Raw genomic sequence first — 114,446 nt, forward strand, 5'->3', positions numbered from 1 at the left:
GTTAGAATACCGGCCTGTCACGCCGGGGGTCGCGGGTTCGAGTCCCGTCCGCTGCGCCATATTCGGTAACCTGGAACGCTGAACGCCAGGTCACCACGCAAAGCCCGCCTAGTGCGGGCTTTTTGCTGTCTGGGGTTTGGCTTTTTGTTCCGCGGATTATTCCGGGGGCGGCCCGCTTCTGCATCGGCCCCGTCAGGCTTCGTTGCGTAACAGCAGGCTGTCGATCACCGCTGAAGGTATAGTCTCCAATGCCGGTCTTGGTTTTACAGGTAAAGGTATGGGCACTCCGGCGCGGCGCGCCTGGCGGTATTCGCTGGGAGTACTGCCGGCGAATTGCTTGAAGGCCCGGGCGAAGTAAGAGGGGTCCTTGAAGCCGACCTCATAGCCGATGCTGGTGATGGGCATCTGGCTGTTTTCGAGCAGCTCCTTGGCGTAGTCCATACGCTTGTTCAGGATGTAGTCCATGAAGCCCAGGCCATTGACCTCCTTGAACAGCCGGCTGAAGCGGAATGTCGTCATTGCGCAGCGCTTGGCCATATCTTTTTGGTCGATGTTGTCCCGAAAATGCTGGTCGATGTACAGCAATACCTTATTGAGTGCCTGATGCTTCTGATGTTCTGCGGTCAATCGAATACTGTCCGGCAGGGACGGGCCATGCTCGATCGGCGGTTTGTTGCTGTGGAAATGGGTGTTACAGCGCAGCTCGCAGAGCTGCTCCAGGGCGCGCAGAAACCGGCTTATCTCGGCGGCCGGGAGAGGCAGCACCATGTACTCCCAGACACGAGAACGCATGGCCCACACAGCGAGCTCTTCGGAGTGCTGCACGGTGAACATGGCGACAGGCACGGAGGGCACGGCGCTTTTGATCTCCAGCAACAGGCTGAGGCCCGGCATGTCAGGGCGATCATAGTGCATGCAGATCATGTCCGGTAGTGGGTCATGATCGCGCTCGGGAAAAGTGGCGTCTTTTGCCAGCCGACAATCGCAGGCTGAGCGGAATTGCGCGATCAATTCTTCAGCCGATCGATCTCGAGTGAGATCGAACCATAAAAGGAATGGTTTTTTGGCCGAGTCGGGCTTCATTTCCTTGATCCTTATTCCTGTGCCTCGTTTTCTCTTCTTCTTGGTTCTTCTTGGTTCTTCTTTGCTCAGCAGTATTGTCACTGTGCCATGACTACGAAGGATCAAATCCTGATAAGAAACCAAAAATTCAGTTAGTCAGGTTCTATACCTTGCTGAGGGTGCCAGAATCGGGGCGCCCCCATTCCTTTTTCGATGGGCTCGGGCTTGACCGCTCGTCGCTTGCGAATCAGTTGCAGAGGGATTCTTAAGTCATTCCTTTTCTTACGCTTTCAGTTGCCGTTTCAGGCGCTGCCCCTGCTGTTTTTGTTGGCTTGACAATGACAGCAAAAAAATCCTTGCAATCGACAAAAAACTCCTAACGCTTCTATTGCCCTCCCAACTAAGGTTTCAACCAGGCAGTGCAATCAGCACCGTCCTTGAAGAACAACACTCTATTGATCAAATGAGGTGGGCAAAATGAATCTGCAAACAATCAAGACTTCGGTGCTGACGTTCATCAAAGACGAAGATGGTCTGACTGTCGTGGAGTATGCGGTGGCCGGTGGGCTTATTTCTTTGGCAGTGGTTGGGGCCTTTACGGCGCTTGGCACTGAGGTGGGCGTCGTGATTACTGCCTTGAAAACTGCAATTACCCCTGCTGCCTAGGCTGGCATTTTTAGTCCTGCTTTTCGCGATAAAACGGAGGTGGCTTGTATGAATATTTTATTAAGCACCTCCGTACTCATTTTTCTCGGGATTGCGGTGATCACTGATTTAAGCGTTCACCGTATCTCCAACATCCTTATTTTAGCTGGTTTGATCTGCTCGGCAGTTATTCAGAGTTGGCTTTACGGTTTCTCTGGAATGACAGTTTGGCTGATCGGGCTGGCAGTCGGGTTAGTGATTCTCCTGCCGCTTTACGCTTTTGCTGGAATGGCCGCAGGCGATGTCGAGTTAATGGCTATGGTGGGAAAATTTTTCGGCCCTGTAGCCATTTTTTGGTCGGCGGCTTATGTTGCCCTTCCAACTAAGGTTTCAGCCAGGCAGTGCATTAAGCGAAGACCAACACTCACGTCTTGGAAGATCAATACTCACGTCTTGGAAGATCAACACTCATGTCTTGGAAGACCAACACTCAATTGATTAAATGAGGTGGGCAAAATGAATCTGCAAACAATCAAGACTTCAGTGGCGACGTTCATCAAAGACGAAGATGGCCTGACCGTCGTGGAATATGCCGTGGCCGGTGGGCTTATTTCTTTGACAGTGGTTGGGGCCTTTACGGCGCTTGGCGGGGAAGTGAGCGTCGTGATTACTGCCTTGACCACCGCAATTACCCCTGCCGCCTAAGGCTGGCATTCTTGGTCTGGTCTTTCGCGGTAAAACGGAGGTGGCTTTTATGAATATTTTATTAAGTACCTCCGTGCTCATTTTTCTCGGGATTGCGGTGATCACTGATTTAAGCGCTCACCGTATCTCCAACATTCTTGTTTTAGCTGGTTTGATCTGCTCGGCAGTTATTCAGAGTTGGCTTTACGGTTTCTCTGGAATGACAGTTTGGCTGATCGGGCTGGCAGTCGGGTTAGTGATTTTCCTGCCGCTTTACGCTTTTGCTGGAATGGCCGCAGGCGATGTCAAGTTAATGGCTATGGTGGGAAGTTTTCTCGGTCCTGTAACTGCTTTTTGGGCGGCGGCTTTAACGTTGATTGTTGGTGGCGTCCTTGGGATTTCGGTTCTGCTCTACAAAAAGCAGTTGGGCCGCTTTATTCAACGGTACTGGGCGATGACAAGTCTGCGCACCTATATCCAGCCGCAAGCCGATGATGCCGCCCGGCAACGCTTCCCTTACGCAATCGCGATCCTGCTCGGCACTTTAACCAGCGTCCTCTGGCTGCCCTTCGGCCATTAGTTCGGGAGAACACTATGTACGCCATCAGTGACAGCAACGTCTGCCCCAACGAGCGGGAAGCGGTGCAGCGGTTGGCTCCGCAGCCGCGCACTGTCAGTGAGACGGGCCTTGCGGAGAACTTTCTCGGTGATCTGGTCTGCAAGCATCTGCACGATGCCGGCGTGCTGGATATGCCGCGACTGGTGGAGCGCCTGGCGCTGCCCGGCACGGTACTGGAAGAAGTCCTGAACTTCCTGCGCAAGGATGGCCGCGTCGAGATACTCGGCCAGAACGGTGCTCAGGCACTGCGCTACAGCCTGACGCAGCGCGGTCGCAGCGCCGCCCGCGATGCCTTGGCGCGCAGCGGCTATATCGGCGCGGCACCCTATCCGGTGAGTGCCTACCGCTCCCTGATCAAGGCGCAAACCATCCACCACGGTCATATCAACTCGGACGACATGCATGGCGCTTTCGGCGCAGTGGTGCTCGCCGACAGCATGCTCGATCAACTGGGGGTGGCGCTGAACTCCGGGCGCGCGATCATGCTTTACGGGCCCGCAGGTACCGGCAAGACCTATATCAGCAGCCGGTTGATCCGCCTGTTTGACGAAGCCATCTGGGTACCCCATGCCATTGCGATCAACGAAGCGGTGATCGAGATCTTCGATCCCCAGATACACCAGCGCCTGGATGCTACCGAAACGCAGAACCACCTGCTGCTCAACGAAGGGATCGATCGTCGACTACTCTGCTGTAAGCGACCGATCGTCATCACCGGCGGTGAATTGAGCATGGAACAACTGGATGTTCGCTACGATCCCTTCACCCGCCAGTACCAGGCCCCCTTGCAGCTCAAGGCCAGTAATGGCCTGTTCATCATCGACGACATGGGCCGCCAGCGCGTGGCCCCGGCCGAGCTGTTTAATCGCTGGATCGTGCCGATGGAGGAGAAGCGTGACTTCCTCAACTTTGGCGGTGGGCGGCACTGCGAGCTGCCGTTCGACCTGATCCTGGTGTTCTCCACCAACCTCAACCCGTTAGAGCTGGCCGATGAGGCGTTCCTGCGGCGCATTGGTTACAAGCTGCAATTTGGCTACCTGGATCCCGTTGATTACGAACGAATCTGGCGCCAGGAAACCGAGCGGCAAGGCATTCCTTATGACCCGCTGCTGTTGCGCTATGTGCTGCTGGAACTCTATGAAACCGAAAACATGCCCTTGGTGCCTTGCCACCCCCGCGACCTGTTGAGCATGGCGCTCGACCGCCAGCGTTACCTGGGCGGCTCCGGGCCGCTGTCGTCGCTGGAGCTGGAGTGGGCCTGGCGCAACTATTTCGTTCAGCTCGACTTTCTTGGATAAGGAGATACCGACATGAGTTCTCGTACTCTCACCCTGATTGCCTTATCCCTGATCCTGGGCCTGGGCGCCGCATGGATGGCCAACACCTGGTTAAGCGCACGGCTCAACGCCGGTCCGGACGACAATCAGCAGAACGTGGTAGTGGCCACGGTGGAGATTGCTTTCGGGCAGATGGTCGAAGCCCAACAGGTCACGCTGGTGCGGATGCCCAAGGATACAGTGCCGGAAGATGCCTTCGATGCCACCGACAAGGTGGTGGGCAAGATCGCCACTTTCTCCATGCTGCGCGGCGACATCCTGCGCGGCGCACGCCTGGCCGAGCACCTCGGCGGCAGCACACTGGCCTCGCTGATCGAACCCACCAAGCGTGCCATATCGTTGCGCGTGGACGATGTGGTCGGGGTGAGTGGGTTCCTGTTGCCGGGCAATAGGGTCGATGTATTGGCCACCAGACAGACGGGAAACAACGGTAATGCCGAGTCTAAAACCATACTGGAGGATTTGCGGGTGCTGGCAGTGGACCAGACTGCCAGCACCGACAAGACCCAGCCGGTGGTGGTGCGCGCGGTGACCCTGGAGATGACTCCGGGTCAGACGGAAGTCCTGGTCAAAGGGATGACCGAAGGGAAGCTGCAACTGGCTCTGCGCAATCCGCTGGATAACCAGAAACAACCAGCGATCGCTCAGCCGGTTGCACTGGCCCAGGTCCCGGCTCCAGCGCCAGCTCCAAAACCGGTAGTACGCCATCATAGAGGTGGCGGTGGCGGTAGCAGCAGCATCACTGTGATTCGCGGTATCGAGGTCAATGTAGTGAAAGCCCTATAAGTCATCAGGCTCAATCGTTGTAGGCATTGCGTCGGATGGACCCCATTGGGTATCGGAAAGTTTGGCATTGCTCTGGCAGGCGAACGCACTTAACAGGTCCACTTCACAGGTCAAGGCCAGCCAGCCGTTTCAGATAAATAAATAGTGGCAGAAATGAGGGCTTGATCATGGGACCCCGTATCCAACGGCCATTCACCACTTATGCGAAACGTCAGCAGGGTGCGACGATTGTGCTGGTCGTGGCTGCCTTGGCCTCCATCCTGCTGATGGGGGCCTTGGCGCTGGACGGCGGCCATATGCTGGTGAACAAGACGCGCCTGCAAAATGCGGTGGATGCGGCGGCGCTGAGCGGGGCCAAGACGCTCATGATGGTGTCCGGCGCAACTGGTGCGGCCACCCAGACGCAAAGCGCTGCACGCGCTACCCTGACACTGAATGCCAATGCCACGGGCAACAATGAACTGGCCACCGCCATCGGCAATAATGTCGCCGGCTTTGCCACGGTGGAGCTGGCCAACAACGTCTACGGGCCTTTCTCCTTCCCTGGCCCGGCGGATGCGAAATATGTGCGGGTAACGGTAGCGAACTACCCTCTGAGCGGTTTTTTCTGGGGCATGTTGCAGGCGACAGGTAATGGCGCCGCCCCGAACAAGGCCGTGGCAGCCGTCGCCACCGCCGGGCCCAGCCCGACCAGCCCCTGTGATGTCGCGCCGCTGATGGTCTGCGGCGACCCCGCTCAGTACAACCCGAGCGCCGGGAATTTCTGGGGTTACCAATTCGGTGATGTGCAGGTGTTGAAAACCGCCTCAGGCAATAACTCGGCGATCGGCTCCGGCAATTTCCAACTGCTCGATTTTGGTTCCGGTGGCAACGCCGTCAGAAACGCATTGGCGGGCGGGATCAATGAGTGCAACAACGTCGGCTCGACTGTCAACACCAAGCCAGGCAACTCCGTGGGGCCTGCCGTTCAGGGCCTGAATACTCGCTTCGGCCAGTATTCAGGCGGCGGCCTCAGTGCCGCGGACTTTCCGCCGGACCTGGTGATCACCACCAACCCCCAGCCGCTGACTTTCACCGGATCGCCCGCCCAGATTTTGTATAACGGTCAACCGGTCACCTCCAGCAACGGCAATCTCTCCGCCGGTGGCACCGCATTGCTCGATTACAACGACTGGGTGCAGAGCGTCGCCGCGTGTGTCGCTGGCACGGGCAGCGGCTGCCAGGCCAATGGCGCGTTCGAACGACGGATGCTGAAGATCGTGATTGGTAATTGCGCTGGCAAGAACGACGGGTCGTCCACGATACCGGTGCTTGGCTTTGGCTGCTTCTTCGTGCTGCAGCCAGCGTCTCAACAGGGTAGTTCTTCGCAGATATTCGGTCAGTTCGTCAAACAGTGCGAAGGCGACAACGTGTCGGGCCCCAACCCTTCAAATGCCACGGGCCCGCAGATTATTCAGCTGTACAAGACCTATATCGACAACAACCAGACACCGAGCAGCGACTCGTAGGAGGTCATATGGGACGTCGTGCATTCAAACGGCCGCAGGCCCAGCGCGGGGTAGCCATGGTGGAGCTGGTGATTGCTCTACCACTGTTGTTGCTGCTGCTGTGTGCGATCGGCGAGTTCGGCCGCTTGCTGTTTCAGTACAACAGCCTGATGCAGGCCAGTCGTGATGCCGGGCGTTTTGTTGCCGGCCAGGCCTGGAACGCTACCCTTGGCCAGCTCGATCTGAACGCCACTCTGCAGTCCCAGACCCAGAACGTCGCCCTTTACGGCGCGCCTACCAACCCGAATAACTACCCACCGGTGGTGCCGGGGCTGACCACCGGCAATGTCTCGGTTTCTGCATCAGGTACTGACCATGTACAGGTGAGCATTACCTATACCTTCCAGCCGGTGATCGGCAGCGCATTGCCAGCTTTCTTTGGCAATGCAGTGCCGCTCGGCATTGCCTTGACCTCGACGGTCGTGATGAGGGCCTTGTGATGAACATCAAGCGTATGCGCGGGGTGTATGTGGTCGAGTTCGCCATCGTCGGCCTGCTGATGTTCACGCTGTTGTTCGGCGTAATGGAAATGGGCCGGCTGTATTTCACCGTCAATGCACTGAATGAAACCGTGCGCCGCGGTGCTCGGCTGGCTGCGGTGTGTGACATCAGCGACCCGATCATTCTGCGCCGGGCGATCTTCAATGCAGCCAATAACGGTGGCGCCAGTAGCTTGATCAACAACCTGGGAACGGCCGATCTGAGCCTGACTTATCTGGACGTAAACGGTGCGGTGGTGACCAGCCCCAACGATCTGGTCAGCGCCACCGGGTTTCGCGCCGTCCGCTATGTTCAGCTGCGAATAGCGAACTTCAGTTTCAACCTGCTTATACCTGGATTCAGTGGGGTGTTCACCCTGCCAGCATTCAGGTCAACCATGCCTCGAGAAAGCCTTGGCCGTCATCCCGAGGCGGGAGATATTACGCCATGTTAAGCGCCCGGGACGTCCCCATTACTACCTCTGCCCATAAGCAGGGCTTGCGCCTGCTGATCAGTAGCCGCGATGCCGAGGCCTTGCAACATCTGACTACGTTGAGCCAATGTCTGCCCAGTCTGCAAGTGAGCACGCGGCTGGTGAGCAATGGCCATACCGACCCGTTGTACGGGCTGGAGCAGATGCCTGATTTCCTGTTGCTGCGTGTCAGCCACTTGTGGCGCGAAGAACTGGCGGCGCTGTTGCGGCGTCCTGCACAGGAGCGTCCACCCCTGTTGGTGTGTGGACCTCTGGATGAGCGCGAGGGCATGCGCCTGGCGATGCAGGCCGGAGCCCGTGACTTTCTGGCCGAGCCGGTGGCCGCAGAAGAGTTGCAGGCGGCACTGGGCCGTATGCTGACGGAGGCCAAAGCGGGGCAGGCGACTGAAGGCAAACTGATTGCGGTGATGAATGCCAAGGGTGGCTCGGGCGCAACCATGCTGGCCTGTAATCTGGCTCATCAGCTCAGTGTCCGTGGCGGCGCAACCCTGTTACTGGATCTGGACCTGCAGTTCGGCAGCGTGGCTCACTGCCTGGATGTGCGGCCGACGCACTGCCACGTAGAGGTTCTGCGGCAGATCGAGGCGTTGGACAGTGTCGCCTTGCGCGGCTTTTGCAATCATTTCAGTCCGACCCTGCATGTGCTCGGCGGGCGTGCCAGTGAGCTGTTTCTGTCCCAGGATGTGGGTCTGGAACAGTTGGAAACCCTGCTGCGCCTGGCACGCAGCACCTATGACTGGGTGGTGGTGGATTTGCCGCGGCAGATCGACCACCTCACCGGTGTCACTCTGGAGCAGGCGGACCAGGTCTACATCGTAGTGCAGCAGAGTCTCAGTCATCTGAAGGACGGCACCCGCCTGACGCGTATCCTGCGTGACGACCTGGGGTTGCAGGGTAGTCGCCTGCAAGTGGTGGTCAATCGCTTCAACAAAGCCTCACCTGTCAGCCTCAAGGATATCAGCGAGGGGCTGCGTTGCGTGAATCTGCAGAAACTGCCCAATGATTATGCGGTGGTCAGTGAAAGCCAGAACACTGGGGTGCCACTGGAGCTCCATGCGCCACGTGCCTCTGTCACCGTCGCCTTGCGTGAGTTGAGCCAGGATCTTATCGGGATCCAGGCCAGCGAGCAGGGCTTGCTGAAACGTACCTTTAGCCGCCTGTTCGGGGGGTAAGCCATGCTTAGCGAATTTCGTAATCGCCTGCGTCAGCAGTCCGGCAAAAATGTTCCGGCAGACGGGCAGGAAGCACCCATCGACGGCGAGGACTGCGTCAGCGAGCTAATGGCCTGGGAGGCCAGCGTGCCGGACGTCCTCTACGAGACCAGAACCAAACTCAATCCGATGGAGATCGAGTGGCGGGAGAAGATCTACCAGCAGTTGCTCAAGGTCATGGACCTGTCATTGCTCGATTCTCTGGAACCGGCCGAGGCCGGGCGGCAGATCCGCGAGATCAGCCAGCGCTTGCTGGATGAGTATTCGGCACCGGTGAGTGCCACCAGCCGCCAGCTGATCATCAAGCAGATCACCGACGAGGTGCTTGGCCTCGGGCCACTGGAGCCGCTGCTGGCCGACCACAGTGTGTCCGACATCCTGGTCAACGGGCATGCCTCGGTGTATGTCGAACGCTTCGGCAAGCTGCAGAGAACCGATGTGCGCTTTCGCGACGATCAGCATCTGCTGAACATCATCGACCGCATCGTTTCCAATCTGGGGCGACGCATTGATGAATCCTCGCCGCTGGTGGACGCACGTCTGAAGGACGGCTCGCGGGTCAACGCCATTATCCCGCCCCTGGCCATCGACGGGCCGAGCATGTCGATCCGCCGTTTCGCGGTGGATTTGCTCAATACCGAGAGTCTGGTGCAGATGGGCACCCTGACTCCGGCCATCGCGCTGATGCTCAAGGCCATCGTCCGTGGGCGGCTGAACGTGCTGGTATCCGGCGGCACCGGCAGTGGCAAGACCACCATGCTCAATGTGCTGTCCAGCTTCATTCCGCATAACGAGCGGATCGTTACCATCGAAGACTCGGCCGAGTTGCAACTGCAGCAACCCCATGTGGTGCGCCTGGAAACCCGCCCGTCGAATATCGAAGGCCGTGGCGAGGTGAGCCAGCGCGAACTAGTGCGCAACAGTCTGCGTATGCGCCCGGACCGCATCGTGATCGGTGAGGTTCGCGGCGCTGAGGCGCTGGATATGCTGACGGCGATGAACACCGGCCACGACGGCTCGCTGACCACGATCCACGCCAATACCGCGCGCGATGCCCTGGGGCGGATCGAGAACATGGTGTCGATGACCGGTGCGACCTTTCCGATCAAGGCCATGCGCCAGCAAATCGCCTCGGCCATCGGCGTGGTGATACAGCTGGAACGTCAGGAAGATGGCAAGCGACGGCTGGTCAGCGTGCAGGAGATCAACGGCATGGAGGGTGAAATGATCACCATGACCGAGATCTTCTCTTTCGTCCGCTCAGGCATGGGTGAACACGGTGAGGTACTGGGCGAATTCCGCCCCACCGGCATGGTGCCGGCCTTTCGCGATGTACTGGCCAAGCGTGGTATCGAGCTGCCGCTCAACCTGTTCCGGCCGGAATGGATGGAGGCGCAGTCATGAGTCAGATCCCTGGTGAATACATCCTGGCGTTCCTCGGCATGGTGTTCACCGCTATGTTCCTCCTCAGCCAGGGGCTGGTGGTGCCGGTGTTCGGAGAGGCCGGCCAGGTGCGTAAACGTATCCGCGGTCGCCTTGAGCTGCTGGAACGGGCCAGCAACCTGCCGAATATGCAGACGGTGCTGCGGCAGAAATACCTGCGGCGCCTGTCGCCGCTGGAGGCCCGCCTGGAGCAGTTACCGGCTATGGAGGCGCTGGCGCAGATGATCGAGCAAGCCGGGCATGACTACCGCGCCTATCGGGTGCTTTTACTCGGGCTGGTCCTGGCGACGGCGACGGGGCTTGGGCTTTGGTTGCTCACGCACCTCTGGTGGGCGGCTGTTCCGGCGGCCATGGCAGTGTTCTGGCTGCCGGTGCTGAAGATTTCCTTCGACCGCAACAAGCGCTTCGCTCTGTTCGAGGAGGGGCTGCCGGATGCACTGGATGCCATGTGCCGGGCTTTGCGTGCCGGGCACCCGTTCAACGAGACCCTGCAACTGGTAGCCGAGGAGCATCAGGGGCCGGTGGCTGTTGAGTTCGGCCTGACCTTCGCCGATATCAACTATGGCAATGATGTGCGCCGGGCCATGCTCGGTCTCCTGGAACGCATGCCGAGCATGACGGTGATGATGCTGGTGACCTCGGTGCTGATCCACCGCGAGACGGGTGGCAACCTGACTGAGGTGCTGGATCGTTTGAGCAGCCTGATTCGTGGACGCTTCCGTTTTCAGCGCAAGGTCAAGACCCTCTCGGCCGAGGGACGCATGTCGGGCTGGATATTGGTGTCTGTGCCCTTTGTATTGGCGGCGGCGATTGTGATCTCGAGCCCAAATTATTTGCCCTTGCTCATCAAGGAGCCTGTGGGCCAGAAGCTGGTCATGGGGGCTTTTGTTGCCATGCTGATCGGAATTTTCTGGATACGTAAAATCATCCGGATTCAGGTTTAAGCGCCAGCAATCGTAGAGAGGTGTTGGTCATGGACTATCTGCTAAGTCTGCTCAATCGGGTGGTGGGCAACGAACAGCTGGCACGTCTCTTGTTCGTTGGGGCTGTCGGCCTGTGCGTGGTGTTCGCTGCGGCGACCCTGGTATTGCTGGCGTTGGGGTTGCAGGATCCGGTGCAGCGCCGTCTTGCGCTGATCAAACGGGGTCATGGCGGGGAGAGCCTCGAGCAGAATGCGCCGAGTAACCTGCAATTGCTGCTGGAGCAAGTGGGGCAGCGCTTTGCCTCCGGTGAACAGGGGCAGGTCTCGCCCACTCGAACGTTGCTGATTCACGCGGGTTATCGCTCGCCTGCGGCAGTACACATGTACTGGGCGATTCGCCTGCTGTCGCCATTGATACTGGTGGGCCTTACGCTTCTGGCTTTGCCGTTTATCCCGAAGCTATCCCTGACCATTGGCATGGTGCTGCTAGCTTCGGCACTCTGTGTGGGCTGGTTGGCGCCGGCAATCTATGTCAACAAGCGCAAGCAGGCACGGATGACTCGGCTGCTCCGGGCCTTCCCCGATGCCCTGGACCTGATGGTGGTCTGCGTGGAGTCAGGCCTGGCGTTGCCCCAGGCCATTGAGCGGGTGGCCGACGAGATGTCGGTCAGTCAGCCCGAACTGGCCCTGGAACTGGCGCTGGTCAATGCGGAAATCCGCGCCGGCATTCCCAGTACCGAAGCGCTCAAACACCTGGCCGAACGCACCGGCCTTGAGGACATTCGTGGGCTGGTCAGCTTGCTGGCGCAGAGCATCCGCTTCGGCACCAGTGTCGGCTCCACCCTGCGTATTTATGCCGAAGAGTTTCGCGACCGGCGCACCCAGCTTGCCGAAGAGACGGCAGCGAAAATAGCCACCAAGCTGATGTTCCCACTGATTTTCTGTCTATGGCCGAGCTTTTTCCTGGTGGCCATCGGTCCTGCAATCATTGGGGTGCTTAAAATTTTCGGAAAGGTATGACATGCACAGAAGCAGGCTTCGTTTCTGTCTCACTGCCCGGCATTGCGAGTGTGCCGGTAATCGCTGACGGCTTCGTACACCGCCTTGCGTAAACGATTGATACCGCCAATCGGCCGATGGGCTTCCAGGCCGAACCAGGGATTGAACGACTGGTTGTCGCATTGCAGGTTCAGCGCCGGGGTGTCGAAGTCCTGAGCCGGGATCTTGATGCGCGCTACGGTCTCGAAAGGGGCGTCGATTTCACGCCATTCAATGCTGGTATCTTCGATGGGCATGTATTTGGCCGGATCCTGGCGCTGAATCTGCAAAACGAAGCACGCCGGGACACGATCGGTCGACAACTGCTGGTTCAGTGCGTTGCGCAGGAAGTTAGGCAGCGCCTGATTTTGAGTCGGCAGGTTGTAGATCGGGCAACTTTCGGGATCTGGCGCGACACGGAACTTGGCATTGGCCGTGCCGAACTTGTACGGCGACACCGAGAAATAGGTGGTCTGGGCCGGGCTTGCAGGTGCCGGAGCCAGCGTGGCCAGAGCGATAAACAGATGACGAACCTGCCAGCTACGCGGGTCCCGGTTCGGGAAGAACGCCCTGACCGTCTTTCCATCGGCCTGCGCAGCTACGTTCTGACGGTACTCGGCGACGTCACTGACAAAAAAGTTCGGATGACTGAACATCACAAAATCCTGTTCGCCACGGCTCTGTTGTTCTTTCAATAGCTGCGTACCCGGAACATCCAGCAGTTTGATCGCCATGCCGCGGGCGTCCCGAATGCTGTCGAACTGCGGGTAAGCATTGCCATTGGACAGGCGCATTGTCGCTTGCCAGGTCTTGCCGGCCTCGGCGAATACACCCTGACGCAGTTCTGGCGACAAGTCAGCCAACACCTGAACCTGGGCTTTGACACAACCGTGAGCCTTGGCATGGGCGTCACGCAGATAGCGCGTGTTTTCACGGTGCTGGTCAACGATGCGCACGGCGGTCTGAATGATGTCCTGAGTCATGGCGGCTTCGCCCGGCGGGATCTGTTCTTCGGCCGAAACCGGGCCGCTGTAGTGCCAGGCGAACCAGGCTGTGGCCAGCGCCCAGATGAACAGGCCCAGACCCAGCAGCAACAGAAGGGTTTTGCCCAGCAGGGCACCGATGCGCAGCCAGAGAGTGATCAACATGCGAAAGTCCTTTTTACGGCGGCGATAATCATGGCAGTTGCGACTCCAACGGGCCGCCCAGCACTTTTAAATACTCCAGCAAGGCCCAGCGTTCTTCGGGTTGCAACAGGCGGCCGATCACCCCGTTACCACGCTTGCCGGCACGGAATTCGTGACCGCTGTTGTGATTACCGGTGATCCGCGTGTCGAACACGAAGCCGTTGGTAAAGGCTTCGGTGCGATAACCCAAGTGGCGTGGGTCGTACTCGAAGGTGCCTTTGTAGAAAGTGGCCGCGCGTTCGTCCTGTGGTGAGAGCAGTTGGTAAATGCTCGGGACCGAACCGTTGTGCAGGAACGGCGCAGTGGCCCAGACACCGGCCAGCGGTCGGGCCTTGTAAGCACGTAACTCACGAACCCCGATCGGCAGGCCGAGCCCATCCAGGGTCGGGCGCTCTGCCGGCGTCACATTCGCGTCGCGATAAGCCCGTTTCTCAACGAAAGCGGTGACGTAGGCCAGCCCTTTGGCCACCGAGATTTTGCTCAAGTCCAGAGGCTCTGCGGGGGTTGGATGCAGTTTGACGTCCAGGTCCGCCAGCTCCGCCGGATCCCATTGCAGGGCCGTCAGATCAAAGCGGTGGTCGGCAATGTTATTGGCGGCGCCGGGATCGGTGCCAATCACTCCAACCGGCAGCATTTTCAATGTTTGCAAGGGGCGACCATTGCTTTGAATCACGGACGGTACGTGGCAGCCGGCGCAATTTTCAGTGAACAGGGCCCGGCCTTTGGCGGCCAAAGGTTTGTCGATGCTGCCCAGCAATTCTTCGGGCCAGGCTGGCGGCTTGAGCCGTTGCAGGGTTTCTTCGATCAGGTGCAGGTCGCGCACACGCACACTTGAAGGGTAACGAGCGTCACCTTTGAGAGGCTGGCCTGCGGTATCGAAGAAATTCAGTGTGGCGCCGACCCCAAGGGCTTCGCCGATGTTGCGTGCCATTGGCTGCTGAGCCGAACCGTTCCACTGCACCCAGTCGAAGGTCCACATCTCCCACAGCTGTGGATAGTCCACCGGTGCGTTGGCCACTCGGTAGTTGTCTGCAGAAATGGCGTCGCCAAAGCTGGCGTTGGCGATGCGTCCGAATGCATCGGTGCGGCCGGGGCCTTCTTCGGTGGGGTAGAGGCCGCGATGAGTGTCGTTCCAGGCAACATGCAAGAAGGTATCCAGGGACGTTTTGAATTCTTTGCGCAGTGGCTGGTATTGCGCCTCGTAGTCCTGGCCGAGGACATTGCGTGCGAAGCGTTCGAATTTCCATGGGTTGTAGTAGGTAGCGGCGAGGCTGGCCACCAGAGCCTGGCCGAAGCTTCCGCCACGCAAAGTGGGAACGCTGGACGGCAGAACATGCTGGGCCGAACCACCGTCGATCCGCACGGCCTGGCTGTTGTAACGCAGCTCGCCGGTGTGGCAGGCGGCGCAGGTAATATCCAGAAACTCATCTTTGCTGCCAGGATTTTGATGGCGAGCGAAACCGACCGGCAGATTGCCGGGATTACCCGGGGTGGCTTTCTGATCCGGGTCGACGAGAAAACCGAAGCGGGCAAGGTACTCAGGGGCCGCGAAGCGCTGTTCGGAGAACGGTAATTCGAGCGCGCCGAACCAGTCATAACGCAGGCCTTTAACCTGGGTGCCTTGGGGCGTGAAGTAATAGGTCTGGCGGTCGGCGGTGCTCCACTGTTCCAGGTAATGCACCTGTTTGGCAGGCACGTAGCCGGGCAGTTTAGGGTTGACGACGTAATACAGGACGATGATCAGGCCGAGACCGAGCAGAGCGATAATGAGTAGAAATACGCGGAAAATGAGGCGCAAAATAAACATCCTTGTCAATTTATAACCCTTATGCCCTAGCTCAGCTTATGCGGCAAGTGGCCATTACGCCTGATGCAGTGAGAAACGTCTTTTCCGATTGTGAGTTTGCGCCGACAGTCAAATTCGACTGCCGCTGCGAAATGCGTTTCAAGGACGTGAACTTATCGGAAGTTTCCTGCTCTCATGCCGGTAGCCATTGGTCGTGGCGGCCTGATAAGCTCGCGGCTTTACTCGATTGCCCTTTAGGCGCATGAACAAGGAAATAGCATGAAACAGCATCGGTTGGCGGCGGCGGTGGCCCTGGTTAGCCTGGTACTCGCGGGTTGTGACTCGCAGACCAGCGTTGAGCTGAAAACCCCGGCGCAAAAAGCTTCCTACGGTATCGGCCTGAACATGGGCAAAAGCCTTGCCCAAGAAGGCATGGATGATCTGGATTCCAAAGCAGTAGCCCAGGGCATCGAAGATGCCGTCGGCAAGAAAGAGCAGAAGTTGAAGGATGACGAACTGGTCGAAGCCTTCGCTGCGCTGCAAAAGCGCGCTGAAGAGCGTATGGCCAAAATGAGTGAAGAGTCGGCAGCCGCTGGCAAGAAATTCCTCGAAGACAACGCCAAGAAAGCAGGTGTAACCACCACCGCTTCGGGTCTGCAATACGAAGTGGTCAAGAAAGCCGATGGCCCTCAGCCCAAGTCGACTGACGTAGTGACGGTTCACTACACCGGCAAGCTGACCAACGGCACCGTTTTCGACAGCTCCGTCGAGCGCGGCAGCCCGATCGACCTGCCAGTGAGCGGTGTGATCCCGGGTTGGGTCGAAGGCCTGCAACTGATGCACGTTGGCGAGAAGTACAAGCTGTACATCCCTAGCGAACTGGCTTACGGCGCGCAAAGCCCAAGCCCGGCGATTCCAGCCAACTCGGTGCTGGTGTTCGACCTGGAACTGCTGGCGATCAAGGATCAGGCAAAACAAGACGCTACCAAGTAATTAGCGTCTGATAAAAAACAACGCCCCGTCTATACGGGGCGTTGTTGCATCTGGCGATTGCTGGAGGGCAAAGTAAGCGAACGGACGCCGCCGGGTAGAGTCATACCATTGAAGTTGCTGGTGTTAGACCCAGACGGGTTGCCAAGTCAATGAAATAATGGGTTTTTTTATGTGAGTAAAAAACGCCCGATCTGAGCTCAGGCCTTATAAAACGGGGCTTTCAAGCGTTTAAAGCGGCTCTGTTCACAAGGTTATCCACAATTTGTGTGGATAACATTTCAGTGGGAGGGATGATGAAAGCACCCTGGAATTTCGCGCGCTTCTTGCCCATGGCAGGACGGTTGCTTAGCCGAGGACGTTTGCCGACATTGCTCTTCGCCGTGGCGAGCAAAGGAGCGAGCCAAGGCAACCGCCTGGGCAAACTCAAAGATGATCTGCGATTGTTACAGGCGTTGTGTCTGGCTTATTGGCGTGGGGAGTACCGGGCCATCAGTCACAAATCGATTCTGATAATTGTGGCGGGCCTGATGTATTTCCTCAGTCCACTCGATGCCATCCCGGATTTCATTCCAGTGTTTGGCATGCTCGATGACATCGCGGTATTGGCTTGGGTGATGAAAACCCTCGATGACGAGTTGAGTGCCTTCCGTGCCTGGCGCTTACGGCAGCTGCCGGAAAAGCTGGCGGTGGTCGAGCAATTGCCGGATACGCTGGAGCAACTCCAGCTGCAGGGCCCGAAAAAAACCTGAGCCGATTCAGGGTCCTCCACATATTGATACCCCCCTCGCGACCTTGGCGGCTGTTAGGATTACACTTCTAGGGAAAAGTGCTGACTCGCTAAGTGTTGTTGTCCTACGGGGTAGTAATGGATATTCAGATAATTACACGTGATGGCGAGCCCGAGTATGCGGTTCTGCCGTGGGCTCAGTATCAGGCTTTGTTAAAAGCTGCGGGTATTACCGAGCAGCCGCCGCGAGAAGCCACAGTCCGTCACGCGGCACCACCAGACCAGATTCTTCCTGGCCTGGATCAACTCCGCAGTTTGCGCGAAGGGAAGGGCATCGCCATTGAGGCGTTAGCCCGCACAGTAGGAATCAGCCCGTCTTATCTGGCCTTGATTGAAAGCGGTGAGCGTCTGCCGGACGCCGCGATTCGCCGCAGCCTGGCCTGGGAGTTGACGGTGCCAGGCTGGAGGGACGAGACGTGAGCGTACGCATTAGTCGACAACATTGGGATGGGTTGCTGAGCGAGCTCGATCACGCCCGCCGCCAGCGTCATCTACTGACTTACCGGGCTTTGCTTGAGCGTTTGCAGTTACCCAGCCCGGCCATGCAAACCCTGACCGCGGCCCTGGAGCATCTGGCAGCGCTGGATGCCCGAGCGGAGCAGCCATTGCGCAGTTCGCTGGTGATCAGCCAAGGTGCAAGCCGTTTGCCTCGTACCGGCTTCTTCGAGTGTGTCGAGCGTCTTGGACGTTTCTCCGGTCCGTCCGATGGTGTTGCTGCGGCTTCCTGGCATGCGTCCGAAGTAGTGCGGGTTTTCGAATACGAGTATCCCGAATCGGCGGAGGCCTGAGTGTTCTGGCGACTTAAGGCGCGAGCCAGCTACTGGTTGGCGCGTCGGCTGTTTCATTGGCCGTGGTTCGTGCGTCAGCCCCGTGGCTGGCACTGGCTCGAAGGTCAGTTCGCGCGCATGGCAAACCTGGGTGATGTCGGTGCTCAGAGCTTCTACGGCCATATCCTGACCTTCCGTGGCCAAGGCCTCGGCGCCCGCGAAGAAGGTGTACGCTTGCTGCGCCTGGCGGCGCTGGCGGGGGACGCCAAGGCGGCCTACCAAGTGGGGGTGATCAGCCTTGCCGGAACACCCGGTAAAGCTCCTGATGCGGCTGAGGCGGCCCGTTGGTGGACAATGGCGGCGAAGGCCGGGCATCCGCTGGCGGAGATCAAGCTCAAGCAGTTGGAATCAAGCGGTGGTTCCCTGTAGGAGCCGAGCTTGCTCGCGATGGACTCAGGGACGACGCGTTTATTCAGAAAACACGCGTTATCGTTAACGCCCATCGCGAGCAAGCTCGGCTCCTACATAGAGACCTCATTTCCTTAACTGACTGCGCTCGCGAGATAATTTAAAACCCCTCCACCACCGGCAACCCAATCTCCAGGCTGTCGATCACGTGAATGCTGTGACCCGGCACATTCTTGGCGTGATGCTTGGCTTGCGAAGCCAGTTCTGCCAGTTGGCTGGAGTCGAGTTGTCCACAGGCCTGTGGATATAAATGCACGACGCCGATGGACAGCGACAGCAGCGGGAATTCCTGGCGTACGCCCTGGCGATTGGGCGCGATAAAGCAGCCGGCTTCCAGGTGCTCATTGCTATAGAAGCGCCGGCACTGACTGTGGAAGTCGTCCAGTAGCTGGTTGAGACGTTTCCGCCAGTCTTCCGGGCCTAACACCAGCAGAAAATCGTCACCGCCGATATGCCCGACGAAGTCGCGGCCCGGGTCCACTCGATCATTCAGACACTGCGCCAGACACAGCAGGACTTCATCCCCCCGGCCGTAACCGTAGATATCGTTGAAGGGTTTGAAACTGTCGATGTCCACATAGCAGATCACCGATTCGCGGGCCTGTTGCAGCAACCGTGTGAGGCACTGCTGGATCGGCACGTTGCCCGGCAAGAGGGTCAATGGATTGGCGTAGCGGGCTTGCTGGATCTTCAGCTCGGTAATCAGTTTGAGGACGTCGATTACCCGCCCCAGGCCCAGGTAGATGCCGTTCAGGGTGATGATGAAGTCTTCTTCGATCCGTTGTCGGGCGCGGCTGGTAATCAGGCGGCTGACCTGTTGCAGTGACTGGCTCAGTTCGACCGCGAGGAAGTCTTCACTCATCAACCGGCTGATGGGCTTGCGCGCGAACAGGTCGGTGGCAAAGGGTTTGAGCAGCGAATCCGACAGCGAATGGCGGTGGACGATCCCGCAGGGGTGTCCTTGATCATCCAGCACTGCCAGGGAGTTGAGGTTGGCCTGGCGACGGAAGGCTTCCAGAACTGTCGCGGTAGGGGTTTGCCGAGCCACTGCCGGTTGTTCGTTGAGCAGGGCGCTGAGGTCGCGGCCTTCGTCGTTCAGGGCCACAGCAGTGCTGTCGCGTTTGGGCATCATTACTCGCGCATCCTTCGGCGGATGCTCCTGCGGACGGCAGAGCAGGTAGCCCTGGACCAGGTCGACGCCCATCTCGGTCAGCACCGCGAGTTCTTCCGGCAGTTCGATACCTTCAGCGATGACTTGTGCCCGGGAGGCTTTAGCGATTTGCAGGATTGAGCCCACGAACTCGCGCTTGAGGGCGTCCAGATGAATACCGTCGATGAAGTGTCGGTCGATCTTCACGTAGTCCGGGCGCAGCTCGGACCACAACCGCAAGCTTGAATACCCCGCGCCGAGATCGTCCAGGGCAATCGAAAAGCCCATGGCCCGATAGTGATGCAGCGCATTTTGCAGCAGTTGGAAGTCGTCGGTCGGGGTTTGTTCGGTGAGTTCGATGACTACCTGGCTCGGCTCAATCCCGAAGTCTTGCAGCAATTGCAGTGTACGGCCTGGCTGGTGAGCCGCCTCCAGAAGGGATTCCGGGGAGACGTTGAGGAACAGTTTGCCCGGCAACTTCTGTTCGTTGAAACGTCGACAGGCGCTGTGACGGCAAGCCATTTCCAGTTCGCTGAGGCGACCGGCCTGACGGGCTACGGCAAACAATGCGATGGGAGAGTGCAATGGGCTGTTGGAGGGGCCGCGACTGAGGGCTTCGTAGCCCAGGATACGTCTTTCAGAGAGGGAAATGATCGGCTGGAACAGACTGTGTAAACCGCTTTGAGCCAGGATTGAACTCAAGGCGCTCAGCTGTTCGGTCGTGGTCATGGCGTTCTCTGTCGATAAAAAAAGGACTGGGCGCCGCGGGCGCCCAGTCCTGTATTTCACGACAGAATGATGACTATTTGATGACGATCCGCGGAACGTCCAGATTAAATTGCCATCATTGTCAGTGTTTCGCTACCGCAGTGTTGAGCTTCAAGTAATCCAGCAGAATCCGCCCGGTTTCGCTCAGGTAGGCATCGTCTTCCGGTTTGGTCTTGTCCGGCTCGGCCGCGATTGCTTCTTCGTCTTCTTTCTTCAGCTCTTTGAGCTGCTCTTCACCCTTGGCCTTGCGACGGATATTTTCCATTGCAAGCTGCTTGGCTTCGATATCAGCGTGCTGCGCGCGGCGCTCGGCTTCGTTGAGGCTGACGGTTTTCTCGGTCATCAGCTTCTGGGCCAGGGCCAGTTTGTCGCGGATGAACACGAATTCCGCGTCCTTGGCCGAGCGTGCGTTATGCTCGGATTTCAACTGCGTCAGATACGGTTTGAACGGATCGAGCGCCGGTTTGATCGCCGGACGAATGGTGTCCCACGGCATGGCTTCAGGCAGGGCGCTTTCGCCGATTTCCTTGGTGTCGATGATCGACGGGAAGTCGACATCCGGCAGCACGCCCTGATGCTGGGTGCTCTGCCCGGAAACCCGGTAGAACTTGGCCAGCGTCAGTTTCAGCTCGCCATGATTGAGCGGCTGGATAGTCTGCACGGTGCCTTTACCGAAGGTCTGACCGCCGATGATCAGCGCGCGGTGGTAGTCCTGCATGGCGCCGGCAAAAATCTCCGAGGCGGAAGCCGAGAGACGGTTGACCAGCAAGGCCATCGGGCCTTTGTAGAACGCACCAGGGTTTTCATCTTCAAGTACGTCGACCCGGCCATCGGCATTACGCACCAGCACGGTCGGACCTTTGTCGATGAACAGACTGGTCAGCTCGGTGGCCTCCTGCAACGAGCCGCCGCCGTTGTTACGCAGGTCGATGACCACGCCATCGACTTTGTCTTTTTGCAGTTCGGTCAACAGTTTCTTCACGTCGCGGGTGGTGCTCTTGTAATCCGGGTCACCGGCGCGGAAGGCTTTGAAGTCAAGGTAGAAGGCCGGAATTTCAATAATCCCGAGCTTGTAGTCCTTGCCATCCTGTTTCAGGTTGAGAATCGACTTTTTCGCCGCCTGCTCTTCCAGTTTCACCGCTTCGCGAGTGATAGCGACAATCTTGCTGGTCTGGTCATTCGGTGCATTGCTGGCCGGAATCACTTCCAGACGCACCACCGAGCCTTTCGGTCCGCGGATCAGTTTGACCACTTCATCCAGACGCCAGCCGACCACATCGACCATTTCCTTGTCGCCCTGGGCAACGCCGACGATCTTGTCCGCCGGTGCGACTTGCTTGGTTTTGTCCGCCGGGCCTGCCGGCACCAGGCGCACGACTTTTACCTGGTCATTGTCGCTCTGCAACACAGCGCCGATGCCTTCCAGCGACAGGCTCATGTTGATGTCGAAGTTCTCCGCGTTATCTGGCGACAGATAGTTGGTGTGCGGGTCGTAGGACATGGCGAAGGTGTTGATGTATGCCTGGAAGATATCTTCAGGACGGGTTTGATCCAGTCGCACCAGCTGATTCTTGTAGCGCTTGGTCAGCAGCTCTTGAATAGCCTTGGTATCTTTGCCGGCGATTTTCAGGCGCAGCACTTCATCCTTGACGCGTTTGCGCCACAGGTCGTCGAGTTCTGCGGTGGTCTTGAGCCAAGGAGCGTCCTTGCGATCGATCAGCAACGACTCGTTGGTGGTGAAGTCGAATTTGTCGACGCCTTTGTTCAGTTCAAGCAGGGCGAAGTCCAGACGCGCTTTGACGCGGTCCAGATAACGCTTGTAGATGGTGAACCCGGCATTCAGGTCGCCGCTCTTGAGGAAGTCGTCAAATTGGGTTTTCCATTTGTCGAATTCGGCAATATCGCTGGCGAGAAAGTAACTGCGCGACGGATCCAGCAGCTTCAGGTAGCTTTCATAGATGATCACAGAGCGCGCGTCATCGAGAGGCGGCTTGCTGTAATGGTGACGCTTGAGCAACTCGACGACGTTAAGGCTGGCAATCACCTCGTCACGATCGGGCTGAAGATTGTCCCAGCTATTGGCTGCGAACGTATTGGTCGACAGCTGCATAAGGCCGAGACCAATGAAGAGAGCTAGGGCGGTGCTGGGGAACAAATGCTTCATGCTGATTCGACGCGGGGACAATTGATCACGCATATTAGGCCGTCTTTGAAGTCGCCGGTTCCGCAGGAACCGGTCGCATAATGCAAAAAGCCCGACGCTACAGCAACGGGCTCAGTCCAGACTCACTATGGAGGCACTGTGAAAGCATTGCAAGGCGTTGAAGGTCGAGTGGTATGGGTTGAAGAGCCGAGTCCGACGTGTGACGTAGGGCAAGTTCGTATTCGAGTAGCGGCTGCGGGCTTGAACAGGGCCGATCTGTTACAGCGCGCAGGACTCTATCCCGCGCCGCCTGGTGCCAGTCAAGTGCTGGGGCTGGAGTGTTCCGGGGTGATCAGCGAGGTGGGGGCGGGTTCGCCCTGGCAAGTGGGTGATCGCGTCTGCGCGCTGCTGGCCGGTGGTGGGATGGCGCAAGAAGTGGTGGTCGATGGCCGTCATGTGTTGCCTGTGCCGCAAGGTCTGTCGCTGACTGAAGCGGCCGCACTGCCCGAGGTCTACAGCACCGCGTGGCTGAACCTGTTTCAGCTGGCAGCGCTCAAGCCCGGTGAAAAAGTGCTGTTGCACGCGGGTGCCAGCGGCGTTGGGTCGGCGGCTATTCAACTGTGCAAGGCATTTGGCAACCCGTGCTGGGTCAGTGTCGGTTCGGCGGATCGTCTGGCCTACTGCGAGGCTTTGGGCGCACAGGGCGGAGTGGTCCGTACCGATGGTCTGGAAAGTTTGAATGAGTTCGGCCCGTTTGACGTCATCCTCGATCCTGTGGGGGCCAACTATGCCGCGCTGAACGTGAAACTGCTGGCGCGCGATGGCCGCTGGGTGTTGATCGGTCTGATGGGCGGGCGTGAAGCGCAGTTGGACCTGGCGCAGGTGTTGGCCAAGCGGGTGCAGCTACTGGGTTCGACCCTGCGCAGTCGGGACGAGCAATTCAAGGCCGATCTGTTCAGCGATCTGAGTCAGCACGTCTGGCCGCTGTTCGCCGAAGGGCGGTTGAGCCCGCAACTGGCCAAGACCTTTGCGATCACGGATGCTGAAGCCGCGTTTGCCGAACTGGCGACCAACAAGGTGTCGGGCAAGTTGGTGTTGGTGATCGACGAAAGCCTGGTCTGACAGATCGTTCCCACGCGGAGCATGGGAGCGATCATGGGTTACTTCCAGAGATGGATTGGCCATCCGGCTTTCTCGGCGTGCTCCTGCAACACCGGATCCGGGTTGACCACATGTGGGAAGTCGACTTTCAGCAACAACGGCAGGTCATTGCGTGAGTCTGAGTAGAAACTCGCGCCTTCGAGGTTTTCGCCTTCGGTGTCCAGCCACTCCAGCAAGCGGGTGATCTTGCCTTCGCGGTAGGTCAGGGTGCCGACGGTGTTGCCGCTATAGACCCCATGGGTCACTTCCAGCTCGATCCCCAATATTTCGTCAACGCCCAGACGCTCGGCAATGGGTTTGACCAGGTGCGTGCCAGAGGCCGAGATCACCAGGATCCGGTCGCCAGCCTTGCGGTGTGCGGCGATGGCTTTGCAGGCGTCGCTGAAAATGATGGGCTCGATTACGTCCTCGACCCACGGTGCCACCAAATGCTCAACTTCTTGCGGAGTACGTCCGGCAATCGGCTCCAGGCTGAAGGCCATGTAGTCTTCCATGTTCAGTTTGCCGTGGCTGTAGGCGTCCATCAGCTCGTTGTTGCGACGCATGAAGGACTCGCTGTCGACCCAGCCAAGGCGGCCCATCTGTTCGCTCCACAAGGTGGCGCAGTCGCCATGGATCAGGGTTTCGTCCAGATCAAAAATTGCCAAAGCCATTAGCGCAGCTCTCCCTTCAAAATAATCAGGCCCATCAAGAGCATCAGGCTACCTCACACAGGGCCGTCGGATCGATGGAAAGCGCCAGGCGTTGACCGTCGGCATGCAAATCAGCCGCCGAGCGGTTCAATACGTCGACCACCAATTCCACGCCACGAGCTACGACGCGGTAACGAATCACGTTGCCCAACAGGCTGTGGCTGCGAATCTGGGCGTCGAGCTCACCGTTCAGGCTCAGTTCGATGGCTTCCGGACGAATGGCGATGCGACCGGTGATCGGGCGTTGCAGCAACTTGCTGGCGCTGTCGGCATCGAGCAGGTTGTAGTTGCCGATAAACCCCGCGGCAAATACGTCCACCGGTGCGGTGTAGAGGGTTTCCGCGTCACCGCTCTGGACGATCTTGCCCTGGTTCATCAGGAAGATCCGGTCAGACATGATCAGCGCTTCTTCCTGATCATGGGTGACGAATATGGTGGTCAGCCCCAGCTCGCGCTGGATCTGACGGATCTGTTCGCGAAGGTGTTTGCGAATCCGTGCATCCAGCGCCGACAGTGGCTCATCCAGCAGCAACAGGCGTGGCCGGGTCACCAGCGAGCGGGCCAGGGCCACCCGTTGGCATTGACCGCCGGAAAGCTGATGCGGATAGCGTGCGGCGAAGTCGTTCAGCTCCACCAGTCGCAGCACCTCAAGTACACGCTTGCGACTGTCCTCGGTATTGACCTTTTGCATCCGCAAGCCGAACGCGACGTTCTGCTCCACGGTCATGTTGGGGAACAGCGCATAGCTCTGGAACACCATGCCAATGCCGCGTTTTTGCGGGCTCAGCGGGACGAGGTCCTGGCCGTCAAGGAGAATCTTGCCGCTGTCCACCGAGGTCAGTCCGGCGATACAGCGCAGCAGGGTGGATTTGCCGCAGCCCGAGGGGCCGAGCAGGGTGACGAATTCACCCTTTTGGATTTCGCAGTTGATGTCGCTGAACACTGTGGTGCCGGCGTAGTTTTTTTTCAGGTGTTGGACGCTGACGAAGCTCATTGGCTTTTGTCCTTGTTCAAGATATTGGCAACCCAGGTCAGAACCAGCACAAAGAAAAAGTAGGAAATCACCAGCGCGCTGGTGAAGTGGCCGCTGCTGTTGCGCATGTTGTTCAGGTAGACCTGCAGGGTTTCATAGCGGGTGCCGACGAGGATGTTGGCGAACACGAACTCACCGAACAGAAACGAGAAGGACAGCAACAACGCCACCATCAAGCCCTTGCGCAGGTTTGGCAGCACCACCAGGAATGCCGCCTGCCAGGTGCTGGCGCCAAGCAGTTGGGCAGCGTCCATCAGGTCGCGCAGGTTGATCGCTTGCAGGTTGTTGGTGATCGCCCGGTACATGAACGGCAGTGCCACGGTGAAGTAGCAACCGACCAGAATCCAGGGCGTGCCGACCATCGCGAACGGCCCGGAACCATAGAGCTGCAACAGCCCCACCGAGGACACCACTGGCGGTACTGCGAACGGCAGCAGGATCAGGATGTTCATCAGCGCATCGAGCTTGGGGAAGTGGTAATGCACCACGAATAGCAGCGGCAGAATCAGCACCACCGACAGCACCAGAGCGCCGACACAGACCAGCAACGACTGGCCGAAGGCATTGAGAAAGCGCGGGTCGCTCCATAGCTGGACATACCATTTGATCGTAAATCCACTGGGAAGAATGGTTGCCGACCAATTGCTGGCGATCGAGTAGATCAGTGTTCCGGCGAGCGGCAGCAGCAGAATCGCAAACAGCAGATAAACCACGAGTCGGTGGTAGAGGACGACAGAGCCGGTTTCAGCGCGTGACATGGTAGCTCCTCTTCAATAGTAACTGGTGTACGACGGTGACCAGCGTCATCAGCGCTACCAGCACCACAGCCAGGGCGCTGGCCATGTTCGGGTCCAGCGAAATGTCGCCGGAGACCATCGCGGCGATCCGGATCGGCAGCACGTTGAAGTTGCCGGTGGTCAGGGCGTACACCGTGGCGTAGGCACCGAGGGCATTGGCCAGCAGGATGACGAAGGTCCCGAGCAGTGCCGGGGTCAGCACCGGCAAGCCGATGTGCCGCCAGAACTGCCAGCCGCTGGCACCGAGAAGCGCGGCGGACTCGCGCCAGTCTTCGCGCAGGGCGTCGAAGGCCGGGTAGAGCAGCAGCACGCCGAGGGGGATCTGGAAGTAGGTGTAAAGAATGATCAGCCCGGTCTTGGAGTACAGGTTGAAGTCCTGAATGATTCCGGCCTGCTTGAGCATGATGGTGAACGTGCCGTTGAAACCCAGCAGGATGATGAAGGCGAAAGCCAGCGGGACGCCGGCAAAGTTGCTGGTCATATTGGCGAATGCATTGACGAAGTTGCGCAGTCGCGAGTCGACCCGGCGCAGCGAATAGCTGCCCAGCACGGCGATGATGATCCCGAACACGCTGGACCAGAAGCTGATCTCCAGGCTGTATTGAATCGCCTGCAAATAGAACTTCGAATTGAAGATCCTGCTGAAATTGGCCAGGCCCCAACCGAACTCCTCCGATTGCACGCTGTGGATCATTACCCAGCACAGCGGGGCAATCTGGAACACCATAAAGAACAGGGCGAAAGGAGCCAGGCAGAGCGCCGCCAGCCATTTGCCTCGAGTGATTGAATTCACTTCAACAGCTCCCGGCAGACAGGTTTGTCGTGGGCAACGCCCAGCAACTCGCAGATGGTGCCGCAGAGCTCGGTCTGTTTCGGCGCAGCATTGCGATCAAGACTGAAAGCATCGCCGAGGACGAACAGCGGCACTTCCCGCTCCTCGGTGAGCAGGCCGTTGTGCGAGCGGTCGTTGTTCATGCCATGGTCGGCAGTTACCAGCACTTGATATCCGGCGTCGAGCCAGCCTTGCAGGTAGTCGGCAAGGATGATGTCGGCCGAGCGCGCGCTGTTGCGGTATTGCGGGGTATCGAGGCCGTGTTTGTGCCCGGCGTCGTCAATGTTCATGGGGTGAACCAGCAGAAAGTTCGGCGCATGGCGCAGACGCAGGTTCTCGGCGTCGGCGAACAGGTGCGAATCCGGGTAGTGATCGGACCAGTAGAAATGCGCGTGCTGGATCGGCAGGTCAGCGTTGTCGGTGTGGCGGTCGCGGGCAGCCATGAACGGCGAACGGTTATACAGCTCGCTCACCCAGTGGTAGGCCGCAGCGGCGGTGCTGAGCCCGGCGGCGGTGGCGTAGTGGAACACGCTGCGTTGGTTGGACAGGCGCGACACGTTGTTGTGGACGATGCCGCTGTCGATCGGCGTAACGCCAGTAAGAATGCATTCGTAGAGCGGTCGGGACAGTGCCGGCAGTTCGCACTCGAGTTTGTAGAGTGCGGCACGTCTGGCGTTTACGTAGGCCTGCAAATGCCCCATGGCATGCCGCGCGACCTCGTAGTTCAGGCCGTCGAGCACCACAAGGATGACGTTGTGCTTCATTGGGCGAGGACTCCGCAAAAATAGGAGAAATATCTGTAGGAGCGAGGCTCGCCCGCGATGCAATCACCGCGGTCGCCAGACAGACCGAGTTGTCTGCATCGCGGGCGAGCCTCGCTCCTACAGATGCAGCATTACTGCATATTGATGATGACTTCTTCCTGCCACTTCTGCGGCAGAGCCTTGGAGGTCTTTTCCCAGGCATCGGCATCTTTGATTGGTGTCACGTTTTTGTACTGTTCATTGGGCAGTAGTTTGGCCTTTACGTCAGCCGGCAGGGTCAAGTGCTCGGCACGGATCGGACGTGCATTACCGCGAGCCAGATTGATTTGGCCGGCATCGCTGAAAATGTACTCGCGAGCCAGTTTGGCGGCGTTCGGGTGCTGAGCGTATTTGTTGATGATGGTGGTGTAGCCGGAAATCACCGAGCCATCGGAAGGGATCAGCACTTCGTAATCGTCCTTGTTGACCATCTTGTCGCGGTAGCTCAGGCCGTTGAAGTCCCAGACCACACCGACTTCGACTTCACCTTTTTCCATGGTGGAAATCGTCGGGTTGGCCAGCGACAGGCGACCTTGCTTGGCGATTTCGGCGAACATCAACAGTGCCGGTTGGATGTTCTTTTCATTGCCACCTTTGGAGATGGCCGCAGCCAGCACGCCGTTGGCCGCTTGGGCAGCGGTGCTTACGTCACCGATGGAAACCTTGTATTTACCCTTCTCCAGGTCAGCCCAGCTTTTTGGCGCTTCGGAACCGTGCAGCAGTTTTTTGTTGATGATGAACGCGATGGTGCCGGTATAGGCCAGTGCCCAGTTGCCGTCCTTGTCTTTGGCCCAGTCCGGAACCTGCGCCCAGGTGCTTGGTTTGTACGGTTGAACCACGCCTTGCTTGACCGCGATCGGGCCGAAGGCGGCACCGACGTCGCCGATGTCAGCACTGGCATTGTCTTTTTCGGCGGCGAACTTGGCCACTTCCTGGGCCGAGCTCATGTCGGTGTCGATGTGCTTGATGCCGTAGTTTTTGGCCAGGTCTTCCCAGGTACCTTTCCAGTTGGCCCAGTCATCGGGCATGCCAACGCTATTGACCGCGCCTTCCGCTTTCGCCGCGGCTTCCAGGGCTTTTAAATCGGTATTAGCTGCCATGGCACAGGTGCACATGGCAATGGTCGAGCCTAACAGTGATGCCAGGAAAAGCTGTTTCATCCGAAGCTCCTTTGGGCGTTTTCAACGCTGCGTTTTAGCTACAGTCTTGGGGTTGGTTGGTCTAGGTCAGCAATACCTGAGCCAATTTAAGCGGGCGGGATGACACTTTGATGTCGGTATCTCGCCTGCAAGCATTTATGAAGCTCTTGTGCGGACGCTGCGAGATAAGCGTAGACCATGGCTAAAAGGCTGATCTGAAAGGACTTGGCTATTAAATTGCAGGTGTCTGGATCAACCGTTGGGCGGCTTTGTCATCTGGCAGTCATGTGCATTGCCTAGGCTTGCATAGAGTTGAAGGAGCCGATTTGAAGTGCGGTTCTGCCCATAAACAGTGCTGGCCTAGTCCAGATAGGTAACGTTGATGCGTGAAGAGGCAACCAAAGCGGTGACAGCCATTGGGCAGGTTTTGCAGGAACAGATCGAACACGGTCTGTTGCCGCCCGGCGTCAAACTGCCGGCCGAGCGCAAACTCAGCGAGTTGTTTGGTACCACGCGAATCACCGTGCGTGAGGCGTTGTTACAATTGGAGGCGCAAGGGCAGATTTACCGTGAGGAGCGCCGCGGCTGGTTTGTCTCACCGCCACGCCTGGCCTACAACCTGATGCAGCGCAGTCACTTCCACGCCATGGTCAGCGCCCAGGGCCGGGTGCCGTCCACCGAAGTGATTTCGGCGCGTTTGCAACCGGCGTCGGCGGCGGTCTGTGCCTGGCTGCAGTTACCGGCGTTATCGAGTGTGATCCAGATCTGCCGCGCGCGACGTATCGATGAGCGCCTGGTGCTATATGTCGAGCACTACCTCAATCCGCAGTATTTTCCGAAGATTCTTGATTTTGACCTGAATCAGTCGATCACTGAGCTCTATGCGCGGCATTACGATTTGCATTACGGGCGGGTGCGTTTTGAGATCGTTCCGACTTCGTTGCAGGTGGATGCGGCGGCGGCGTTGAAGGTTTCGGTGGGCAGTCCCGGGCTGCGGATTGCCCGGGTCAATTATGATCAGCACGGAAGGCTGATCGATTGCGATCTGGAGTTTTGGCGACATGATGCGATTCATGTCGGGGTGGATGTGGTGTAAAGCGCCCCGCCGGCTACAGATCCCTTCCCTTGTAGGAGCCGAGCTTGCTCGCGATGACGGCCTGACAGTCAGCCTATTTCTTGATGGTGTACATATCCATTGCCGCTGAAACGCACATGTACACCGTCAACGCAGGTCCAGACTGGCGCCCGACAGCCTCACTCCTTCTCCATCCCACCATTCCCCGGCGTCACAACCTGCACACTCATGCGCGGTGTCGCCAGATCCAGCCCCGCTTCATCCAGATGTCGCTTGAGCGACAGGTTGAACGCTCGGGATACTTCCCATTGCTTGATCGGTGCGGTCTTGAAACGCGCCCGCAAAATCGCGCTGCCTGACTCGAAGCTTTCTACGCCCTGAATTTCCAGCGGTGACCAGATGTCCCTGCGTTGCAACGGGTCAGTGCGCATTTTCTGACCCACTTCGCGCATCAGTTTGATCGCGTCGTCGATTTCCATGTTGTAGGGAACGGCTACCCTGAAGATCGCGTAGCCGAACTCCCGCGAGTAGTTCTTGATGCTTTTGATTTCGCTGAACGGAATCGTGTGGACGATACCGTCGATGTCCCGCAGGCACACGGTGCGGATGGTCAGGCCCTCGACCGTACCCAGGTGGCCGCCAACATCCACATAGTCGTCGATGGCCAGCGAGTCTTCGATGATGATGAACAGCCCGGTGATCAGGTCGGCGACCAGCGACTGGGCCCCGAAACCGATGGCCAGACCGATCACACCGGCACCGGCCAGCAGTGGCGTGACGTTCATGCCCATGTTCGCCAGGGCGACGATCAGCGCAATGATGAAAATAGCCACGAACAGCACGTTACGGATCAGCGGCATCATGGTTTGCGCGCGGGCATTGGCCTGGCCTTTGCGCGAGCGGGTCAGCGCGTGATGCACGGCGGTGTCGCTGAGAATCCAGATCAGCCAGGCGAAGATCAGCGTGCCGCCGAGGCTGAACAGTTTGACGCTGATTTCGTGGCCTTCGCCTTCGGTAAAGCGGATCAGTGACATCCCCCAGACCCGCAGCCCGAGTTCAATGAACGCCAGCCACACCACCAGGTGCGCGAGGGTATAGAAGAAGTTTTTCAGACGGTCCGAATACAGGGCATGGCGTTTGAGCCCGCGCTGGGGTTTGAGCGCATGGCGGCGTACCAGTCCGTTGATCACCATGCACAGCACCAGCAACACTGTGCAGATCAGCGATTGGCGCAATGCGGTGCTGGTATCGCCGGCCGACACGAACGTGGCGAACAGCGAGATTGCCACCAACACCAGCGCGGGCAAGTACCAGAAGGTCCCGAGAATTTCGATGGTGTCGCTCAGGGCGCGACGGGTCAGGCGCCGTGACAACGGCTGGTTGCGGATCAAATGTGCGATCGGCCGACGGAAACGCAGGATGAACATGCCGGTGGACAGCGCTGCCAGCACATTGGCAAAGGTCGCGGCGGTGTGCGCCAGATGGCTGCCGAGGCTGGCCACCAGGCGCGGGTCGTTCAGGGCTTCACCGAAGGCAGCAAAGCTGCCGATCAGCCACAACGGGCGAAAGGCCTGATGCCGAAGGATGTACAGGGCGCGATGACGGTGCGGGCCGTCGAGCACGGAAAATGCCACCACGCAGACCGCCGAGAAACAGGTGCCGACCACCAGTGCGTAGGCCAACACCATCGCCAGGTCTTTGCCTAATGATGAGGGCAGGGAATAGCTCATATAGACGGTGATCAACAGCGCGATCATCCACGGGCCGAGTTTGCGCAGGGCAAAGCGCAGCATGTCCCAGGTCTTGGGGTGTTGCGGCAACTCTTCAGTGAGACCGAAGCGCAGGCGCACCCGATGACTGAGCCAGATCAGCGCGGCCGCCAGGAGGCTCCAGAGCATCAGAATCAAGGCGAAGGCGAAGATGATTGGCAGCCACTCACTGGCCGGCAGCATTAGTTCGGACAGTTCATCCTTGGCCAGATCGAACTCTTCTGACCATCGGGACAGGGGGCTGTCAGCGCCTGAGAACTGCTTTTCGAAACTGGCCAGCGTGCCGCCGATCAACCCGAGTACGCCTTCTTCGGTGACGGGCTGGGCCTTTTTGGTGGTGTCGCGGAGTTTCTTCAGGTCGGTCAGCAGTTTTGCGCGTTGCTGATCGTTTTCCAGCGACTTGATCACTTCGTCCAGCGATTGCCCAAGGGGTTCCTGCGCTTGCTGCTGGGGATTCGCCGTGCTGTGGAGCAGGCTCGGCAGACCGACAGCCTGAACCGGAACGATGGGAAGCAGCATCAATAGACAGATGAGGAAGCAGGAGGGCAGGGCAAAAAGACGAGCGAACACTAGGCAGTCAACCTCGAGAAGTGCGGGTCGACCGAGTGTACGAGTCACTTAAAATCAATGCGAGCGCAGCGAGCGCATTTATTCGGCGAGTTTGGCGAGGATCTTGTAAAGCACAGTGGCGAGAATCAGCAACATGCCGATCCACATACTGAAGACGCCGGCGTTTTTATCGCGGAAGTTGAAACCGACGGCCAACAGGATCATGCCTGCCAGGATCGGAATAAGCATGGCGTGGAACGCAGACATCGAAAACATGGCGACAGCCTTGTCAGAGGGGATTGGCATAAGTCTAGGTGGCTTTTGCACAATCCGGATTGATGTCTATCAGAAACGAAATCAGGGGGATCGTGGTGTCCGGAAGGGATCCCGATTGCCCCCCAAAATGCAGGCTTATGGCAAATCGCGGCTGGCGTAGAACGCGCTGAGTACTTTCACCAGGTGTGCGAGGTCGTGGCTGCCGCACAGTTCGCGGATCGAGTGCATGGCGAAGGTCGGCAGGCCGATGTCCACGGTGCGTACGCCGAGGTGGCTGGCGGTGATCGGGCCGATGGTCGAGCCGCAGCCCATGTCGCTGCGCACCACGAAGCTTTGTACCGGCACTTCTTCGGCCATGCATAGGTGGCGGAAGAAGCCTGCGGTTTCGCTGTTGGTGGCGTAGCGCTGGTTGCTGTTGACCTTGATCACCGGACCGGCATTGAGTTTCGGGCCGTGGTTGGCGTCGTGTTTGTCGGCGTAGTTGGGATGCACGCCGTGGGCGTTGTCGGCCGAGACCAGCAGTGACTTCTGAATGGTCCGTACGAACTCGTCACCCTCGGGCAACAGACGGCGCAAGGTTTGCTCAAGCATCGGGCCATCGGCGCCACAGGCGGAGCAGGAACCGACTTCTTCGTGATCGTTGCACACCAGCACGCAGGTTTCGTCTGTCTCGGCAGTGAGTAACGCTTGTAGACCGGCGTAGCACGACAGCAGGTTGTCCAGGCGCGCGCCGGCGATGAAATCGCCATGCAGGCCAATGATCGCGGCGCTTTGAGTGTCGTAGAAGCTCAGCTCGTAATCGAGCACCACGTCGGCGTTCAGGCCATGTTCTCGAGCAAGCTGGTCGGTCAATACCGCGCGGAAGTCCACCCGCTCATCGCCGGCAAACTGCGCGAGGATCGGCGGCAGTTCGGTTTGGGCATTGATTGCCCAGCCCATGTTGGCTTCGCGATTGAGGTGGATGGCCAGGTTGGGAATGGTGGCAATCGGTAGTTTGAAGTCGATCAGCTGACTCTCGACCTTGCCGTCACGACGGAAGGTCACGCGCCCGGCCAGGGACAGGTCGCGGTCGAACCACGGTGCGAGTAGTGCGCCACCATAAACTTCTACGCCCAGTTGCCAGAAGCCCTGGCGTTGCAGCTCGGGTTGCGGTTTGACCCGCAGGCACGGGCTGTCGGTGTGTGCGCCCACCAGGCGGATACCGCCGTGCAGCGGTGAGTGTCGGCCGAGCTTGAAGGCGACGATAGAGGAGTCGTTGCGGGTGACGTAGTAGCGACCATTGGTTTCGGTGGTCCAGGGCTCGCGCTCATCAAGGCGCTGATAACCTGCCGCTTCCAGACGCTGAACGAGACTGGCGGTGGCATGAAACGGGGTAGGGGAGGCCTTGAGAAAGTCGATCAGGCCTTGGTTCAACTCTTCGCGCATAAGTAACTCCAGACAGCAGTGGCGCAAGTTTACCGTATTGACTGCAGATTTGGCGCGGCACGCTCCTGTAGCAGTTGCCGAAGGCTACGTCCGGCTGCGAAGCAGTCGTAATCCAGCGCTCGCGGTTATCCAGACACATCGCAATCGCGCCTGTTACGACTGCTTCGAAGCCGGACGCAGCCTTCGGCAGCTGCTACAGGGGGGCGTCAGGCTCAGAACGGTGCCGGGCACTCGAAGCGCAAGCGCTCGCCGCTTTGCGGATGAGTGAAGCTGAGCATGCTTGCGTGCAGGCACAACCGCGGCCAGGCGGCCAATGCTTGTGGATGGGCATAGAGCCCGTCGCCCAGTAGCGGGTGGCCGATGGAGAGCATGTGCACACGCAATTGGTGCGAACGGCCGGTGATGGGGGTCAGTTCAACCCGGCACCAGTCGCCACAGCGTTCCAGCACACGCCAGAAGGTCAGGGCGTTTTTGCCGAACTCGTGGTCCACCACATGTCGCGGTTTGGTCGGTGGGTCGTAGCGCAGCGGCAAGTCGATGCTACCGCTGTCCAGTTCCGGTTGGCCCCAGCAGAGCGCGGTGTAGGCTTTTTCGGTTTCGCGGTCGTGAAACTGTCGAGACAGCTCGCGGTGAGTGTCAGCGTCGCGGGCCAACAGGATGATGCCGGAGGTTTCCCAGTCCAGTCGATGGACGATTCGCGCTTCCGGGTAGCCGTTTTCTTGCAGGCGGGTGATCAGGCAGTCCTTGTTGTCTTCGGCGCGACCGGGCACGGAAAGCAACAGGGTAGGCTTGTCCACCACCAGAACGGCGGCGTCCTGATGGATGATGCGGATATTCGACAACGGCATTAAAACAGCCTCGTAACAAACGCCAACGGCGACTCGGGCCCCTCACGGCCCTCTGTAGGAGCCGAGCTTGCTCGCGATAGCATCAACCCGGTGTGCCAGACTCACCGAGTTGCCTGCATCGCGAGCAAGCTACGCTCCTACAGAGGGCCGAAGGAACCTGAGTCGCCGTGGCTCCAGCCGGATCGATCAACGATCAGGCAGGGTGATATTGAGTTCCAGAATCGAGCAGCTGCCCTGGTTTTCCAGCGCGACATGCACGTCATCGGACCCGATATTGACGTACTTGCGAATCACCTCGACCAGTTCCTTCTGCAAGGCTGGCAGGTAGTCCGGGGTGGTGCGTTGGCCGCGTTCGTGCGCCACGATGATCTGTAGACGCTCTTTCGCAACCGACGCGGTACTTACCTTTTTGCTGGCACGAAAGAAGTCAAAAAGATTCATTATCTACCTCCAAACAGGCGCTCGAAGAATCCCTTCTTCGTGACATCGAGAAAACGATGCTCCACGGTCTTGCCCAGCAGACGGTCGACGGCATCGCTGTACGCCTTGCCGGCGTCGCTTTGGTCGTCGAGAATCACAGGCACGCCCTGGTTCGAAGCCTTGAGTACCGCTTGGGATTCCGGGATGACACCCAGCAGGGTCACCGCGAGAATATCTTTGACGTCTTCGACGCCGAGCATTTCGCCATTGCTGACGCGCTCGGGGTTGTAGCGGGTCAGCAGCAGGTGTTCCTTGATCGGCTCTTCGCCTTTTTCGGCGCGACGCGATTTGCTGGCCAGCAAACCCAGCATGCGGTCGGAGTCACGCACCGAGGACACTTCCGGGTTGGTCACGATAATCGCTTCGTCGGCGAAGTACATGGCCAGGTGGGCGCCTTTCTCGATGCCCGCCGGAGAATCGCAAACTACGAATTCGAAGTCTTCCTTGAGTGCCATGAGCACTTTTTCCACGCCTTCCTGGGTCAGCGCGTCTTTGTCACGCGTCTGGCTTGCGGCCAGCACGTAGAGGTTTTCCAGGCGTTTGTCCTTGATCAGCGCTTGCTGCAGGTTCGCTTCACCGTTGACCACGTTGACGAAGTCGTACACCACACGGCGCTCGCAACCCATGATCAGGTCAAGGTTACGCAAACCGACGTCGAAGTCGACGATGACTGTTTTGTGACCGCGCAAAGCGAGGCCGGTACCGATAGCGGCGCTGGTGGTGGTCTTACCCACACCACCCTTGCCGGATGTAACCACGAGAATCTTGGCCAAGGTGTTTCACCCCTAAGGAAAAAGGACTTTTAGCCCCTGAAAAACATCTCTTGAAAACTACTGCAGTCGGACAGCCTTGGCTGGGATTCGATTAATAAGCGGGGTTTACTTGCGGTAAACACTGCTTTGCGCCGATTCCTACTTCGTTTGAGCTGTTTTCGCTACGTTTTAGAGATGCTTGGAAAATGCGGCAGTATCCGTTAAAGACGAGTGATGTTCAACACGTCACCCGACAGGCTGATCTGAACCCCAGAGCCCCACAGTGGATCGCGGCGCAAGTCTTCGGAAACCTTGTATTGGCCGGCAATCGACACCAGTTCGGCACTCAATTGCTGACAAAAAATTCTGGCTCTGGTGTCGCCCCTGACTCCAGCCAGGGCGCGACCACGCATCGGGCCGTATACATGGATATTGCCATCGGCGAGAAGTTCCGCGCCGGGGCTGACCGAGGAGACCACTACCAGATCGCCACCCTGGGCGTAAATCTGCTGCCCGCCGCGTACCGGCGAGGTGATGATTTTGGTCGGTTTGATAGTCGGTTCCGGCGGCTTTTCCGGTTTTTTCTTCTCGCCTTCGTGCGGATCGAGCGGACGCTCCCGTGCGCCGGAGGGCGGCAATACCGGAAGATCCACGGCAATGGCAGCGGCGATGTCTTCGATCCGGCTGGCGCGGATGGCCAGCGTGCGCAGGCCATGTTGGCGACAGATGCGCATCAGGCCTGGCAGGTCGACGGCGCCTTCGGTGGCCGGCAGTTTGTCCAGGGCCAGCACCAGCGGGGCATTGCTGAAGAAGTTCGGCGCCTGGGCGACTTTCGCCGCTAACTGGCGGTCAAGGCCTTCGAGGTCATTGCGGGCCAGTTCCAGCACCGTAATTGCGAGCATGCTGCCCTTCAACTGGAACACAGGTTCTTGGTCTAGCGGTTCGGTTTGGGTCATGGTCGGCATTAAACGGCTTGTCACTAAAAGTGCCGAGACTTATAACGAGAACGCCCGCTAGCCGCAACCCGGGTCGAACCGTTGTAGAATGCGCGGCCTTGTTGTCTGTCCGGAATCTGTAATGGATCGCCCGCGTTTTCGAACTACATTTTTTCTTCCGCGTTTTTGGCCGCTGTGGTTTGGCCTCGGCCTGCTATGGTTGATCGTTCAGTTGCCATATTCCGTGCTGCTGCTGATCGGCCGCGCCTTGGGGGCGTTGATGTATCGGGTGGCAACTGACCGGCGGCGCATTGCCAAGCGCAACCTGGAACTGTGTTTTCCGGAAAAGTCCGCCGCCGAGCGCAAGCGCCTGCTCAAGGAAAACTTCGCCTCCACCGGCATCGCTTTTTTCGAAATGGCCATGAGCTGGTGGTGGTCCAGGTCGCGGCTGGCGGGTCTGGCTCATGTAGAAGGGCTGGAGCACCTCAAGCAGGCCCAGCGCGAGGGCAAGGGCGTGATCCTGATGGCGCTGCATTTCACCACGCTGGAAATCGGCGCAGCCTTGCTCGGTCAACAGCACACCATTGACGGCATGTACCGCGAGCACAAGAACTCGTTGTTCGACTTTATTCAGCGCCGTGGCCGTGAACGGCACAACCTCGACTCCCTGGCGGTGGAGCGCGACGACGTGCGCGGTATGCTCAAACTGCTGCGTGCCGGCCGCGCGATCTGGTATGCGCCGGATCAGGACTACGGCGCCAAGCAGAGCCTGTTCGTACCGCTGTTTGGCATTCAGGCGGCGACGGTCACCGCCACCAGCAAGTTCGCTCGATTGGGCAAAGCGCTGGTGGTGCCCTTTACCCAGGAACGCCTGGCCGACGGTAGCGGTTACCGCTTGGTCATCCATCCACCGATGACGCAATTCCCGGGAGAGAGTGAAGAAGCTGATTGTCTGCGGATCAATCAATGGGTCGAGGGTGCGCTGCGCGAATGTCCGCAGCAATATCTCTGGGCCCATCGCCGCTTCAAGAGCCGGCCACCGGGTGAGCCGAAGTTGTATGCCAAGCGTGGCTGACGCAATGCCGTTAGATTGCAGGCACCATGGAGTGTTGCGATGAGTTCAGCTGAACCGGTCACGGGTTTGATTCTTTCTGGCGGTGGGGCTCGGGCGGCGTATCAGGTTGGGGTGTTGGCGGCGATTGCCGAGTTATTGCCGGCGGGGACGCCGAATCCGTTTCCAGTGATCGTTGGTACGTCCGCAGGAGCGATCAACGCGGTCAGCCTGGCCAGCGGGGCAATGGATTTTGGCGGCGCGATCCAGCGTCTGACGGCGTTCTGGCAGGGTATTCGCAGCCATCAGGTGATGCGCAGCGATTGGCCAGGGGTGATCAGCCAAGCCACACGGTTTGTCGGGCATAGCCTGCTGGGGGTGGGCGCTCAAGTGCCGGTGGCGCTGATCAACAGTTCACCGTTACGGCGTTTGTTGAACCGCAAACTTCATTTGTCCGGTATCGAGCAAGCCATCCGGCAAAAGCAATTGCACGCGGTGGCCATCACGGCTTTCGGCTATGAGTCTGGTCAGGCGGTGACCTTCTATCAGGGCGGCGGCACCATTGATGCCTGGTTACGTCATCGACGTATTGGGGTGCCGACTCAGCTGACGGTCGAACACTTGCTGGCCAGCTCAGCGATCCCGTTGTTGTTTGCTCCGGTCAAACTCGGTCAGGAATATTTCGGTGACGGTGCCGTTCGTCAGCCGGCGCCGATCAGCCCGGCCTTGCACCTGGGGGCGAGCCGGGTGCTGGTGGTCGGCGTCAGTGGCAACCCGCGCGGTTTTGACCCACAGCAACCACTGCAACGCACCTACACCGGCCAGCAGCCAAGCCTGGCGCAGATCGGCGGGCACATGCTCAACAGTACCTTCATTGACAGCCTGGAGAGTGACATTGAGTTGCTGCAACGTCTGAACCAGCTCAGCCATCTGCTGCCTGCGGGTACGCCGACCCGCAGCCTCGGGCTGACGCCGGTGGAGGTGCTGGTGATTGCCCCGAGCCAGCCGATTGATGAAATTGCTGCACGCCATCGCCAAGAGCTGCCAGCGGCCTTGCGGCTGTTTCTACGCGGGCCGGGTGCGACCAAAACCAGTGGCGCCGGGGTCCTCAGTTATTTGCTGTTCGAGGCGGGGTATTGCAGCGAACTGATCGAGCTTGGCCGCAGCGATGCCTTGGCCAAGCGCGAGCAGTTATGCCGGTTTCTGGGGTTGCCGATGTTTGCGACGTTGCCTTGAGATTTAGGTTGCTGCTATCGCGAGCTTGTTCGCGATAGCAGCCCTGACTGGCTATGCAAAGCTTGAGTCAGACGGTCAACCGGTCATCCCGAAAATCGCGCAGTGCCTGCTCGATCTCTTCCCGGGTGTTCATCACAAACGGCCCGTACTGCACGATCGGCTCGTCCAGCGGCTTGCCGGCGATTAGCAGAACCCTTGCGCCCGACTGGCTGCTCAGTTGTAAATCGCCCTCATTGGACAAGCGAATCAGCTTACTGGCGCCGATGCTCTGGACCTGCCCCGGCAGCTCCACCTGGCCTTCGTAGACATACAGCAGCGCACGATGCCCCTCGGGCAGGCGAGGGCTGATGCTGCTGCCCGCCGGTAGATGAATGTCGAAGTAATGCGGCTCGGTATCCGGGCGCTCAACCGCACCGACTTGCTGTATCTGGCCGTCATCGAACCGACCGGCGATCACCACCACCTCGACGCCGTTTTTGGTCTTTGTCCGTGGAATATCTGCCGGCTGAATATCCCGGTAACTGGCGGTGTCGAGTTTGTGCTTGCCCGGCAGGTTCAGCCACAGCTGGAAACCGCGCATCACGCCTTCTTCCTGTTCCGGCATTTCACTGTGAATGATGCCCTTGGCCGCGGTCATCCATTGCACGCCACCGCCCTCGAGCAAGCCGACATTGCCCAGATGGTCTTCGTGGCGCATGCGGCCTTCCAGCATGTAGGTCACGGTTTCAAAACCGCGATGGGGATGCGGTGGGAAGCCGGCAATGTAGTCGTCAGGATTTTGCGATCCAAATTCATCGAGCATCAGGAATGGATCGAAACGTTCAACGCCCTGGCCACCGAAGACCCGGGTCAGTTTCACCCCGGCACCGTCGGACGCCGGTTGTCCGGTATGAATGCTGAGTATTTTGCGAGATTGAGTCATTGGTGCAACTCCTGATCAGTGTGGAATGGACCCATGCTACGTCAGGCCAATTGATCATTGGTTGCGAATTTTGCGGGATAGTTATCTGGTTTTTCGATTGTTCTATAGGGGAACGGGTGATGGCCTCGAAAAGATCACAGCCTGCGGCAGCTCCTACGTACAAAACCTGCGTACATTCCGTGGGAGCTGGCGAAGCCTGCGATCTTTTGATCTTCCGTCACGGTACATCGGGAAGATCGGCACTATCGATCAGAAGTGAAATTTCACCAACAAGCTTGCGGTGTCCTGATTGGTTGTGAAGGAGGGGGTGTCCTCGATCCCGTATTTGTTCTTCCAGTAGTCGTATTCGATACCGACGTACAGCTGCTTCTCGCCCCAGTTCAGCGCCTTGCCCAAGTCATATTTGATTTGCGGATTGAAGTGCAGGTTGGCGTGGTAGGTGCCTTTGGCGGTCTGGTCGTTGTCGACCACCCAGTCCATGTAGCCGTCGATCAAGACGTTCGACTTGCCCATCGGGATGGTATAGGACCACACCGGAGTGATCTGCCAGACGTTATTACCCGGGCGGTTGCCTTCAGGATGGCGCTGGTAGAAGTTCAGCTGGAAGTAGTCGAAGCCGGGAATCGCCAGGTCGAAGCCCGGACCAATCAGGTAGGACTCGGTATCGTTTTCGCCAAACTCGTAAGTCATGGCCAGCAAGACATCCTTGATCGGGCCGAACTCCAGCTTCTGGTCGAAGATCTTGCCGAATGACAGGCGTGGGCTGAACTCGCCGTAATAGGTATCCGAGCCAACATCGTGGTCTTTTTTACCGTTGTAGAAGATCCGGTCCAGAAAGAAGAAGTTATCTCCATATTTCCAGGCATCGGCGTGTTCGAAAGTGACGGTTTGCTGGATCGCAGGGTTGACCTTGAAGCCTTTGCCCCATAAGTAAGTCAGGCTGTTGTTCTGCCATTGCAGCAGATCGCCGGCCATCGCCTGCCCCCCCGCCAACAAGGATCCGGCAAGCATCAGGCTGGTGCACGTACGTTTCATTCGGTTGCTCCCAAAGTAGGTTGTTCCACGTATTTTTTAAGTTGGCGCTCTGGTGTGGCGCCTTTTTTCGTTGCTGTAAAAATCATCCGATCGGTCAGCTTTATTGCTGGTAGCAAGAGCTGAACCAAGGCAAAAAAAAACAAAAAAACTCCCGCTCGACTGCCTTGAAACAGTCGATTGAGAGTTGATTCAATTTTGATTCGGTATGCCTCGGGACTAACCGGTGCCGGGATAAGCTGGCTATCTGGTCAGGTTTTATATCTGGAGTTTTTTTTTGAGCGGATTCGGGCGGCCGCGGAGAATACTGGCTCGCGCAGCATGGCTTAAGTGCCCCGTAACAGAGCGCTTGTAACAAGATTAGGGCACGGTTGCGGGCCATCTTAGAGGTGCCCCTTGACCAGCAGGCTGGAGTGTTTGCGTTTCATGGTGTTGCTCCCTGATTGTTTTTATTGTTAAGGCGCAGGCAGCCGCTGACTGCGACCAGGCTTCAAGTCCGGTCGCAGTCATGTGTGTGTAGTGGGTGTTGACTAAAACGGCTGACACCGCGGGGGCGGCAGGCGTACCGCCCCTCAGGTCAGTGCTGGTGGGCTTGCCGAGCGTTACTGGCGGCTCGTTCAGCACCACCCAATATGTTGAACAACAGGTTCAACGAGAGGGCACTGATGGTCGCCATGGCGATGCCGCTGTGGGTGATAGGGCCCATCCACAATGGCAAGTGGCCGAAGAACTCCGGACGGATCACCGGAATCAGGCCCATGCCGATGCTCACCGCTACCAGCAACTGGTTACGACGGTCAGCTATGTCGGCTTCCTGGAGGATTTTGATTCCGGTGGCGGCGACCATGCCGAACATCGCAATCGCCGCGCCGCCGAGTACCGCAGGCGGAATCGAGGCAACCAGAAATGCGGCTTTGGGCAGCAGGCTGAGAATGACCAGCAATCCACCGGCGACGATGGTCACCGAGCGGCAACGCACGCCGGTCATCTGTACCAGCCCAATGTTTTGAGCAAAGGAGGAGTGGGTGAAGGTGTTGAAGAAACCGGCGAAGAACGAGGCGCCGGCGTCACACAGCAAACCACGACGGAGCATCCGTGGAGTGACTTCCTGAGCGGTGATCTTGCCCAGTGCGAGGAACATGCCGGTGGATTCGACGAAGATGATCACCACCACCAGGCACATCGAAAGAATCGGCGCCAGATGAAATTCAGGCATGCCAAAGTGCAGCGGGGTGACGACCTTCAGCCACGGCGCCTGAGCGATGCCGCTGAGGTCGACCATGCCGATGATACCGGAAAGGATGTAGCCCAGACCCATGCCGATCAGTACTGAGATGTTCACCCAGAAACCGCGCATGAACCGGTTGATTAACAGGATGGTCGTCAGTACCAGGGCTGCAATGGTCAGGTAAATAGGGGAACCGAACTGTGCAGCACCGTTGCCACCGCCGGCCCAGTTCACGGCCACGGGGAACAACGACAAACCGATCGAGGTGATGACGGTGCCGGTCACCAAGGGCGGGAAGAAGCGCACCACCCTGGACATAAACGGCGCGATGAGCATGCCGAAGAAACCGGCAGCGATGGTCGCCCCGAAGATCCCGGTCATGCCGATGCCTGGCATGCCAGCCATGGCCACCATGCTGCCCACCGCAGCGAAACTGGCGCCCATCATCACCGGCATACGAATTCCCATGGGACCGATGCCCAGCGATTGCACCACGGTGGCAATCCCGGCAACCAGCAGGTCGGCATTGATCAGGAAGGCGATTTCTTCACGACTCAGGCCCGCGGCCTGTCCGATGATCAGCGGCACAGCAATGGCGCCGCCGTACATCAGCAGAACGTGTTGCAGGCCGACCAGAATCAGTTGCAAAAGGGGCAAGCGCTGAATGGCGGGTGCGTCGGGGATGCGCGCTTCGGATAGCTCGGACATGCAACACCTCGGATCTTTTTTATTCTTGTGATTTTTTGATTCTGGCGACCGCTGCTCGGTCATCGCGGGCAAGCCTCGCTCCTACAGGATCTCACCGTCCGTAGGAGCGAGGCTTGCCCGCGAAGGCGGTTTCAAATGTTGCTTAGTTGGTCCGGGCTCCCTGAGCAATCCAGGCGCCGATCAGGTCACGTTCCTGCTGGGTCATCTGTGTGATGTTGCCCAGGGGCATGATCTGAGTGGTGACAGCCTGGGCCTGAATCCGCGGTGCCAGTTGCTGGATCTGTTGCGGGGTATCGAACATCACCCCGGCCGGAGCTGCGCTGAACAACGGGCTGGTTGGGTTGGCCGAATGGCACACCGCGCAGCGTTCCTGAATCACGCTGTGAACCTTGTTGAAGTCCGGGGCGCTAGCGTTGGCAGTGGAAGCCTGGGTCGGTGCCGCAGCGGGTGGGGCGGCTTCAGGCTTGGCGCCACTGATGGCGGTTTCCGGAATCGGCTGGTACTCGATCTTCGCCGGTGCCTTGGCCACTTCAGGGGCGCTCGACATCTGTGTCGGGCCGGTCACGTAAGCCAGGCAGATCATGCCCAATGCCGCGACAGGCAAGGTCCAGGCGAACTTGTGGCTCTCGTGACGGGTGTTGAAGTAGTGACGCACCAACACCGCCAGCACCGCGATCCCGGCCAGGATCAGCCAGTTGTATTGGCTGCCGTAGGTGCTCGGGAAGTGGTTGCTGATCATGATGAACAGCACCGGCAAGGTGAAGTAGTTGTTGTGCCGCGAACGCAACAGGCCTTTGGCCGGCAACGCCGGATCGGGCGTTCGGTTTTCGGCGATGGCTGCGACGAGCGCGCGCTGTGCCGGCATGATGATACGGAATACGTTACCGACCATGATGGTGCCGATAATGGCGCCGACATGCAGGTACGCACCGCGACCGCTGAACACTTTGCTGAAGCCGTACGCCGCAGCGATCAACAGCACGAACAGGATCAGGCCGAGCAGGGCAGGGCGTTTGCCCAGCGCCGAATCGCACAGGAAGGAATAGACGAACCAGCCGATGAACAACGAGCCGATGCCGATGGCTACGCCTTCAGGGCCGCTCAGGCCGCTGCCGGGTGCCACGAGATACAGAACCGGGTTGGAGTAGAACACCACGCACAACAGCGCGATCCCCGACATCCAGGTGAAGTAGGCTTCCCATTTGAACCAGTGCAGGTTGTCCGGCATGGTCGGCGGGGCCAGTTTGTATTTTTCCAGGTGGTAGATACCGCCACCGTGGATCGCCCACAAGTCGCCTGCCAGACCTTCTTTCGGGTTGACCCGATTGAGGTTGTTTTCCAGCCAGACAAAGTAGAACGAAGCGCCGATCCAGGCGACGCCAGTGATCATGTGAACCCAGCGTATGCTCAGGTTCAGCCATTCCATCAGATGTGCTTGCACAGTCTTTACCTCTCGCCTGTCACTCTGTTGTCGAGTGATCAGACCTTCTCTTATTGGTGGGGGGCGAGGATCAAACGCTCATCCTCTTTGAAAAAATGCTCATCGCAGTTATTGCCTGTGCCACTGCGATCAACCACCAGGAAGTCATCCCGCTTTTCGATCGTCAGCACCGGATGGTGCCAAACGCCGCGATGGTAATTAATGCCCTGCCTGCCGTTGGTGACGAAGGCGCGGACCAAGCCTGATACAGGTTCATCGCCAAGTGGCGCGACCACGATCAGAAAGGGGTTGCGGAGCAGCGGTATGAAAGCCTGGCTGCCCAACGGATGGCGCTCCAGCATGCAAACGGTCAGCGGCATGTCCTGCGCATCGGCGCGGAAGATGCTGATGATCGCCTTGTCGTCTGGCGTGGCCGTTTCAACCTCGGCCAGACGATGGAAGCGCATGGTCGAACCGTTGTTGATCATGAAGTGATCGCTGCCATCGGTTTCGATCACGTCACCGAAAGGGGCGAAGGCTTCTTTGGTCAATGGTTCAATCATCAATGTGCGCATGCTGTTCTTCTTTTCTTTGAGTTCAGTATCGATCGTTCCCACGCTCCGCGTGGGAATGCCGCCATGGACGCTCCGCGTCCGCTGTGACGCGGAGCGTCACGGTATGCATTCCCACGCAGAGCGTGGGAACGATCATCTGTTATTTTGCAACCTTGCCCAGTACACGCAGGCGACTCACACCACCGTCCGGGAACACGTTCAGGCGGATGTGAGTGATAGGGCCCAAGGCTTTGATCTGCTCGGCGAAGGTGTGCTCGGCGTGCATTTCCAGCTTCTGGGCTGGCAGCAGTTCACGCCAGAACAGGCTTTGGGTCTCGATCTGGCTGTCGGTACCACCCTTGACGAACGCGCCCTGGATCGAGCAGGTGTCGGGGTAGTTGCCCTTGAAGTGCAGGGTGTCGACGATGATTTTTTCGATCTCGCCCGGGTGGCCGAGGGCGACGATTACCCAGTCGTTGCCGGGTGTGCGACGGCGGGCAGTTTCCCAGCCGTCGCCCATGTTGATGCCGCGACCCGGGTTCAGGATGTTGCTCATGCGACCGAAGTGTTCGTCGGAGCAAGCGAGGGCGCGACCACCGTTCAGGGCAGCTGCCAGATCGATCTGTTCGTTGTCGCCGACCGCAGACCAGTCGCGGAACGGAATGCCATATACGCGCAGACGCGCTACGCCGCCATCCGGGTAGATGTTGAAACGCAGGTGGCTGAAGGCCTGATCGTTATTGATCTCGTGGAAGTGATGGCTGTTGCCTTGCAACTCGACAGCCGACAGCACTTCGACCCACTGGGTGTTCTCAGTCGGTTCGCCGCAAGCCACGAAGCAGGCTTCCAGGGAGGCAGACGGCGGGAAGTTGCCGGTGAAGAATGAGGTGTCGATGTCCACGCCTTTGATCGAGCCAGGCACGCCCAGGCGGATTACCGCGCTGTCGTAGCCTTCGAAGCGCTTGCGGCGCGACTCCCAGCCGTCCATCCACTTGCCGTTGTCATCGAAAACGCCCTCCTTCCACACGGCCGGGGTCGGCTGGAACAGGCGGTTGGCGTCAGCGAACCAGTCATCGGTGACCGAGATGATTTTGGTGCCCAGGCGGGCGTCGGCCAGGTTGACGAACTTCTCGAAAGGTACGGCGTAAGCTTTCATTCTTCTTGTCTGCCTTGAAATAAGTGGCTGGGGATGCTCGCAGGGCCCGGGGCGGTTTCGGCGTTCATGAAATCGTCAGGGCCAAGGTTGCTATAGAGTCAGTAATCGGAACAGGGCGATCTTGTTGATCTCTGCCAGCGCGCATTTGAATTCGGTGTCGACCGAGTTGTGGATGCGCGTTTCGAACGCCGCGAGGATCTGATGCCGATCGCTGCCTTTTACCGCCATGATGAAGGGGAACGCGAACTTGCCTTTGTAGGCCTCGTTCAGCTCGGTGAAGCGCTGGAACTCATCGCTCGAGCATTGGTGAATACCGGCGCCAGCCTGTTCATTAGTGCTGGCTTCGGTCAGTTGGCCCTGGACGGCGGCTTTGCCGGCCAGGTCCGGGTGAGCGTTGATCAGTGCCAGCTGACTGGCGTGATCGGCGCTCAACAGGATATCGCTCATGCGCTGGTGCAGGGTTTCAATCTGGTCGATCCCGGCATCCTGGCCCAGGTCGTAGGCCTTTTCGGCAACCCATGGCGAGTGTTCGTAGATATCGGCGAAGGCGTCGACGAAGGCTTCACGGCTCAAGGTTGATGGTTTGAGGGTCCGAAAGGCGCTCATTTCGACTCCCCTCCCTGGTAAGGATGGGTTTGGTGCCAGTGGCGGGCGATGTCGACCCGGCGGCTGAACCAGACCTGCTCGTGGCTCTTGGCGTACTCGATAAAACGCTTCAGTGCGGCCAAACGGGCAGGGCGGCCGATCAGGCGGCAGTGCAAACCGATGGACAGCATCTTCGGCGATTCGGCGCCTTCAGCGTAGAGCACGTCGAACGCGTCTTTGAGGTACTGGTAGAAATCGTCGCCCTTGTTGAACCCCTGAACCTGGGTGAAGCGCATGTCGTTGGTGTCGAGGGTGTACGGGATCACCAGGTGTGGCTTGCCGGTCGGGTTGTTCGGTTCCCAGTAGGGCAGGTCGTCGTCGTAGGTGTCGCAGTCATAGAGAAAACCGCCTTCTTCCATCACCAGGCGACGGGTGTTCGGCCCGGTGCGGCCGGTGTACCAGCCCAGCGGGCGCTCGCCGCTGATTTCGGTGAGGATGCGGATCGCTTCGAGCATGTGCTCGCGTTCCTGCGCCTCGTCCATGTACTGGTAGTCGATCCAGCGGTAACCATGGCTGCAGATCTCGTGACCGGCTTGAACCATGGCGCGGATAACGTCTGGATGGCGCTGGGCGGCCATGGCCACGGCGAAGATGGTCAGCGGAATGTCGAATTCCTTGAACAACTTGAGGATCCGCCAGACGCCGGCACGGCTGCCGTACTCGTAAAGGGATTCCATGCTCATGTTGCGCTCGCCTTGCAGTGGCTGCGCCGAGACCATTTCCGAGAGGAAGGCTTCCGACTCTTTGTCGCCGTGCAGGATGTTGCGTTCGCCGCCTTCCTCATAATTGAGTACGAATGACAAGGCGATGCGGGCATTGCCCGGCCAGTGTGGGTGAGGAGGGTTACTGCCGTAACCGATCAGGTCGCGTGGGTAGTCAGCGCTCACTGCAGTCTTCCTTCTTGTTCGTGGTGTCTTGTTCGTGACAAGGGGTGTGTGACGACCTGGCGATGAGATGACAGGCTGGTGTCACAGCGATGGAATGATTGTATACAACTTTATTGGCACTTTGTAAGCCTGAATTTTTGCAAATTTCACTGATTGTCATCAAAAAAGGGTATTGCAAGAAACCTGCCTGATTGGTCAGCTAATTAATGGGATATCGCCTAATCTCAAGGCGTGGCTGTAAATTCACTTACAACCCAAGGCTGACAGGGCTGAAGGCAGATAGGTGATTTTTATTGTGTACAATTTTTTTGAAAAGTGTCTTAATCAGTCGCTCGCCGCCCTTTTTCGTGCTCCGAAACGGTGCGGTCTCCTTTTTAACTGACTTCGGGAGGCGCGAGGCCTGGCTGCTTGAACCGCAGGCAGGCGCGCAGAATCAATGGGACGTTTGACTACACACGTTTTGGATGCCGCACACGGTTGCCCTGGCAGCTCGATCAAGGTTGAGTTGTACCGGGTTGAAGGCACGCAGCTGGAGCTGGTCGCCAGCGCGCTGACCAACAGCGATGGCCGTTGCGATGCGCCGTTGTTGCAGGGCGATGATTACCGTTCCGGGGTCTATCAACTGCAGTTCCATGCAGGCGACTACTACCGTGCCCGCGGGGTACAGCTGCCGGAGCCGGCATTTCTCGATGTGGTGGTGCTGCGCTTTGGTATCTCGGCCGAGCAGGATCACTATCACGTGCCCCTGCTGATTTCGCCCTACAGCTATTCGACTTACCGAGGAAGCTAGACTCCCCCACGAATCTGCGCAAAAGCTTCTTTGGTCTTTCGCCCGCTCACACTGCGGGCTTTTTTTTTGTCTGTGTGTAGGAGCAGCCGGTCGACGCTCCTACACCGCGATGCTTTTAGCGGCTCAACAACGAAGCCGCGCCCGCGCCACTGAACAGCCCGGCACTGATTCGGTTGAACCAGCTCTGACCCTTGCCGCTGCGCAGATACCGCGCTGCACCATGGGCACCGAGGCCGTAGGCCAGCTTGCAGAGCAGATCAAGCGCGGTCCAGGTGGCGATCATGATCAACAACTGCGGTAGAAACGGCTGCTCGGCGCTGAGAAACTGCGGCAGAAAGGCGGCGAAGAACAGGATGTCTTTGGGATTGCTCGCACCCAATACAAACGCGCGCCCAAACAGTGCGCGAAAGCGCGGAACAGGTGCCGCGTGTGGCACCTCTGTGGTTCGGGCCGGTTGCCGCGATTGCTGCCAGCTCTGCCAGGCAAGGTAGAACAGGTACAGTGCGCCGACGATTTTCAGTGCGCTGAACAGCTGCTCAGAGGCCAGCAGCAAGGCGCCAAGACCCAATGCCGAGGCGCTGAGCAGGCAGATGGAGGCAATCACTCCGCCCAGAAACGCCGGGTAAGAGCGGCGCAAACCGTAGTTCAAACTGTTGCTGATCATCAATAAAGACAGTGGTCCCGGGATCAGAATTACCACCAGCGCGGCGCCGCTGAACAACAGCCAGGTTTCCAGATTCATCACGTTTCTCCTAATGTGCAAAAGCCCCACCCGGCGGGGTGAGGCTGGTTGAAGCGTCTGTTGCTTACAAGAAAATGAACTTGGCGATAAAGATCGCGCACAGCACCCACAAACTGATGGATATTTCCTTGTGTTTGCCGGTACCGGCCTTCAACACAACATAACTGATGAAGCCCAGTGCGATACCGTCGGCGACCGAGAAGGTCAGCGGCATCATGATCATGGTGACAATCGCCGGAATGCTGTCAGTGGCTTCGCTCCACTTGATGTGCTCCATGCCGCCCATCATGAGCATCGCCACGTATATCAGTGCGCCAGCGGTTGCATAAGCGGGGATCATGCCAGCCAGCGGCGCGAAAAACATCGCGGCAATGAACAGTACGCCAACCGTGACTGCCGTCAGACCGGTACGGCCACCCGCGGCTACACCGGCGGCACTCTCCACATAGCTGGTGACCGGCGGCACACCGACCATTGCGCCAAACACGCTGGAAGCACTGTCGGCTTTCAATGCGCGGGAGAGGTTTTCGATCTTGCCATCAGCGTTCACCAGACCGGCCCGTTGCGCGACGCCCATCAGGGTGCCGGCGGTGTCGAACATGTGCACGAAGAGAAACGCCAGCACCACACTGATCATGCTGACGTTGAACACGCCGGCGATGTCCATGGCCATCCAGGTCGGGGCAAGGCTGGGTGGGGTGGAGAAGATTCCGTTGTACTGCACCAAACCCAGTCCCCAGCCGGCAGCGGTTACGCTGATGATGCTGATCAGGATCGCGCCGAATACCCGGTGATAGCTGAGCACCGCAATCATCAGGAAACAGACCGCTGCCAGCAGCGGACCAGGCTCACGCAGGGAGCCGAGTTTGATCAGGGTGGCCGGGCTGTCAACGATAATCCCGGAGGTTTTCAGGCCGATGATGCCAAGAAACAATCCGACCCCTGCGCCCATCGCATAACGCAAGCTCACCGGAATGCTGTTGAGCAGCCACTCACGCACCCGTGACAGGGTCAGAATCATGAACAGCACACCGGAAATGAACACCGCACCCAGCGCGGTTTCCCAGTTGTAGCCCATGGTGCCGACCACGGTGTAGGTGAAGAAGGCATTCAAGCCCATGCCCGGCGCCAGGCCGACCGGCCAGTTGGCGTACAAGCCCATCAACAGGCAACCCAGCGCGGCGGCGATGCAGGTAGCGACGAAGGCAGCGCCGTGGTCGATCCCGGCGTCAGCCATGATGTTCGGGTTGACGAAGATGATGTAGGCCATGGTGATGAAGGTTGTCAGACCGGCAATCAGCTCGGTCTTCACCGTGGTGCCGTGCAAACTGAGCTTGAAGAGGCGTTCCAGCCAGCTGTTGTTCAACGACGGTGAAAGGTCCAGCGTAGGGGCTTCGGATTTGCGGCTTTCCACAGCGAGTACTCCTCAAGAGTTTTATTGTTTTTTCCAGAACCGGACACGCGATGGTGGGCAGCGGCTCTTTGAGGCATGTAAGGCTTGCGGGCTTTTGTTGACTGTAAGGTCAGGAACTCGCACGAAGCGAATTATGCTTTTGTATACAAATAAAGCAAATAATGTTTTTGTTTTTGTGTGCGAAAAGGATGAAAGGAAGGATATATGGAGAGGGAGGGGCAGATCCCGTTGATTGATCGTTCCCACGCTCTGCGTGGGAATGCATCTTGTGACGCTCCGCGTCACGCTTCAAAGCGGACGCAGAGCGTCCAGGGCGGCATTCCCGCGCGGAGCGCGGGAACGATCAGGAAAGGCGGGGGGCTTCAACTCGAGCGGTTTTCCCCCAGCGCCTTATTCACCGCCAGCCAGCCATTCACCGCAGTCTCGCCGGCCTCGGCAAACACTCGCTGCAAAAGTTTCACCTGCTCACGTCGCAGCGACTGCTCAAAGCGCGCGCCCTCGATGGTCAGCTCCAGCAGACGCTTACGCTTGTCCGAATCTGGCGCAACGCTGTTTACCAGGTGCATTTCCATCAACTGACGCAGTGGAGTGTTCAAGGCTTGCTTGCTCACCCCGAGCACCGTCAGCAGTTCTTTCACGCTGAGGCCTGGATAGCGGGCGATAAAAAACACGATGCGCTGATGCACCCGGCTCAAGCCCCGGCGTGCGAGCATTTCGTCGGCTTTGGCGGTGAACGCCTGGTAACCGAAGAAAAAGGCTTCCATGGCGGCTTGTTGAGTAATTTGATTTTTAAGGTCAAGCATATTGACGTATCTGCGTGTGTCATCGTAATTTCGGTCAACTAGTTTGACTTATTTTCCTCAAGCCTCGCTACGGTGACCACCATGGCTTTTTCCGAACGTGTCTCGCGCCTTAAAAGTTCTTTGATTCGTGAAATCCTCGCCGCAGCCCAGCGTCCGGAAGTGATGTCGTTCGCTGGCGGTCTGCCCGCCGAAGCGATGCTGCCCAAAATCGAATGGACCGGCATGCCGCTGTCGATGGGCCAATATGGCATGAGCGAAGGCGAGCCGGCATTGCGCGAAGCACTTGCGGCCGAAGCTCGAGCCTTGGGTGTGCCGTGCCAGGCCAGCCAGGTATTGGTGGTCAGCGGATCCCAGCAGACCCTCGATCTGGCCGCCAAGCTGTACATCGACAAAGGCACCGAGATCATTCTCGAAGCGCCGACTTACCTGGCGGCACTGCAAATTTTCCAGCTGTTCGGTGCGCACTGCCTGACTGTGCCGCTGCAAGCTGACGGCCCGGATCTGCCGGAATTGCGCGCCCGCCTGGAAAAACACCAGCCAGCATTCATTTACCTGATCCCAACCTTCCAGAACCCATCAGCGGTGCGCTACAGCGAGACCAAACGCGATGCGGTGGCGGCGTTGCTGGACGAGTTTGGCGTGACCCTGATCGAAGATGAACCTTATCGCGAGCTGACTTTCGATGACGGCAGCGCCACACCGATCGTCAGTCGCTTGAAAAAGGCCAGCTGGATTTACACCGGTACGGTGTCCAAGACCTTGCTACCCGGTCTGCGGGTCGGTTATTTGATTGCCAGTCCGGATCTGTTCCCGCACCTGTTGCGGCTCAAGCAGTCAGCCGACCTGCACACCAATCGTGTCGGTCAGTGGCAGGCGATGCAGTGGATCGGCACCGAAAAATTTCGCAACCATCTGGTCGAACTGCGTGGCTTTTACCGCGTGCGCCGCGATGCCTTTCAGGCGGCGCTTGAAAAACACTTCGCCGATCTGGCTGATTGGCAGGTGCCTCAAGGCGGGCTGTTTTTCTGGTTGACCTTGAAAAAACCGCTGGACACCCGCACTTTGCTCAAGCCGGCGCTGGCGCAGGACGTGGCGTTCATGCCGGGCGAACCGTTTTTTTCCGACCCGGATCGCAATCCAGGTCACTTGCGGCTGAATTTCAGCCACATCGATTCAGCGCGTCTGGACGAAGGTCTCAAGCGGCTGGCCGCCGTCGTACGTCAAGCACAAGCTGCGCAGGAAGCTTAAGGGGAGGGGCTATGTACAAGGTTTATGGCGATTACCGTTCGGGCAACTGCTACAAGATCAAGCTGATGCTCAATCTGCTGGGCCTCGAGTTCCAGTGGCAGAGCGTGGATATTTTGAAGGGCGACACCCAGACTGCCGAGTTCCTGGCCAAGAATCCCAATGGCAAGATCCCGGTGCTGGAACTTGAGGACGGCACTTACTTGTGGGAGTCGAACGCGATCCTCAACTTCCTCGCCGACGGCAGTGAGTTCCTGCCGGGCGAACCACGCTTGCGTACCCAGGTTCTGCAATGGCAGTTCTTCGAGCAGTACAGTCACGAGCCGTATATTGCAGTAGCGCGGTTTATCCAGCTCTATCTGGGCCTGCCGGAAGATCGTCGCCACGAATATGAAAAGCTGCAAAAACGCGGTTACAAGGCGTTGGACGTGATGGAGCATCAGCTCACCCGCACGCCGTATCTGGTGGGCGAGCAGTATTCGATCGCGGATATCGCGCTGTACGCCTATACCCATGTCGCCCATGAAGGCGGCTTTGACCTGAGTCGCTATCCGGGGATTCAGGCCTGGATGCAGCGTGTGGCCAGCCATCCAAAGCACATCGGAATGCTCGATTGAGCTGACCGCAAAAACAATTAAACCGGCTCATTGGCTAATGCCAGTCAGTTAAGACATTACGCGAACCGTAGTAGCTGGCGAAGCCTGCGTCCGGCTGCGCAGCAGTCGTAAAACAGTCACTGCGGTATTCCAGACAAATCGTGGAAGCAGGATTTGCGACGGCTTCGCCGCCGGACGCAGCCTTCGGCAGCTGCTACGGGGGACAGTGCTGAACCTGAAATTCCTTAACTGACTGGTATTGGGCTCATTGGCCGGTTTAATTTTGTCTGAAGCCTGTGTTGCCTGTACCCGCCGCATCGCGGGCAAGCCCGGCTCCTGCAGGTTCCGCGTTGTCCTTGCTCGCGATGGCGTCAGTAAGCGCTACACAAGTTGCTCAGGCTGCCGCAAACCGCTTATCCAGATAATCAATGATCACCTTGGACTCATACATCCAGGTGGTCTGGCCGTTCTCTTCGATACGCAGGCACGGCACTTTGATCTTGCCGCCTTGCTCCAGCAGGGTCTGGCGATCCTGTTGGTTGTTTTTCGCATCGCGCAGGGCCACCGGTACATTCAGACGGCGCAGGGTGCGGCGAGTCTTCACGCAGAACGGGCAGGCGTGGAATTGATACAGGGTCAAGTCCCTGGCGGCTTGCTCGACCTTAGCCTGAGCGGCGCCGGTGCGCTGTTGCTTGCGCGGACGGGTGATGAAGTCGATGAAGATGATGAGTTGGCCCAGGCCGACTCGAAGCGCTTTGACGAACACGGTTAAAGCCTCTTGCCCATAAGTGAAGGGGCGGCAGCTTACCTGATTTTTTACCGACGAAAAAAAACCGGCGATGAACGCCGGTCCTTTTGTTCGCCGGGTTTACTTGATCAGGCTGAGAAACTCGCTGCGGGTCGCCGCATTTTCGCGGAACTCACCGAGCATCACCGAGGTGATCATCGACGAATTCTGTTTCTCCACACCGCGCATCATCATGCACATGTGTTTGGCTTCGATAACTACCGCAACGCCCAGAGCGCCGGTCACTTCCTGGACCGCTTCGGCGATTTGCCGGCTGAGGTTTTCCTGGATCTGCAGGCGGCGGGCGTACATGTCGACGATCCGCGCGACTTTCGACAGGCCAAGCACCTTGCCGCTAGGGATATACGCGACATGCGCTTTTCCGATGAAAGGCAGCAGGTGGTGTTCGCACAGCGAGTAGAGCTCGATGTCCTTGACCAGCACCATTTCGCTGTTATCGGAACTGAACAAGGCACCGTTGGTGACCTGTTCCAGCGTTTGCTCATAACCGCGGCAAAGGTACTGCATGGCTTTGGCGGCACGTTTTGGCGTGTCGAGCAAACCTTCGCGGGAGACGTCCTCGCCAAGCTGGCCGAGAATCGCCGTGTAATTCTGTTCCAGGGACATGAAACTACCTGTGGGATTTTACGCAAAGGGCAAGGGTACGGTGACGGACACGGCGCTGCAAGCGTGACAACACCGCTTTACTCGTCACGACCTTCCATCATGGTGCGTTTGAGCATCACATAAACTGCACCGGCACCGCCATGTTTAGCCTGGCACGAAGTGAAGCCGAGCACCTGAGGGTGCTGGCGCAACCAGGTGTTGACGTGACTCTTGATCATCGGCCGCTTGCCGTCCAGTCGCACAGCCTTGCCGTGGGTGACACGTACGCAACGGATTTCGAATCTGGTCGCTTCAGCGAGAAACGCCCAAAGAGTCTCGCGGGCTTTTTCCACGCTCATGCCGTGCAGGTCGAGGCTACCTTCAAAAGGAATCTGGCCCACCTTCAGCTTGCGCATCTGGCTTTCCTGAACGCCGTCACGGGCCCACATCAGCTCGTCTTCCGGGCCGACATCGATGACAAACTGATCGGACAGGCCATCGACGGTGGTCACATCGGCGCGCACGGTAGCCGCCTGGCGCAGTTTGGCGATTTGCGCACGGTCGGCCTTGGGTTTGCCCGTCTCGGCACGATCATGTTTGATCGGCTTGACGCCGCGGATCTCGCTTTTGAACAGGGAAAAATCGTCGTCTTGCATGTCAGCCTCCGCGAAGGGCGGCTAGTTTACCCAAGTCCAGGCGGATCGGGCATGACAAAAAGCTGCCGCGCTGCACTCAGTCATTTTTTTTCATCAGGTGTGGCGCGATGTTCAGCCCGTTGGACTGGCGCCGGCGGCGACGGAAGCGACGCCATAACTTGATACCGATGTACAGCAGCAATAGACCCATCACCAAAATGACTGCCGAACCGGTTCGGCTGGCATTCAGTTCGCCGAGCGCGGGTGCGTGGCCCAAAAGGCTGGCGGCACCGGCCATCGCCAATAACAGGCCAAACATCGCCAGCACTGCCGAAAAGGCTACGCCCAGGCGAAAACGCCAGTTACTTGGGCCTTTGGGGCGCAAGCGACGTGCGTCAAATCCATCGGATATCTTCATTCCGACCTTCCTCAATGGGTATCGGCCCTTCGACCGGGAGATGACCGGGTGGTTCCTGAGGCTAAGACAATTGCAGAGACCGGGAGGTTTTTGCGGATGAGCGGCTGGATGGGCCGCTCATTGAGCGGTCGATCAGATCAGATCTTTGGTCAGCGCAAGGGTGGCAAAGTTGTCCGCCATGATGGCCATCTCGGTCTGCTGCACATGTTCTGCGCTGAGGATTCCGCCCTTGTACGGTAGATCGCGGGTCGCACACGCATCCTCCACCAGCGTGCAGCGAAAGCCGAGGTTCTTGGCCGCGCGCACCGTGGTGCTGACACTGGAATGGCTCATGAAACCGCAGACGATCAGGTCCAGCGAGCCGAAGTCCTGCAGACGCTTTTCCAGTTCAGTGCCATGGAAGGCGCTCGGCAGCAACTTGCCGATGATGGTCTCGTCACCTTGTGGTTCCAGCCCCGGGATGAACTCGCCGCGCTCGCCTTGAGGGTCGAACAGACCACCCACGGTGCCGAGGTGGCGTACATGTATGATCGGCCGACCGGCAGTGCGAGCTGCGGCAACCAGTTTCTTGATGTTTGCGACGGCAGCATCCATGCCGGTCAGGGCCAGGGGACCGTTGAGGTACTCTTTCTGGGCGTCGATGATGACCAGACTGGCATGGCCCAAATTGGCCGGTGCATAACCACGGCCGCTGAGTTGAAACATCGTCTTTGGAACGGACATTCTGGGGCTCCTTTGAGTGGGGCTTTTGCGACATTGTCCTCTGGCAGAGCGCTTCTGTGAATGGCTACCAACGTAAGCTGCGTGGTTGCTGGCCTACAGCCTTGTCAAGAGGGTTGCTGCGTTCGACCAAAAGACTCAAAAACGGATAACTCCTACATCAGACCAGCGTTTTTCATGCGTCGTCGGGGACGGTTTTGGCTGTTAGAATCATCCGTCGTTTTTTCAGGAGTTTGCCCCCGTGATCACTTCTCGCCTGCGCACTTTGCGCGACCACATCCGTTGGGCCGTCAGCCGTTTTCATGGGGAGGATTTGTTTTTCGGCCATGGGACAGACAACGCCTGGGACGAAGCCCGTCAATTGGTGCTTGGCGCGTTGCACCTGCCTTGGGAAATTGCCGACAGCTATCTGGACTGCCGCCTGGAAGATGACGAGCTGGTCAACCTGCAACGGCTGCTCAAGCGTCGTATCGAGGAACGAATCCCGACGGCTTATTTGCTGGGCGAGGCGTGGTTTTGCGGTATGTGTTTCATCGTTGACGAGCGAGTGCTGATCCCGCGTTCACCGATCGGCGAGCTGATCGAAAAACGTTTCGAACCGTGGTTGGGCGCCGAGCCTGCACGCATTCTTGACCTGTGCACAGGTTCCGGCTGCATCGGCATTGCCTGCGCTTATGAATTCCAGAACGCTGAAGTGGTGCTGGCCGACCTGTCGTTCGAAGCCCTGGAAGTTGCCAATCAGAACATCGAGCGTCACGGTGTCGACGAGCGCGTATTCACAGTTCAAGGTGATGGTTTCGATGGGCTGCCGGGCCAGCGCTTCGACTTGATCGTTTCCAATCCGCCGTACGTCGATGCTGAAGATTTCGCCGACATGCCGGATGAATACCAGCATGAGCCAGAACTGGGGCTGGCTTGTGGTGAGGACGGCTTGAATCTGGTGCGACGCATGCTCAGCGAAGCGGCGGATCACCTGACCGAAAAAGGTTTACTGATCGTCGAAGTCGGCAACAGCCAGGTGCACGTCGAAGCGCTGTACCCGGAAGTGGATTTCGCCTGGCTGGAATTTGAACGCGGCGGCCACGGCGTGTTCATGCTCACTGCCGAGCAGTGCCGTCAGCATCAGGCATTGTTTGCTTCAAGGGTTTGATGGCGGGAAAACGCAATCGCGCAGGCTGCGATCTTTGATCGTTCCCATGCTCCCGCGTGGGAATGCAGCCCGTGACGCTCTGCGTCACAAAGCGGACGCGGAGCGTCCGGTAAGGCGTTCCCACGCAGAGCGTGGGAACGATCATCGCAGGCTGCGCCAGCTTCTACCCCTGTTTGCCAGCCTCCAGCATATTCTCCGGTCTGACCCAGGCATCGAACTCTGCATCTGTCAGATAACCCAATTGCAGCGCAGCCTCGCGCAGGGTCAGGCCTTCGCCATAGGCTTTCTTGGCGATTTCTGCTGACTTGTCATAGCCGATATGCGGGTTCAGCGCCGTCACCAGCATCAAGCCGCGCTCCAGGTGCGCCGCCATTTGCACAGGGTCAGGTTCCAGTCCGGCAATGCAATGCTGCTGGAAGTTGCTGCACCCATCGCCCAGCAGACGGATCGATTGCAGCAGGTTATGGATGATCACCGGTTTGAACACGTTCAGTTGCAGGTGGCCCTGGCTGGCGGCGAAGCCGATGGCCACATCGTTGCCCAGTACCTGGCAGGCGAGCATCGACAGCGCTTCGCATTGGGTCGGATTGACCTTGCCGGGCATGATCGAACTGCCGGGTTCATTGGCTGGCAGTTTTACTTCTGCAAAACCGGCTCTAGGGCCAGAGCCCAGCAAGCGCAGATCATTGGCGATTTTCATCAGGGTCACGGCGAGGGTTTTCAGCGCGCCGGATAACGTGGTCAGCGGCTCATGGCCGGCCAGTGCGGCAAACTTGTTCGGTGCAGTGACGAACGGCAGACCGGAGAGGGCGGCCAGTTCGGCAGCGATCGCTTCGCCAAAACCGTGAGGCGAGTTGAGCCCCGTGCCAACGGCGGTGCCGCCCTGAGCCAGTTCGCACACCGCAGGCAACGCGCTTCGAATCGCCTGTTCGGCATAGTCGAGCTGCGCTATAAACGCTGAGAGTTCCTGGCCAAAGGTGATCGGCGTCGCGTCCATCATGTGCGTACGGCCGGTCTTGACCAGCTTCATGTGCCCTGCCGACAGCTGTGCCAAACCACCGGACAGTTCGTTGATTGCCGGCAGCAGATGTTGCTGCACCGCTTGGGCGGCAGCGATGTGCATGGCGGTGGGGAAGCAGTCGTTGGAGCTCTGCGAGCGGTTGACGTGATCGTTGGGATGCACCGGGCTTTTGCCGCCGCGCGGATTGCCGGCCAGTTCATTGGCGCGCCCGGCGATTACCTCGTTGACGTTCATATTGCTTTGGGTGCCGCTGCCGGTCTGCCAGACCACCAGCGGGAACTGGGCATCATGCTCGCTATTGAGCACCTCGTCGGCGGCCTGTTCGATCAGGCGGGCGATGTCGGCGGGCAGGTCGCCATTGCGGTTGTTGACCCGTGCAGCGGCCTTCTTGATCAGTGCCAGTGCGTGCAGCACCGTAATCGGCATGCGTTCGTTGCCGATGGCGAAGTTGATCAGCGAGCGTTGCGTTTGAGCGCCCCAGTAGGCGTCATCAGGGACTTCAATCTGGCCAAGGCTGTCGGTTTCGATACGGCTCATCGGTCGCACTCCTGTTGGTCTGATTCGCCAGTTTAGGCCGTGATCTGCCATTAGGGTTCCATTAGTCGATTTTTCTACCGTTCAACCCTTGCAAATCAGGTGTGGCAAGGCTTGGGGTTGAGCGACAGAGTTTTTTAGGCGCAGAATGGTCGCCCTTGGGGTTTTACCTCGCCAGCTAGAAAAGGAAACTTGATGACTCGTTTTCGTGCCATCTGTACCGCGGTTGTTCTGGTTTGCGCCAGCGGCCAGGTTCTTGCCGATACCGCCAGCCACAACGCCAGTGCCGAAGCCTTCCTGACTCTGGCACACGCCGACAAGCTCGGTACCCCGGTGTACATGCAAGTGCAGCAAATGTTCGCCCAGCGCTTTGAACAAACCAAGGCCCCGGAGTCCAAAAGAGCCCTGCTGGAAACCTACCAGGCCAAGGCCAACGCCGCTCTGGACCAGGCCATTGGCTGGAATAAACTCAAGCCGGACATGGTCAAGCTCTACACCACCAACTTCAGCGAGTCCGAACTCAAGGACCTGGTAGCGTTCTACCAGTCGCCGCTGGGCAAGAAAGTCCTGGAAAAAATGCCGCAGCTGACTCAGCAATCGGCCCAGATGACTCAGGCCAAACTGGAAAGTGCGGTACCTGTGGTCAACAAGCTGCTCGCTGACATGACCGCCGAACTTGAGCCAAAAGCCGCAGAAGCGCCGGCCAAGAAAAAGCCTTGAGCGGAGTCGGGAATGACCATGCAACAACGTATTGAATCGGCGCTGAGCGCATTGCAGCCCGAGCATCTGCAGGTACTGGATGAAAGCCATATGCACAGTCGTGGGTTGCAAACCCACTTCAAGGCAGTGCTGGTCAGTGAACAGTTTGCCGGGCTTAACAGCGTCAAGCGCCACCAGAAGGTTTACGCCACTCTCGGCGAGCTGATGGGGGAGTTCCATGCGTTGGCGCTGCATACCTACACGCCTGAAGAATGGGCGAAGATCGGCGCGGCTCCGGCATCGCCGACTTGCGCCGGCGGCAGCAAGCATTAAAAGCTCGTAGCCTGCAGCAGCTCCTGCGGGGGCGCGCAGGGCGGGCTTTTGCAGGAACTGCTGAAGGTTCGGGCCGCGTTCGGACGATCTTGACGATCTAGAGCCAATCGCAGCTGTTTTTGCTAGAATCCGCAACGCGCCGCTAATCAGTCGGCGCGTTTTTTTTGCGTCCGGTTCACCCTTTACGAGGGTAGCCACCTGGAGATTACCCATGACACAAAACATTGTCGTGGCGGCACTGTATAAGTTCGTCACCCTTGAGGATTACGTTGCCCTGCGCGAGCCATTGCTGCGGGCGATGGTCGATAACGGCATCAAAGGCACGTTGTTGATCGCTGAAGAAGGCATCAACGGCACCGTTTCCGGTAGCCGTGAAGGCATCGACGGGCTCATGGCCTGGTTGAAGAGCGATCCACGCATGGACGACATCGATCACAAAGAGTCGTACTGCGAAGATCAGCCGTTCTATCGGACCAAGGTCAAGCTCAAGAAAGAGATCGTCACCCTCGGCGTTGACGGTGTCGACCCGAACAAACAGGTCGGCACTTATGTCGATCCGCAGAACTGGAACGCACTGATCAGTGACCCGGAAGTGCTGCTGATTGATACCCGCAACGACTATGAAGTCTCGATCGGCACCTTCGAAGGCGCGATCGACCCGAAAACCACCAGTTTTCGCGAGTTCCCTGACTACATCAAAGCCAACTTCGATCCGGCCAAACACAAGAAAGTCGCCATGTTCTGCACTGGCGGCATTCGTTGCGAGAAGGCTTCGAGCTACATGCTCAGCCAGGGCTTCGACGAGGTGTATCACCTCAAAGGCGGCATTCTGAAGTACCTCGAAGAGGTACCGCAGGAAGAAAGTCAGTGGCGCGGCGACTGCTTTGTCTTCGATAACCGGGTTACCGTGCGTCACGATTTGAGTGAAGGCGACTACGATCAGTGTCATGCCTGCCGTACACCCATCAGTGTCGAAGACCGCGCCAGCGAGCACTATGTGGCCGGCATCAGTTGCCCGCATTGCTGGGATAAGCTGAGCGAGAAAACCCGACGCAGTGCCATCGACCGGCAGAAGCAGATCGAACTGGCGAAAGCCCGCAACCAGCCGCACCCGATTGGTTTCAACTACCGTCAGCCATCCGAGGCCTGAGCCATGTCCGCACGCCTGCTCTATGTAATGGACCCGATGTGTTCCTGGTGCTGGGGCTTTGCTCCGGTGGCCGAGGCCCTGGTAGAGCAGGCTCAAGCCGCGGGCGTTGAATTGCACCTGGTGGTCGGCGGCTTAAGGACCGGCAGTGGTGCAGCACTGGAACCGACCACGCGGCGTTACATCCTTGAGCATTGGCAGGCGGTCACCGAGGCCACTGGCCAACCGTTCAAGTTCGAGGGCGCTTTGCCCGACGGTTTTGTCTATGACACCGAGCCGGCCTGCCGGGCGGTGGTCACCGCGCGCAGTCTGGCACCGGATTGCGCCTGGAAACTGCTCAAGCTGATTCAGCACGCCTTTTATGCTGAAGGTCGCGACGTCACCCTCGCCAGTGTGCTGGTGGATCTGGCTGAAAAAGCTGGTGTGCCGCGTATCGAGTTTGCAGCAGCTTTCGATCGCGCCGAGCAGCACGCGGCGACGGCGGCGGATTTCACCTGGGTGCAGGACCTGGGTATCGCTGGTTTCCCGACCTTACTCGCTGAGCGCGATGGTCAACTGGCGCTGTTGACCAATGGCTATCAGCCGCTGAACGAACTCTCCCCATTGCTCGGTCGTTGGCTGGAGCGTGCCGCCTGTGCATGATCAACCCGATAGTGTGGAGCAACCCAAGCGAATCGATCGACTGAGTTGGGCGGAAATCCGCCGTTTGGCGCTACATCACAAGAAATCCCTGTGGATTGCCAACGGCGTAGCGGTGTTGGCGACGCTGTGCAGCGTGCCGATCCCCTTGCTGTTGCCATTGTTGGTGGATGAAGTGCTGCTGGGGCGTGGCGATGCCGCGCTCAAGGTCATGAATCACGCTCTACCGACAGACTGGCAAAGAGCCGCAGGTTACATCGGCCTGATGTTGCTGATCACCCTGACACTGCGTTGCGGCGCGTTGCTGTTCAACGTGCTGCAGGCGCGATTGTTCGCAAGCCTGGCCAAAGATATCGTCTACCGCATTCGTGTCAGGCTGATCGAGCGACTCAAGCGCATCTCCCTCGGCGAGTACGAAAGTCTGGGCAGCGGTACGGTGACCACCCATTTGGTCACCGATCTGGATACCGTTGATAAATTTGTGGGTGAAACCCTCAGTCGCTTTCTGGTGGCCATGCTGACACTGGTCGGGACCGCAGGCATTCTGGTCTGGATGCACTGGCAGCTGGCGTTGTTGATTCTGCTGTTCAATCCGCTGGTGATTTACGCCACGGTGCAACTGGGCAAACGGGTCAAACACCTGAAAAAACTGGAGAACGACAGCACTTCGCGATTTACCCAGGCGCTCACCGAAACCCTTGATGCGATCCAGGAAGTCCGCGCTGGCAATCGCCAGGGCTTTTTCCTCGGGCGTCTGGGCCTGCGGGCGCAGGAAGTTCGCGACTATGCCGTGAACTCACAATGGAAGACCGACGCCTCCAGCCGGGCCAGCGGTTTACTGTTCCAGTTTGGCATCGACATCTTTCGTGCGGCGGCCATGCTCACCGTGCTGTTCTCTGACCTGTCCATTGGCCAGATGCTGGCGGTGTTCAGTTATCTCTGGTTCATGATCGGTCCGGTCGAGCAATTGCTCAATTTGCAGTACGCCTACTACTCGGCGGGTGGGGCGTTGACGCGGATCAATGAGTTGCTGTCGCGTGCCGATGAGCCGCAGTATCCCGGTGGTAATAACCCTTTTCAGGGGCGCGAGACGGTGGGGATCGAGGTCCGCGGTTTGAGCTTCGGTTACGGCGACGAATTGGTGCTGGATCAGATGAACCTGTCCATTGCTCCCGGCGAAAAAGTCGCGATCGTTGGTGCCAGCGGTGGTGGCAAAAGTACCCTGGTGCAATTGCTTCTAGGGCTCTATACGCCGCTGTCGGGCAGCATCCGCTTCGGCGGTTCGACCCAACAGGAAATCGGTCTGGAAACCGTGCGCGAGCATGTCGCAGTCGTGCTGCAGCACCCGGCGCTGTTCAACGATACGGTACGGGCCAACCTGACCATGGGGCGTTTACGCAGTGATGAGGCCTGCTGGCAGGCGCTGGAAATTGCCCAACTGGATACCACCGTCAAAGCCTTGCCGCAGGGGCTGGATAGTATCGTCGGGCGCTCCGGGGTGCGCTTGTCTGGCGGTCAGCGACAGCGTCTGGCTATTGCGCGGATGGTCCTGGCTGAACCCAAGGTGGTGATACTCGATGAGGCCACCTCTGCGCTGGACGCTGCTACCGAGTACAACCTGCACCAGGCGCTGGCGCGCTATTTAAACGGCAGGACAACATTAATCATTGCTCACCGTCTGTCTGCGGTAAAACAGGCTGATCGAGTACTTGTGTTTGATGGCGGGCATATTGCCGAAGATGGCGACCATCAGCAGCTGATTGCCGACGGCGGCCTGTACGCCAAGCTTTATGGCCATCTGCAGCAAGTTCAACAACCTTGAGTTTTGACCGCTTTTCTGTGCTTAGTGCTTGAATTCCTTAGGAAAAATGTTGCTCTTGCGGCGTTCAACTTTTGCCTTGCAACTAAATAGATTTCGAACGACGCATCGATCAGTTCGAATTATTGGAAATTAGCCTAGTCTGTGCTGTTAGGAGCAGAGCTCACTCGGGTGTTCATCTGGCAGTGCTTATGCAAGGGACCTCATGAAGCAAACGCGGACTCTCGGAACACCACGATTATTGGGTATCGTCTGGCCATTTATTGCCGTTGTGTTATTTCAGGCATTGCTGGGCGGCGTCAGCCTGTACGTTCTGTCAGCGGTGCGCGGCTATGTTGCGGGTGAAAGTCTGTGGTCCAAGGGCCAGAAAGACGCTATCTATTACCTCAATCTGTATGCCGACAGCCGCGACGAAGCGATTTTTCTCAAGTACCAGCACGCCATCGCCGTGCCGCAGGGTGGGCATGAGCTGCGTATCGCCCTGGATCGTCAGCCCCCGGACCTTGACGCTGCACGTCTGGGGATCCTCAATGGTGGTAACCATCCGGATGACATATCAAGCCTGATCTGGTTGTACCTGAACTTTCGCCACTTCAGCTACCTGGAAGAAGCCATCAGTCGATGGACTGTTGGCGATAGCTACCTGCTACAACTGGATACTGTCGCCAGGGAGATGCACCGGGGCATCATCAGTGATCAAGCCAAACCTGCCGATTTTCAGCGCTGGAAGGCCTTGATACTTGCCATTAACGACAGTGTGACGCCCGCTGCCAAGGCCTTTAGCGATGCATTGGGCGAAGGGTCTCGGGTCATTCTGAGATTGTTGCTGTACACCAATCTGGCCACAGCGCTGGGGTTGATCGCCCTGGCACTATTGCGTACCCACAAGCTTCTGAAGCAGCGCCACGCATTTGCCGATGCCTTGCAGCTGGAAAAAGAACGGGCGCAAATCACGCTGCAATCCATTGGTGATGGCGTTATCACTACGGATGTCGGGGGAGCGATCGCTTACATGAACCCGGCGGCTGAAGAGCTGACTCACTGGAAAGCCGAGCAGGCCAACGGTCTGCCGTTGGCTGCGTTATTCAATCTTTTGGATGAAAACGCCCAGACTGATGGTTTTACCCTGATCGAGCACATTTTGAGTGGTCAACTCAGTGGTGGCAGTGAGCACTCCAAACTCATTCAGCGCCTGGACGGCAGTACCGTGTCGGTCACCCTGGTCGGCGCGCCGATCCAGAACGCCGGTAAAGTCAGCGGCACGGTACTGGTGCTGCACGACATGACACAAGAGCGTCAATACATCGCCAATCTGTCATGGCAGGCGACTCACGATGCTCTGACGGGCCTGGCCAATCGTCGCGAATTCGAATATCGGCTCGAACAAGCCCTGCACAATCTGGCACGCCAGCCGGGCCGCCATGCCTTGATGTTTCTCGACCTGGATCAGTTCAAGTTGGTCAATGACACGTGCGGGCATGCAGCGGGCGATGAACTGCTTCGGCATATCTGTGCCTTGTTGCAATCGGGCTTGCGCGAAGGCGATACCCTGGCGCGCCTGGGTGGAGATGAATTCGGCATTTTGCTTGAAAACTGCCCGCCGGACGCCGGAGAGAAGATCGCCGAGGGGTTGCGCCAGACCGTGCAGAACCTCCATTTCGTATGGAAGGGCCGGCCTTTTCTGACCACGGTCAGCATCGGCCTGGTTCACGTCGCGCAAACGCCCACAACCCTTGAGGCGTCATTGCGTGCTGCCGATATGGCCTGCTACATGGCCAAAGAGAAAGGGCGTAATCGGGTGCAGGTCTACCATGCCGACGATTCGGAGTTGTCCTTGCGCTTTGGCGAGATGGCGTGGGTGCAACGACTGCACATGGCGCTGGAGGAAAACCGCTTTTGTTTATATGCCCAGGAAATCGCTGCGTTGGGTCAGACGGAGCGCGGGGGCGGGCATATCGAAATATTGCTGCGGTTGCATGACGAAGCAGGGCGAATGATTCTGCCCAACAGCTTTATTCCCGCCGCCGAACGTTACGGGTTGATGACATCGCTGGATCGTTGGGTGGTACAGAATGTATTCAAGATCATCGCCCAATGTATTGCTGAAGAGCGCGAAGGGCCGATGGCCATGTGTGCGATAAACCTCTCGGGCATTACTATCGGAGATGACGACTTCCTGGACTTCCTGCGTGAGCAGTTCATTGCCTACGCTGTCCCTCCTGAAATGATTTGTTTTGAAATCACAGAAACCAGTGCAATTTCCAATCTGGGAAGTGCAATTAGATTTATTAATGAGCTCAAAGGCTTGGGATGCCATTTCTCACTAGATGACTTTTGTGCTGGTATGTCCTCGTTCGCCTATCTTAAACATTTACCTGTAGACTTCTTGAAGATCGATGGAAGTTTCGTAAAGGATATGCTGGACGACCCGATTAACCGCGCTATGGTCGAAGTGATCAATCACATCGGTCATGTCATGGGTAAGCGCACGATTGCAGAGTTTGTTGAAACACCTCAGATTGAGCAGGCCTTGCTGGAAATCGGAGTGGATTACGCTCAAGGGTACATTATCCAACGCCCGCAATTGTTTACCTGTGACAGCCTGCAGTGTCGGCCCGCGCGACCACAGCCTTTGTTATTCAAGGCGCCTGGCACGTTCCGTTGAAATCTCTTGCTGATCCGTACAATCACAATCAAAAGGAGCTCGACAGTGATCGACACGTTCAACAGAACCGGCCCGCTTATGGAAGCCGCAAGTTATCCCGCCTGGGCTCAGAAGCTGATCCAGGATTGCAGCGAGAGCAAACGCCGGGTGGTCGAGCACGAACTGTATCAGCGCATGCGCGACAACAAGCTCAGCGCCAAAACCATGCGTCAGTACCTGATCGGTGGCTGGCCTGTCGTTGAGCAGTTCGCTTTGTATATGGCACAAAATCTGACCAAGACCCGCTTTGCACGTCATCCCGGCGAGGACATGGCGCGACGCTGGCTGATGCGTAACATTCGAGTAGAACTCAATCATGCTGATTATTGGGTGCACTGGAGTCGTGCGCACGGCGTCAGTCTGGAAGATTTACAGGCGCAACAGGTAGCGCCAGAGCTTCATGCCCTGAGTCATTGGTGCTGGCACACCAGTTCGGCCGATTCGCTGATCGTGGCGATTGCCGCGACCAACTATGCCATTGAGGGGGCTACAGGCGAGTGGTCGGCGCTGGTTTGCTCCAATGGCATCTATGCGGCGGCGTTCCCGGAGGAAGACCGCAAGCGAGCGATGAAGTGGTTGAAAATGCATGCCCAGTACGATGATGCTCATCCATGGGAGGCGTTGGAAATCATCTGCACGCTGGCGGGTCTGAACCCAGACAAATCACTGCAAGTCGAGTTACGCCAGGCCATTTGCAAGAGCTACGACTACATGTACCTGTTCCTGGAACGTTGCATGCAGCTGGAAAAGGCTCCGGTGGTTCGTAAGCACATGGCGCTGGCCGAGGATTGACTCCAGCCGACAGGTTTACCCCGCCATCGCCAGCCGGTTGCGGCCTTCACGTTTTGCCACATACAAAGCGCTGTCTGCCCGGCGCAACAGGCTTTCGGCTGACTCACCGGGTAACAAGGTGGCGCAGCCAAGGCTTACTGTGAGTTCGATAAGCGTGTCATCCGCTAAATAATCCTGAGCCTGTACTGCATGACGTAGCCGCTCGCCAACCATGGCGGCGGCCTCTCGGCCAGTGTTGGAGAGCAGGATCAGAAACTCCTCCCCACCATATCGAAACACCATATCGACATTGCGCAACTGGTCCTTGATCGAGGCGGCTACGGCCTTGAGTACCTTGTCGCCTGCGCCGTGACCGTGGCTGTCGTTGATTCTCTTGAAGTGGTCGATATCCAGCATCAACAGCGATAGCGGTTGCAGATGCCGACGGGACATTTCGATTTCCCGTTGAAACGTCTGATCCATGGCGATCCGGTTGCCGGTGTCCGTCAGCGGGTCGCGCAGCGCGCTACGAGTGGCTGCCCGGTATAGCAAGGCATTACGGATCGGGTAGAGCAGGGAAGACAGTAGAGACTCCAGGTTACCCAGATCCTGTTCGCTAAAGCGCTGATTGCGTCGAAACACCAGCTCACCCAAGTGTTCGCCCTCATGGCTGAGGCTGTAGCTCACGCAATGGTGTCCGCGCTGGCCGAACGCCAGGCGCAAATCGCTGGCCTGGTGCTGGTAGCTCAAGGCATCCAGTGGAACGAGTCGCTGAATTTCGCGGAAGAACAATCCCAGAATGTGCTGTGGCTCAAGACTGGTTTGCAGCTGTAGGCCTAGTTGCTGGCGCAATTGCGCAAGGCTGACGGGGCGTTGTAGAAGGGGTGACTGCTGACCAAAGCCCAGGCGTTGCAATTTGGCGCTATCAAAGTCAATTGCGTTGGTCTGGGTAGGTGATTTCATATGGTGTGAGCCCCTAAGCACGTAATGCTGTCTTACAGGCTGGGTGAGAGCGGCTTCGGGCTGCGCGTCATACTGGTCCATCAGTCCCGTAGGACAAGTAACTGCAGTCTAGTCTGCTTTGCCGAACGTTATAAGCCCCGGCTCAGGCGATGCCCGCTTCGCTAACACGCTGCGTGTCTGAACAGTGTTAGAGCGAAAGTCGTGCCATTCGGTTCGGTAAATTAAAAATCGTTATAATTCAATCGGTTGGTCGGTAATGGCGTCAATGCGTATGGACGCCGCGGCATTTGTTTGGCTTCAATAACAGGCCTGATGACCTTGTTGCGTGCGCCGCGACGGTATTCCGTCGCGGTGGTTGAAGGGGATTACTGAGCGTCGAAGGCCTGGCCGTTGATGCCGGTGCTGTCCGGCCCCATCAGGTACAGATAGACCGGCATGATTTCTTCAGGTGTCGGATTGTTGCTCGGGTTTTCGCCTGGATATGCCTGAGCCCGCATGCTGGTGCGGGTAGCGCCGGGGTTGATGCTGTTGGCGCGCACTGGTGCGACGGTGTCCAGTTCGTCGGCCAGGGTTTGCATCAAGCCTTCGGTCGCAAACTTCGAGACCCCGTAGGCGCCCCAGTAGGCGCGGCCTTTGCGTCCGACACTGCTTGAGGTGAACACCACCGATGCGTCCTGGGATAGCTTGAGCAGCGGCAGCATGGTGCTGGTCAGCATGAACATCGCGTTGACGTTGACTTGCATCACGCGCATGAAGTTTTCGCCGGACAGCTGTTCCAGCGGGGTGCGCGGGCCAATGATCGACGCGTTGTGCAGCAGGCCATCGAGGTGTCCGAACTCGGTTTCGACCATGGCCGCCAGCTCATCGTATTGATGCGGCAGTGCGGTTTCCAGGTTGAACGGAATGACTGCGGGTTGTGGATGACCGGCCGCTTCGATTTCGTCATAGACCCGGGTCAGATTGGCTTCGGTCTTGCCCAGCAGCAGCACGGTGGCGCCATGAGCTGCAAAGGTCTTCGCGGCAGCAGCTCCGATGCCACGGCCAGCGCCGGTGACCAGGATGACCCGGTCTTTGAGCAATTCAGGGCGGGCGGAGTAATCAAACATAAGAAACCTCAACAAAATTCACAGAAGCCCCCCCCTGTGGGAGCGAGCTTGCTCGCGATGGACTTGAAGCTGACGCGTTTGGTCAGGAAACACGCGTTATCGTTAACGACCATCGCGAGCAAGCTCGCTCCCACCACAGGAAAGGCGATCAGCCACGCAAACCATCAGGAAAGTCGCTCAGCAACCACACAGGGCGCTATCCAGAACCTTACGCAACTCCAGTGGATGATCGACCACCACATCCGCCCCCCAATGACTGGGGTTGTCGTCTGGATGAATATAGCCCCAGGTCACTGCGGCAGTTTTGGTGCCTGCGTCGCGGCCTGACTCGATATCGCGTAGGTCATCGCCAACAAACAGCACGTTGGCCGGATCCAGGTCGAGCATCTTGCAAGCGAGGATCAGTGGTTCGGGATCAGGTTTGCTGTTTTTCACATGATCCGGGCAGATCAGCACCGCCGAACGCTCCGCCAACCCTAGTTGCTGCATGATCGGTTCGGCAAAACGTACCGGCTTATTGGTGACGACGCCCCAGATCAGATTGGCTTTTTCGATGTCCGCCAACAGCTCGGCCATACCATCGAAAAGTTTGCTATGGACTGCGCAGTCTTTCAGGTAGCGCTCCAGAAACTCCAGGCGCAGTTCCTCGAAACCCGGTGATTCCGGGTCCATCGAAAAGGTCACGGCAACCATGGCCCGCGCACCGCCGGAGATTTCGTCGCGGATGTGCTTGTCGCAAACCGGTGCCAGGCCGCGATCGGCGCGCATGCTCTGGCAAATGGCGATAAAGTCCGGTGCGGTGTCGAGCAGAGTGCCGTCCATGTCGAAAAGAACCGCTCTGATACGCATGGGCTTATTCCTCCCGCAGGGTCTGGATCATGTAGTTGACGTCAACGTCCGTCGCCAGCTTGTAGTGCTTGGTGAGCGGGTTGTAGGTCAGACCGATGATGTCCTTGACCGTCAGACCGGCCGAGCGGCTCCAGGCGCCGAGTTCGGAAGGGCGGATGAATTTCTTGAAGTCGTGGGTGCCGCGCGGCAGCAGTTTCATGATGTATTCGGCGCCGACAACGGCGAACAGGAATGCCTTCGGATTGCGATTGATAGTGGAGAAGAACACTTGGCCGCCTGGCTTGACCATGCGGAAGCAGGCGCGGATCACCGAAGAGGGGTCTGGCACGTGTTCGAGCATTTCCAGGCAGGTGACCACGTCGAATTGCTCCGGCATTTCTTCGGCCAGGCCCTCGGCGGTGATCTGCCGGTACTCGACGCTGACGCCGGATTCCAGTTGATGCAGCTGGGCCACGGCCAGCGGCGCTTCGCCCATGTCGATACCCATCACCGTTGCGCCGCGCAGGGCCATGGCTTCGCTAAGGATGCCGCCGCCGCAGCCGACGTCGAGGACTTTTTTGCCGGCCAGTTTTACCCGCTCGTCAATCCAGTTGACCCGCAACGGGTTGATGTCGTGTAGCGGTTTGAACTCGCTTTCACGGTCCCACCAGCGATGGGCCAGGGCTTCGAATTTGGCAATTTCAGCGTGGTCGACGTTGCTCATGGGGCATCCTCTAAATCTAATAAATTCTGTGGTAAGCCTTGAATGTCAGTTCAAAGTTTCTATCTATTGGCGATGACCGCTGATGCGTTTGCCCCAGGCTATGGCTGTGGCGCAAAGCTGTTGTTCATCCAGGCGGGTCAGGCGCCGGTCGTCGAGCAATTGCTTGCCGGCGACCCAAAGATGTTTCACACAGTCTCGGCCGGTGGCATATACAAGCTGCGAGACCGGGTCGTAAATGGGTTGCTGCGCCAGGCCGGAGAGGTCAAAGGCCACCAGGTCGGCAGCTTTGCCGACTTCCAGTGAGCCGACTTCGGCGTCCAGTCCCAGAGCTCGTGCGCCGTTGAGCGTGGCCATGCGCAATGCGCGATGGGCATCCAGGGCGGTCGCCGAGCCAGCGACGGCCTTGGCCAAAAGTGCTGCGGTGCGGATTTCGCCGAGCAGATCCAGGTCATTGTTGCTGGCTGCGCCATCAGTGCCGACAGCAACGTTGACCCCGGCCTGCCACAAACGCTCGACCGGGCAGAAACCACTGGCCAGTTTCAGGTTCGATTCCGGGCAATGAATCACGCTGCTGTTACTTTCTACCAGCAAAGCCAGGTCGTCATCGCTGACTTGTGTCATGTGAACGGCCTGGAAGCGCGGACCGAGCAAGCCCAGGCGCCCCAGGCGGGCCATTGGTCGCTCGCCGCGCTGCTCGACGGATTGCTGTACTTCAAACGCGGTCTCATGGACGTGCATATGAATCGAGGCATCCAGCTCCTCGGCAATGACCCGGATTTTCTCGAGGTTCTCGTCGCCGACGGTGTAGGGTGCATGAGGGCCGAAGGCGATCTTGATGCGCGGATGGTGCTTGAGATCGCCGAACAGCTCGATGCCCTGACGGATGGCCTCATCGGCATCGCTTGCACCGGGAATCGGAAAGTCGAGGATCGGGATGGCAATTTGTGCGCGAATACCGCTGTTATGCACGCGTTCACTGGCGACTTTCGGGAAGAAATACATGTCCGAGAAACAGGTGATGCCGCCTTTAAGCTGTTCGGCGATGGCCAGATCGGTGCCATCGCGAACAAAGTCCTCATTGACCCACTTGGCTTCGGCGGGCCAGATGTGCTGCTCCAGCCAGGTCATCAGCGGCAAGTCATCGGCCAGGCCGCGAAACAGGCTCATCGCCGCGTGCCCGTGAGCATTGATCAGGCCAGGGCTGAGCAGCATGCCCGGCAATTCGCGGACTTCAGTGGCGTTGAGTTTCAAGGCGTCGGCGCGCGGGCCGATGAATGCAATGCGGCCGTCACGGATGCCCAGGCCATGCTCTTTGAGGACCACACCGGCGGGTTCGACAGGTACCAACCAGGTCGGCAGCAATAATAAGTCGAGCGCAGCGGCAGGGTTCGGCATCGAGGGTGGGTTCCAGTGCTTTATAAAGGATGGCGAAGTATACCCGAGCGTCTTCGCGGGCGGATCGCTATAATCGGCGGCTTTTGTACATGAGTACGGGGTGAGGCATGCGCGATCGACTGTTGGCTGCGGAGAAGGTAAAGGCCATCGATTGGCGGGATGATGCCCTTTATCTGCTCGATCAGCGCATTTTGCCGTTCGAAGAACGCTGGATTGCCTACACCGGTGCAGCCGGTGTGGCCGAAGCCATTCGCTCGATGGTTGTGCGTGGTGCCCCGGCCATTGGCATCAGTGCGGCCTATGGTGTAGTGCTGGCGGCGCGCACGCGGTTTGCCGCCGGCGGTGACTGGCAGGCAGCTCTTGAGGAGGATTTTGCCTTGCTCGCGGATTCGCGGCCGACGGCGGTCAATCTGTTCTGGGCGCTGAACCGCATGCGCGAGCGTCTTGAACGGCTAAAAGGGCATGCCGATCCGTTGTCGGTCCTTGAGGCGGAGGCCTTGGCCATTCATGAAAGCGATCGCGAAGCCAATCTGACCATGGCGCAATTGGGTGTCGATCTGATCCGCAAGCATCAGGGCAATGCTCAAGCCATTTTGACGCATTGCAATACTGGCGCCTTGGCCACGGGCGGCTTTGGCACGGCGCTGGGAGTGATTCGTGGTGCCTGGCTGGAAGGTATGGTGGAGCGGGTCTACGCCGATGAAACCCGGCCTTGGTTGCAGGGCTCGCGGCTCACTGCCTGGGAGTTGGCCAACGAAGGTATTCCCGTCACGCTGAATGCCGACTCGGCCGCGGCACACATCATGAAAACCAAGGGCGTGACCTGGGTGATCGTCGGTGCTGACCGGATTACCGCCAATGGCGATGTGGCGAACAAGATTGGCACCTATCAGTTGGCGGTGTGCGCCATGCACCACGGGGTGCGCTTCATGGTGGTGGCGCCGAGTTCGACCATCGACATGACCTTGGCCAGCGGTGACGATATTCCTATCGAAGAGCGTGATGGCAGTGAGCTGCTGGAAGTCGGCGGCAAGCGCGTCGGGGCTGATGTGGGCGCTTTCAATCCGGTTTTCGACGTCACCCCGGCGGACCTGATCGACGCCATCGTCACCGAAAAAGGCATTGTCGAGCGGCCCGATACCGCGAAACTGGCTCAGTTGATGTGTCGCAAGCGGCTGCATTGATGGTGGTTGGCGTCTGTTAAATCGCTTTCGCGGGCAAGCCTCGCTCCTACAAGTCCCCGATGTTCTGTAGGAGCGAGGCTTGCCCGCGATGAGCGATGACGCGGTCTGCAGCACCTGAAGCAGCATTTCGCTTGCGAATCGGGCGCAATAACACCTCTAAGCTTCTCTGGTCCCCTATCAGGCTGTCACCGGTCCACTAACTATGCTCCATGCGCGTCTGGGGGATAGGTGCGTGGCGGCGATTGTGATAACATCCGGCGGTTTCCAAGGTAGCCCGATGTGGCTGCCTTTACTGCGCAGATCCATGGCATAACTCGTTGATTTGTCGTAAGTCGAGGCATGGCACCAAGCCTGCATCGACGAGCTTCGTTCGTCCCATATGGATGCGACGAAGTTTCACCAGAAAAAGGAATCAGGCTTCTCATGGGCGAACTGGCCAAAGAAATCATCCCGGTCAATATCGAAGACGAGATGAGGCAGTCCTACCTCGATTACGCAATGAGCGTAATTGTCGGGCGGGCACTGCCTGATGCGCGCGATGGCTTGAAGCCCGTGCACCGGCGCGTACTGTTCGCGATGAGCGAGCTGGGTAACGACTGGAACAAGCCGTACAAGAAATCTGCCCGTGTTGTCGGTGACGTGATCGGTAAGTATCACCCCCATGGTGATACTGCGGTGTATGACACCATCGTTCGTATGGCCCAGCCTTTTTCCCTGCGCTACCTGCTGGTAGACGGCCAGGGTAACTTCGGTTCGGTCGACGGCGACAACGCCGCGGCCATGCGATACACCGAAGTGCGCATGACCAAGCTGGCGCACGAGCTGCTGGCCGACCTGCATAAAGAAACCGTGGACTGGGTGCCGAACTACGACGGCACCGAAATGATCCCCGCGGTCATGCCGACCAAGATCCCCAACCTGTTGGTCAACGGCTCCAGCGGTATCGCCGTGGGCATGGCGACCAACATCCCGCCGCACAACCTTGGTGAAGTCATCGACGGTTGCCTGGCGCTCATCGACAACCCTGAGTTGACCGTCGATGAGTTGATGCAATTCATCCCCGGCCCGGACTTTCCGACTGCTGCGATCATCAACGGTCGCGCCGGCATCATCGAAGCCTACCGTACCGGTCGCGGACGCATCTACATGCGTGCCCGTTCGATCATCGAAGACATCGACAAGGTCGGTGGTCGTCAGCAGATCGTCATTACCGAACTGCCTTACCAGTTGAACAAGGCGCGTCTGATCGAGAAGATCGCCGAGCTGGTCAAAGAGAAGAAGCTCGAAGGCATCACCGAGCTGCGCGACGAGTCCGACAAGGACGGTATGCGCGTCGTGATCGAGCTGCGTCGTGGTGAAGTGCCTGAGGTGGTCCTCAACAACCTCTATGCCCAGACTCAGCTTCAAAGTGTTTTCGGCATCAACATCGTTGCGCTGATTGACGGTCGCCCACGGATCCTCAACCTGAAGGATCTGCTGGAAGCCTTCGTACGTCACCGTCGCGAAGTCGTAACCCGTCGTACCGTGTTCGAACTGCGTAAAGCCCGTGAACGTGGCCATATCCTGGAAGGTCAGGCTGTTGCACTGTCGAACATCGACCCGGTCATCGCCCTGATCAAGGCTTCGCCAACTCCGTCGGAAGCCAAGGAAGCGCTTATAAGCACGCCTTGGGAGTCCAGCGCAGTGGTCGCGATGGTCGAGCGTGCCGGTGCTGATTCCTGTCGTCCGGAAAATCTCGACCCGCAATACGGTCTGCGCGAAGGCAAATACTTCCTCTCACCAGAGCAGGCGCAAGCCATTCTTGAGCTGCGTCTGCACCGTCTGACCGGCCTGGAGCACGAAAAGCTGCTGGCCGAATACCAGGAAATCCTCAACCAGATCGGTGAGCTGATCCGCATCCTCAACAGCGCTGTGCGCCTGATGGAAGTGATCCGCGAGGAACTGGAAGTCATTCGTGCCGAGTACGGCGATGTACGTCGCACCGAAATTCTCGATGCTCGTCTCGATTTGACCCTGGGTGACATGATCCCGGAAGAAGAGCGCGTCGTGACCATCTCGCACGGTGGCTATGCCAAGACCCAGCCATTGGCTGCGTATCAGGCTCAGCGTCGTGGCGGTAAAGGCAAGTCGGCTACCGGCGTCAAGGATGAGGACTACATCGCCCACCTGCTGGTCGCCAACAGTCACACCACGCTGTTGCTGTTCTCCAGCAAGGGCAAGGTTTACTGGCTGAAAACCTACGAAATTCCGGAAGCATCACGCGCTGCCCGTGGTCGTCCATTGGTCAATCTGCTACCGCTGGGTGAGGGTGAGTACATCACCACCATGCTGCCGGTCGAGGAATACACCGAAGGTCACTACATCTTCATGGCTACCGCTGACGGTACGGTGAAGAAGACGCCGCTGGAGCAATTCAGCCGTCAACGCAGCGTTGGTTTGATTGCGCTGGAGCTGGACGAAGGCGACGTATTGATTTCCGCTGCCATCACTGATGGCGAGCGCGAAGTCATGCTGTTCTCCGACGGCGGCAAGGTTACCCGCTTCAAAGAATCCGATGTCCGTGCCATGGGGCGTACCGCTCGCGGTGTGCGTGGCATGCGTCTGCCGGAAGGTCAGAAGCTGATTTCCATGCTGATCCCGGAAGAAGGCAGCCAGATCCTCACCGCTTCGGCGCGTGGTTACGGCAAGCGTACGGCTATCAGCGAGTTCCCTGAGTACAAGCGTGGTGGTCAGGGCGTTATCGCCATGGTCAGCAACGATCGTAACGGCCGTCTGGTCGGTGCAGTCCAGGTGCTCGACGGCGAGGAAATCATGCTGATTTCCGATCAGGGCACACTGGTTCGTACCCGCGTCGACGAAGTTTCCAGTCTCGGCCGTAACACTCAGGGCGTGACCCTGATCAAGCTGGCCAGCGACGAAACACTGGTTGGTCTGGAGCGTGTTCAAGAGCCATCCGAAGTCGAAGGCGAAGAGCTGGAGGGCGAGGAAGCTGTTGAGTTCCAGGGCGGTGCAGTCATCGAGGATGTTGTTGAAGATCAGCAACTCGATGCCGCTGTGGCTGACGACGCCGAACCGCAGGAGTAAACGGATACGCGAGGGGGGCGGATGAAAATTCTCCCCCTTGTTATTTTTCCAGCCTGTAGGAGCGAGCTTGCTCGCGATGGTCGCTAACGATAACGCGGGCTAGCTGAAGCACCGCGGCGCTCTCAGGCTCATCGCGAGCAAGCTCGCTCCTACAGTGATTGGCCCCCGTGTCGATCGATGATTTATTGCGTGATCCCACCAAATCAGAGCGAGATTGGATGTGAGCAAGAGAGCCTATAACTTCTGTGCCGGCCCCGCGGCGCTTCCCGAATCTGTCCTGCAGCGCGCGCAGGGTGAACTCCTCGACTGGCACGGCAAGGGCCTGTCGGTCATGGAAATGAGCCATCGCAGTGATGAGTTCGTCTCCATCGCGACCAAGGCCGAGCAGGATCTGCGTGATCTGCTGGATATCCCCTCGAACTATAAAGTGCTGTTTCTGCAAGGCGGCGCCAGCCAGCAATTTGCTCAGATTCCTCTGAACCTGTTGCCGGAAACCGGCAAGGCTGACTATATCGACACCGGTATCTGGTCGCAGAAAGCCATTGAAGAAGCCTCGCGCTTCGGCACCGTCAATGTGGCGGCGACGGCCAAGCCTTATGACTATTTCGCAATTCCCGGCCAGAACGAATGGAAGCTGTCGCAAGACGCGGCCTACGTGCACTACGCGCCAAACGAAACCATCGGCGGTCTGGAATTCAGCTGGATCCCGGAAACCGGTGATGTGCCACTGGTTGCGGACATGTCTTCGGATATCCTGTCCCGTCCTGTGGATATCTCCCGTTTCGGCATGATCTACGCCGGCGCACAGAAGAACATCGGCCCGAGCGGTATCGTCGTCAACATCGTTCGCGAAGACCTGCTGGGTCGCGCCCGTTCAATCTGCCCGACCATGCTCGACTACAAGGTCGCGGCCGACAACGGCTCCATGTACAACACCCCGCCAACCCTGGCCTGGTACCTTTCCGGTCTGGTCTTCGAATGGCTGAAGGAGCAGGGCGGCGTAGAGGCCATCGGCAAGCTCAATGACGTCAAGCAGCGCACGCTGTATGGCTTCATCGACGCCAGTGGCCTGTACAGCAACCCGATCAACAAGTCTGACCGCTCATGGATGAACGTGCCATTCCGTCTGGCGGATGATCGCCTCGACAAGCCGTTCCTGGCGGGTGCCGAGGAGCGCGGTCTGTTGAACCTCAAGGGTCATCGTTCCGTGGGTGGCATGCGCGCCTCTATCTACAACGCCGTCGACATCAATGCGGTCAACGCGCTGGTGGCGTACATGGCAGAGTTCGAGAAGGAACACGGCTAATGTCTGAGCAAGAACTCAAGGCACTGCGCCTGCGTATTGACAGCCTGGACGATAAAATCCTGGAGCTGATCAGTGAGCGTGCGCGCTGCGCCCAGGAAGTCGCGCGAGTCAAGATGGCTTCATTGGCCGAAGGCGAAGTGCCGGTGTTCTATCGTCCTGAGCGCGAAGCTCAGGTGCTCAAGAAGGTCATGGAGCGCAATAAAGGTCCGTTGGGCAACGAAGAAATGGCGCGTCTGTTTCGTGAAATCATGTCCTCGTGCCTGGCGCTGGAGCAGCCACTGAAAGTGGCTTATCTAGGCCCCGAAGGTACCTTCACTCAAGCGGCGGCCCTGAAACACTTCGGTCATGCGGTGATCAGCAAGCCTATGGCTGCAATTGATGAAGTGTTCCGTGAAGTGGCAGCCGGAGCGGTGAATTTTGGCGTGGTGCCTGTGGAAAACTCCACCGAGGGCGCGGTCAACCACACCCTCGACAGCTTCCTCGAGCACGATATGGTGATCTGTGGCGAAGTCGAGCTGCGTATCCACCATCACCTGTTGGTCGGTGAAAACACCAAAACCGACAGCATTAGCCGTATCTACTCCCATGCCCAGTCTCTGGCTCAGTGCCGCAAGTGGCTGGACGCCCATTACCCGAATGTCGAGCGCGTGGCGGTTTCCAGCAACGCCGAAGCGGCCAAGCGGGTCAAGGGTGAATGGAACTCGGCAGCCATTGCCGGCGACATGGCGGCAGGCTTGTACGGCCTGACTCGTCTGGCCGAAAAAATCGAGGACCGTCCGGACAACTCCACGCGCTTCTTGATGATTGGCAGTCAGGAAGTGCCGCCGACCGGCGACGACAAGACCTCGATCATCGTCTCCATGAGCAACAAGCCTGGCGCGCTACACGAGTTGCTGGTGCCATTCCACGACAATGGTATCGACCTGACGCGGATCGAAACCCGGCCTTCGCGTAGTGGCAAATGGACCTATGTGTTCTTCATCGACTTCGTTGGCCATCACCGTGATCCGCTGATCAAGGCTGTGCTGGAGAAGATCAGTCAGGAAGCAGTAGCACTCAAAGTGCTGGGTTCCTACCCGAAAGCGGTTCTCTGAGGCTTTAACAATGAGTGGTGACTTCCTCGCTCTGGCGCAGCCGGGTGTGCAACAACTTTCGCCTTACGTCCCGGGCAAACCCGTGGATGAACTGGCTCGCGAGCTGGATATCGATCCGGCAAAAATCGTCAAACTGGCGAGTAATGAAAACCCGCTGGGCGCCAGCCCTAAAGCCTTGGCGGCGATTCGCGAAGAGCTGGCCGAGCTGACTCGTTATCCGGATGGCAACGGCTTCGCTCTCAAGAGTTTGCTGGCCGGGCAGTGCCGTGTGCAGCTCGATCAGGTGACCCTGGGTAACGGTTCCAATGACATTCTGGAGCTGGTGGCTCGTGCCTATCTGGCGCCCGGTCTGAATGCGGTGTTCAGCGAGCATGCGTTCGCGGTCTATCCGATCGTCACTCAGGCCGTAGGTGCGCAGGCGCGCGTGATTCCAGCCAAAGACTGGGGGCACGATTTGCCGGCGATGCTCAAAGCCATCGACAGCAATACTCGCGTGGTCTTCATTGCCAATCCAAACAATCCGACCGGCACCTGGTTCGGTGCAGAGGCGCTGGATGAGTTCCTTCAGGACGTGCCTGAGCACGTGCTGGTGGTGCTCGACGAGGCCTATATCGAATATGCCGAAGGTAGCGATCTTCCGGATGGTCTGGACTTCCTCGCGGCTTACCCGAATCTGCTGGTCTCGCGGACCTTCTCCAAGGCTTATGGTCTGGCCGCGTTGCGTGTCGGTTATGGCCTGTCTACGGCGATCGTCGCTGATGTCCTGAACCGCGTGCGCCAGCCATTCAACGTCAACAGCCTGGCCCTGGCCGCGGCTTGTGCGGCGCTGCAGGACGAAGAATATCTGGCTGAAAGCCGTCGCTTGAACGAGTCCGGTATGCAGCAGCTGGAAGCGGGCTTTCGCGAGCTGGGCCTGAGCTGGATTGCGTCCAAAGGCAACTTCATTGCGGTCGATCTGGGGCGCGTCGCGGCTCCGGTGTTCCAGGGTTTGCTGCGTGAAGGTGTGATCGTGCGTCCGGTGGCCAACTATGGCATGCCGAACCATCTGCGCATCACCATTGGTTTGCCGGCTGAAAACAGCCGCTTCCTCGAGGCGCTGGCCAAGGTTATGGCTCGTGGTTGATGTCATTGCAGTGCAACCTGCTGTGCCTATGATCGGTCGCCTGGTGGTGGTCGGTCTCGGGCTGATCGGTGGTTCCTTCGCCAAGGGCCTGCGCGAAAGCGGCCTGTGTCGCGAGGTCGTGGGTGTCGATCTTGATCCGCAGTCGCGCAAGCTGGCGGTTGAGCTTGGTGTGGTGGATCGCTGCGAAGAAGACCTTGCTCTGGCTTGTAGCGGTGCCGATGTCATTCAGTTGGCGGTGCCGATTCTGGCTATGGAGAAATTGCTGGCCGTTTTGGCGCGCATGGACCTGGGGCAAGCAATTCTGACGGACGTCGGCAGCGCCAAGGGCAATGTGGTGCGTGCTGCGAGCGAAGCGTTCGGCGGCATGCCCGCGCGTTTTGTGCCGGGGCATCCGATTGCCGGCTCCGAGCAGAGCGGGGTAGAAGCCTCCAATGCGCAGTTGTTCCGTCGACACAAAGTGATTCTGACACCGCTGGAACAGACCGATCCCGCAGCGCTGGCAATGGTTGACAGGCTTTGGCGCGAGTTGGGTGCGGATGTTGAGCACATGCAGGTCGAGCGTCATGATGAAGTGCTGGCGGCTACGAGCCACTTGCCGCACTTGCTGGCATTCGGTTTGGTCGATTCATTGGCCAAGCGCAGTGAAAACCTTGAGATCTTTCGTTACGCTGCGGGCGGTTTCCGCGATTTCACGAGAATCGCCGGTAGCGACCCGGTCATGTGGCACGACATCTTTCTCGCCAATCGCGAAGCTGTCCTGCGCACACTCGATACATTTCGCAGTGATCTCGACGCCTTGCGCGACGCGGTCGATGCAGGGGACGGGCACCAGCTGTTGGGCGTTTTCACGCGCGCCCGGGTTGCCCGCGAGCATTTCAGTAAAATCCTGGCCCGCCGGGCCTATGTGGACGCTATGAACTCCAACGACCTGATTTTCCTGGCTAATCCTGGTGGCCGCCTGACTGGGCGGATTCGTGTACCAGGCGATAAATCGATTTCCCACCGTTCGATCATGCTCGGCTCTCTTGCCGAAGGCACTACCGAAGTCGAAGGTTTCCTCGAGGGCGAAGACGCCCTGGCGACGCTGCAGGCTTTCCGTGACATGGGGGTAGTGATCGAAGGTCCGCACCATGGCCGTGTGACCATTCACGGCGTCGGCCTGCACGGCTTGAAGCCGGCCCCCGGGCCGATCTATCTGGGTAATTCCGGTACGTCGATGCGTCTGTTGTCGGGGTTGCTGGCGGCGCAGAGCTTCGACAGTACCTTGACCGGTGATGCGTCGTTGTCCAAGCGGCCGATGAACCGTGTGGCCAATCCGCTGCGTGAAATGGGGGCGGTCATCGAGACCGCTGAAGATGGTCGTCCGCCGATGACCATTCGTGGTGGTAACAAGCTCAAAGGCCTGACCTACACCATGCCGATGGCCAGTGCCCAGGTTAAATCCTGCCTGCTGTTGGCTGGTCTGTACGCCGATGGCAAAACTACCGTAACCGAGCCCGCCCCGACTCGCGACCATACCGAGCGTATGCTGCGTGGTTTCGGCTATCCGGTAACGGTGAATGGCGCTACGGCTTCGGTCGAGTCCGGGCACAAACTGACAGCGACGCACATCGAGGTTCCGGGGGATATTTCTTCCTCGGCGTTCTTCCTGGTCGCAGCATCGATAGCCGAAGGCTCTGAGCTGGTGCTTGAGCATGTCGGTATCAACCCGACCCGTACCGGTGTTATCGATATCCTGCGTCTGATGGGCGCTGATATCACTCTGGAAAACCAGCGTGAAGTCGGCGGCGAGCCAGTGGCTGATCTGCGTGTACGTGCGGCTAAACTGAAGGGTATCGAGATCCCGGAAGAGCTGGTTCCGTTGGCCATTGATGAGTTCCCGGTACTGTTCGTGGCTGCCGCCTGTGCCCACGGGCGCACGGTGCTGCGTGGCGCAGAAGAGCTGCGAGTCAAGGAGTCGGATCGCATTCAGGTGATGGCGGATGGTTTGCTGGCGCTGGGCGTCAAATGCGAGCCAACCCCGGACGGCATCATCATCGATGGCGGCCAGATCGGGGGCGGTGAGGTGCATGGTCATGGCGATCACCGCATTGCCATGGCGTTCAGTGTGGCGTCGCTGCGGGCAAACGCTCCAATCCGTATCCATGACTGCGCCAACGTTGCTACGTCGTTCCCCAACTTCCTCGCGTTGTGCGCGCAGGTCGGTATCCGCGTTGCGCAAGAGGCTCAATCGTGATGATCAAAGCGCCTGTAATTACCATTGATGGGCCGAGCGGTTCGGGTAAAGGCACCATCGCCGGTATTCTGGCCAAACGTCTGGAGTGGTGCCTGCTGGATTCGGGGGCGTTGTACCGCTTGCTGGCATTTGCTGCGCGCAATCACGGGGTCGACCTGACCAACGAAGAATCGCTGAAGTTGCTGGCGGCGCATCTTGACGTGCAGTTCGTCGGGGCGACCGAAGGTCAGCCGCAGCGGATCATTCTCGAGGGTGATGATGTCACTGATGACTTGCGCAACGAACAAGTCGGCGCCTGGGCTTCCCAGGTAGCCGCGCTGCCGGCGGTGCGGGACGCTTTGCTGCAACGCCAGCGGGCGTTCCAGGAACCTCCGGGACTGGTGGCCGATGGTCGGGACATGGGAACGGTGGTTTTCCCCGATGCGCCGCTGAAGATTTTTCTGACCGCCAGCGCCGAGGAGCGTGCACGTCGCCGTTACTTGCAGTTGAAGGCCAAAGGTGATGATGTTAGTCTGTCGAGTCTGCTAGATGAGATACGTGTACGTGATGAGCGTGACACCCAGCGAGCGGTAGCCCCGCTCAAACCGGCGGCTGACGCCATACAGCTGGATTCCACGGAATTGTCCATCGAGCAGGTGCTGGAACGCATCATGAGCGAGATCGCCATTCGCGATATCGCCGGGTGACCAGGAAACTCCGCAGGGGACACCAGGCATAGTCCTGCGGTTTTTCTTTTATATGAACGTAACCCACATCGTCTGGGATGTGGCAGATGGGCGTATTCTTCGCCCTTATCAACAGGAATTAAAATGAGCGAAAGCTTTGCAGAACTCTTTGAAGAAAGCCTAAAAACCCTGAACCTTCAGGCTGGCTCGATCATCACCGCTATCATCGTCGATATCGATTACCAAGCTGGTTGGGTAACCGTTCACGCTGGTCTGAAGTCCGAAGGCCTCATTCCGCTGGAACAGTTCCACAACGATGCTGGTGAACTGAACATCAACATTGGTGATGAAGTTCACGTTGCGCTGGACGCGGTCGAAGACGGCTTTGGCGAAACCAAACTGTCCCGTGAAAAAGCCAAGCGCGCTGAATGCTGGATTGTTCTGGAAGCAGCCTTCGCAGCTGAAGAAGTGGTCAAGGGCGTTATCAACGGTAAGGTTAAAGGCGGCTTCACTGTCGACGTTAACGGCATCCGTGCGTTCCTGCCAGGTTCTCTGGTTGACGTCCGTCCAGTGCGCGACACCACGCACCTGGAAGGCAAAGAGCTCGAATTCAAGGTCATCAAGCTCGACCAGAAACGCAACAACGTTGTCGTTTCCCGTCGTAGCGTCCTCGAAGCCGAGAACTCCGCTGAGCGCGAAGCTCTGCTGGAATCCTTGCAAGAAGGTCAGCAAGTCAAAGGTATCGTCAAAAACCTCACCGATTACGGCGCATTCGTCGATCTGGGTGGCGTCGATGGCCTGCTGCACATTACCGACATGGCCTGGAAGCGTATCAAGCATCCTTCCGAAATCGTCAACGTTGGCGACGAGATCGATGTCAAGGTTCTGAAGTACGATCGCGAGCGCAATCGTGTTTCCCTGGGCCTCAAGCAACTGGGCGAAGACCCATGGGTTGCTATCAAGGCACGTTACCCAGAAAGCACTCGCGTTACCGCGCGTGTAACCAACCTGACCGACTACGGCTGCTTCGCTGAGCTGGAAGAAGGCGTGGAAGGCCTGGTACACGTTTCCGAAATGGACTGGACCAACAAGAACATCCACCCTTCGAAAGTCGTACAAGTCGGCGACGAAGTGGAAGTTATGGTTCTGGACATCGACGAAGAGCGTCGTCGTATCTCCCTCGGCATCAAGCAGTGCAAATCTAACCCATGGGAAGATTTCTCTGGCCAGTTCAACAAGGGCGATAAAATCTCCGGCACCATCAAGTCGATCACCGATTTCGGTATCTTCATTGGTCTGGACGGCGGCATCGACGGCCTGGTTCACCTGTCCGACATCTCCTGGAACGAAGTGGGCGAAGAAGCCGTACGTCGCTTCAAGAAGGGCGACGAGCTCGACACCGTCATCCTGTCTGTTGATCCAGAGCGTGAGCGCATCTCCCTGGGTATCAAGCAGCTGGAAAGCGATCCGTTCTCCGAGTACGTTCAAGAGAACGACAAAGGCGCAATCGTTAAGGGTATCGTGAAAGAAGTTGACGCCAAAGGCGCCATCATCACTCTCGCTACCGATATCGAAGCTACTCTGAAAGCCTCCGAAATCAGTCGTGACCGCATCGAAGATGCGCGTAACGTTCTGAAAGAAGGCGAAGAAGTTGAAGCCAAGATCATCAGCGTTGACCGCAAGAGCCGTGTAATCCAGCTGTCCATCAAGTCGAAAGACGTTGAAGACGAGAAAGAAGCTATCCAGAGCCTGCGCGAGAAGCCAGCTACTTCGGATATCGCTGCTGGTCCTACCACTCTGGGCGACCTGTTGCGTGCACAAATGGAAAAGCAGAACTAAGTTCTGTCAGACCATAAAAAAAGGGCGACTTCGGTCGCCCTTTTTTGTGTCTGCGATTTGACCCGCAACTTGCGTTGTATGCTGCCGGCTATCTGTCGATGAGCAGCGCAAGTTAGGTACTACCCGGGTATAAGGTCCGGGCTTTTGGCTTCGGTAAATGCCGTGGTTCTTGGTCCGTGCACGGCATCTCTGGCGTCGTGCAGATAAGTCAATACACGGGCTGTTCAAAATCCTCCGGGCGTGCTAAAACCTTTGAAGCGCTGATCTAGCTGCTTGAAAAAGAAGGGAAAAATATGACGAAGTCGGAGTTGATCGAACGAATTGTCACCCATCAAGGGCTGCTCTCATCCAAGGATGTCGAGCTGGCCATCAAGACCATGCTTGAGCAAATGTCCCAGTGCCTCGCTACCGGTGATCGCATCGAGATCCGTGGCTTTGGCAGCTTCTCCTTGCACTACCGCGCACCGCGTGTAGGTCGCAACCCGAAAACCGGTCAATCCGTCAGCCTTGACGGTAAATTCGTTCCCCACTTCAAGCCGGGCAAAGAGCTCCGGGATCGGGTGAATGAGGACGAGGAGGAGGGGATTTGATAGTGTTGGCTCAAGGAGCAACTCATGCGTAATTTGAAACGCGTACTCCTCGTGGTAGCTGTTCTCTTGCTTGTGCTGGCGATTCTGGCTTTTGTGCTAGAGAACCAGCAATCAGTTTCCTTGCTGTTCCTTGGCTGGGCCGGGCCGCAACTGCCAATCTCAGTCATAACGGTGTTGGCGTTGTTGATAGGGATGCTGATTGGGCCTCTTATCGGCTGGTTTGTCGGTCGCACCGCAAGAGCGCGGCGCAAGCGCTTGGTCTGATTAAGGCGCGGGTCGGGGGGAGGGGCATCGAACTTTTCACGCGTTGTTTGTCTATATCCGTTAGTAAATCCTCCTTTAAACTGTAAAATGCTACGTCTGTCTGAATAGTTGGAGATTCCATAGGGATCTCGGCATTGGCACGGATGGATCACTCGTCAGAGGCTACGGCTAATACGATAGCTTTTGCATTCATGGATTAGACAGCGCTCAGTGTGCAGCTTTGTCAGCAACTCAAGGGTATGGTTTCCGCGTGAAAATTCTAGTAACCGGCGGCGCCGGGTTTATCGGCTCTGCAGTCATTCGTCATATCATTTCCAATACTACTGACTCCGTAGTAAACCTCGATAAGCTGACTTACGCTGGCAACCTTGAGTCTGTGGCGCAAGCGGCTCAGAGTGAGCGCTATGTGTTCGAGCGCGTGGATATCTGCGACCGGGATCAGGTGGATCGCGTCCTGCGCGAGCACCAGCCCGATACGATCATGCACCTGGCGGCCGAATCCCACGTTGATCGCTCGATTTCCGGCCCGTCTGAATTCATCCAGACCAACATTATCGGCACTTACACCTTGCTGGAGGCTGCTCGCCACTACTGGAGCACCCTGGATGATGAGCGCAAAGCCAATTTCCGCTTTCACCATATTTCTACCGACGAAGTCTACGGAGACCTTGAAGGTCCGGAAGACCTCTTCACCGAAACCACGCCTTACCAGCCAAGCTCGCCGTATTCGGCCAGTAAAGCCAGTTCCGATCACCTGGTTCGTGCCTGGAGCCGCACTTACGGCTTGCCGACCCTGGTCACCAATTGCTCGAACAACTACGGCCCATGCCATTTCCCTGAGAAGTTGATCCCGCTGATCATCCTCAATGCGCTGGAAGGCAAGCCGCTTCCGGTGTATGGCAAAGGCAATCAGGTTCGTGACTGGCTCTACGTCGAAGACCACGCACGTGCCCTGTATAAAGTCGTGACCGAAGGCGTCGTCGGCGAGACTTACAACATTGGCGGCCATAACGAAAAGCAAAATATTGAAGTGGTGCACACGCTCTGCGCTCTGCTTGATGAGTTGCGTCCCGATTCACCGCATCGCCCTCACGCCAGCTTGATCACCTATGTCCAGGATCGCCCTGGCCATGACCAGCGCTACGCAATCGATGCCAGCAAAATCCAGCGTGAGCTGGGCTGGGTGCCTGAAGAGACCTTCGAGACCGGGATTCGTAAAACCGTCGAGTGGTACCTCGATAACACCGAATGGGTTGCTCACGTGAAAAGTGGCAGCTATCAACAGTGGATTGATAAAAACTACACTGACCGTTCAAGCAAAGCATGAAAATCCTTCTTCTTGGCAAAAACGGCCAGGTCGGCTGGGAGCTGCAACGCTCCCTTTCGCCACTCGGTGAAGTGATAGCGCTCGACCGTCAAACGGTCGATGGGCTGTGTGGCGACTTGTCCGATCTTGACTCGCTGCGAGCAGCGATTCGTCAGGTCAAACCCGACATCATCGTCAACGCTGCGGCTTACACTGCGGTGGATAAAGCCGAATCAGAGCCTGAGCTCGCAACTCGCATAAATGCCCTGGCAAGTCGGGTCATGGCCGAAGAAGCATTGTCCCTTGATGCCTGGCTGATTCACTATTCTACGGACTACGTGTTCAGTGGCAGCGGACAAGCGCCATGGAAAGAAGATGACGCAGTCGCGCCAGTGAATCATTACGGCGCGAGCAAGCTCGCTGGTGAGCAGGCCATTAGAGGTACCGGCTGCAAACACCTGATCTTCCGCACCAGCTGGGTCTATGGTGCTCGTGGTAACAATTTTGCCAAGACCATGCTGCGTCTTGCCAAAGGCAGGGAAACACTGAGCGTCATTGCCGATCAGGTTGGAGCGCCCACTGGTGCAGACTTGATCGCAGACGTTACAGCCTTGGCTATTCAGCAAGTCGTTAAGCGCCCTGAGCTGGGAGGCGTGTATCACTTGGCGGCTGGCGGCGAAATCTCGTGGCACGGCTATGCTAGTCATGTGATCGATTTCGCTCGTGGCCATGGCGAACAACTGATGGTGACGGCAATCAATCCGATCGATACCACGGCCTACCCAACACCTGCGCGTCGGCCGCTGAATTCGCGTCTGAATACTCAGAAGCTGCGTGATAACTTTTCTTTGCACTTGCCGGATTGGCAAAGTGGCGTAACCCGAATGCTTATGGAAGTTCTAGATAAATGATCAACACGACAAATCGCAAAGGCATCATCCTCGCTGGCGGCTCGGGCACACGTTTGCACCCGTTGACCTTGGGTGTTTCGAAGCAGATGCTGCCGATCTACGACAAGCCGATGATCTTTTATCCGCTGTCGGTGCTTATGCTCGCGGGCATGCGTGAAATTCTGATTATCTCCACCCCGGAAGACTTGCCGTGCTTCCGCAAGCTGCTGGGTGACGGCAGCGTGTACGGCATCAAGCTGACCTACGCCGAACAGCCAAGCCCGGATGGCCTGGCTCAAGCCTTCATCATTGGCGAGGAGTTCATCGGTAAGGATCCATGCTGCCTGATCCTGGGCGACAACATCTTCTACGGTCAGCACTTCTCCGACAATCTTCGCTCCGCCAGCACTCAACAGCATGGCGCCACGGTATTTGGTTATCACGTTTCCGATCCCGAACGCTTCGGTGTGGTTGAGTTCGATGCATCGGGCCGCGCACTGAGCATCGAAGAGAAACCGCTCAAGCCAAAATCCAGCTACGCGGTGACCGGTCTGTACTTCTACGACAACCAGGTTGTCGAAATCGCCAAGAACATCAAACCGTCCGAGCGCGGCGAGCTGGAAATTACCGACGTCAACCGTGCTTATCTCGAGCAGAAGACCCTCAACGTCGAAATGCTTGGGCGCGGCTTTGCCTGGCTGGACACCGGTACCCACGACTCGCTGCTTGAAGCCAGCCACTTCGTGCACACGATCGAGCAGCGCCAGGGGCTGAAAGTAGCTTGCCTGGAAGAGATTGCTTACCACAATGGCTGGATCACTGCCGAACAACTGGGCGCTCAAGCTGACGCTCTGAAGAAGACCGGTTATGGTCAGTACCTGCAGAAGCTGCTGGACTCGAGCTCCCACTGACCGGCGAGCGTTATCCTTTCGAACGCTTACGTTCAGCCGGTGCAAGCAGGATAGGTATGCCAGTAGAACATCCCAAAGTTGCGGTTTTACTGGCGGCTTACAACGGAATGCAATGGATCGAGGAGCAGATTGCCTCGATCCTCATTCAGTCAGCGGTAGACGTAACGATCTATATCAGCGTCGACCCTTCAACGGACGGTACCGAGGCTTGGTGTGCAGCGTATGCGGCTGAGCATACTCGCGTGGTCCTTCTGCCGGCTGCCGGCTCTTTTGGTGGTGCCTCGCGTAATTTTTTCCGGCTGATCCGTGATGTTGATTTCGATGGCTATGACTTTATTGCCTTTGCCGATCAGGATGACGTTTGGCACGTTGATAAACTCTCGAGGGCGACTCGGACTCTGAATACCGGCGAATATGCTGCTTATTCGAGTAACGTCACCGCCTTCTGGCCGAATGGCAGAACCCTGTTACTGGATAAGGCTCAGCCGCAGGTCACTTGGGACTTCTTGTTCGAGGCGGCCGGGCCAGGCTGCACTTACGTGTTTGGCAAGAGTCTGGCGACGTCGTTGAAGGCTTCCATGCTCGCCAATTGGCAGCAACTGCAAGACGTCAGCCTGCACGACTGGTACTGCTATGCCTATGCGCGAAGCCATGGCTATGTATGGTTCATCGACCCGCTACCGACCATGCACTACCGTCAACATGAGCGAAATCAGGTGGGAGCCAATACCGGGATAAACCCGTTGATTGCACGCTATAAAACCATTCATGACGGCTGGTGGTTCTCTCAAGTCCGGCTCATCACATGCCTGGTTGGGCAAAGTGGCAATCCCTTTGTCCAAGGGTGGCTGCGCCTTGGGCGCAGGCAACTATTAAAGCTTTCACTGAGTGCCTGGAAATGCCGACGACGTGCGCGCGATAAGGTGTTCTTCTTTTGTATTTGTTGCGCCACGGCGGTGATCGGGAAAAAAGCTAAATGAAAGGCCCGCAGGTTTTAGTCACAGGCGCGACGGGGTTTGTAGGCGAGGCTGTGGTCTTCAGGTTATTGCTCGATAAGAAGTTCACCCCTGTGGCGGCCGTTCGCGGTGTTACACGCTTGAGTGGCTTGTGTCGCGTTGTGCCATTCGATCTGAATGAGACAACGGTGTTGCCCCCCCTGAATGATGTTCAGGTTGTCATTCACTGCGCTGCCCGGGTGCATGTGATGAACGAAACCGCGGTGGATGCCCTGGTGGAGTTTCGAAAGGTCAATGTTGACGGGACTGTGCGACTCGCTCAGAAAGCCGCAAAGTCTGGCGTAAAACGTTTCATCTTTATCAGCTCGATCAAGGTTAACGGCGAAAGTACCGTCTCAGGTGCACCTTTCAAAGCTGACGATCGTCCCGCACCTGTCGACCCATATGGGATATCGAAGCGAGAAGCTGAAGATGCGTTAAGGCAAATCGGCCTGGATACAGGTATGGAAGTCGTGATCATCCGTCCGCCGCTTGTTTATGGTCCGGGAGTAAAAGCCAACTTTCTGAGCATGATGCGTTGGTTGGACATGGGCATACCGCTGCCGTTGGGCGCTATTCGCAATCAGCGCAGTCTGGTGGCATTAGGTAACTTGGTAGATCTCGTAGTGACCTGCATCGATCATCCGGCCGCCGCGGATAACACATTTCTAGTCAGCGACGGTGAGGACTTATCCACAACCCAGTTGCTTCAACGCATGGCTCACTCATTAGGTAAGAGCGCTCGATTGTTGCCGATACCTACAGGTATGTTGAATCTAGCGGCCTCAACTTTTGGAAAAAAATCGATTGCTCAGCGTTTATGCGATTCGCTGCAAGTTGATATCAGCCAGACAAGGGTGCTTCTGCACTGGGCTCCTTCTATAAGTACTGCAAGAGCCCTGCGTCAGACCGCGGACCATTATCGGGACAAAGAAATTAAATGATTTTTTGGTGGGTGTTACTGGCAGTATTCGCCGTTTCCTGGATTTTTACCCTGGTCTTGCGCCGTTATGCTTTGGCCAAAAGCCTGATGGACATCCCCAATGAGCGCAGTTCCCACTCCGTTCCTACGCCACGTGGCGGAGGGGTGGCTATCGTGGTCGCGTTTGCATTGGCTCTCCCTGTACTGACCGCGTTGGGGCTGTTGAGTGCGCCAGCGCTTATAGGGCTCCTGGGCTCGGGGTTGCTGGTAGCGATCATTGGGTTTGCCGATGATCATGGGCATATCGCCGCCAGATGGCGGCTGTTGGGGCATTTTATAGCAGCCGGCTGGGCACTCTTCTGGCTCAATGGCCTTGCCCCCATCTCACTGTTTGGAGTTCTGGTTGACTTAAGTGTGATTGGTAACATCCTTGCGCTGATCTATCTGGTGTGGATGCTTAATCTTTACAATTTCATGGACGGCATCGATGGCCTGGCTAGTGCTGAGGCGATAAGTGTGTGCCTGGGGATTTGTCTGGTTTATTGGCTTGGTGGAAACACGAATCTAATGTGGGCTCCGCTTATTTTGGCTGGGGCAGTCGCAGGGTTTCTTTGCTGGAATTTCCCACCTGCTAAGATTTTCATGGGGGACGCCGGAAGCGGGTTTCTTGGCATCGTTCTAGGCGGATTAGTGCTCCACGCGGCTTGGGAAAAGCCTGAGCTGTTATGGAGCTGGCTGATATTGCTAGGTGTTTTTATTGTCGATGCAACATGGACTTTAGTGCGGCGGCTGGTAAGAGGGGATAAGGTGTATCAGGCTCATCGTAGTCACGCTTATCAGCATGCAGCTCAAGGCTCAAAAAATCATCTGGTGGTCACAGTAGCCGTTATCTTGATAAATATAGGCTGGTTATTACCCATATCACTATTCGTTGGTGCTGGAGGCTTGGGGGGAGGTTGGGGATGCCTTCTTGCTTATTCCCCGCTCTTTTATCTTGCGTGGAAATTCCACGCGGGAGTGGTGCGCTGATCGCTCGCTGCGAGGCCGGCACACGGATAAAAAGTGCTGATTAAATGGTTTTTCCTTTGGGGCGGCTACTGCAAACGCCCCTTTCTTTTCAGTTTTAAGTTGTAGCTGGAAGCTTTGCAAAGGGGCGTGAAGGGTGGCACGGGTCAAATTTTATTAAGAATTGCGGCTGCTATTAAGCTGACGTTTCCCTTCAGTGTCTGGCGATGGACACCGCTGTTTTTTATAAGGCGAAGTCGTGAAATTAATCCGCTTTGTCGCGCGAGCTCGAACTGTTGAAGTGTCTGTTTGTTTTCAGGTGTTAAACTTTCTTTGACTGAATTAATGACGATAAGGTTTTGAGTACTCCACTCTCTGAACCTACCGGTCAACATTTTTCTAATTCGCAGAAGTCGGTTCTTCAAGTCGGCGTTGGCACCAATAAGGTTGCCCTCATGCTGGCGATAGTCTAGCGTGGGTAGAGGGTCATATACGATTTTTCCGCCGCAACCACTCACTAAAAGATACGCCAGCCAGTCGTGTGCCACAACAGGGGCATCGGCGGCGATGCGCAGCATGAGTTCTCGGGCTGCATTGTTGATTAGCATCGTATTGGCACCTGCAATACTTTGCACCAATGAGTTTTTAAAGCATGGACGACTTTTGAATAGAGGGGAGTAGCCCATGGGCTCCAGTTTTGAATTTACCAGTCTTGTTCTTGAGCAATAAAGGGCTGGCTGTCCTGGGGTACCATTTATCTGAGCGATGCTTCTCTCTAGCTTGTTCTCAAGCCAAATATCATCTTGATCGCTGAACGCAAAGTAGTCGGCAATTATTGTCGTGTTTTTTATTAGTGATAAGAAGTTTCTGGCGAAGCCTTGGCGTGGGCCAGACAGAATGGAAAGTCGATCGGCGCCGAGTCGCTGTTGGTAACTCTGCAGTATTTTCAGTGTTTCGTCTTCCGAACCGTCGTCCGAGGCGTAAATTGACCAGTTTTTGTGCGACTGGTTTAAAATCGAATCAAGCTGCTCAGAAAGAAATTTTGCACCGTTGTAAGTGCAAATAAGTACTGCAACTTTGTCAGTGCCGTCCGGCCGGGTCTCTCGCGACGATGAGGGGGCGGGGGCTCGAAAATGACGGCCGTTGTTTTGATTTTCCATGATTTCGATCTCTCGCGCGCCAGCTATATAGTAAATCTAGTACCGATAAAGAAGGGATGAGTATGATTTCGAACGGTTTTGTCTTTGGGATACGTCAGTTGCGGCGGTGGTTTCAGCAGTCATCACGAGGTAGGCATTGTCTGGCAAGCTTAACAGGATTGGGGAGGCGCTGACGAGCGGGCTAGCCCCGCAACCTTTGATCGTCCAGACAGTCATATCAGGTGTGGACCGACGAGGGGTGCCCCGGTGGTCGTATTCTGTTCATGAAGGAGGCTACAATGCCGGGAGTTACTAAGTTTTGGGGGGTGGGAGTGGGAGTGGGAGTGGGAGCGGTGATCGGGCGAGTCAATGGATAAATTACGATCGTTTTTATTGGGCTTGCCGCGACGGCAGAAAAGGCTGTTGCAGGTTGGCACTGACGTTTTCCTTGTCTGGGTTGCGCTGTGGTTGGCTTTCATCGTCCGTCTGGGTGTCGATGATATGTACAATCCGCTAAAAGTGCATTCCTGGCTTTTCATTTGTGCGCCATTGGTCGCGATCCCCCTATTCATCCGGTTCGGAATGTACCGCGCGGTCATGCGCTATTTTGGCAATGATGCCCTCATTGCCATCATCAAGGCAGTCAGCCTTTCATCGTTGATTCTGGCGGTTGTAGTCTATTGGTACAGCAACCATGAGAACGTGGTTCCGCGCTCCATCATTTTCAATTACTGGTGGTTGAGCCTGGTGATCATTGGTGGCCTGCGCCTTTGCATGCGCCAGTATTTCATGGGGGACTGGTTTACCGCCGCTCAGCATGTGCCGTTCACCAACCGGGATGACGGTTTGACCAAGGTTGCCATTTACGGCGCCGGTGTGGCGGGTAACCAACTGGTCGCAGCGTTGCGCATGGGGCGTGTGATGCGCCCCGTGGCGTTTATTGATGATGATGCGAGTATCGCGGATCGATCAATATCCGGTTTGCAGGTGTATAAGCCCAAGCATATTCAACAGATGATCGATGTTACCGGTGCTCAGGAGATTCTTCTGGCGCTGCCGTCATCGACTCGTGCCCGGCGTCGAGAGATACTCAATTTTCTCGAAGGTTTTCCGCTTCACATACGAAGTGTGCCGAATTTCACCGATCTGGCCAGCGGCCGGGTGAAGGTCGATGATATCCAGGAGGTAGATATAGCCGACTTGTTGGGTCGAGACTCTGTGCCGGCGCAACCCGATTTGTTGGCTCGTTGCATCAAGGGAAAAGTGGTTCTGGTGACTGGCGCTGGCGGCTCAATTGGCTCGGAGCTCTGCCGGCAGATTTTCTCGCTTGGCCCGATCACGCTTTTGTTGTTTGATCATAGTGAGTTCAATCTTTATAGCATTTTATCCGAGCTGGAGCGCCGAATCGACCGTGAGTCATCGTCTGTCCGGTTGCTACCAATCCTGGGGTCTATTCGTCATCCCCATAAACTCCTTGATGTAATGAACGCCTGGAATGTAGATACGGTCTATCATGCTGCCGCTTATAAACACGTTCCGATGGTGGAGCACAACATTGCCGAAGGCGTGCTGAATAATGTTATTGGTACGCTTAATACGGCGCAGGCGGCTTTGCAGGCGGGTGTTGAGAACTTTGTACTCATATCGACGGACAAAGCGGTACGTCCTACCAATGTGATGGGCAGCACCAAGCGACTTGCTGAACTAACCTTGCAAGCGCTCAGTTGCGAATTGGCGCCGGTGTTATTTGGTGACAAAGCCAATGTATCCCGCGTCAACAAGACCCGATTCACTATGGTGCGTTTTGGGAATGTGCTGGGGTCTTCTGGTTCAGTAATTCCACTATTCCACAACCAGATAAAATCCGGCGGACCATTAACCGTTACCCATCCGAAAATCACTCGATATTTCATGACCATACCCGAGGCGGCGCAGTTGGTGATTCAGGCTGGATCCATGGGGCAGGGCGGTGACGTGTTTGTGTTGGACATGGGCGAGCCGGTCAGGATTGTTGAATTGGCAGAGAAGATGATTCATCTGTCTGGTTTGAGCGTTCGTTCGGAGAAGAATCAGCATGGCGACATCGCCATCGAGTTCACCGGTTTGCGTCCCGGTGAGAAGTTGTATGAAGAGTTGCTGATTGGCGACAATGTCTCGGCGACCCAGCATCCGATGATCATGAGCGCGAATGAAGACTATCTGCCTTGGGATGTGCTCAAGGCAAGGTTGACTGAGTTGCTTGCTGCGGTAGAGGTGGATGATTACTCTCGAGTCAGACAGCTGCTGCGTGACACCGTGAGTGGCTATACCCCTGATGGAGAGATTGTCGACTGGATTTACCAGCAGCGCCGCCTCGAGCCCTGACGAGCGCTTGCTGATACGATGGCCGATTCTATGCGCGCAGTTGATTCATGAGTCGGCCATGTCGTTTCTGCGGTGGTAATCACGAGGTTTCCTTTGAGAAGGGTGTTGCGTGCTTGCGCCACCAGTCTTCGGTCGTGTCAATCTCGACTTTCGACAAGATCGCCTTTTCGTGTTTGCGTGCATTCGGTGGTTGATTGACAGCTCCGGGCGCAAAAAAACTTACCCCCTTCTCACGAGTGCCTGTATGGCGGGGCTCATGCCATTGGGTCAAGGCGCCTGCAGGTGGCATGCACCTGGCCGCGCACATCGGCGGAAAATGGTATATGCCCTAACCCCGCGGGGGAGGCTCTACTTGGCCTGAACCGCCCGCTTGGTACGGGCTCGCAGGTATTATTCGTTGACGTTTTGAGGTATCCTCGACGCGCCTTTAGGGCGTTCAGCCAGGGCTCCATTTTATCAGGTGTATTGGTTTTTGCGGGTGTCTATGATCAACAACCTTTTTGTGTTTGTTCAGCTAATAGATCCAAGGCTTCGTGAATTTTGAAACTCCTGGGCTCTGACATTGTCTCACGTAATTTTTTCTCTACTCTAAAGAGCTATAAGGGAAGTGTTACAGCATGGTCGAAAGCTATTTTTCATCAACAAATGAATAGTATTGAAGAACTGTGCCAGTTAGCTCTTTCTCGGCAGTTTGAGTGTTTATTCTCAATCAGTGACGTGTGCCAGAGACTGGTTCGCCGAGTAGAAGAAATACAAGATGGTTTTTTTCGGATAGGGCCAAGCCAGTCTTCTTGCCTGGTCGCAAGCCTTCGAAAAAGTTTAACGATTTTTCGCCAATGGATTGAATTTCATTTGATCGCTAACATCATGCAGCAGTCCAGGATGCCAACGCCAGTGGTGTTACTTATAACCCAAGAGGCCAGAACGAAAGCCCTTATTAACTCAGGGGAGTTTGCCTGATGCAGAATTTTTCAATATCGCCGCGCGAAATGATCGCAAGTTTTGTTCGAAATCGTTCGTTGATCAAGGCTTCTGTCAAGCGTGAGGTGTTAGGGCGTTATCGCGGCTCAGTGTTGGGAGTATTTTGGTCGTTCTTCAACCCTGTTTTCATGCTCGCGGTATACACCTTTGTTTTCAGTGTCGTATTTAAGGCGCGCTGGAGCGGCGGCAGCGACTCTAAAACCGAGTTTGCACTGATTCTCTTTGCCGGCTTGATGGTATTCAGCCTTTTTTCGGAATGTATAAATCGTGCTCCGGGGTTAGTTATTGCTAATGCGAATTATGTCAAGAAAGTGGTTTATCCGTTAGAAATACTTCCTTGGGTAAGTCTCGGGGCGGCACTGTTTCATGCTCTGATAAGTCTTGGGGTATGGATGATTGCTTATCTGATTTTTTTTGGGGCGCCACACGTCACCGCTTTGTACCTTCCGCTGGTGGTACTTCCACTGGTGTTGATGATGATGGGGTTGTCCTGGGGCTTGGCTGCGCTGGGGGTTTACCTGCGTGATATAGCGCAGTTCATAGGGATCTTGACATCGGTGCTGATGTTCTTGTCGCCGATATTCTACCCGGCGAGTGCATTACCTGAAGCTTATAGACCTATCTTGATGCTGAATCCGCTGACGCCTGTGATTGAGCAAGCCAGAGATGTGCTGTTTTGGGGGCAGGTGCCCAATTTCTTCAGTATTTTAGTTCATATACTGGTGGGGACATTAGTGATGTGGCTGGGTTTCGCCTGGTTCCAGAAAACACGCAAGGGGTTTGCTGATGTCCTCTGAGTCCGGTATCGCTATCAAGGTTGAAAACCTCAGCAAGTGCTATCAAATCTATGATCAGCCTCATGATCGATTGAAGCAGTTTTTGATGTCGGGTCGCCAATATTACCGAGAGTTTTGGGCCCTGAATGATGTTTCATTCGAGATCAAGAAAGGTGAAACCGTTGGCATCATAGGGCGCAATGGAAGTGGTAAGTCCACTCTTCTGCAAATGATTTGCGGGACGTTGAATCCTACCAGCGGTAGCGTTCAGACCCATGGTCGAATCGCCGCGCTTCTCGAATTGGGTTCGGGATTCAATCCAGAGTTCACCGGGCGCGAGAATGTTTATATGAACGCGGCCGTACTGGGTTTGAGTACGGAAGAAACGGACGCTCGTTACGATAAGATTGTTGAGTTTGCGGACATAGGCAGTTTTATCGGCCAGCCAGTAAAAGCATACTCGAGCGGAATGATGGTCCGCTTGGCGTTTTCGGTTGCCATTCATGTAGATCCGGATATTTTGATTGTTGACGAGGCGCTATCGGTTGGTGACGCATACTTCCAGGCGAAATGTGCGAAGATGATCCAGACGATAATTGCTGGTGGTTCCACTGTGCTGTTCGTCAGTCATGATACAGCTTCAGTGAAGTCACTGTGTAGTCGTGCACTGTTGTTGGACTCCGGACGAAGCCAGTTTTTGGGCGATGTAAATACGGCAGTTGAAAAGTATTACTCTGCTTTGATCGAGAGCCAGCGAGCCGAACGAGTATTAGATGAGTCTGTCGAGCCGTCCGCGATGGTCTCAGCTGAGTTTACTGATGGCGCTGAAAGTTTTCAGTCAATGGCCAGCTTTCAGCGGATAAAGAACGGCGTCGCAGAGTTCATAAATGTTGCGTTGTTGAATGAAAGTGGCCAAGCGATAGATTCAGTGAACTTTGGTCAGAAAGTGATCCTCCGACAAGTCGTGCAGGTGAACAAGGCCACACACAGGTTAGGGTTGGCATACCATATTCGCGACAAGAACGGTCAGGATATTATTTACTCAGATACCGGAATCGAGCATGACAACCACCTACTGGATGTCAAGGCTGGGAGTGTCCACGTAATAGAGTGGCGCTTCACTGCGTATCTTCGTGAGGGAAGCTATGTGGTAGCGTCTATGCTTTCTGAACCGGTGGATCTGAGAATAGGGGACGTGGTGGTCGCAGACTTCGTTCCTATCTCTACAAAATTTACACTGTCGAGTGCTGGCCATCCACAAATATACGCCGCAGCGTATTGGCATAATGAAGTAAAAGTTCGAGAGATTACGCATGTCCCAGATTAATAATAAGCTTCACCTTGGATGTGGGTCAGTGAATTTCCCAGGGTGGATAAATATTGATCTTGACTCGCCAACTGCGGACATGTTGCTGGATCTTACACACCCATTGCCTTTCCCTGATGGTTCTGCGACTCATATGTTCAATGAACACTTCATTGAACACATAACACGTTCGCAAGCTGTGCAGTTTTTGCAAGAGTGCCATAGAGTGCTCTCTGCGGACGGAGCCATAAGGATCACGACGCCCAATCTGCGTTTTTTAACATACTCATATATGACAGGGGCCATTGGTGAGTGGGGGGATCTCTGGCAACCGAATACGCGCTGTATGATGTTGAATGAAGGAATGCGTTCTTGGGGACACCAATTTGTTTACGATGCGGAAGAGTTGGTTGAGGTTCTAGTTGAAGCCGGATTCAGGACGGTGTCCTTTCAATCCTACCGCGACAGCGCTGACCAGATGTTTAGAGGCCTCGAGTCTCGACCTTTTCACAATGAGCTGATCATTGAAGCACGAAAATCTGATGTAGCTGAAGTGCAGGTTGATTTTGATGTGGTTACTAAAAATGAAGCGGATTGGATTAATTCGCTTTCCACATACAATCCTCCTGTTCAAGAGCAAAAGCTCGCTCGTGTAGAGCAGGAGTCTTTGGCTCGCGCACAGTTTATCGATACGCAGGCGGCGCATATTCTCAAGATGGAAGAAAATGCTCTTGTCCAGGCACAGGCCATTGAGGCTCAAGTAGCGCATGCACTCAAAGTGGCGGAAGAGTCTTCAAAACAGGCTCAGGTAATTGAAATGCTGGAGCTTCGTATTGGCGAGGCGGAGGCTGAGTTGGAGGTGTTTCGTTCCTCGTGGTGCGGAAAACTCAAATCACTATTTAATAGAACTAAATAATAGTTTTGCTTTTCGGGACGCTCATGAATATTACAGTTACGAAGCCGTTTGTACCTCCCTTTGGTGAATTTCAGGCTTACCTGCAAGGGGTTTGGGATCGTGAATGGTTTACCAATAATGGACCGTTGGTAAACGAACTCGAGCTGAAGCTCAAGGAAAAACTTGATGTTGAACATTTATTGTTTCTTAGTAATGGCACTATTGCGCTTCAAATTGCAATACGAGCTCTCGATCTGCGCGGTGAGATAATAACCACCCCATTCAGCTATGTTGCTACTACTTCTAGTATCGTCTGGGAACATTGCAAGCCAGTTATGGTGGATATTTGTTCCGATACTTTGAATATCGATCCGCAAAAAATCGAGCAAGCCATCACTTCGGAAACAACCGGGATTCTGGCAACTCATGTGTTTGGTAATCCTTGTGATGTCGAAGCTATCGAGCTGATTGCAAAGAAGCACAATCTGCGCGTTATCTATGATGCGGCCCACGCTTTTGGTACGCAATATAAAAACCGTTCGCTTTTGTCATACGGGGATATTGCAACCTGCAGTTTTCATGCGACAAAGCTTTTTCATACAATTGAAGGTGGTGCAGTAGTTACAGCTAATCCTGAAATTCTGAAAAATATGGCGATGATGAGAAATTTTGGTCATTCGTCGTTGACCGATTTTGGCGGTGTGGGGATTAACGGCAAAAACTCCGAAGTTCACGCAGCAATGGGGTTGACCAACTTAAAATACGTTGAAGAAATCCTGAAGGTTCGTGCAGAGCTTTGTAATCATTATAAGCGTGAGCTTTCGGGTTTGCCTGTACGCTTTCAGAAAATTGCAGACGATACAACCTACAATAATTCTTATTTTCCGGTGGTCTTTGAAAGCGAAGCCATGCTTCTGAGGGTTATGGAGGCACTTAATTTAAATAATGTGTACCCGCGGCGATATTTTTATCCTTCGCTATCTGAACTTCCTTATGTGCATGATCAACGCTCTCCCGTTTCGGAAGATATATCGCGTCGTATTCTGTGCTTGCCACTTTATCATACCCTCTCGCGTGAAGAGATTGATATGATCTGTCGGTATATTAAGCGTTCGATCAGATACTAAATAATAGTCCATATTACTTAGAGCGGTAACGGTCATGAAAAAGTATTACGGTATCATTGGAGCTGGCGGTCACGGCCGAGAGGTGATGCCTTTAGCGAATGCTGCGTTAGCCGCTGAACTGTCTAGTGGTCGGGCGGAGCTTTTTTTTGTAGTAGAAGGCGACGTTGCAACTGACAAGGTTAATAATTATTCGGTACTTTCTCTTGATGTTTTTTTAAACCTGGAAGGCGATATTTTTTTCAATATAGCCATTGGCGCATCACAAGTCAGAGCCCGTATCGCGGAAATGTGCGAGCGTACAGGTGCCAAGCCATTCGCAATTATCGCCGATAACGTTGTCATTCTTGATTCAAATGAAATCGGCTGCGGTGTAATGCTTTCGCCGTTTGTCACCGTTACTTCGAATGTGAAAATCGGGAAATACTTTCACGCTAATAACTACTCTAACATTGCGCATGATTGTGTTATCGGCGACTTCGTAACTTTTGCTCCAGGGGTCAGGTGCAACGGTAACGTTGTCATTGAGGATCACGCCTATATTGGTGCTGGTGCGTGCATCATTCAGGGTGCATCAGGGAAGCCTCTCACTATTGGTCGCGGCGCTATTGTTGGAATGGGCGCTGTGGTGATCAAAGACGTGCCCGCAGGCGTGACGGTGGTCGGTAATCCTGCGCGCCCTCTCACTAGAGAACCATTGAGAAAATGACGGCGTTCAGTAAAAGTTTGATGATAGTTGATGGGAATGCGGAGATTTTTGCTCCCCACAATCTCTCCCCCCGCAGAGGAATAAGTCAGTGATCAAAGAAACGGTTGATGTATCTATTCTGCTGGTTACCTATAACCATCAAAAGCACATTCGGCAGGCGATGAATGGTCTGTTTGGTCAGATAATTGATGGGCCTATCGAGCTGGTAGTGGCTGATGACGGTTCCAGCGATGATACTCTCTCGATCATCAAAGAGTTTGATGGGGTGGACGACAGGTTTATCTTCAAATATCTGGACAATAGCGTCAATTTAGGCATAACAAAGAACTACCAAAGAGGTTATGAGGCCTGCTCTGGAGAGTATGTAGCCGTTCTAGAGGGCGACGACTATTGGACCAGTCCGTGGAAACTCAAGCGTCAGGCCGATTTTTTGAGGGAGCATTGGGAAAGTGACCTATGCTCCGTTAATTATTTTGTCTATGAGGAGGATCGTGCTCAGCTGACGCCTAGGGTTGCTGCCGGGCAGGGATACAGGCTGGTTTCAGCTCGCGAGTTGATTGCCGACAATCTGGTGGGTAATTTCTCGACGTGCATGTATCGACGATCGGCATTGGCCAGGTTGCCAAAGGCAATGTTTGAGATTAAGTCTTATGACTGGATTACAAATATCTGCCTCGCCCGAAGCAGTTTGATTGGGTTCCTTCAGGAGCCTATGTCAGTCTATCGGCTTCATACTGCGGGCGTCTGGACTCAGACACCGCATATCGAAAAGCTGAAGTTCCAGTTAGACATAATTCCTGCGTATGATGCGCTCACCGATCATGTGTTCCATGATGATTTTGAGCACCTTTCTGCCCGTCTGCGGCATGTGATCACGGCTTCGCAAATCGGAAACGTCGCCGAAACGGTAAGCCAGCCAGTTTTGAGGGTCATCCCTTCGCTGTTGAATTATATGCCCCCTATCGTTCTGGTTTTCATTCGCGCAATTGTTCCGGTAGCACTAAAAAATATTTTGGTTAAAATTGTGAAGCGGAGCCGCTCGGTATGACGTCGCCAACAGTTTCTGTGATTATGGCTACCTATAATCACGCAAATTTTGTCGCTCAGGCAATTGAGAGTGTACTTAGTCAGGTCGACGTGGATTTTGAGTTTTTGATTTCCGATGACGGGTCGTCTGATAACACGCGGGACGTTGTTGCCTCTATTCATGACGAAAGAATCAAGTTCTTTCCTAATGAAGTCAATCGGGGAGCCTGTGTCGTTACCAATGAACTGATCGAACGAGCATCAGGCGAATTTATCGCGCTGATTAACTCTGATGACTCTTGGATTGACGGTGACAAACTCGCTTACCAAGTGCAGTTCATGCGGGATAATCCTGAAATCGGGGCCTGTTTCGGGCGGGCTCGATTTGTAGACAAAAACGGTCAAGCGATGGATAAGGCCTCCATCTCTTTTGGCGGTGCGTTCGATCGGGATAATCGCTCGCAAGGTGCTTGGCTGAGGCACTTTTTTGAATTGGGCAATTGCATTTGCCACCCAACGATGTTGATTCGCAAGTCCTGCTATGATCATCTTGGTATGTATAGTAACCGTCTACGGCAACTTCCAGATCTGGATATGTGGGTGCGGTTGGTCAAGCACTATCCGATACATATATTTGAACGCGAGCTCATTAATTTCAGGCTCTTGCCGGGTGAGAACGCCAGTAGCCAGACGGTGACGAATTCAATTCGTACAATCAATGAGCACTACCTGATTGCCGATAGTTTTTTCGACGATGTGACAGCTGAGCAGATATCTGAGGGCTTTGGAGATTTGCTCAAGCGCAAGGATATTCCGAGTGAACTCCATTTGGATATCGAAAAGGCTATGTTGTTTCTGAGCTATAATCAGTGGCTTGGGAAGCCTTATCAAATGATAGGGCTGCTGAAGTTAAATAAACTACTTAATAGCCCGGCTCATTATGCTGTCATGGTCAACGAGTACGGGTTGGACGACCGATGGTTTCAGAAGGAACTTGGAGAAATAGATGTTCTACGACCAAAAGTTGTTGCGGTCATGAGCCAACAGAAGTCTCGTATTCTTCGGGTCTGGCAGCAATACTTGTCGAGGTTTTTTCGTCATAGCCCAGGAAATCGCAACCTGTAGCGCATTGAATCATGTGTTAGTGCGGAGTATCTGGAAGTCTCGCCTATACCGCTGTTAGTGCTAAGTCCCATAGTTATCGATTAGCTGGATTTTAAGGGATTGGCCCTACCTATGTAATAGGCGGGATTTTCAGCCGCTTTTTCCGGAAGTCTTCCTCTGTAGTCAGATTTTTAGCTCCAGGAACCTTGGTCAAATACATTGTATTACCATGAATATAAACGAGTTGCTACTTCGGCGACGAAGTGGATATTTGGTTTGCTCACAGCTACATTTTTCGGTCTGGTTGTGATTCTTGGCTTAGCCTGGTTAAAGTGTGAATCGTTACATATGCTGTAACGCAGCCATTTTTGACATGTACATGATATGACCTAATTTAGAGATGCAGCTTCGGAAAAGCTGCTTCTCCCTTATCGATGTCATGGAGTGTCACTTATGCGTACAGCCTACTTCTCGTCCCTGGTCTTTGCTCTGCTGACCAGCGCCTCTCTTGCTGTCAACGCTGCGCCTGCCAAACAGGAGGCCACTGCGCCTGTCGCTGCGCAAGTAGCACCAGCTGGGCAAACCACCTCAAAGGTCAATCTCAACGGGGCCGATGCGTCTACCTTGCAGCGCGAGCTCTCGGGGATTGGTGAGGCCAAGGCCAAGGCGATTGTTGCTTACCGTGAGAGTAACGGGCCTTTCGCGTCGGTGGATGAGTTGCTGGAGGTCAAGGGGATCGGCAAGGCGATTCTGGACAAGAATCGCGACAAGCTTGAGGTCAATTGAAGCCCATGCGTTAGTGCTCGAGGCCGGTCATTGACTGGCCTTTTTTGTCTTCTGATGTATGAGCAATCCAATGAGGCGAGTCATTTCGCCTTTTGTCAGATTCAAAAAAAATTACTACTATCATATTTTGTTTGTATTATGACTATAATAAACGCACATCCCCCTGAGGTGCCTTGACTGCCAAGGCACTCAGATCCCCCACAGCTTCTCCCAGGAGTGCAGCTATGAACCCGGTCCAATCCCAAGGTACAGCCCTCATCACCGGCGCATCGTCCGGAATCGGTGCGATTTACGCTGAGCGGCTGGCGGCGCGTGGTTATGACTTGTTGTTGGTCGCTCGCGATGAACGGCGACTGGAGGCGGCCGCGATCAGGTTGCGTGACGAGTACAGTGTGCAGGTTGAAGTGTTGAAAGCGGATTTGACGCTCAAGGCGGATCTGCTGGATGTCGAACAGCGCTTGCGCAGCGACCCAAGTATCAGTCTGTTGTTGAACAATGCCGGTGTCGCTGCCGATGGGGCGCTGGCCAGTGCAGATATGGATCAGATGGAGCGGATGATTCAGCTCAATGTGGTGGCTGTCACGCGTTTGGCTTCTGCCGCTGCGCAGAATTTTTCGTCTGTCGGGCGCGGTTCGATTATCAATCTGGCGTCGGTGGTGGCGTTGATTCCGGAGCGCTTCAATGCAACCTATAGCGCGACCAAAGCTTACGTCTTGAGTTTGACCCAATCCCTGAACGCCGAGTTAAGTGGGTTGGGCGTGCGGGTGCAGGCCGTGTTGCCGGGGGCAACGCATACGGAAATCTGGGAGCGTTCAGGTATCGATGCCAGCGCGATCCCCCCGGAAATGGTGATGGACGCAGGGGAAATGGTCGACGCGGCATTGGCCGGCTTTGATCAAGGGGAGTTGATTACGATTCCTTCGCTGCCGGATGCGGCGGATTGGCACGCCTTTGTTGCGGCGCGCCATGGGTTGGGGCCGAATTTGTCGAAGAGCAGCGCGGCGGCTCGCTACAAGTGAGGGGCTTGGTCCATGACACGATTTGAGGTGTTTAGCGTATGAACGGTCGTCGAGTTGTCGTGACAGGCATGGGCCTGGTTTCTCCGCTGGGTTGCGGTGTCGAGCAAGTCTGGGAGCGTTTGCTGGCCGGTCGTTCGGGGTTGCGGCGGCTACCGGAGGAGATGGTGGCTGATCTGGCGGCCAAGGTTGGCGGCGTGGTGCCAACTCTGGCAGAGGATGCTGAAGCGGGCTTTGATCCTGATCGGACGACGCCGCCCAAAGAGCAGAAGAAAATGGATCGCTTCATCATGTTCGCCATAGCGGCAGCGAAAGAGGCATTGGAGCAGGCGAACTGGACCGCCACTGACTCTCGGACCCAAGAGCGCACGGCGACGATCATCGGATCCGGCGTCGGTGGTTTTGGTGCCATTGCCGATGCGGTGAGAACGACTGATAGTCGCGGCCCGCGGCGTTTGTCGCCGTTCACGATTCCATCGTTTCTGGTCAACCTTGCGGCGGGTCATGTATCGATCCAGCACGGTTTCAAGGGGCCGCTGGGGGCGCCGGTAACCGCCTGCGCCGCAGGCGTACAAGCCATTGGTGATGCCGCGCGATTGATTCGTAGCGGCGAAGCCGATATTGCGGTGTGCGGCGGCGCGGAAGCTGCAATTGATCGTGTCAGTCTTGCCGGTTTTGCGGCGGCCAGGGCATTGTCCAGTGGCTATAACGATACTCCCGAGCGCGCTTCGCGACCGTTCGACAGTGGGCGCGATGGTTTTGTCATGGGGGAGGGTGCGGGGATTCTGGTGATTGAGGCGCTGGAGCATGCTCTGGCCCGAGGCGCTCGACCGTTGGCGGAACTGGTGGGCTATGGCACCAGCGCCGATGCCTATCACCTGACCGCCGGCCCGGAAGATGGCAGCGGTGCGCGGCGTTCCATGGCGCTGGCATTGGCGCAGGCCGGAATCAGCGCGGCGCAGGTGCAGCATCTGAATGCTCACGCGACCTCTACGCCGGTGGGTGACCTGGGCGAGATCGCCGCGATCAAGTCGTTATTCGGTACACACGAAGAGGTTGCGGTGACATCGACCAAATCCGCCACCGGGCATCTTTTGGGCGCTGCGGGCGGAATTGAGGCGATCTTCACGATTCTGGCTATTCGCGATCAAATCGTTCCGGCCACCCTCAACTTCGAGAACCCGGATGCAGCGGCGCAAGGGCTGGACATCGTCCATGGTCAGGCACGGTCGCTGGCAATCGAGTATGCGTTGTCCAATGGCTTCGGCTTTGGCGGGGTCAATGCCAGCGTGTTGTTCAAGCGATGGCAGGCGTAAGCTTTCGTCATTCGCAGAATTGGCACGAATAGTGGTTATTCGTTATCTGACGATTGTTGAACAATCATGAGGGACGATGACCATGAGCAGCGGACTTTCCCTGGCCGATCACATCACATTGGAGATACGGACCGACATAATCGGTGGCCGATTGTTACCGGGCATGGCCTTGATCGAAAGCGATCTGGTGACAGCCTACAACGCTTCGCGTAACACTATTCGCGAAGCACTGCATCGCTTGGGGCAGGAAGGGCTGACCCGCTATGTGCGCAACAAGGGTGTGGTGGTGCGGCGCCTCGGCGTCGATGAAGTGCGCGATCTGTTTCAGGTCCGGCGCACTCTGGAGTTGCAGGCCATCGCCACCAGCAAGCCACTGCGCGAGTATCAGTCCGATCGCATGCTCGAGGCCATCGAAGCCACGGAACTTGCCCGCGAGCGCGAGGACTGGCAAGCCGTCGGCACCCACAGCCTGTGTTTTCACCAGCATATTGTTGGGCTGATGTGCAGCCCCTTGTTCGATGAGTTCTTCACGAACATCGTCGCCCAGATGCGCTTGGTGTTTTGTGCTGCACCCGACGAGGAGCTCTTTCAAACACCTTGGCTTGCGCGCGATCGACAGATTCACGATTTGCTTGCCGAGGGCAAAAAACCTGCAGCTCAGGAGGCGATGAGTCTTTACCTCGACGACTCCGAGCAGCAGTTACTCGACATGCTCAGCCACACTTCCCACCCCTGATCGAGGATGTTCACTATGTACAAAGACTATCCCGCGGCTTACCAGGTCAGCAAAGGCTCGGCCCTGCAGGTGGACAAGGCCTTTTATGAGCGGATCCGTGACACCAGGGACGGTCGCACGCTGATCGACCAGTTCGAAGTCCCGATCCGCACGGGTCGTGCGTGGAAGGTCCCGGCCGGGCATGTCTTTCGCGTGACCACCCCGGTCGGCCCGCAAGTGGGGGATTTCAATGTCTGGAATGCCAATGATCCGCGCGAACGTTTGTGGGCTGCACGTACCCGTCAATTGCAGGGCGCGCATGTCAGCACCCATGACCGGCTCTGGTCGAACCTGCCGTTTTTGCGGCCTTTGGTGACCATCACCGATGACAGCCTGGCGAGTTACGGTATCGATGAACATGGTGGTCGACTGCACGATTTGCTGGGCACCCGCTGCGATCCTTATGTAAACAAAATGCTCACCGGTGAAGATTTCCACCATCACTGCCATTCGAACCTGACCCGCGCTGTATTGCCCCATGGCCTGACCGAGTTTGACGTACACGATGTGCTGAATATCTTCCAGTGCACCGGTCTCAACCACGACGACATGTACTTCATGAAGGCCTGCCCGGCACAGAAGGGCGACTATCTGGAGTTCTTTGCCGAAATCGATTTGCTCTGTGCCTTGTCCACGTGCCCGGGAGGTGATTTGTCGCTCGCGATGTGGGGGCCGGATGCGCAGGATCCGCTGAGCGTCTGTCGTCCATTGGGGGTGGAGATCTATCGGCTTGAAGATTCATTGCTCGAAGGCTGGAGCCAGCCTGAGCGCGCGGCCTACAAGGGGATGCACGGATTGCACATTGCCAAGGCTGAATGGGAAAAATAGAAGCGCTGGAGCCCTTGCCGGGATTTGAAGTCAGGCGCTATTTGTGGCGAGGGGGCTCCCTCGCCACAGTTCTGTGCATGGCGATAGATAAGAAAACCCCCGTCATTGGTTCTCAATGGCGGGGGTTTTTAGTCAACGATCCCGCGCATCCTTGGCGTCCGCTTCCGCGTTGCGTTCAGCCACGCGTTTACGTTGCTCTTCGGTCAGCTCCACCTTGTTTGCGGTGTCGCGCAGTATCATTAATCCGCCGACAATCGAGCCGATAGCAAGAACCAGAATCAACCAGGCATACCAAGGCATAGGGCTCTCCTTAAGGGCAGGCCATCGGGCGAAGGATTTCGCGCAACGGTCATGCATATACCACCTTTGAGTAGTTCCATTGTAGGCCTGATCCGTCTGGATAGCGCTTCCTCAGTGTTTACAGCCCGGTCAGCATTGCATCGGCGGGGGCATCGGCGCGCAGTTGTGCGGTCATCTGGAAGTACCCAAAACCGACCGCCATGAAACCCAGAAAGATCATCCCGATCAACGTATTGAACCAGGCCATCGCCACCAGACACACCACCGCCAGAAACAGCGCGATGGCTGGCACCAGCGGATAGCCCGGCGCGCGGAAAGTGCGCTCCAGCAGCGGCTCGGTTTTGCGCAGTTTGAACAGGCTGAGCATGCTCATGATGTACATCACGATGGCGCCGAACACCGCGATGGTGATCATCGCCGCGGTGAGGGTCATGCCGCCCAGGTTGATCAGGCCATCGCTGTAAATCGCCGCGATGCCGATCAGCCCGCCGGCAATGATCGCCCGGTGCGGGGTCTGGAAACGCGACAGTTTGGCCAACGATGCAGGGAGATAACCGGCGCGGGCCAGGGCGAAGAACTGCCGCGAGTAGCCGAGGATGATCCCGTGGAAACTTGCCACCAGGCCGAACAGGCCAATCCATACCAACATGTGCAGCCAGCCAGAGCTTTCGCCAACCACTGCTTTCATCGCTTGTGGCAGCGGATCGTTGATGTTCGACAGGGTGCGCCAATCGCCCACGCCGCCAGCGAAGAACATCACGCCCATGGCCAGCAACACCAGGGTCAGGATGCCGCTGATGTAGGCTTTGGGAATGGTGCGTTTCGGATCCTTGGCTTCTTCGGCGGCCATGGCCGCGCCTTCGATGGCGAGGAAGAACCAGATGGCAAACGGAATCGCCGCAAACATCCCGGCAATCGCCGGCGCGCCGAAGGTATCGGTACCGGCCCAGCCGTTGAGGGCAAAGTTGCTGAAGCTGAAAGCCGGCGCCACCACGCCCATGAATACCAGCAGTTCGACGACGGCCAGCACGCAGACCACCAGTTCGAACGTCGCGGCCAGTTTGACCCCGAGGATGTTCAGCCCCATGAACACGATGTAGGCGCCGACCGCTGCGTGTTTCGGGTCGAGGGCGGGAAATTGCACATTCAGATAGGCGCCGATGGCCAGGGCAATCGCCGGCGGAGCGAAGACGAATTCGATCAGCGTCGCCAGCCCGGCAATCAGCCCGCCTTTTTCACCGAATGCTCGACGGCTGTAGGCGAATGGCCCGCCCGCATGAGGGATAGCGGTCGTCAGTTCGGTGAAGCTGAAGATGAAGCAGGTGTACATCGTCGCGACCATCAACGACGTCACCAAAAAGCCCAGCGTCCCGGCCACGCCCCAACCGTAACTCCAGCCAAAGTATTCACCGGAAATCACCAGACCGACCGCGATACCCCATAAATGCAGCGTGCCCAAGGTGGGCTTGAGTTGTGTGTTCATGCGTTGCTCCCCGAACGGTTTGAAGTGCTCGGGGGAGGAGGTGTGCAGCGGGCATGCCATATCGAGAAAGCACGTCGTAATGGACGGAAAACTGTCGTATCGAGGATGTTCGCGGCTGGATGCCCGCTGTTTGTGCGCTACTTGAGTGCGGTGGTGGAAGTTCTGACGCTATCGCGAGCAAGTCCGCTTCCACACTAGACCTGTGTTATTTGATCGTTCCCATGCTCCGCGTGGGAATGCTGCCATGGACGCTCTGCGTCCGTTCTGGATGTGACGCGGAGCGTCACGGGATGCGTTCCCACGCAGAGCGTGGGAACGATCAGGCACCGCAGTACCCCCACTTTTTACACTTTTTTTATGCCGCGCCTCACCCCTCGATCTCGTTCCTTTACAGCCTCCCTGCGGACAATGGCTCCACACGCGGCAATCGCCGTACGACGGAGAAATCCCATGAGCGTTCTGGACGGAGTGTCACTGCTGCTGGCAGTGGGGCTGTTCATTTATCTACTGGTTGCGCTGTTGCGCGCCGATCGGAACTAGGAGCGGCTATGCACAGTTATGACTATTGGCTGATCCTTGCCTTCTTCGCTCTGGTGCTGATACCGGCACCCTTTCTGGGACGGTTCTACTACAAGGTGATGGAAGGCCAGCGCACCTGGTTGACGCCGGTTCTTGGGCCGGTGGAGCGCGGTTGTTATCGCATTGCCGGGGTCGACCCGCAGACCGAGCAGAGCTGGCAGAAATACACCCTGGCCTTGCTCGCCTTCAACCTCGCGGGCTTTTTGCTGTTGTTCGCGATCCTGCTGTTTCAGGACTACTTGCCGCTCAACCCGCAAAACCTGCCGGGTCAGGAGTGGACGCTGGCGTTCAACACCGCCATCAGTTTCATGACTAATACCAACTGGCAGTCCTACAGCGGTGAAGCCTCCCTGAGCTACCTCAGCCAGATGGTTGGACTGACCGTGCAAAACTTTGTCAGCGCCGCCACCGGCCTCGCCGTGCTGGTTGCCTTGTGTCGCGGCATCGGTCGCAAATCGGCGCAAACCCTGGGTAACTTCTGGGTAGACATGACCCGTGCCACGCTCTACGGCTTGTTGCCGTTGTGCTTGCTACTGGCGCTGTTTCTGGTCTGGCAAGGCGTACCGCAAACCTTCGCCCATTACGTGAACGCGCTGACGATGCAGGGCGTGGATCAAGTGATTCCTCTGGGGCCTGCGGCCAGCCAGATTGCGATCAAACAACTGGGCACCAACGGTGGTGGCTTCTTCGGCGTCAACTCGGCCCATCCGTTCGAGAACCCGACGGCCTGGAGCAACCTGTTCGAAGTCTCGTCGATCATCCTGATCCCGGTTGCCCTGGTGTTTACCTTTGGCCATTACGTGAAAGACCTGCGTCAGAGTCGGGCGATCATCGCCTGCATGCTGGCGCTGTTCCTGATCGGCGGCGCTACCTCGCTGTGGGCCGAGTACCAGCCGAACCCAACCCTGGACAACGTCACGGTCGAACAGACCGCGCCACTGGAAGGCAAGGAATCGCGTTTTGGTACTACCGCCACGGTGCTCTGGTCGGTGACCACCACAGCGGCGTCCAACGGTTCAGTCAATGCGATGCATGACAGCCTCAACCCGCTGACCGGCATGGTCGCGCTGGTCAACATGATGGTCGGCGAAGTGATCTTCGGCGGCGTCGGTGCCGGCCTTTACGGCATGTTGCTCAACGTATTGATTGCGGTGTTCCTCGCCGGCTTGATGATTGGCCGCACCCCGGAATACCTCGGCAAGAAACTCCAGGCCAGGGAAGTCCAGTTGCTGGTGGTGACCTTGCTGGTGATGCCGGTCGGCGTTCTGGTGCTCGGTGCGATCGCGGCGAGTCTGCCGGGTCCGGTGGCAGCGGTGAGTAACCCAGGCCCCCACGGTTTCAGCCAGTTGCTGTACGCCTACACCTCGGCCAGCGCCAACAACGGCTCTGCGTTCGGCGGCTTCAGTGCCAACACCGCGTTCCATAACCTGATGCTCGGTCTTGGCATGTTGATCGGCCGCTTCGGTTACATCCTCCCGGTACTGGCGTTGGCCGGCAGCCTGGCGATGAAGAAAACCGCGCCCATTGGCCAGAACAGCTTCCCGACCCATGGCCCGCTGTTCGTGACCTTATTGACTGTGACCATTTTGCTGGTAGGCGGCCTGACGTTCCTGCCGACCCTGGCGCTGGGTCCTATCGCTGAACATCTGAGCATGGCTGCTTTTGGGCTCTAGAGCTGAGGGATTTGATAATGAATATGCCCGTTCCTGTATCAAACAAAGCTGCACCGAAAAAAGCCGCTGCCGTTAAAGCGCCGGAGCAACCGAAAACCGCGATCTCGGCCCTGTGGCGTCCGGCGCTGGTGCAAGCTTTCGTCAAACTCGATCCTCGGCAATTACAGCGCGCGCCGGTGATGCTGGTGGTGGAGCTGACGGCGATCCTCACGACCGTGCTGTGCTTCGTGCCCGATACCGCAGTGCCGACTTACGTCGCGGCGCAAATCGCCTTGTGGCTGTGGTTTACCGTGTTGTTCGCCAACTTCGCTGAAGCCCTGGCCGAAGGCCGTGGCAAGGCCCGTGCCGATAGCCTCAAGGCTGGCAGCGAAGGCTTGAGCGCCCGGCGCAAAAAATCCGATGGGAGCTTTCAGGTGGTGCCCGCTACCAGCCTGCGCAAAGGCGATATCGTCCGCGTCGAAGTCGGGGAAATGATCCCGGGTGACGGCGAGGTGATCGAAGGCATCGCGGCAGTCAATGAGGCGGCGATTACCGGTGAATCCGCGCCGGTGATCCGCGAGTCCGGTGGCGACCGCTCGGCCGTCACCGGCAATACCCGGCTGGTGTCCGACTGGTTGCTGGTGCGCATCACCGCCAACCCCGGTGAGTCGACACTCGATCGCATGATTGCCCTGGTGGAAGGCGCCAAACGTCAGAAAACCCCGAATGAAGTGGCGCTGGATATCCTGCTGATCGGTCTGACTCTGATCTTCCTGCTGGTGGTCGTGACTTTGCAGCCGTTCGCTCACTTCGCCAACGGCAGCCTGCCGCTGGTGTTCCTGGTGGCGTTGTTGGTGACCCTGATTCCGACCACCATCGGTGGCCTGCTGTCGGCCATCGGTATCGCCGGGATGGACCGTTTGGTGCGCCTCAACGTGATCGCCAAATCCGGTCGTGCGGTGGAAGCTGCGGGTGATGTGCATGTGTTGTTGCTGGACAAGACCGGCACCATCACGTTCGGCAACCGTCGCTGCACGGCGATTTACCCCGCTCCAGGCGTCAGCGCCAAAGAGCTGGCCGAAGGCGCGTTGCTCGCCTCGCTCGCTGACGACACGGCGGAAGGCAAGTCCATCGTCGAATACTTGCGCGGACATTATCCACAGCCTGAACCCGCCACCAATGTGCTGACCGCGGTGCCATTCAGTGCTGAGACCCGGTTGTCCGGTGTTGACTACCAGGGCCGCGTTTACCGCAAGGGCGCAGTGGATTCGCTGCTGAACTTCGTCGGTTTGCAACGTCGCGATCTGCAGTCCGTACTGTCGCGGGAAATCGACAAGATTGCCCAGAGCGGCGGTACACCGTTGCTGGTGTGCGCCGAGGGCAAATTGATCGGTGCGATCCACCTCAAGGACGTGGTCAAACCCGGCATTCGCGAGCGCTTCGCCGAACTGCGCAAGTTGGGTATCCGCACCGTGATGGTGACCGGTGACAACCCGCTGACCGCCGCCGCCATTGCCGCTGAAGCAGGTGTCGATGACGTGCTGGCTGAAGCCACACCGGAGAAAAAGCTGGCGCGTATTCGTCATGAACAGAATGACGGTCGTCTGGTGGCGATGTGTGGCGACGGTGCCAACGACGCTCCGGCGCTGGCCCAGGCTGATGTCGGTATGGCGATGAACGATGGGACCCAGGCTGCGCGTGAAGCCGCGAACATGGTCGACCTCGACAGCGATCCGACCAAGCTGCTGGATGTGGTGCAGATCGGCAAAGAGTTGCTGGTGACCCGTGGTGCGCTAACCACTTTTTCCATCGCCAACGACGTGGCCAAGTACTTCGCCATCCTGCCGGCACTGTTCGCCTCGATTTATCCACAGCTGGGCGTGCTCAACGTGATGCACCTGAGCAGCCCGCAGAGCGCGATCCTTTCGGCGATCGTCTTCAATGCCTTGATCATCGTGGTGCTGATCCCGCTGGCTCTGCGCGGCGTACGAGTGCAGGCGGCGAGCGCAGCGGCGTTGTTGCGACGCAATCTGCTGATCTACGGCGTCGGCGGCATCGTGGTGCCGTTCGTGGGCATCAAATTGATCGACATGCTGCTGACGGCGTTGCATCTGGTTTAACGCTCCCTGAGGCGCGAGTTCTTGTGGCTTGGGGCAAGCTCCCTTGCCACAGGGCTATGTATTTCCAATTTGAGGATTCGATGATGTCCACTATGTTACGTCCGGCCTTGAGCCTGATTGTTCTGATGACCCTGATTACCGGTGTGGCCTATCCGCTGGTGGTGACCGGTGTAGCGCAGGTGGCGTTCCCGGCTCAGGCCAATGGCAGCCTGGTGCGCGATGCCGACGGCAAGGTTCGTGGCTCGGCGCTGATCGCCCAGGATTTCACCGGCGATGCCTGGTTCCATCCGCGGCCTTCGGCGGGTGCTTTCGCCACGGTGTCAAGCAGCGCCAGCAACCTGTCGCCGAGCAACCCGGCGCTGGCCACTCGTGTTATTGACGATGCCAACAAACTGTTCGTACCGGGGCAGGGGGCCGTACCGCTGGCATTGCTCACCACCTCC

The 114,446-nt window shown here is 57.1% G+C and carries 110 protein-coding genes (1 of these 110 running past the window's edge); 66 read left to right on the forward strand and 44 right to left on the reverse strand.

The genetic code is table 11. The annotated features are described in order from the left end of the window. Positions 1-192 precede the first annotated feature (192 nt). The gene (locus tag AC07VR_RS23730; protein ID WP_494993858.1) at positions 193-1,083 is read right to left on the reverse strand and encodes a helix-turn-helix transcriptional regulator; all 891 of its coding nucleotides are present in this window, start codon (positions 1,081-1,083) and stop codon (positions 193-195) included. Between the two features lie 456 nt (positions 1,084-1,539). Here AC07VR_RS23730 and AC07VR_RS23735 point away from each other — a divergent pair, with 456 nt between their 5' ends. The 13 genes from AC07VR_RS23735 to AC07VR_RS23795 all read left to right on the forward strand — a co-directional run bounded on the left by AC07VR_RS23735 (position 1,540) and on the right by AC07VR_RS23795 (position 12,249). Then, positions 1,540-1,728, forward strand: a complete 189-nt coding sequence (locus AC07VR_RS23735; protein WP_494993732.1) for a Flp family type IVb pilin — start codon at positions 1,540-1,542, stop codon at positions 1,726-1,728. Between the two features lie 48 nt (positions 1,729-1,776). After that, positions 1,777-2,205, forward strand: coding sequence for an A24 family peptidase (locus AC07VR_RS23740; RefSeq protein ID WP_495012760.1), 429 nt, complete (start codon positions 1,777-1,779; stop codon positions 2,203-2,205). An 18-nt stretch (positions 2,206-2,223) separates the two neighbouring features. After that, positions 2,224-2,412, forward strand: a complete 189-nt coding sequence (locus tag AC07VR_RS23745; RefSeq protein ID WP_494993734.1) for a Flp family type IVb pilin — start codon at positions 2,224-2,226, stop codon at positions 2,410-2,412. Positions 2,413-2,461: 49 nt separating this feature from the next. Next, entirely contained in the window at positions 2,462-2,971 is a 510-nt protein-coding gene (locus AC07VR_RS23750) for an A24 family peptidase (protein WP_494993735.1), read from the forward strand. A 14-nt stretch (positions 2,972-2,985) separates the two neighbouring features. Next, positions 2,986-4,308: a DUF8689 domain-containing protein gene (locus AC07VR_RS23755; protein WP_495012761.1), complete on the forward strand. Its 1,323-nt coding sequence runs from the start codon at positions 2,986-2,988 to the stop codon at positions 4,306-4,308. Positions 4,309-4,320: 12 nt separating this feature from the next. Then, positions 4,321-5,133: a Flp pilus assembly protein CpaB gene (gene cpaB, locus AC07VR_RS23760; RefSeq protein ID WP_495012762.1), complete on the forward strand. Its 813-nt coding sequence runs from the start codon at positions 4,321-4,323 to the stop codon at positions 5,131-5,133. 164 nt (positions 5,134-5,297) lie between these two features. Continuing rightward, entirely contained in the window at positions 5,298-6,641 is a 1,344-nt protein-coding gene (locus AC07VR_RS23765; RefSeq protein ID WP_495012807.1) for a TadE/TadG family type IV pilus assembly protein, read from the forward strand. An 8-nt stretch (positions 6,642-6,649) separates the two neighbouring features. Continuing rightward, entirely contained in the window at positions 6,650-7,120 is a 471-nt protein-coding gene (locus AC07VR_RS23770; protein WP_495012763.1) for a TadE/TadG family type IV pilus assembly protein, read from the forward strand. Continuing rightward, complete coding sequence (locus AC07VR_RS23775) at positions 7,120-7,614, forward strand: TadE/TadG family type IV pilus assembly protein (protein WP_494993740.1); 495 nt, start codon at positions 7,120-7,122, stop codon at positions 7,612-7,614. Before AC07VR_RS23770 ends, AC07VR_RS23775 begins: the two co-directional genes overlap by 1 nt. Then, positions 7,608-8,825, forward strand: coding sequence for an AAA family ATPase (locus AC07VR_RS23780; protein WP_495012764.1), 1,218 nt, complete (start codon positions 7,608-7,610; stop codon positions 8,823-8,825). The genes AC07VR_RS23775 and AC07VR_RS23780 overlap by 7 nt, the downstream gene beginning before the upstream one ends. 3 nt (positions 8,826-8,828) lie before the next feature. Further along, positions 8,829-10,268, forward strand: coding sequence for a TadA family conjugal transfer-associated ATPase (locus tag AC07VR_RS23785; RefSeq protein WP_495012765.1), 1,440 nt, complete (start codon positions 8,829-8,831; stop codon positions 10,266-10,268). After that, positions 10,265-11,251 carry a type II secretion system F family protein gene (locus AC07VR_RS23790; RefSeq protein ID WP_495012766.1) on the forward strand — a complete coding sequence of 329 codons (987 nt, stop codon included), beginning with the start codon at positions 10,265-10,267 and terminating at the stop codon, positions 11,249-11,251. The genes AC07VR_RS23785 and AC07VR_RS23790 overlap by 4 nt, the downstream gene beginning before the upstream one ends. Positions 11,252-11,280: 29 nt before the next feature. Next, a complete protein-coding gene (locus AC07VR_RS23795; RefSeq protein ID WP_494993744.1) occupies positions 11,281-12,249 on the forward strand; it encodes a type II secretion system F family protein in 969 nt (322 codons plus the stop codon). 29 nt (positions 12,250-12,278) lie between these two features. Here the strand turns inward: AC07VR_RS23795 and AC07VR_RS23800 are convergent, their stop codons facing one another. Continuing rightward, the gene (locus AC07VR_RS23800; protein WP_494993745.1) at positions 12,279-13,415 is read right to left on the reverse strand and encodes a catalase family protein; all 1,137 of its coding nucleotides are present in this window, start codon (positions 13,413-13,415) and stop codon (positions 12,279-12,281) included. A gap of 28 nt (positions 13,416-13,443) precedes the next feature. Further along, the gene (locus AC07VR_RS23805; RefSeq protein WP_495012767.1) at positions 13,444-15,252 is read right to left on the reverse strand and encodes a di-heme-cytochrome C peroxidase; all 1,809 of its coding nucleotides are present in this window, start codon (positions 15,250-15,252) and stop codon (positions 13,444-13,446) included. 267 nt (positions 15,253-15,519) lie between these two features. Here AC07VR_RS23805 and bamJ point away from each other — a divergent pair, with 267 nt between their 5' ends. The 5 genes from bamJ to AC07VR_RS23830 all read left to right on the forward strand — a co-directional run bounded on the left by bamJ (position 15,520) and on the right by AC07VR_RS23830 (position 18,216). Further along, entirely contained in the window at positions 15,520-16,233 is a 714-nt protein-coding gene (bamJ, locus tag AC07VR_RS23810; RefSeq protein ID WP_494993747.1) for a BamJ family beta-barrel-assembly machinery protein, read from the forward strand. Between the two features lie 293 nt (positions 16,234-16,526). After that, positions 16,527-16,982: a YkvA family protein gene (locus AC07VR_RS23815; protein WP_494993748.1), complete on the forward strand. Its 456-nt coding sequence runs from the start codon at positions 16,527-16,529 to the stop codon at positions 16,980-16,982. Between the two features lie 116 nt (positions 16,983-17,098). Further along, positions 17,099-17,440: a helix-turn-helix domain-containing protein gene (locus tag AC07VR_RS23820; protein WP_494993749.1), complete on the forward strand. Its 342-nt coding sequence runs from the start codon at positions 17,099-17,101 to the stop codon at positions 17,438-17,440. Continuing rightward, entirely contained in the window at positions 17,437-17,808 is a 372-nt protein-coding gene (locus AC07VR_RS23825) for a hypothetical protein (RefSeq protein WP_494993750.1), read from the forward strand. Before AC07VR_RS23820 ends, AC07VR_RS23825 begins: the two co-directional genes overlap by 4 nt. Beyond that, positions 17,809-18,216: an SEL1-like repeat protein gene (locus tag AC07VR_RS23830; protein WP_494993751.1), complete on the forward strand. Its 408-nt coding sequence runs from the start codon at positions 17,809-17,811 to the stop codon at positions 18,214-18,216. Between the two features lie 139 nt (positions 18,217-18,355). On the opposite strand, the gene AC07VR_RS23835 is transcribed toward AC07VR_RS23830, so the two are convergent. Both AC07VR_RS23835 and AC07VR_RS23840 read right to left on the reverse strand, forming a co-directional pair. After that, entirely contained in the window at positions 18,356-20,134 is a 1,779-nt protein-coding gene (locus AC07VR_RS23835; RefSeq protein WP_494993752.1) for a bifunctional diguanylate cyclase/phosphodiesterase, read from the reverse strand. A 121-nt stretch (positions 20,135-20,255) separates the two neighbouring features. After that, positions 20,256-22,337, reverse strand: a complete 2,082-nt coding sequence (locus AC07VR_RS23840; RefSeq protein WP_494993753.1) for a carboxy terminal-processing peptidase — start codon at positions 22,335-22,337, stop codon at positions 20,256-20,258. A 138-nt stretch (positions 22,338-22,475) separates the two neighbouring features. Here AC07VR_RS23840 and AC07VR_RS23845 point away from each other — a divergent pair, with 138 nt between their 5' ends. After that, complete coding sequence (locus tag AC07VR_RS23845; RefSeq protein ID WP_495012768.1) at positions 22,476-23,438, forward strand: zinc-binding dehydrogenase; 963 nt, start codon at positions 22,476-22,478, stop codon at positions 23,436-23,438. 38 nt (positions 23,439-23,476) lie between these two features. Here the strand turns inward: AC07VR_RS23845 and AC07VR_RS23850 are convergent, their stop codons facing one another. The 6 genes from AC07VR_RS23850 to AC07VR_RS23875 all read right to left on the reverse strand — a co-directional run bounded on the left by AC07VR_RS23850 (position 23,477) and on the right by AC07VR_RS23875 (position 28,794). Further along, positions 23,477-24,130 (reverse strand): HAD family hydrolase, encoded by a 654-nt coding sequence (locus AC07VR_RS23850; RefSeq protein WP_494993755.1) that lies wholly within the window; start codon positions 24,128-24,130, stop codon positions 23,477-23,479. 43 nt (positions 24,131-24,173) lie between these two features. Next, the gene (locus tag AC07VR_RS23855) at positions 24,174-25,163 is read right to left on the reverse strand and encodes an ABC transporter ATP-binding protein (RefSeq protein WP_494993756.1); all 990 of its coding nucleotides are present in this window, start codon (positions 25,161-25,163) and stop codon (positions 24,174-24,176) included. After that, the gene (locus AC07VR_RS23860; RefSeq protein ID WP_494993757.1) at positions 25,160-25,960 is read right to left on the reverse strand and encodes an ABC transporter permease; all 801 of its coding nucleotides are present in this window, start codon (positions 25,958-25,960) and stop codon (positions 25,160-25,162) included. The genes AC07VR_RS23855 and AC07VR_RS23860 overlap by 4 nt, the downstream gene beginning before the upstream one ends. Beyond that, positions 25,947-26,726 (reverse strand): ABC transporter permease, encoded by a 780-nt coding sequence (locus tag AC07VR_RS23865; protein ID WP_494993859.1) that lies wholly within the window; start codon positions 26,724-26,726, stop codon positions 25,947-25,949. The genes AC07VR_RS23860 and AC07VR_RS23865 overlap by 14 nt, the downstream gene beginning before the upstream one ends. Before the next feature lie 62 nt (positions 26,727-26,788). Beyond that, positions 26,789-27,595 carry an alkaline phosphatase family protein gene (locus AC07VR_RS23870; protein WP_495012769.1) on the reverse strand — a complete coding sequence of 269 codons (807 nt, stop codon included), beginning with the start codon at positions 27,593-27,595 and terminating at the stop codon, positions 26,789-26,791. Between the two features lie 131 nt (positions 27,596-27,726). Next, positions 27,727-28,794 carry an ABC transporter substrate-binding protein gene (locus AC07VR_RS23875; RefSeq protein ID WP_495012770.1) on the reverse strand — a complete coding sequence of 356 codons (1,068 nt, stop codon included), beginning with the start codon at positions 28,792-28,794 and terminating at the stop codon, positions 27,727-27,729. A 361-nt stretch (positions 28,795-29,155) separates the two neighbouring features. On the opposite strand from AC07VR_RS23875, the gene AC07VR_RS23880 reads away from it, so the two are divergent. Continuing rightward, complete coding sequence (locus AC07VR_RS23880) at positions 29,156-29,869, forward strand: UTRA domain-containing protein (RefSeq protein WP_494993760.1); 714 nt, start codon at positions 29,156-29,158, stop codon at positions 29,867-29,869. A gap of 158 nt (positions 29,870-30,027) precedes the next feature. On the opposite strand, the gene AC07VR_RS23885 is transcribed toward AC07VR_RS23880, so the two are convergent. The 7 genes from AC07VR_RS23885 to minC form a co-directional block, all read right to left on the reverse strand. After that, entirely contained in the window at positions 30,028-32,187 is a 2,160-nt protein-coding gene (locus tag AC07VR_RS23885) for a mechanosensitive ion channel family protein (protein ID WP_495012771.1), read from the reverse strand. Between the two features lie 78 nt (positions 32,188-32,265). Continuing rightward, the gene (locus tag AC07VR_RS23890; protein WP_494993762.1) at positions 32,266-32,442 is read right to left on the reverse strand and encodes a hypothetical protein; all 177 of its coding nucleotides are present in this window, start codon (positions 32,440-32,442) and stop codon (positions 32,266-32,268) included. Between the two features lie 135 nt (positions 32,443-32,577). Continuing rightward, positions 32,578-33,867, reverse strand: a complete 1,290-nt coding sequence (locus AC07VR_RS23895; protein WP_494993763.1) for a M18 family aminopeptidase — start codon at positions 33,865-33,867, stop codon at positions 32,578-32,580. 212 nt (positions 33,868-34,079) lie between these two features. Further along, entirely contained in the window at positions 34,080-34,715 is a 636-nt protein-coding gene (locus AC07VR_RS23900; protein WP_494993764.1) for an RluA family pseudouridine synthase, read from the reverse strand. Between the two features lie 186 nt (positions 34,716-34,901). Further along, complete coding sequence (gene minE / locus AC07VR_RS23905; RefSeq protein WP_007928666.1) at positions 34,902-35,156, reverse strand: cell division topological specificity factor MinE; 255 nt, start codon at positions 35,154-35,156, stop codon at positions 34,902-34,904. Then, complete coding sequence (gene minD / locus AC07VR_RS23910) at positions 35,156-35,968, reverse strand: septum site-determining protein MinD (protein ID WP_494993765.1); 813 nt, start codon at positions 35,966-35,968, stop codon at positions 35,156-35,158. Before minD ends, minE begins: the two co-directional genes overlap by 1 nt. 200 nt (positions 35,969-36,168) lie before the next feature. Beyond that, complete coding sequence (gene minC, locus AC07VR_RS23915) at positions 36,169-36,903, reverse strand: septum site-determining protein MinC (RefSeq protein WP_495012808.1); 735 nt, start codon at positions 36,901-36,903, stop codon at positions 36,169-36,171. Between the two features lie 121 nt (positions 36,904-37,024). On the opposite strand from minC, the gene AC07VR_RS23920 reads away from it, so the two are divergent. Continuing rightward, positions 37,025-37,957 carry a lipid A biosynthesis lauroyl acyltransferase gene (locus AC07VR_RS23920; protein WP_494993766.1) on the forward strand — a complete coding sequence of 311 codons (933 nt, stop codon included), beginning with the start codon at positions 37,025-37,027 and terminating at the stop codon, positions 37,955-37,957. A 39-nt stretch (positions 37,958-37,996) separates the two neighbouring features. Further along, the gene (locus AC07VR_RS23925; RefSeq protein ID WP_494993767.1) at positions 37,997-39,169 is read left to right on the forward strand and encodes a patatin-like phospholipase family protein; all 1,173 of its coding nucleotides are present in this window, start codon (positions 37,997-37,999) and stop codon (positions 39,167-39,169) included. Positions 39,170-39,236: 67 nt separating this feature from the next. Here the strand turns inward: AC07VR_RS23925 and AC07VR_RS23930 are convergent, their stop codons facing one another. The 9 genes from AC07VR_RS23930 to puuE form a co-directional block, all read right to left on the reverse strand. Then, positions 39,237-40,091 (reverse strand): pirin family protein, encoded by an 855-nt coding sequence (locus AC07VR_RS23930; protein WP_495012772.1) that lies wholly within the window; start codon positions 40,089-40,091, stop codon positions 39,237-39,239. Positions 40,092-40,340: 249 nt separating this feature from the next. Then, the gene (locus AC07VR_RS23935; protein ID WP_494993769.1) at positions 40,341-41,126 is read right to left on the reverse strand and encodes an outer membrane protein OmpK; all 786 of its coding nucleotides are present in this window, start codon (positions 41,124-41,126) and stop codon (positions 40,341-40,343) included. Next, on the reverse strand, positions 41,123-41,269 hold the full coding sequence (locus AC07VR_RS23940) for a hypothetical protein (RefSeq protein ID WP_494993770.1): 147 nt from the start codon (positions 41,267-41,269) through the stop codon (positions 41,123-41,125). The genes AC07VR_RS23935 and AC07VR_RS23940 overlap by 4 nt, the downstream gene beginning before the upstream one ends. A 431-nt stretch (positions 41,270-41,700) precedes the next feature. Next, positions 41,701-43,059, reverse strand: a complete 1,359-nt coding sequence (locus AC07VR_RS23945; RefSeq protein WP_495012773.1) for a nucleobase:cation symporter-2 family protein — start codon at positions 43,057-43,059, stop codon at positions 41,701-41,703. 142 nt (positions 43,060-43,201) lie between these two features. Next, positions 43,202-44,500, reverse strand: a complete 1,299-nt coding sequence (locus AC07VR_RS23950; protein ID WP_495012774.1) for a urate hydroxylase PuuD — start codon at positions 44,498-44,500, stop codon at positions 43,202-43,204. A gap of 50 nt (positions 44,501-44,550) precedes the next feature. Continuing rightward, on the reverse strand, positions 44,551-45,054 hold the full coding sequence (locus tag AC07VR_RS23955) for an ureidoglycolate lyase (RefSeq protein WP_495012775.1): 504 nt from the start codon (positions 45,052-45,054) through the stop codon (positions 44,551-44,553). 139 nt (positions 45,055-45,193) lie between these two features. Continuing rightward, positions 45,194-46,189: an allantoicase gene (alc, locus tag AC07VR_RS23960; RefSeq protein ID WP_494993773.1), complete on the reverse strand. Its 996-nt coding sequence runs from the start codon at positions 46,187-46,189 to the stop codon at positions 45,194-45,196. A 90-nt stretch (positions 46,190-46,279) separates the two neighbouring features. After that, on the reverse strand, positions 46,280-46,795 hold the full coding sequence (gene uraD, locus AC07VR_RS23965) for a 2-oxo-4-hydroxy-4-carboxy-5-ureidoimidazoline decarboxylase (protein ID WP_495012776.1): 516 nt from the start codon (positions 46,793-46,795) through the stop codon (positions 46,280-46,282). Next, positions 46,792-47,721, reverse strand: a complete 930-nt coding sequence (puuE, locus tag AC07VR_RS23970; protein WP_495012777.1) for an allantoinase PuuE — start codon at positions 47,719-47,721, stop codon at positions 46,792-46,794. The genes uraD and puuE overlap by 4 nt, the downstream gene beginning before the upstream one ends. A gap of 436 nt (positions 47,722-48,157) precedes the next feature. Between puuE and uraH the strand changes: the two genes are divergently transcribed. Beyond that, the gene (gene uraH, locus AC07VR_RS23975; RefSeq protein WP_489357023.1) at positions 48,158-48,511 is read left to right on the forward strand and encodes a hydroxyisourate hydrolase; all 354 of its coding nucleotides are present in this window, start codon (positions 48,158-48,160) and stop codon (positions 48,509-48,511) included. A 115-nt stretch (positions 48,512-48,626) separates the two neighbouring features. On the opposite strand, the gene AC07VR_RS23980 is transcribed toward uraH, so the two are convergent. The 3 genes from AC07VR_RS23980 to AC07VR_RS23990 all read right to left on the reverse strand — a co-directional run bounded on the left by AC07VR_RS23980 (position 48,627) and on the right by AC07VR_RS23990 (position 51,470). Continuing rightward, a complete protein-coding gene (locus AC07VR_RS23980) occupies positions 48,627-49,253 on the reverse strand; it encodes a LysE family translocator (protein WP_494993776.1) in 627 nt (208 codons plus the stop codon). A gap of 64 nt (positions 49,254-49,317) precedes the next feature. Further along, a complete protein-coding gene (locus AC07VR_RS23985) occupies positions 49,318-50,667 on the reverse strand; it encodes an NCS2 family permease (RefSeq protein ID WP_494993777.1) in 1,350 nt (449 codons plus the stop codon). Positions 50,668-51,029: 362 nt separating this feature from the next. Continuing rightward, positions 51,030-51,470, reverse strand: a complete 441-nt coding sequence (locus AC07VR_RS23990) for a MarR family transcriptional regulator (RefSeq protein WP_495012778.1) — start codon at positions 51,468-51,470, stop codon at positions 51,030-51,032. An 81-nt stretch (positions 51,471-51,551) separates the two neighbouring features. On the opposite strand from AC07VR_RS23990, the gene AC07VR_RS23995 reads away from it, so the two are divergent. Both AC07VR_RS23995 and AC07VR_RS24000 read left to right on the forward strand, forming a co-directional pair. Beyond that, a complete protein-coding gene (locus tag AC07VR_RS23995) occupies positions 51,552-52,718 on the forward strand; it encodes an aminotransferase-like domain-containing protein (protein ID WP_495012779.1) in 1,167 nt (388 codons plus the stop codon). A gap of 11 nt (positions 52,719-52,729) precedes the next feature. Continuing rightward, the gene (locus tag AC07VR_RS24000; protein ID WP_494993780.1) at positions 52,730-53,332 is read left to right on the forward strand and encodes a glutathione S-transferase family protein; all 603 of its coding nucleotides are present in this window, start codon (positions 52,730-52,732) and stop codon (positions 53,330-53,332) included. Between the two features lie 373 nt (positions 53,333-53,705). Here AC07VR_RS24000 and AC07VR_RS24005 read toward each other — a convergent pair whose 3' ends face one another. The 5 genes from AC07VR_RS24005 to AC07VR_RS24025 form a co-directional block, all read right to left on the reverse strand. Next, positions 53,706-54,077 carry a glutathione S-transferase N-terminal domain-containing protein gene (locus AC07VR_RS24005; RefSeq protein WP_494993781.1) on the reverse strand — a complete coding sequence of 124 codons (372 nt, stop codon included), beginning with the start codon at positions 54,075-54,077 and terminating at the stop codon, positions 53,706-53,708. 102 nt (positions 54,078-54,179) lie between these two features. Then, positions 54,180-54,725, reverse strand: coding sequence for a GTP cyclohydrolase I FolE (folE, locus tag AC07VR_RS24010; protein WP_494993782.1), 546 nt, complete (start codon positions 54,723-54,725; stop codon positions 54,180-54,182). A 77-nt stretch (positions 54,726-54,802) separates the two neighbouring features. Then, positions 54,803-55,360: a Smr/MutS family protein gene (locus tag AC07VR_RS24015; RefSeq protein ID WP_494993783.1), complete on the reverse strand. Its 558-nt coding sequence runs from the start codon at positions 55,358-55,360 to the stop codon at positions 54,803-54,805. Between the two features lie 76 nt (positions 55,361-55,436). Continuing rightward, complete coding sequence (locus AC07VR_RS24020) at positions 55,437-55,757, reverse strand: hypothetical protein (RefSeq protein ID WP_495012780.1); 321 nt, start codon at positions 55,755-55,757, stop codon at positions 55,437-55,439. Positions 55,758-55,889: 132 nt separating this feature from the next. Next, on the reverse strand, positions 55,890-56,480 hold the full coding sequence (locus tag AC07VR_RS24025) for a cysteine hydrolase family protein (protein WP_494993785.1): 591 nt from the start codon (positions 56,478-56,480) through the stop codon (positions 55,890-55,892). 238 nt (positions 56,481-56,718) lie between these two features. Here AC07VR_RS24025 and prmB point away from each other — a divergent pair, with 238 nt between their 5' ends. Beyond that, positions 56,719-57,627 (forward strand): 50S ribosomal protein L3 N(5)-glutamine methyltransferase, encoded by a 909-nt coding sequence (gene prmB / locus AC07VR_RS24030; RefSeq protein WP_495012781.1) that lies wholly within the window; start codon positions 56,719-56,721, stop codon positions 57,625-57,627. 163 nt (positions 57,628-57,790) lie between these two features. Here prmB and AC07VR_RS24035 read toward each other — a convergent pair whose 3' ends face one another. Beyond that, on the reverse strand, positions 57,791-59,185 hold the full coding sequence (locus tag AC07VR_RS24035; RefSeq protein WP_494993787.1) for a class II fumarate hydratase: 1,395 nt from the start codon (positions 59,183-59,185) through the stop codon (positions 57,791-57,793). Positions 59,186-59,377: 192 nt separating this feature from the next. Here AC07VR_RS24035 and AC07VR_RS24040 point away from each other — a divergent pair, with 192 nt between their 5' ends. The 7 genes from AC07VR_RS24040 to AC07VR_RS24070 all read left to right on the forward strand — a co-directional run bounded on the left by AC07VR_RS24040 (position 59,378) and on the right by AC07VR_RS24070 (position 67,315). Further along, on the forward strand, positions 59,378-59,902 hold the full coding sequence (locus AC07VR_RS24040) for a DUF2059 domain-containing protein (protein ID WP_494993788.1): 525 nt from the start codon (positions 59,378-59,380) through the stop codon (positions 59,900-59,902). Positions 59,903-59,914: 12 nt separating this feature from the next. Beyond that, positions 59,915-60,214, forward strand: coding sequence for a BolA family protein (locus AC07VR_RS24045; protein WP_494993789.1), 300 nt, complete (start codon positions 59,915-59,917; stop codon positions 60,212-60,214). A gap of 211 nt (positions 60,215-60,425) precedes the next feature. Then, positions 60,426-61,364 carry an oxygen-dependent tRNA uridine(34) hydroxylase TrhO gene (trhO, locus tag AC07VR_RS24050; protein ID WP_495012782.1) on the forward strand — a complete coding sequence of 313 codons (939 nt, stop codon included), beginning with the start codon at positions 60,426-60,428 and terminating at the stop codon, positions 61,362-61,364. A gap of 36 nt (positions 61,365-61,400) precedes the next feature. Further along, positions 61,401-62,003, forward strand: a complete 603-nt coding sequence (locus AC07VR_RS24055; RefSeq protein ID WP_494993861.1) for a DsbA family protein — start codon at positions 61,401-61,403, stop codon at positions 62,001-62,003. Then, positions 61,996-63,822 carry an ABC transporter ATP-binding protein gene (locus tag AC07VR_RS24060; RefSeq protein ID WP_494993791.1) on the forward strand — a complete coding sequence of 609 codons (1,827 nt, stop codon included), beginning with the start codon at positions 61,996-61,998 and terminating at the stop codon, positions 63,820-63,822. The genes AC07VR_RS24055 and AC07VR_RS24060 overlap by 8 nt, the downstream gene beginning before the upstream one ends. 202 nt (positions 63,823-64,024) lie before the next feature. Further along, positions 64,025-66,484 (forward strand): EAL domain-containing protein, encoded by a 2,460-nt coding sequence (locus tag AC07VR_RS24065; RefSeq protein ID WP_495012783.1) that lies wholly within the window; start codon positions 64,025-64,027, stop codon positions 66,482-66,484. Between the two features lie 78 nt (positions 66,485-66,562). After that, positions 66,563-67,315, forward strand: a complete 753-nt coding sequence (locus AC07VR_RS24070) for an iron-containing redox enzyme family protein (protein WP_494993862.1) — start codon at positions 66,563-66,565, stop codon at positions 67,313-67,315. Between the two features lie 15 nt (positions 67,316-67,330). Here AC07VR_RS24070 and AC07VR_RS24075 read toward each other — a convergent pair whose 3' ends face one another. From AC07VR_RS24075 to AC07VR_RS24095, 5 genes are all read right to left on the reverse strand, one after another. Next, positions 67,331-68,257 (reverse strand): GGDEF domain-containing protein, encoded by a 927-nt coding sequence (locus tag AC07VR_RS24075; RefSeq protein ID WP_494993793.1) that lies wholly within the window; start codon positions 68,255-68,257, stop codon positions 67,331-67,333. 365 nt (positions 68,258-68,622) lie between these two features. Then, positions 68,623-69,363, reverse strand: a complete 741-nt coding sequence (locus AC07VR_RS24080) for a YciK family oxidoreductase (protein ID WP_494993794.1) — start codon at positions 69,361-69,363, stop codon at positions 68,623-68,625. A gap of 177 nt (positions 69,364-69,540) precedes the next feature. Continuing rightward, complete coding sequence (gene mupP, locus AC07VR_RS24085) at positions 69,541-70,212, reverse strand: N-acetylmuramic acid 6-phosphate phosphatase MupP (protein ID WP_494993795.1); 672 nt, start codon at positions 70,210-70,212, stop codon at positions 69,541-69,543. Positions 70,213-70,216: 4 nt separating this feature from the next. Next, a complete protein-coding gene (gene ubiG, locus AC07VR_RS24090) occupies positions 70,217-70,915 on the reverse strand; it encodes a bifunctional 2-polyprenyl-6-hydroxyphenol methylase/3-demethylubiquinol 3-O-methyltransferase UbiG (protein ID WP_494993796.1) in 699 nt (232 codons plus the stop codon). 63 nt (positions 70,916-70,978) lie between these two features. After that, positions 70,979-72,310, reverse strand: a complete 1,332-nt coding sequence (locus AC07VR_RS24095; protein WP_495012784.1) for a TRZ/ATZ family hydrolase — start codon at positions 72,308-72,310, stop codon at positions 70,979-70,981. Positions 72,311-72,417: 107 nt separating this feature from the next. On the opposite strand from AC07VR_RS24095, the gene mtnA reads away from it, so the two are divergent. From mtnA to AC07VR_RS24175, 16 genes are all read left to right on the forward strand, one after another. Further along, a complete protein-coding gene (mtnA, locus tag AC07VR_RS24100; protein ID WP_494993798.1) occupies positions 72,418-73,494 on the forward strand; it encodes an S-methyl-5-thioribose-1-phosphate isomerase in 1,077 nt (358 codons plus the stop codon). 423 nt (positions 73,495-73,917) lie between these two features. After that, entirely contained in the window at positions 73,918-76,578 is a 2,661-nt protein-coding gene (gyrA, locus tag AC07VR_RS24105) for a DNA gyrase subunit A (protein WP_494993799.1), read from the forward strand. Positions 76,579-76,798: 220 nt separating this feature from the next. Then, positions 76,799-77,884: a 3-phosphoserine/phosphohydroxythreonine transaminase gene (gene serC / locus AC07VR_RS24110; protein ID WP_494993800.1), complete on the forward strand. Its 1,086-nt coding sequence runs from the start codon at positions 76,799-76,801 to the stop codon at positions 77,882-77,884. Then, entirely contained in the window at positions 77,884-78,978 is a 1,095-nt protein-coding gene (gene pheA, locus AC07VR_RS24115; protein WP_494993801.1) for a prephenate dehydratase, read from the forward strand. Before serC ends, pheA begins: the two co-directional genes overlap by 1 nt. 10 nt (positions 78,979-78,988) lie before the next feature. Continuing rightward, positions 78,989-80,101 (forward strand): histidinol-phosphate transaminase, encoded by a 1,113-nt coding sequence (hisC, locus tag AC07VR_RS24120; protein WP_494993802.1) that lies wholly within the window; start codon positions 78,989-78,991, stop codon positions 80,099-80,101. A 28-nt stretch (positions 80,102-80,129) separates the two neighbouring features. Then, on the forward strand, positions 80,130-82,337 hold the full coding sequence (locus AC07VR_RS24125; protein ID WP_495012809.1) for a bifunctional prephenate dehydrogenase/3-phosphoshikimate 1-carboxyvinyltransferase: 2,208 nt from the start codon (positions 80,130-80,132) through the stop codon (positions 82,335-82,337). Next, positions 82,337-83,023 (forward strand): (d)CMP kinase, encoded by a 687-nt coding sequence (gene cmk, locus AC07VR_RS24130; protein WP_494993864.1) that lies wholly within the window; start codon positions 82,337-82,339, stop codon positions 83,021-83,023. The genes AC07VR_RS24125 and cmk overlap by 1 nt, the downstream gene beginning before the upstream one ends. A gap of 123 nt (positions 83,024-83,146) precedes the next feature. Next, positions 83,147-84,841 carry a 30S ribosomal protein S1 gene (gene rpsA / locus AC07VR_RS24135; protein WP_494993803.1) on the forward strand — a complete coding sequence of 565 codons (1,695 nt, stop codon included), beginning with the start codon at positions 83,147-83,149 and terminating at the stop codon, positions 84,839-84,841. Between the two features lie 293 nt (positions 84,842-85,134). Beyond that, positions 85,135-85,431, forward strand: a complete 297-nt coding sequence (gene ihfB / locus AC07VR_RS24140) for an integration host factor subunit beta (protein ID WP_065886416.1) — start codon at positions 85,135-85,137, stop codon at positions 85,429-85,431. 24 nt (positions 85,432-85,455) lie between these two features. Further along, positions 85,456-85,695: a LapA family protein gene (locus AC07VR_RS24145; RefSeq protein WP_494993804.1), complete on the forward strand. Its 240-nt coding sequence runs from the start codon at positions 85,456-85,458 to the stop codon at positions 85,693-85,695. A 250-nt stretch (positions 85,696-85,945) separates the two neighbouring features. After that, positions 85,946-87,022 carry a dTDP-glucose 4,6-dehydratase gene (gene rfbB, locus AC07VR_RS24150; protein ID WP_494993805.1) on the forward strand — a complete coding sequence of 359 codons (1,077 nt, stop codon included), beginning with the start codon at positions 85,946-85,948 and terminating at the stop codon, positions 87,020-87,022. Further along, the gene (gene rfbD, locus AC07VR_RS24155) at positions 87,019-87,912 is read left to right on the forward strand and encodes a dTDP-4-dehydrorhamnose reductase (protein WP_494993806.1); all 894 of its coding nucleotides are present in this window, start codon (positions 87,019-87,021) and stop codon (positions 87,910-87,912) included. The genes rfbB and rfbD overlap by 4 nt, the downstream gene beginning before the upstream one ends. Then, positions 87,912-88,802, forward strand: a complete 891-nt coding sequence (gene rfbA / locus AC07VR_RS24160; protein WP_495012810.1) for a glucose-1-phosphate thymidylyltransferase RfbA — start codon at positions 87,912-87,914, stop codon at positions 88,800-88,802. The genes rfbD and rfbA overlap by 1 nt, the downstream gene beginning before the upstream one ends. 56 nt (positions 88,803-88,858) lie before the next feature. Next, the gene (locus AC07VR_RS24165; RefSeq protein WP_495012785.1) at positions 88,859-89,782 is read left to right on the forward strand and encodes a glycosyltransferase; all 924 of its coding nucleotides are present in this window, start codon (positions 88,859-88,861) and stop codon (positions 89,780-89,782) included. Continuing rightward, positions 89,779-90,741, forward strand: coding sequence for a UDP-glucose 4-epimerase family protein (locus tag AC07VR_RS24170; protein WP_495012786.1), 963 nt, complete (start codon positions 89,779-89,781; stop codon positions 90,739-90,741). Before AC07VR_RS24165 ends, AC07VR_RS24170 begins: the two co-directional genes overlap by 4 nt. After that, on the forward strand, positions 90,738-91,748 hold the full coding sequence (locus AC07VR_RS24175; protein WP_495012787.1) for an MraY family glycosyltransferase: 1,011 nt from the start codon (positions 90,738-90,740) through the stop codon (positions 91,746-91,748). The genes AC07VR_RS24170 and AC07VR_RS24175 overlap by 4 nt, the downstream gene beginning before the upstream one ends. 143 nt (positions 91,749-91,891) lie before the next feature. Here the strand turns inward: AC07VR_RS24175 and AC07VR_RS24180 are convergent, their stop codons facing one another. Continuing rightward, complete coding sequence (locus tag AC07VR_RS24180; RefSeq protein WP_494993810.1) at positions 91,892-92,884, reverse strand: glycosyltransferase family 2 protein; 993 nt, start codon at positions 92,882-92,884, stop codon at positions 91,892-91,894. A 348-nt stretch (positions 92,885-93,232) separates the two neighbouring features. Here AC07VR_RS24180 and AC07VR_RS24185 point away from each other — a divergent pair, with 348 nt between their 5' ends. From AC07VR_RS24185 to AC07VR_RS24245, 13 genes are all read left to right on the forward strand, one after another. Next, positions 93,233-95,227, forward strand: coding sequence for a polysaccharide biosynthesis protein (locus tag AC07VR_RS24185; RefSeq protein WP_494993811.1), 1,995 nt, complete (start codon positions 93,233-93,235; stop codon positions 95,225-95,227). Between the two features lie 959 nt (positions 95,228-96,186). After that, positions 96,187-97,005, forward strand: coding sequence for an ABC transporter permease (locus AC07VR_RS24190; protein WP_494993812.1), 819 nt, complete (start codon positions 96,187-96,189; stop codon positions 97,003-97,005). Next, entirely contained in the window at positions 96,995-98,311 is a 1,317-nt protein-coding gene (locus AC07VR_RS24195; RefSeq protein WP_494993813.1) for an ABC transporter ATP-binding protein, read from the forward strand. Before AC07VR_RS24190 ends, AC07VR_RS24195 begins: the two co-directional genes overlap by 11 nt. Further along, entirely contained in the window at positions 98,298-99,206 is a 909-nt protein-coding gene (locus AC07VR_RS24200; protein WP_494993814.1) for a class I SAM-dependent methyltransferase, read from the forward strand. The genes AC07VR_RS24195 and AC07VR_RS24200 overlap by 14 nt, the downstream gene beginning before the upstream one ends. Before the next feature lie 23 nt (positions 99,207-99,229). Beyond that, complete coding sequence (locus AC07VR_RS24205; protein ID WP_494993815.1) at positions 99,230-100,312, forward strand: DegT/DnrJ/EryC1/StrS family aminotransferase; 1,083 nt, start codon at positions 99,230-99,232, stop codon at positions 100,310-100,312. 34 nt (positions 100,313-100,346) lie between these two features. Further along, positions 100,347-101,018, forward strand: coding sequence for an acetyltransferase (locus AC07VR_RS24210; protein WP_494993816.1), 672 nt, complete (start codon positions 100,347-100,349; stop codon positions 101,016-101,018). A gap of 88 nt (positions 101,019-101,106) precedes the next feature. Then, positions 101,107-102,066 carry a glycosyltransferase family 2 protein gene (locus AC07VR_RS24215; protein WP_495012788.1) on the forward strand — a complete coding sequence of 320 codons (960 nt, stop codon included), beginning with the start codon at positions 101,107-101,109 and terminating at the stop codon, positions 102,064-102,066. Then, entirely contained in the window at positions 102,063-103,169 is a 1,107-nt protein-coding gene (locus AC07VR_RS24220; protein ID WP_494993818.1) for a glycosyltransferase, read from the forward strand. The genes AC07VR_RS24215 and AC07VR_RS24220 overlap by 4 nt, the downstream gene beginning before the upstream one ends. A gap of 432 nt (positions 103,170-103,601) precedes the next feature. Further along, on the forward strand, positions 103,602-103,934 hold the full coding sequence (locus AC07VR_RS24225; RefSeq protein ID WP_494993819.1) for a ComEA family DNA-binding protein: 333 nt from the start codon (positions 103,602-103,604) through the stop codon (positions 103,932-103,934). Positions 103,935-104,158: 224 nt separating this feature from the next. Beyond that, positions 104,159-104,953: an SDR family NAD(P)-dependent oxidoreductase gene (locus AC07VR_RS24230; RefSeq protein ID WP_495012789.1), complete on the forward strand. Its 795-nt coding sequence runs from the start codon at positions 104,159-104,161 to the stop codon at positions 104,951-104,953. Between the two features lie 38 nt (positions 104,954-104,991). Further along, positions 104,992-106,266: a beta-ketoacyl-ACP synthase II gene (fabF, locus tag AC07VR_RS24235; RefSeq protein WP_494993821.1), complete on the forward strand. Its 1,275-nt coding sequence runs from the start codon at positions 104,992-104,994 to the stop codon at positions 106,264-106,266. A gap of 82 nt (positions 106,267-106,348) precedes the next feature. Then, positions 106,349-107,002 carry a GntR family transcriptional regulator gene (locus AC07VR_RS24240; protein WP_495012790.1) on the forward strand — a complete coding sequence of 218 codons (654 nt, stop codon included), beginning with the start codon at positions 106,349-106,351 and terminating at the stop codon, positions 107,000-107,002. A 15-nt stretch (positions 107,003-107,017) separates the two neighbouring features. Then, a complete protein-coding gene (locus AC07VR_RS24245) occupies positions 107,018-107,869 on the forward strand; it encodes an urea carboxylase-associated family protein (RefSeq protein ID WP_495012791.1) in 852 nt (283 codons plus the stop codon). A gap of 132 nt (positions 107,870-108,001) precedes the next feature. Here the strand turns inward: AC07VR_RS24245 and AC07VR_RS24250 are convergent, their stop codons facing one another. Together AC07VR_RS24250 and eat are read right to left on the reverse strand one after the other, a co-directional pair. Beyond that, positions 108,002-108,169 carry a DUF2897 family protein gene (locus AC07VR_RS24250; RefSeq protein ID WP_494993824.1) on the reverse strand — a complete coding sequence of 56 codons (168 nt, stop codon included), beginning with the start codon at positions 108,167-108,169 and terminating at the stop codon, positions 108,002-108,004. A gap of 118 nt (positions 108,170-108,287) precedes the next feature. After that, the gene (gene eat / locus AC07VR_RS24255) at positions 108,288-109,652 is read right to left on the reverse strand and encodes an ethanolamine permease (protein WP_495012792.1); all 1,365 of its coding nucleotides are present in this window, start codon (positions 109,650-109,652) and stop codon (positions 108,288-108,290) included. A gap of 450 nt (positions 109,653-110,102) precedes the next feature. Here eat and kdpF point away from each other — a divergent pair, with 450 nt between their 5' ends. The 4 genes from kdpF to kdpC all read left to right on the forward strand — a co-directional run. Further along, positions 110,103-110,192 (forward strand): K(+)-transporting ATPase subunit F, encoded by a 90-nt coding sequence (gene kdpF / locus AC07VR_RS24260; RefSeq protein WP_007899818.1) that lies wholly within the window; start codon positions 110,103-110,105, stop codon positions 110,190-110,192. Positions 110,193-110,200: 8 nt separating this feature from the next. Further along, complete coding sequence (kdpA, locus tag AC07VR_RS24265; RefSeq protein ID WP_495012793.1) at positions 110,201-111,904, forward strand: potassium-transporting ATPase subunit KdpA; 1,704 nt, start codon at positions 110,201-110,203, stop codon at positions 111,902-111,904. A gap of 17 nt (positions 111,905-111,921) precedes the next feature. Then, positions 111,922-114,003, forward strand: a complete 2,082-nt coding sequence (gene kdpB, locus AC07VR_RS24270) for a potassium-transporting ATPase subunit KdpB (RefSeq protein ID WP_495012794.1) — start codon at positions 111,922-111,924, stop codon at positions 114,001-114,003. A gap of 83 nt (positions 114,004-114,086) precedes the next feature. After that, on the forward strand, positions 114,087-114,446 hold the 5' portion of the coding sequence (gene kdpC, locus AC07VR_RS24275) for a potassium-transporting ATPase subunit KdpC (protein WP_494993828.1). It continues 186 nt past the right edge of the window; only the first 360 of its 546 coding nucleotides appear in the window; it begins with the start codon at positions 114,087-114,089; its stop codon lies beyond the right edge, outside the window.

Source organism: Pseudomonas sp. GW821-FHT02H09, assembly GCF_059421425.1.

Bases quoted from the DNA above. Each gene is read 5' to 3' on its own strand.
- AC07VR_RS23730 (WP_494993858.1), bottom strand. From the start codon at position 1,083: ATGAAGCCCGACTCGGCCAAAAAACCATTCCTTTTATGGTTCGATCTC.
- AC07VR_RS23735 (WP_494993732.1), top strand. From the start codon at position 1,540: ATGAATCTGCAAACAATCAAGACTTCGGTGCTGACGTTCATCAAAGAC.
- AC07VR_RS23740 (WP_495012760.1), top strand. From the start codon at position 1,777: ATGAATATTTTATTAAGCACCTCCGTACTCATTTTTCTCGGGATTGCG.
- AC07VR_RS23745 (WP_494993734.1), top strand. From the start codon at position 2,224: ATGAATCTGCAAACAATCAAGACTTCAGTGGCGACGTTCATCAAAGAC.
- AC07VR_RS23750 (WP_494993735.1), top strand. From the start codon at position 2,462: ATGAATATTTTATTAAGTACCTCCGTGCTCATTTTTCTCGGGATTGCG.
- AC07VR_RS23755 (WP_495012761.1), top strand. From the start codon at position 2,986: ATGTACGCCATCAGTGACAGCAACGTCTGCCCCAACGAGCGGGAAGCG.
- cpaB (WP_495012762.1), top strand. From the start codon at position 4,321: ATGAGTTCTCGTACTCTCACCCTGATTGCCTTATCCCTGATCCTGGGC.
- AC07VR_RS23770 (WP_495012763.1), top strand. From the start codon at position 6,650: ATGGGACGTCGTGCATTCAAACGGCCGCAGGCCCAGCGCGGGGTAGCC.
- AC07VR_RS23775 (WP_494993740.1), top strand. From the start codon at position 7,120: ATGAACATCAAGCGTATGCGCGGGGTGTATGTGGTCGAGTTCGCCATC.
- AC07VR_RS23780 (WP_495012764.1), top strand. From the start codon at position 7,608: ATGTTAAGCGCCCGGGACGTCCCCATTACTACCTCTGCCCATAAGCAG.
- AC07VR_RS23785 (WP_495012765.1), top strand. From the start codon at position 8,829: ATGCTTAGCGAATTTCGTAATCGCCTGCGTCAGCAGTCCGGCAAAAAT.
- AC07VR_RS23790 (WP_495012766.1), top strand. From the start codon at position 10,265: ATGAGTCAGATCCCTGGTGAATACATCCTGGCGTTCCTCGGCATGGTG.
- AC07VR_RS23795 (WP_494993744.1), top strand. From the start codon at position 11,281: ATGGACTATCTGCTAAGTCTGCTCAATCGGGTGGTGGGCAACGAACAG.
- AC07VR_RS23800 (WP_494993745.1), bottom strand. From the start codon at position 13,415: ATGTTGATCACTCTCTGGCTGCGCATCGGTGCCCTGCTGGGCAAAACC.
- bamJ (WP_494993747.1), top strand. From the start codon at position 15,520: ATGAAACAGCATCGGTTGGCGGCGGCGGTGGCCCTGGTTAGCCTGGTA.
- AC07VR_RS23815 (WP_494993748.1), top strand. From the start codon at position 16,527: ATGAAAGCACCCTGGAATTTCGCGCGCTTCTTGCCCATGGCAGGACGG.
- AC07VR_RS23820 (WP_494993749.1), top strand. From the start codon at position 17,099: ATGGATATTCAGATAATTACACGTGATGGCGAGCCCGAGTATGCGGTT.
- AC07VR_RS23835 (WP_494993752.1), bottom strand. From the start codon at position 20,134: ATGACCACGACCGAACAGCTGAGCGCCTTGAGTTCAATCCTGGCTCAA.
- AC07VR_RS23840 (WP_494993753.1), bottom strand. From the start codon at position 22,337: ATGAAGCATTTGTTCCCCAGCACCGCCCTAGCTCTCTTCATTGGTCTC.
- AC07VR_RS23850 (WP_494993755.1), bottom strand. From the start codon at position 24,130: ATGGCTTTGGCAATTTTTGATCTGGACGAAACCCTGATCCATGGCGAC.
- AC07VR_RS23855 (WP_494993756.1), bottom strand. From the start codon at position 25,163: ATGAGCTTCGTCAGCGTCCAACACCTGAAAAAAAACTACGCCGGCACC.
- AC07VR_RS23860 (WP_494993757.1), bottom strand. From the start codon at position 25,960: ATGTCACGCGCTGAAACCGGCTCTGTCGTCCTCTACCACCGACTCGTG.
- AC07VR_RS23865 (WP_494993859.1), bottom strand. From the start codon at position 26,726: ATGGTGTTCCAGATTGCCCCGCTGTGCTGGGTAATGATCCACAGCGTG.
- AC07VR_RS23870 (WP_495012769.1), bottom strand. From the start codon at position 27,595: ATGAAGCACAACGTCATCCTTGTGGTGCTCGACGGCCTGAACTACGAG.
- AC07VR_RS23875 (WP_495012770.1), bottom strand. From the start codon at position 28,794: ATGAAACAGCTTTTCCTGGCATCACTGTTAGGCTCGACCATTGCCATG.
- AC07VR_RS23880 (WP_494993760.1), top strand. From the start codon at position 29,156: ATGCGTGAAGAGGCAACCAAAGCGGTGACAGCCATTGGGCAGGTTTTG.
- AC07VR_RS23890 (WP_494993762.1), bottom strand. From the start codon at position 32,442: ATGTTTTCGATGTCTGCGTTCCACGCCATGCTTATTCCGATCCTGGCA.
- AC07VR_RS23895 (WP_494993763.1), bottom strand. From the start codon at position 33,867: ATGCGCGAAGAGTTGAACCAAGGCCTGATCGACTTTCTCAAGGCCTCC.
- AC07VR_RS23900 (WP_494993764.1), bottom strand. From the start codon at position 34,715: ATGCCGTTGTCGAATATCCGCATCATCCATCAGGACGCCGCCGTTCTG.
- minE (WP_007928666.1), bottom strand. From the start codon at position 35,156: ATGAATCTTTTTGACTTCTTTCGTGCCAGCAAAAAGGTAAGTACCGCG.
- minC (WP_495012808.1), bottom strand. From the start codon at position 36,903: ATGACCCAAACCGAACCGCTAGACCAAGAACCTGTGTTCCAGTTGAAG.
- AC07VR_RS23920 (WP_494993766.1), top strand. From the start codon at position 37,025: ATGGATCGCCCGCGTTTTCGAACTACATTTTTTCTTCCGCGTTTTTGG.
- AC07VR_RS23925 (WP_494993767.1), top strand. From the start codon at position 37,997: ATGAGTTCAGCTGAACCGGTCACGGGTTTGATTCTTTCTGGCGGTGGG.
- AC07VR_RS23930 (WP_495012772.1), bottom strand. From the start codon at position 40,091: ATGACTCAATCTCGCAAAATACTCAGCATTCATACCGGACAACCGGCG.
- AC07VR_RS23935 (WP_494993769.1), bottom strand. From the start codon at position 41,126: ATGAAACGTACGTGCACCAGCCTGATGCTTGCCGGATCCTTGTTGGCG.
- AC07VR_RS23945 (WP_495012773.1), bottom strand. From the start codon at position 43,059: ATGTCCGAGCTATCCGAAGCGCGCATCCCCGACGCACCCGCCATTCAG.
- AC07VR_RS23955 (WP_495012775.1), bottom strand. From the start codon at position 45,054: ATGCGCACATTGATGATTGAACCATTGACCAAAGAAGCCTTCGCCCCT.
- alc (WP_494993773.1), bottom strand. From the start codon at position 46,189: ATGAAAGCTTACGCCGTACCTTTCGAGAAGTTCGTCAACCTGGCCGAC.
- uraD (WP_495012776.1), bottom strand. From the start codon at position 46,795: ATGAGCGCCTTTCGGACCCTCAAACCATCAACCTTGAGCCGTGAAGCC.
- uraH (WP_489357023.1), top strand. From the start codon at position 48,158: ATGGGACGTTTGACTACACACGTTTTGGATGCCGCACACGGTTGCCCT.
- AC07VR_RS23980 (WP_494993776.1), bottom strand. From the start codon at position 49,253: ATGAATCTGGAAACCTGGCTGTTGTTCAGCGGCGCCGCGCTGGTGGTA.
- AC07VR_RS23990 (WP_495012778.1), bottom strand. From the start codon at position 51,470: ATGCTTGACCTTAAAAATCAAATTACTCAACAAGCCGCCATGGAAGCC.
- AC07VR_RS23995 (WP_495012779.1), top strand. From the start codon at position 51,552: ATGGCTTTTTCCGAACGTGTCTCGCGCCTTAAAAGTTCTTTGATTCGT.
- AC07VR_RS24000 (WP_494993780.1), top strand. From the start codon at position 52,730: ATGTACAAGGTTTATGGCGATTACCGTTCGGGCAACTGCTACAAGATC.
- folE (WP_494993782.1), bottom strand. From the start codon at position 54,725: ATGTCCCTGGAACAGAATTACACGGCGATTCTCGGCCAGCTTGGCGAG.
- AC07VR_RS24015 (WP_494993783.1), bottom strand. From the start codon at position 55,360: ATGCAAGACGACGATTTTTCCCTGTTCAAAAGCGAGATCCGCGGCGTC.
- AC07VR_RS24020 (WP_495012780.1), bottom strand. From the start codon at position 55,757: ATGAAGATATCCGATGGATTTGACGCACGTCGCTTGCGCCCCAAAGGC.
- AC07VR_RS24025 (WP_494993785.1), bottom strand. From the start codon at position 56,480: ATGTCCGTTCCAAAGACGATGTTTCAACTCAGCGGCCGTGGTTATGCA.
- AC07VR_RS24035 (WP_494993787.1), bottom strand. From the start codon at position 59,185: ATGAGCCGTATCGAAACCGACAGCCTTGGCCAGATTGAAGTCCCTGAT.
- AC07VR_RS24040 (WP_494993788.1), top strand. From the start codon at position 59,378: ATGACTCGTTTTCGTGCCATCTGTACCGCGGTTGTTCTGGTTTGCGCC.
- AC07VR_RS24045 (WP_494993789.1), top strand. From the start codon at position 59,915: ATGACCATGCAACAACGTATTGAATCGGCGCTGAGCGCATTGCAGCCC.
- trhO (WP_495012782.1), top strand. From the start codon at position 60,426: ATGACACAAAACATTGTCGTGGCGGCACTGTATAAGTTCGTCACCCTT.
- AC07VR_RS24055 (WP_494993861.1), top strand. From the start codon at position 61,401: ATGTGTTCCTGGTGCTGGGGCTTTGCTCCGGTGGCCGAGGCCCTGGTA.
- AC07VR_RS24065 (WP_495012783.1), top strand. From the start codon at position 64,025: ATGAAGCAAACGCGGACTCTCGGAACACCACGATTATTGGGTATCGTC.
- AC07VR_RS24070 (WP_494993862.1), top strand. From the start codon at position 66,563: ATGGAAGCCGCAAGTTATCCCGCCTGGGCTCAGAAGCTGATCCAGGAT.
- AC07VR_RS24075 (WP_494993793.1), bottom strand. From the start codon at position 68,257: ATGAAATCACCTACCCAGACCAACGCAATTGACTTTGATAGCGCCAAA.
- AC07VR_RS24080 (WP_494993794.1), bottom strand. From the start codon at position 69,363: ATGTTTGATTACTCCGCCCGCCCTGAATTGCTCAAAGACCGGGTCATC.
- mupP (WP_494993795.1), bottom strand. From the start codon at position 70,212: ATGCGTATCAGAGCGGTTCTTTTCGACATGGACGGCACTCTGCTCGAC.
- ubiG (WP_494993796.1), bottom strand. From the start codon at position 70,915: ATGAGCAACGTCGACCACGCTGAAATTGCCAAATTCGAAGCCCTGGCC.
- AC07VR_RS24095 (WP_495012784.1), bottom strand. From the start codon at position 72,310: ATGCCGAACCCTGCCGCTGCGCTCGACTTATTATTGCTGCCGACCTGG.
- mtnA (WP_494993798.1), top strand. From the start codon at position 72,418: ATGCGCGATCGACTGTTGGCTGCGGAGAAGGTAAAGGCCATCGATTGG.
- gyrA (WP_494993799.1), top strand. From the start codon at position 73,918: ATGGGCGAACTGGCCAAAGAAATCATCCCGGTCAATATCGAAGACGAG.
- pheA (WP_494993801.1), top strand. From the start codon at position 77,884: ATGTCTGAGCAAGAACTCAAGGCACTGCGCCTGCGTATTGACAGCCTG.
- hisC (WP_494993802.1), top strand. From the start codon at position 78,989: ATGAGTGGTGACTTCCTCGCTCTGGCGCAGCCGGGTGTGCAACAACTT.
- AC07VR_RS24125 (WP_495012809.1), top strand. From the start codon at position 80,130: ATGATCGGTCGCCTGGTGGTGGTCGGTCTCGGGCTGATCGGTGGTTCC.
- cmk (WP_494993864.1), top strand. From the start codon at position 82,337: ATGATCAAAGCGCCTGTAATTACCATTGATGGGCCGAGCGGTTCGGGT.
- rpsA (WP_494993803.1), top strand. From the start codon at position 83,147: ATGAGCGAAAGCTTTGCAGAACTCTTTGAAGAAAGCCTAAAAACCCTG.
- ihfB (WP_065886416.1), top strand. From the start codon at position 85,135: ATGACGAAGTCGGAGTTGATCGAACGAATTGTCACCCATCAAGGGCTG.
- AC07VR_RS24145 (WP_494993804.1), top strand. From the start codon at position 85,456: ATGCGTAATTTGAAACGCGTACTCCTCGTGGTAGCTGTTCTCTTGCTT.
- rfbD (WP_494993806.1), top strand. From the start codon at position 87,019: ATGAAAATCCTTCTTCTTGGCAAAAACGGCCAGGTCGGCTGGGAGCTG.
- AC07VR_RS24165 (WP_495012785.1), top strand. From the start codon at position 88,859: ATGCCAGTAGAACATCCCAAAGTTGCGGTTTTACTGGCGGCTTACAAC.
- AC07VR_RS24170 (WP_495012786.1), top strand. From the start codon at position 89,779: ATGAAAGGCCCGCAGGTTTTAGTCACAGGCGCGACGGGGTTTGTAGGC.
- AC07VR_RS24175 (WP_495012787.1), top strand. From the start codon at position 90,738: ATGATTTTTTGGTGGGTGTTACTGGCAGTATTCGCCGTTTCCTGGATT.
- AC07VR_RS24180 (WP_494993810.1), bottom strand. From the start codon at position 92,884: ATGGAAAATCAAAACAACGGCCGTCATTTTCGAGCCCCCGCCCCCTCA.
- AC07VR_RS24185 (WP_494993811.1), top strand. From the start codon at position 93,233: ATGGATAAATTACGATCGTTTTTATTGGGCTTGCCGCGACGGCAGAAA.
- AC07VR_RS24190 (WP_494993812.1), top strand. From the start codon at position 96,187: ATGCAGAATTTTTCAATATCGCCGCGCGAAATGATCGCAAGTTTTGTT.
- AC07VR_RS24195 (WP_494993813.1), top strand. From the start codon at position 96,995: ATGTCCTCTGAGTCCGGTATCGCTATCAAGGTTGAAAACCTCAGCAAG.
- AC07VR_RS24200 (WP_494993814.1), top strand. From the start codon at position 98,298: ATGTCCCAGATTAATAATAAGCTTCACCTTGGATGTGGGTCAGTGAAT.
- AC07VR_RS24205 (WP_494993815.1), top strand. From the start codon at position 99,230: ATGAATATTACAGTTACGAAGCCGTTTGTACCTCCCTTTGGTGAATTT.
- AC07VR_RS24210 (WP_494993816.1), top strand. From the start codon at position 100,347: ATGAAAAAGTATTACGGTATCATTGGAGCTGGCGGTCACGGCCGAGAG.
- AC07VR_RS24220 (WP_494993818.1), top strand. From the start codon at position 102,063: ATGACGTCGCCAACAGTTTCTGTGATTATGGCTACCTATAATCACGCA.
- AC07VR_RS24225 (WP_494993819.1), top strand. From the start codon at position 103,602: ATGCGTACAGCCTACTTCTCGTCCCTGGTCTTTGCTCTGCTGACCAGC.
- AC07VR_RS24230 (WP_495012789.1), top strand. From the start codon at position 104,159: ATGAACCCGGTCCAATCCCAAGGTACAGCCCTCATCACCGGCGCATCG.
- fabF (WP_494993821.1), top strand. From the start codon at position 104,992: ATGAACGGTCGTCGAGTTGTCGTGACAGGCATGGGCCTGGTTTCTCCG.
- AC07VR_RS24240 (WP_495012790.1), top strand. From the start codon at position 106,349: ATGAGCAGCGGACTTTCCCTGGCCGATCACATCACATTGGAGATACGG.
- AC07VR_RS24245 (WP_495012791.1), top strand. From the start codon at position 107,018: ATGTACAAAGACTATCCCGCGGCTTACCAGGTCAGCAAAGGCTCGGCC.
- AC07VR_RS24250 (WP_494993824.1), bottom strand. From the start codon at position 108,169: ATGCCTTGGTATGCCTGGTTGATTCTGGTTCTTGCTATCGGCTCGATT.
- eat (WP_495012792.1), bottom strand. From the start codon at position 109,652: ATGAACACACAACTCAAGCCCACCTTGGGCACGCTGCATTTATGGGGT.
- kdpF (WP_007899818.1), top strand. From the start codon at position 110,103: ATGAGCGTTCTGGACGGAGTGTCACTGCTGCTGGCAGTGGGGCTGTTC.
- kdpA (WP_495012793.1), top strand. From the start codon at position 110,201: ATGCACAGTTATGACTATTGGCTGATCCTTGCCTTCTTCGCTCTGGTG.
- kdpB (WP_495012794.1), top strand. From the start codon at position 111,922: ATGAATATGCCCGTTCCTGTATCAAACAAAGCTGCACCGAAAAAAGCC.